103 protein-coding genes and 2 tRNA genes (1 of these 105 cut by a window edge) are annotated in these 111643 nt (G+C 64.9%); 62 read left to right on the top strand and 43 right to left on the bottom strand.

All coding sequences use genetic code 11. The features are described from left to right. Positions 1-259, top strand: the 3' portion of a protein-coding gene (locus C9J49_RS14525) for an SRPBCC family protein (protein ID WP_035598695.1). Its footprint begins 152 nt before the window's first position; the window shows 259 of its 411 coding nt (coding positions 153-411); its start codon lies beyond the left edge, outside the window; it ends in the stop codon at positions 257-259. Positions 260-349: 90 nt separating this feature from the next. Here the strand turns inward: C9J49_RS14525 and C9J49_RS14520 are convergent, their stop codons facing one another. From C9J49_RS14520 to C9J49_RS14480, 9 genes are all read right to left on the bottom strand, one after another. Continuing rightward, complete coding sequence (locus tag C9J49_RS14520; protein ID WP_046080300.1) at positions 350-586, bottom strand: DUF2789 domain-containing protein; 237 nt, start codon at positions 584-586, stop codon at positions 350-352. A 108-nt stretch (positions 587-694) separates the two neighbouring features. Next, complete coding sequence (locus tag C9J49_RS14515; protein WP_107181990.1) at positions 695-1747, bottom strand: asparaginase; 1053 nt, start codon at positions 1745-1747, stop codon at positions 695-697. A gap of 77 nt (positions 1748-1824) precedes the next feature. Continuing rightward, entirely contained in the window at positions 1825-3048 is a 1224-nt protein-coding gene (locus tag C9J49_RS14510) for an MFS transporter (RefSeq protein WP_258394074.1), read from the bottom strand. Next, a complete protein-coding gene (locus C9J49_RS14505) occupies positions 3035-3568 on the bottom strand; it encodes a hypothetical protein (RefSeq protein WP_046080303.1) in 534 nt (177 codons plus the stop codon). Before C9J49_RS14505 ends, C9J49_RS14510 begins: the two co-directional genes overlap by 14 nt. Positions 3569-3571: 3 nt before the next feature. Further along, positions 3572-4075 carry a hypothetical protein gene (locus C9J49_RS14500; protein WP_035598708.1) on the bottom strand — a complete coding sequence of 168 codons (504 nt, stop codon included), beginning with the start codon at positions 4073-4075 and terminating at the stop codon, positions 3572-3574. A 59-nt stretch (positions 4076-4134) separates the two neighbouring features. Then, positions 4135-5496, bottom strand: a complete 1362-nt coding sequence (locus C9J49_RS14495) for a DEAD/DEAH box helicase (RefSeq protein ID WP_035598710.1) — start codon at positions 5494-5496, stop codon at positions 4135-4137. Between the two features lie 156 nt (positions 5497-5652). Next, a complete protein-coding gene (locus C9J49_RS14490; RefSeq protein WP_046080306.1) occupies positions 5653-6252 on the bottom strand; it encodes a membrane integrity-associated transporter subunit PqiC in 600 nt (199 codons plus the stop codon). Then, positions 6249-7931, bottom strand: coding sequence for an intermembrane transport protein PqiB (gene pqiB, locus C9J49_RS14485; RefSeq protein ID WP_107181989.1), 1683 nt, complete (start codon positions 7929-7931; stop codon positions 6249-6251). Before pqiB ends, C9J49_RS14490 begins: the two co-directional genes overlap by 4 nt. Beyond that, positions 7928-9208 carry a paraquat-inducible protein A gene (locus C9J49_RS14480; RefSeq protein WP_046080531.1) on the bottom strand — a complete coding sequence of 427 codons (1281 nt, stop codon included), beginning with the start codon at positions 9206-9208 and terminating at the stop codon, positions 7928-7930. The genes pqiB and C9J49_RS14480 overlap by 4 nt, the downstream gene beginning before the upstream one ends. 170 nt (positions 9209-9378) lie before the next feature. Between C9J49_RS14480 and C9J49_RS14475 the strand changes: the two genes are divergently transcribed. From C9J49_RS14475 to C9J49_RS14450, 6 genes are all read left to right on the top strand, one after another. Continuing rightward, a complete protein-coding gene (locus C9J49_RS14475; protein ID WP_046080308.1) occupies positions 9379-10359 on the top strand; it encodes a calcium/sodium antiporter in 981 nt (326 codons plus the stop codon). 200 nt (positions 10360-10559) lie between these two features. Next, on the top strand, positions 10560-11969 hold the full coding sequence (locus C9J49_RS14470; protein ID WP_035598721.1) for a cytochrome ubiquinol oxidase subunit I: 1410 nt from the start codon (positions 10560-10562) through the stop codon (positions 11967-11969). Positions 11970-11972: 3 nt separating this feature from the next. Further along, positions 11973-12974: a cytochrome d ubiquinol oxidase subunit II gene (gene cydB, locus C9J49_RS14465; RefSeq protein WP_046080309.1), complete on the top strand. Its 1002-nt coding sequence runs from the start codon at positions 11973-11975 to the stop codon at positions 12972-12974. A gap of 4 nt (positions 12975-12978) precedes the next feature. After that, positions 12979-14643 carry a thiol reductant ABC exporter subunit CydD gene (gene cydD, locus C9J49_RS14460; RefSeq protein ID WP_107181988.1) on the top strand — a complete coding sequence of 555 codons (1665 nt, stop codon included), beginning with the start codon at positions 12979-12981 and terminating at the stop codon, positions 14641-14643. Next, positions 14636-16384 (top strand): thiol reductant ABC exporter subunit CydC, encoded by a 1749-nt coding sequence (gene cydC / locus C9J49_RS14455; protein ID WP_107181987.1) that lies wholly within the window; start codon positions 14636-14638, stop codon positions 16382-16384. The genes cydD and cydC overlap by 8 nt, the downstream gene beginning before the upstream one ends. Positions 16385-16397: 13 nt before the next feature. Next, positions 16398-17393 (top strand): adenosine deaminase, encoded by a 996-nt coding sequence (locus C9J49_RS14450; protein ID WP_107181986.1) that lies wholly within the window; start codon positions 16398-16400, stop codon positions 17391-17393. Between the two features lie 89 nt (positions 17394-17482). On the opposite strand, the gene guaD is transcribed toward C9J49_RS14450, so the two are convergent. The 4 genes from guaD to xdhA form a co-directional block, all read right to left on the bottom strand. Next, complete coding sequence (guaD, locus tag C9J49_RS14445) at positions 17483-18808, bottom strand: guanine deaminase (RefSeq protein WP_107181985.1); 1326 nt, start codon at positions 18806-18808, stop codon at positions 17483-17485. A gap of 272 nt (positions 18809-19080) precedes the next feature. After that, positions 19081-19944, bottom strand: coding sequence for a xanthine dehydrogenase accessory protein XdhC (xdhC, locus tag C9J49_RS14440; RefSeq protein ID WP_046080315.1), 864 nt, complete (start codon positions 19942-19944; stop codon positions 19081-19083). Continuing rightward, complete coding sequence (gene xdhB / locus C9J49_RS14435) at positions 19931-22414, bottom strand: xanthine dehydrogenase molybdopterin binding subunit (protein ID WP_107181984.1); 2484 nt, start codon at positions 22412-22414, stop codon at positions 19931-19933. The genes xdhC and xdhB overlap by 14 nt, the downstream gene beginning before the upstream one ends. After that, positions 22398-23891: a xanthine dehydrogenase small subunit gene (xdhA, locus tag C9J49_RS14430; RefSeq protein WP_107181983.1), complete on the bottom strand. Its 1494-nt coding sequence runs from the start codon at positions 23889-23891 to the stop codon at positions 22398-22400. The genes xdhB and xdhA overlap by 17 nt, the downstream gene beginning before the upstream one ends. A 204-nt stretch (positions 23892-24095) precedes the next feature. On the opposite strand from xdhA, the gene C9J49_RS14425 reads away from it, so the two are divergent. Further along, the gene (locus C9J49_RS14425) at positions 24096-24782 is read left to right on the top strand and encodes a TetR/AcrR family transcriptional regulator (protein ID WP_107181982.1); all 687 of its coding nucleotides are present in this window, start codon (positions 24096-24098) and stop codon (positions 24780-24782) included. Here the strand turns inward: C9J49_RS14425 and C9J49_RS14420 are convergent. Then, the gene (locus C9J49_RS14420; protein WP_107181981.1) at positions 24769-26145 is read right to left on the bottom strand and encodes an NCS2 family permease; all 1377 of its coding nucleotides are present in this window, start codon (positions 26143-26145) and stop codon (positions 24769-24771) included. The two genes, C9J49_RS14425 and C9J49_RS14420, sit on opposite strands and share 14 nt — an antisense overlap. Positions 26146-26360: 215 nt before the next feature. On the opposite strand from C9J49_RS14420, the gene hrpB reads away from it, so the two are divergent. Next, on the top strand, positions 26361-28820 hold the full coding sequence (gene hrpB / locus C9J49_RS14415) for an ATP-dependent helicase HrpB (RefSeq protein WP_107181980.1): 2460 nt from the start codon (positions 26361-26363) through the stop codon (positions 28818-28820). A 13-nt stretch (positions 28821-28833) separates the two neighbouring features. On the opposite strand, the gene C9J49_RS14410 is transcribed toward hrpB, so the two are convergent. Then, positions 28834-31545 (bottom strand): HAD-IC family P-type ATPase, encoded by a 2712-nt coding sequence (locus tag C9J49_RS14410; protein WP_107181979.1) that lies wholly within the window; start codon positions 31543-31545, stop codon positions 28834-28836. A gap of 116 nt (positions 31546-31661) precedes the next feature. Between C9J49_RS14410 and C9J49_RS14405 the strand changes: the two genes are divergently transcribed. Next, a complete protein-coding gene (locus C9J49_RS14405; protein ID WP_107181978.1) occupies positions 31662-32117 on the top strand; it encodes a YchJ family protein in 456 nt (151 codons plus the stop codon). 120 nt (positions 32118-32237) lie between these two features. Here the strand turns inward: C9J49_RS14405 and C9J49_RS14400 are convergent, their stop codons facing one another. Next, the gene (locus tag C9J49_RS14400) at positions 32238-33572 is read right to left on the bottom strand and encodes a Na+/H+ antiporter family protein (protein ID WP_046078759.1); all 1335 of its coding nucleotides are present in this window, start codon (positions 33570-33572) and stop codon (positions 32238-32240) included. Between the two features lie 240 nt (positions 33573-33812). Here C9J49_RS14400 and C9J49_RS14395 point away from each other — a divergent pair, with 240 nt between their 5' ends. The 3 genes from C9J49_RS14395 to C9J49_RS14385 all read left to right on the top strand — a co-directional run bounded on the left by C9J49_RS14395 (position 33813) and on the right by C9J49_RS14385 (position 36732). After that, on the top strand, positions 33813-34874 hold the full coding sequence (locus C9J49_RS14395; protein WP_107181977.1) for an HlyD family secretion protein: 1062 nt from the start codon (positions 33813-33815) through the stop codon (positions 34872-34874). A 61-nt stretch (positions 34875-34935) separates the two neighbouring features. Beyond that, positions 34936-36042 carry a DUF2955 domain-containing protein gene (locus C9J49_RS14390; RefSeq protein ID WP_052719317.1) on the top strand — a complete coding sequence of 369 codons (1107 nt, stop codon included), beginning with the start codon at positions 34936-34938 and terminating at the stop codon, positions 36040-36042. Between the two features lie 84 nt (positions 36043-36126). Next, positions 36127-36732: a DUF938 domain-containing protein gene (locus C9J49_RS14385; RefSeq protein ID WP_046078757.1), complete on the top strand. Its 606-nt coding sequence runs from the start codon at positions 36127-36129 to the stop codon at positions 36730-36732. Between the two features lie 57 nt (positions 36733-36789). Here the strand turns inward: C9J49_RS14385 and C9J49_RS14380 are convergent, their stop codons facing one another. Both C9J49_RS14380 and C9J49_RS14375 read right to left on the bottom strand, forming a co-directional pair. Then, positions 36790-36984, bottom strand: a complete 195-nt coding sequence (locus C9J49_RS14380) for a hypothetical protein (RefSeq protein ID WP_107181976.1) — start codon at positions 36982-36984, stop codon at positions 36790-36792. A 31-nt stretch (positions 36985-37015) separates the two neighbouring features. Further along, the gene (locus C9J49_RS14375) at positions 37016-37279 is read right to left on the bottom strand and encodes a hypothetical protein (RefSeq protein ID WP_046078755.1); all 264 of its coding nucleotides are present in this window, start codon (positions 37277-37279) and stop codon (positions 37016-37018) included. 470 nt (positions 37280-37749) lie between these two features. Between C9J49_RS14375 and C9J49_RS17425 the strand changes: the two genes are divergently transcribed. Beyond that, on the top strand, positions 37750-39069 hold the full coding sequence (locus C9J49_RS17425; RefSeq protein WP_107181975.1) for a PAS domain-containing methyl-accepting chemotaxis protein: 1320 nt from the start codon (positions 37750-37752) through the stop codon (positions 39067-39069). A gap of 42 nt (positions 39070-39111) precedes the next feature. Here C9J49_RS17425 and C9J49_RS17360 read toward each other — a convergent pair whose 3' ends face one another. Further along, positions 39112-39426 carry an amidohydrolase family protein gene (locus C9J49_RS17360; RefSeq protein ID WP_237022391.1) on the bottom strand — a complete coding sequence of 105 codons (315 nt, stop codon included), beginning with the start codon at positions 39424-39426 and terminating at the stop codon, positions 39112-39114. Between the two features lie 178 nt (positions 39427-39604). On the opposite strand from C9J49_RS17360, the gene C9J49_RS17215 reads away from it, so the two are divergent. Then, a complete protein-coding gene (locus C9J49_RS17215) occupies positions 39605-39814 on the top strand; it encodes a hypothetical protein (RefSeq protein WP_046078752.1) in 210 nt (69 codons plus the stop codon). Positions 39815-40227: 413 nt separating this feature from the next. On the opposite strand, the gene C9J49_RS14360 is transcribed toward C9J49_RS17215, so the two are convergent. Further along, a tRNA-Pro gene (locus tag C9J49_RS14360) sits at positions 40228-40304 on the bottom strand. 124 nt (positions 40305-40428) lie between these two features. Between C9J49_RS14360 and C9J49_RS14355 the strand changes: the two genes are divergently transcribed. The 13 genes from C9J49_RS14355 (at position 40429) to C9J49_RS14335 (ending at position 53651) form a co-directional block, all read left to right on the top strand. Continuing rightward, entirely contained in the window at positions 40429-41745 is a 1317-nt protein-coding gene (locus C9J49_RS14355; RefSeq protein ID WP_107181974.1) for a site-specific integrase, read from the top strand. A 1147-nt stretch (positions 41746-42892) separates the two neighbouring features. Next, a complete protein-coding gene (locus tag C9J49_RS17065; RefSeq protein ID WP_146613015.1) occupies positions 42893-44368 on the top strand; it encodes a hypothetical protein in 1476 nt (491 codons plus the stop codon). 266 nt (positions 44369-44634) lie between these two features. Then, complete coding sequence (locus C9J49_RS17060) at positions 44635-45108, top strand: hypothetical protein (RefSeq protein WP_146613014.1); 474 nt, start codon at positions 44635-44637, stop codon at positions 45106-45108. A 759-nt stretch (positions 45109-45867) separates the two neighbouring features. Next, positions 45868-46227, top strand: coding sequence for a hypothetical protein (locus C9J49_RS17055; RefSeq protein ID WP_146613013.1), 360 nt, complete (start codon positions 45868-45870; stop codon positions 46225-46227). Beyond that, positions 46227-46502: a hypothetical protein gene (locus C9J49_RS17050; protein ID WP_146613012.1), complete on the top strand. Its 276-nt coding sequence runs from the start codon at positions 46227-46229 to the stop codon at positions 46500-46502. The genes C9J49_RS17055 and C9J49_RS17050 overlap by 1 nt, the downstream gene beginning before the upstream one ends. Next, entirely contained in the window at positions 46502-47812 is a 1311-nt protein-coding gene (locus C9J49_RS17045) for a hypothetical protein (RefSeq protein ID WP_146613011.1), read from the top strand. Before C9J49_RS17050 ends, C9J49_RS17045 begins: the two co-directional genes overlap by 1 nt. Next, entirely contained in the window at positions 47805-48143 is a 339-nt protein-coding gene (locus C9J49_RS17040; RefSeq protein WP_146613010.1) for a hypothetical protein, read from the top strand. The genes C9J49_RS17045 and C9J49_RS17040 overlap by 8 nt, the downstream gene beginning before the upstream one ends. A 15-nt stretch (positions 48144-48158) precedes the next feature. Next, positions 48159-48533, top strand: a complete 375-nt coding sequence (locus C9J49_RS17035) for a hypothetical protein (RefSeq protein ID WP_146613009.1) — start codon at positions 48159-48161, stop codon at positions 48531-48533. Between the two features lie 5 nt (positions 48534-48538). Beyond that, positions 48539-48868 (top strand): hypothetical protein, encoded by a 330-nt coding sequence (locus C9J49_RS17030; RefSeq protein ID WP_146613008.1) that lies wholly within the window; start codon positions 48539-48541, stop codon positions 48866-48868. Positions 48869-48899: 31 nt separating this feature from the next. Next, complete coding sequence (locus C9J49_RS14350; protein ID WP_107181973.1) at positions 48900-49910, top strand: major capsid protein; 1011 nt, start codon at positions 48900-48902, stop codon at positions 49908-49910. 89 nt (positions 49911-49999) lie between these two features. Next, positions 50000-51523 carry a phage terminase large subunit gene (locus C9J49_RS14345; protein ID WP_107181972.1) on the top strand — a complete coding sequence of 508 codons (1524 nt, stop codon included), beginning with the start codon at positions 50000-50002 and terminating at the stop codon, positions 51521-51523. A 13-nt stretch (positions 51524-51536) separates the two neighbouring features. Then, positions 51537-51917, top strand: coding sequence for a hypothetical protein (locus tag C9J49_RS17025; RefSeq protein ID WP_146613007.1), 381 nt, complete (start codon positions 51537-51539; stop codon positions 51915-51917). Between the two features lie 21 nt (positions 51918-51938). Continuing rightward, entirely contained in the window at positions 51939-53651 is a 1713-nt protein-coding gene (locus C9J49_RS14335) for a tape measure protein (protein ID WP_181454306.1), read from the top strand. A 1236-nt stretch (positions 53652-54887) separates the two neighbouring features. On the opposite strand, the gene C9J49_RS14330 is transcribed toward C9J49_RS14335, so the two are convergent. Then, positions 54888-54964 (bottom strand) — tRNA-Pro (locus tag C9J49_RS14330). Positions 54965-55149: 185 nt separating this feature from the next. Here C9J49_RS14330 and C9J49_RS14325 point away from each other — a divergent pair. Together C9J49_RS14325 and C9J49_RS14320 are read left to right on the top strand one after the other, a co-directional pair. After that, on the top strand, positions 55150-55512 hold the full coding sequence (locus tag C9J49_RS14325) for a CidA/LrgA family protein (protein WP_035595812.1): 363 nt from the start codon (positions 55150-55152) through the stop codon (positions 55510-55512). Continuing rightward, a complete protein-coding gene (locus C9J49_RS14320; RefSeq protein ID WP_046078751.1) occupies positions 55509-56240 on the top strand; it encodes an LrgB family protein in 732 nt (243 codons plus the stop codon). Before C9J49_RS14325 ends, C9J49_RS14320 begins: the two co-directional genes overlap by 4 nt. A gap of 45 nt (positions 56241-56285) precedes the next feature. On the opposite strand, the gene C9J49_RS14315 is transcribed toward C9J49_RS14320, so the two are convergent. Beyond that, complete coding sequence (locus tag C9J49_RS14315) at positions 56286-56636, bottom strand: hypothetical protein (protein ID WP_146613006.1); 351 nt, start codon at positions 56634-56636, stop codon at positions 56286-56288. 203 nt (positions 56637-56839) lie between these two features. Here C9J49_RS14315 and C9J49_RS14310 point away from each other — a divergent pair, with 203 nt between their 5' ends. The 4 genes from C9J49_RS14310 to C9J49_RS14295 all read left to right on the top strand — a co-directional run bounded on the left by C9J49_RS14310 (position 56840) and on the right by C9J49_RS14295 (position 60845). Then, entirely contained in the window at positions 56840-57013 is a 174-nt protein-coding gene (locus C9J49_RS14310; protein WP_082090853.1) for a DUF2970 domain-containing protein, read from the top strand. A gap of 129 nt (positions 57014-57142) precedes the next feature. Then, entirely contained in the window at positions 57143-58261 is a 1119-nt protein-coding gene (gene coxB / locus C9J49_RS14305) for a cytochrome c oxidase subunit II (protein ID WP_220084875.1), read from the top strand. A 62-nt stretch (positions 58262-58323) separates the two neighbouring features. Beyond that, positions 58324-59955, top strand: a complete 1632-nt coding sequence (gene ctaD / locus C9J49_RS14300) for a cytochrome c oxidase subunit I (RefSeq protein WP_107181967.1) — start codon at positions 58324-58326, stop codon at positions 59953-59955. Positions 59956-59981: 26 nt separating this feature from the next. Further along, positions 59982-60845, top strand: a complete 864-nt coding sequence (locus tag C9J49_RS14295; RefSeq protein ID WP_107181966.1) for a cytochrome c oxidase subunit 3 — start codon at positions 59982-59984, stop codon at positions 60843-60845. 49 nt (positions 60846-60894) lie between these two features. On the opposite strand, the gene C9J49_RS14290 is transcribed toward C9J49_RS14295, so the two are convergent. After that, positions 60895-61089: a DUF2909 family protein gene (locus C9J49_RS14290; protein WP_107182149.1), complete on the bottom strand. Its 195-nt coding sequence runs from the start codon at positions 61087-61089 to the stop codon at positions 60895-60897. Between the two features lie 91 nt (positions 61090-61180). Here C9J49_RS14290 and C9J49_RS14285 point away from each other — a divergent pair, with 91 nt between their 5' ends. The 3 genes from C9J49_RS14285 (at position 61181) to C9J49_RS14275 (ending at position 63511) form a co-directional block, all read left to right on the top strand. After that, positions 61181-61837, top strand: coding sequence for an SURF1 family protein (locus C9J49_RS14285; RefSeq protein ID WP_309250824.1), 657 nt, complete (start codon positions 61181-61183; stop codon positions 61835-61837). A 4-nt stretch (positions 61838-61841) separates the two neighbouring features. Then, positions 61842-62384 (top strand): hypothetical protein, encoded by a 543-nt coding sequence (locus C9J49_RS14280; protein ID WP_107181964.1) that lies wholly within the window; start codon positions 61842-61844, stop codon positions 62382-62384. 62 nt (positions 62385-62446) lie between these two features. After that, the gene (locus tag C9J49_RS14275; RefSeq protein ID WP_107181963.1) at positions 62447-63511 is read left to right on the top strand and encodes a heme A synthase; all 1065 of its coding nucleotides are present in this window, start codon (positions 62447-62449) and stop codon (positions 63509-63511) included. On the opposite strand, the gene C9J49_RS14270 is transcribed toward C9J49_RS14275, so the two are convergent. After that, positions 63484-64923 (bottom strand): DASS family sodium-coupled anion symporter, encoded by a 1440-nt coding sequence (locus C9J49_RS14270; RefSeq protein ID WP_107181962.1) that lies wholly within the window; start codon positions 64921-64923, stop codon positions 63484-63486. The genes C9J49_RS14275 and C9J49_RS14270 overlap by 28 nt on opposite strands. A gap of 98 nt (positions 64924-65021) precedes the next feature. On the opposite strand from C9J49_RS14270, the gene C9J49_RS14265 reads away from it, so the two are divergent. The 9 genes from C9J49_RS14265 (at position 65022) to C9J49_RS14225 (ending at position 73853) form a co-directional block, all read left to right on the top strand. Then, on the top strand, positions 65022-65489 hold the full coding sequence (locus C9J49_RS14265) for a DUF2489 domain-containing protein (RefSeq protein ID WP_035595832.1): 468 nt from the start codon (positions 65022-65024) through the stop codon (positions 65487-65489). 263 nt (positions 65490-65752) lie between these two features. After that, positions 65753-66568 carry an OmpA family protein gene (locus C9J49_RS14260; RefSeq protein WP_046078745.1) on the top strand — a complete coding sequence of 272 codons (816 nt, stop codon included), beginning with the start codon at positions 65753-65755 and terminating at the stop codon, positions 66566-66568. Positions 66569-66800: 232 nt separating this feature from the next. After that, complete coding sequence (gene thrS, locus C9J49_RS14255; protein WP_046078744.1) at positions 66801-68699, top strand: threonine--tRNA ligase; 1899 nt, start codon at positions 66801-66803, stop codon at positions 68697-68699. 34 nt (positions 68700-68733) lie between these two features. Then, positions 68734-69273, top strand: coding sequence for a translation initiation factor IF-3 (gene infC, locus C9J49_RS14250; RefSeq protein WP_081945830.1), 540 nt, complete (start codon positions 68734-68736; stop codon positions 69271-69273). Between the two features lie 86 nt (positions 69274-69359). After that, positions 69360-69554, top strand: coding sequence for a 50S ribosomal protein L35 (rpmI, locus tag C9J49_RS14245; protein ID WP_035595839.1), 195 nt, complete (start codon positions 69360-69362; stop codon positions 69552-69554). A 37-nt stretch (positions 69555-69591) separates the two neighbouring features. After that, entirely contained in the window at positions 69592-69945 is a 354-nt protein-coding gene (rplT, locus tag C9J49_RS14240; protein ID WP_016854830.1) for a 50S ribosomal protein L20, read from the top strand. 132 nt (positions 69946-70077) lie between these two features. Then, complete coding sequence (gene pheS, locus C9J49_RS14235) at positions 70078-71097, top strand: phenylalanine--tRNA ligase subunit alpha (RefSeq protein WP_035595842.1); 1020 nt, start codon at positions 70078-70080, stop codon at positions 71095-71097. Between the two features lie 33 nt (positions 71098-71130). Next, on the top strand, positions 71131-73512 hold the full coding sequence (gene pheT, locus C9J49_RS14230) for a phenylalanine--tRNA ligase subunit beta (protein ID WP_046078743.1): 2382 nt from the start codon (positions 71131-71133) through the stop codon (positions 73510-73512). Positions 73513-73550: 38 nt separating this feature from the next. Continuing rightward, on the top strand, positions 73551-73853 hold the full coding sequence (locus C9J49_RS14225) for an integration host factor subunit alpha (protein WP_016854833.1): 303 nt from the start codon (positions 73551-73553) through the stop codon (positions 73851-73853). A gap of 77 nt (positions 73854-73930) precedes the next feature. On the opposite strand, the gene C9J49_RS14220 is transcribed toward C9J49_RS14225, so the two are convergent. Then, positions 73931-74137: a DUF2788 domain-containing protein gene (locus tag C9J49_RS14220; protein WP_016854834.1), complete on the bottom strand. Its 207-nt coding sequence runs from the start codon at positions 74135-74137 to the stop codon at positions 73931-73933. Positions 74138-74270: 133 nt separating this feature from the next. Between C9J49_RS14220 and C9J49_RS14215 the strand changes: the two genes are divergently transcribed. After that, a complete protein-coding gene (locus C9J49_RS14215; protein WP_035595849.1) occupies positions 74271-74735 on the top strand; it encodes a flavodoxin domain-containing protein in 465 nt (154 codons plus the stop codon). Next, the gene (locus tag C9J49_RS14210) at positions 74735-75103 is read left to right on the top strand and encodes a hypothetical protein (RefSeq protein WP_046078742.1); all 369 of its coding nucleotides are present in this window, start codon (positions 74735-74737) and stop codon (positions 75101-75103) included. The genes C9J49_RS14215 and C9J49_RS14210 overlap by 1 nt, the downstream gene beginning before the upstream one ends. Before the next feature lie 76 nt (positions 75104-75179). Here C9J49_RS14210 and ppnN read toward each other — a convergent pair whose 3' ends face one another. Next, positions 75180-76541 (bottom strand): nucleotide 5'-monophosphate nucleosidase PpnN, encoded by a 1362-nt coding sequence (gene ppnN / locus C9J49_RS14205; RefSeq protein ID WP_035595853.1) that lies wholly within the window; start codon positions 76539-76541, stop codon positions 75180-75182. Between the two features lie 209 nt (positions 76542-76750). Here ppnN and C9J49_RS14200 point away from each other — a divergent pair, with 209 nt between their 5' ends. Further along, positions 76751-77701 (top strand): LysR family transcriptional regulator, encoded by a 951-nt coding sequence (locus tag C9J49_RS14200; RefSeq protein WP_035595855.1) that lies wholly within the window; start codon positions 76751-76753, stop codon positions 77699-77701. Positions 77702-77803: 102 nt separating this feature from the next. Here the strand turns inward: C9J49_RS14200 and gcvP are convergent, their stop codons facing one another. Together gcvP and gcvH are read right to left on the bottom strand one after the other, a co-directional pair. Then, positions 77804-80698 (bottom strand): aminomethyl-transferring glycine dehydrogenase, encoded by a 2895-nt coding sequence (gene gcvP, locus C9J49_RS14195; RefSeq protein WP_107181961.1) that lies wholly within the window; start codon positions 80696-80698, stop codon positions 77804-77806. Between the two features lie 122 nt (positions 80699-80820). After that, positions 80821-81213 (bottom strand): glycine cleavage system protein GcvH, encoded by a 393-nt coding sequence (gene gcvH / locus C9J49_RS14190; protein WP_016854840.1) that lies wholly within the window; start codon positions 81211-81213, stop codon positions 80821-80823. 499 nt (positions 81214-81712) lie between these two features. Here gcvH and C9J49_RS14185 point away from each other — a divergent pair, with 499 nt between their 5' ends. Next, on the top strand, positions 81713-83089 hold the full coding sequence (locus C9J49_RS14185) for a sodium:alanine symporter family protein (protein WP_035595861.1): 1377 nt from the start codon (positions 81713-81715) through the stop codon (positions 83087-83089). A 66-nt stretch (positions 83090-83155) separates the two neighbouring features. Next, positions 83156-84265 carry a glycine cleavage system aminomethyltransferase GcvT gene (gene gcvT / locus C9J49_RS14180; RefSeq protein ID WP_107181960.1) on the top strand — a complete coding sequence of 370 codons (1110 nt, stop codon included), beginning with the start codon at positions 83156-83158 and terminating at the stop codon, positions 84263-84265. A gap of 169 nt (positions 84266-84434) precedes the next feature. On the opposite strand, the gene C9J49_RS14175 is transcribed toward gcvT, so the two are convergent. The 7 genes from C9J49_RS14175 to C9J49_RS14145 all read right to left on the bottom strand — a co-directional run bounded on the left by C9J49_RS14175 (position 84435) and on the right by C9J49_RS14145 (position 91889). Further along, positions 84435-85052, bottom strand: coding sequence for an alpha-ketoglutarate-dependent dioxygenase AlkB (locus C9J49_RS14175; RefSeq protein WP_107181959.1), 618 nt, complete (start codon positions 85050-85052; stop codon positions 84435-84437). Positions 85053-85187: 135 nt separating this feature from the next. After that, complete coding sequence (locus tag C9J49_RS14170; protein WP_107181958.1) at positions 85188-85730, bottom strand: phosphatase PAP2 family protein; 543 nt, start codon at positions 85728-85730, stop codon at positions 85188-85190. Continuing rightward, on the bottom strand, positions 85702-86859 hold the full coding sequence (locus tag C9J49_RS14165; RefSeq protein ID WP_046078737.1) for a glycosyltransferase family 1 protein: 1158 nt from the start codon (positions 86857-86859) through the stop codon (positions 85702-85704). The genes C9J49_RS14170 and C9J49_RS14165 overlap by 29 nt, the downstream gene beginning before the upstream one ends. 124 nt (positions 86860-86983) lie before the next feature. Then, positions 86984-87910, bottom strand: coding sequence for a LysM peptidoglycan-binding domain-containing protein (locus C9J49_RS14160; RefSeq protein ID WP_246124613.1), 927 nt, complete (start codon positions 87908-87910; stop codon positions 86984-86986). Next, on the bottom strand, positions 87859-88728 hold the full coding sequence (locus C9J49_RS14155) for an acetyltransferase (protein WP_035595871.1): 870 nt from the start codon (positions 88726-88728) through the stop codon (positions 87859-87861). The genes C9J49_RS14160 and C9J49_RS14155 overlap by 52 nt, the downstream gene beginning before the upstream one ends. Before the next feature lie 271 nt (positions 88729-88999). After that, positions 89000-90949, bottom strand: a complete 1950-nt coding sequence (locus tag C9J49_RS14150; protein WP_046078736.1) for an acetoacetate--CoA ligase — start codon at positions 90947-90949, stop codon at positions 89000-89002. 37 nt (positions 90950-90986) lie between these two features. After that, positions 90987-91889, bottom strand: a complete 903-nt coding sequence (locus C9J49_RS14145) for a LysR family transcriptional regulator (RefSeq protein WP_046078735.1) — start codon at positions 91887-91889, stop codon at positions 90987-90989. Between the two features lie 185 nt (positions 91890-92074). Between C9J49_RS14145 and C9J49_RS14140 the strand changes: the two genes are divergently transcribed. Together C9J49_RS14140 and C9J49_RS14135 are read left to right on the top strand one after the other, a co-directional pair. Then, positions 92075-92776: a CoA transferase subunit A gene (locus C9J49_RS14140; protein WP_035595878.1), complete on the top strand. Its 702-nt coding sequence runs from the start codon at positions 92075-92077 to the stop codon at positions 92774-92776. Positions 92777-92938: 162 nt separating this feature from the next. Next, positions 92939-93601, top strand: a complete 663-nt coding sequence (locus tag C9J49_RS14135; RefSeq protein WP_035595879.1) for a CoA transferase subunit B — start codon at positions 92939-92941, stop codon at positions 93599-93601. A gap of 384 nt (positions 93602-93985) precedes the next feature. Here C9J49_RS14135 and C9J49_RS14130 read toward each other — a convergent pair whose 3' ends face one another. From C9J49_RS14130 to C9J49_RS14120, 3 genes are all read right to left on the bottom strand, one after another. Continuing rightward, positions 93986-94753, bottom strand: a complete 768-nt coding sequence (locus tag C9J49_RS14130; protein WP_035595880.1) for a hypothetical protein — start codon at positions 94751-94753, stop codon at positions 93986-93988. 145 nt (positions 94754-94898) lie between these two features. Beyond that, positions 94899-95174, bottom strand: coding sequence for a GrxA family glutaredoxin (locus C9J49_RS14125; RefSeq protein WP_035595881.1), 276 nt, complete (start codon positions 95172-95174; stop codon positions 94899-94901). A 162-nt stretch (positions 95175-95336) separates the two neighbouring features. Next, positions 95337-96158, bottom strand: a complete 822-nt coding sequence (locus tag C9J49_RS14120) for an inositol monophosphatase family protein (protein WP_046078733.1) — start codon at positions 96156-96158, stop codon at positions 95337-95339. Between the two features lie 124 nt (positions 96159-96282). Here C9J49_RS14120 and hybE point away from each other — a divergent pair, with 124 nt between their 5' ends. Both hybE and C9J49_RS14110 read left to right on the top strand, forming a co-directional pair. Further along, a complete protein-coding gene (hybE, locus tag C9J49_RS14115; RefSeq protein ID WP_181454305.1) occupies positions 96283-96717 on the top strand; it encodes a [NiFe]-hydrogenase assembly chaperone HybE in 435 nt (144 codons plus the stop codon). Between the two features lie 98 nt (positions 96718-96815). Continuing rightward, a complete protein-coding gene (locus tag C9J49_RS14110; protein ID WP_107181955.1) occupies positions 96816-97586 on the top strand; it encodes a 3-hydroxybutyrate dehydrogenase in 771 nt (256 codons plus the stop codon). Positions 97587-97674: 88 nt separating this feature from the next. Here C9J49_RS14110 and C9J49_RS14105 read toward each other — a convergent pair whose 3' ends face one another. Both C9J49_RS14105 and C9J49_RS14100 read right to left on the bottom strand, forming a co-directional pair. Next, positions 97675-98214, bottom strand: a complete 540-nt coding sequence (locus tag C9J49_RS14105; RefSeq protein WP_035598567.1) for a response regulator transcription factor — start codon at positions 98212-98214, stop codon at positions 97675-97677. Between the two features lie 21 nt (positions 98215-98235). Further along, complete coding sequence (locus C9J49_RS14100) at positions 98236-99507, bottom strand: ATP-binding protein (RefSeq protein ID WP_046078730.1); 1272 nt, start codon at positions 99505-99507, stop codon at positions 98236-98238. Between the two features lie 439 nt (positions 99508-99946). On the opposite strand from C9J49_RS14100, the gene C9J49_RS14095 reads away from it, so the two are divergent. Continuing rightward, positions 99947-101197: an efflux RND transporter periplasmic adaptor subunit gene (locus C9J49_RS14095; protein WP_046078729.1), complete on the top strand. Its 1251-nt coding sequence runs from the start codon at positions 99947-99949 to the stop codon at positions 101195-101197. Further along, a complete protein-coding gene (locus C9J49_RS14090; RefSeq protein ID WP_107181954.1) occupies positions 101194-104331 on the top strand; it encodes an efflux RND transporter permease subunit in 3138 nt (1045 codons plus the stop codon). The genes C9J49_RS14095 and C9J49_RS14090 overlap by 4 nt, the downstream gene beginning before the upstream one ends. Positions 104332-104347: 16 nt before the next feature. Here C9J49_RS14090 and C9J49_RS14085 read toward each other — a convergent pair whose 3' ends face one another. Both C9J49_RS14085 and C9J49_RS14080 read right to left on the bottom strand, forming a co-directional pair. Further along, positions 104348-104656: a helix-turn-helix transcriptional regulator gene (locus C9J49_RS14085; RefSeq protein WP_046078727.1), complete on the bottom strand. Its 309-nt coding sequence runs from the start codon at positions 104654-104656 to the stop codon at positions 104348-104350. Next, the gene (locus C9J49_RS14080) at positions 104653-105999 is read right to left on the bottom strand and encodes a type II toxin-antitoxin system HipA family toxin (protein WP_107181953.1); all 1347 of its coding nucleotides are present in this window, start codon (positions 105997-105999) and stop codon (positions 104653-104655) included. The genes C9J49_RS14085 and C9J49_RS14080 overlap by 4 nt, the downstream gene beginning before the upstream one ends. Positions 106000-106144: 145 nt before the next feature. On the opposite strand from C9J49_RS14080, the gene C9J49_RS14075 reads away from it, so the two are divergent. The 5 genes from C9J49_RS14075 to C9J49_RS14055 all read left to right on the top strand — a co-directional run bounded on the left by C9J49_RS14075 (position 106145) and on the right by C9J49_RS14055 (position 110839). Beyond that, the gene (locus tag C9J49_RS14075; protein WP_046078725.1) at positions 106145-106810 is read left to right on the top strand and encodes an SDR family oxidoreductase; all 666 of its coding nucleotides are present in this window, start codon (positions 106145-106147) and stop codon (positions 106808-106810) included. Continuing rightward, positions 106804-107661, top strand: coding sequence for a 3'(2'),5'-bisphosphate nucleotidase CysQ (cysQ, locus tag C9J49_RS14070; protein WP_046078724.1), 858 nt, complete (start codon positions 106804-106806; stop codon positions 107659-107661). Before C9J49_RS14075 ends, cysQ begins: the two co-directional genes overlap by 7 nt. Positions 107662-107797: 136 nt before the next feature. Beyond that, positions 107798-108103, top strand: a complete 306-nt coding sequence (locus tag C9J49_RS14065) for a hypothetical protein (RefSeq protein ID WP_035598588.1) — start codon at positions 107798-107800, stop codon at positions 108101-108103. Between the two features lie 192 nt (positions 108104-108295). Beyond that, a complete protein-coding gene (prfC, locus tag C9J49_RS14060) occupies positions 108296-109885 on the top strand; it encodes a peptide chain release factor 3 (RefSeq protein WP_107181952.1) in 1590 nt (529 codons plus the stop codon). Between the two features lie 183 nt (positions 109886-110068). Further along, a complete protein-coding gene (locus C9J49_RS14055) occupies positions 110069-110839 on the top strand; it encodes a TatD family hydrolase (protein ID WP_107181951.1) in 771 nt (256 codons plus the stop codon). A gap of 231 nt (positions 110840-111070) precedes the next feature. On the opposite strand, the gene C9J49_RS17020 is transcribed toward C9J49_RS14055, so the two are convergent. Beyond that, positions 111071-111505, bottom strand: coding sequence for a hypothetical protein (locus tag C9J49_RS17020; RefSeq protein ID WP_146613005.1), 435 nt, complete (start codon positions 111503-111505; stop codon positions 111071-111073). Positions 111506-111643 lie beyond the last annotated feature (138 nt).

Genomic DNA, 111643 nt, shown 5'->3' with positions numbered 1-111643 from the left:
GGTGCGCATGGACTGGACCTTCGAGGTGGCGATCACCGAGCATCAGCCGCCCGAGGTGCTGGCCTGGGAATCGCTCAGCGGGGTGTGGAACCGAGGCCGCTATCGGCTGACGCCGGTGCCCGAAGGCACCGAGGTGGCGCTGACCCTGGAGTACGAGATTCATAACCGGCTGGTCGAAAAGGCGGTCAAGCGCGCGGTGACACCGTTGGTCAATCGCGTCAGCCAGCAGATTCTCGACCGCGTCGCGGCCAGACTATAGCGTGATCCGAAAGCGAGAACGCCGCCCATCCGGGCGGCGTTCTCGTTTGGTGGCTTTGCTTTGTTCCAGGCACTTTCCGGCGCTGCCTGGTCAGCCCTTGCGCAGCGAGGCATTGAGATGGTCGACCACCTCGGCCCAGTCGGCGTCGGCTTCGAGCGCCTCGCGCAGGAACTCCGCCTGGCCTTCGTTCCAGCAAGGCGCGTCGGGCAGTTCCACGTTCTCGGGCAGCGGCGAGTGGCGCTCGATGAAGCGCTGGATGGCCGCCGGCTCCGAGGCCAGGCCGAGCTGTTCGAAGAGTTCGCTGAACGGATGATCGGGATGTTCCATGGCAGGGCACCTGTGCGGGCGGACGTGTGTCTCCACTCTAGCCGTTCGGGCCCCGTCATGGCGATGGTGCGGTCGAGGCGTCTTCAACGCTCGGTCCCCCGTTCCGCCTCAGGGGGCGGCACGCTCGCCGACCAGCGGGGTCAGGAAGCGCCGGCGCCGTTCCTCATCGGGGAGCGGCTGGGCCAGCAGGTGGACCAGCTTGGCCACGGCGGCTTCCGGCGTCATGTCGTCGCCGGACAGCACGCCGGCATCGGACAGCGCCTGACCGGCGGCGTAGTGGCCGATGGCCACCGCCCCGTGGGGGCACTGGGTGATGGCGGCGAGCAGCTTGCCCTCGCCGACGGCCTGGGCCAGTACGCCGGCCAGGCGCGGATCGTCGGGCACGTTGCCGCCGCCCCAGACCTCCAACAGCGCGCCCTTGACGCGATCGTCCAGCAGCCAGGCCTCGAGCTGCCAGGCGGCGAGCCCCGGCCACAGCACGATGCGCGGCACCGCGCCGGCGGCCAGCGGCGCATAGTCGGGCAGTTCGAAGCGTGGCGCGCCGCGCTGGGCACGCTCCAGGCCGCGGCCGGGGTAGAGCACGGCGTCGTCGTCGACCCATTCGCCGAGCGGCGGGTGGTTGGGGCTGACGAAGGCGTCGGCCTCGCGAGCCTGCCACTTGCGGCTGCGTGCGCCGCGCAGCAGGCGGCCGGCGAAGCAGATCGCCACCTCCTGCAGCCGCGGATCGGCGGCGAAGCGCAGCGCCGCCTCGACGTTGGTCAGCGCATCGCTGCCGGGCGCTTCCAGCGGCTGCATGGCGCCGGTGATCACCACCGGGCGGTCCAGCCCCTGCAGCTGATAGGCCAGGCTGGCGGCGGTCCAGGCCAGAGTATCGGTGCCGTGGATCACCACAATGCCGGCATGGTCGGCGTAGTGTTCGGCGATCAGCCCGGCCAGGCGCTGCCAGTCCGCGGGGGTGGCGGCGCTCGAGTCGATGGGCGTCGGCGTGGCGATGAGTCGGAAGTCGGCCAGTCCGGCCTGGCGCGCCGGGGGCAGGGTCGCCAGGGTGCGCCGCAGGCGCGACTCGATGTCGTGGCCGGGGATCAGTCCGTCGGGACTGTCCACCATGCCGAACGTGCCACCGGTGTAGATCACCAGCAGGGAAGAAGCGGTTGACGTCATGGGAGCTCCAGGCGGAAGACGCCCACCATGATAGGGCGCCGGCGCCGGCACACAAGAGGGCCTGGGGTGGGGCGGGGTCAGCGCACCACGAGGTGGCCGGTCTCGTCGCTGGCCAGGCGACGATCGCGTCCGGCCAGCAGGGCAAAGACCATGGCGGCGGCAGTCACGGCCGTCAACGCCAGGGTGATGCCTGGCAGCCCCAGGTCTAGCTCGAGCATCACGCCGATGCCCAGCGGGCCCAGCGAGGCCAGGGCGTAGCCCACGCCCTGCACCATGCCGGAGAGCTTGCCGGCCAGTCGGGCATCCGCGGTACGCAGCACGATGAGCGACAGCGCCAGGCTGAAGCCGCCGCCCTGGCCGAAGCCGAGCAGCGCCACGCCGGCCCAGCGCCACTCGATCGGTCCCTGCAGCAGTACCCAGAAACCGCCGGCGATCAGGCTCAGCACCAGCATCAGCGCCGGTCGCTGGTCGCGGCCGAGGCGGGCCAGCCAGGGGGCGGACAGCGCCGCGCCCAGCTGCAGCATCACCGAGGCGCCGGTCATCCAGCCGGCCTCGGCGTCGTCGTAGCCGCGTTCCACCAGCAGGGTCGGCAGCCAGCCGAAGACGATGTAGGCCAGCGAGGACTGACAGCCCATGTAGAGGGTGACCTGCCAGGCCAGTGGCTGGCGCAGCAGCGCGCCGGTATCGCCGCGGGCCGAGGCTTGCCTCCGCGGTGGCGGTGATGCCGGCATCAGCGTCTGCCAGGCGATCAGGCTGATCGCCGCGAGCGCCGCCCAGCTGGTGAGCGCCGGCGCCCAGCCGTCCAGCGTCTCGGCCAGGGGGATGCTGAGGCCGGCACCCAGGGCGCCTCCCAGGCACAGCGCCATGGTGTAGACACCGGTCATCAGGTCGGCGCTGTCGGGAAGCTCTCGCTTGACCAGCCCGGGCAGCAGCGTGCCGGCGACGCCGATGGCGGCGCCCACCAGCAGGGTACCGCCGAACAGCCACGCCGGTGCGGCCAGTCCGCGCAGGGCGAGGCCGACGGCCAGGATCAGCAAGGCCAGCGACAGGGTGCGCTCGGGGCCCAGGCGTTCTGACAGCCAGGGCGCCAAGGGGGCGAAGAGTCCGAGGCAGAGTACGGGCAGGGTGGTCAGGGCGCCGATGGCCAGCACCGGCAGGCCGCTGTCGGCTTCGATGCGAGGGAGCAGTGGGGCCAGTGACGATAGTGCCGGCCGCAGGTTGAGCCCGACCAGCACCATCAGGGCGATGAATGCCAGGGAGGAAGGCGCGGCCCGTCGGCGCGCGCCGTCAGTGATCGCCATCCGGCTCCTCCGTCTGTCGACGGCGCTGCCAGCGTGCGGCGAATTCGGCCTCACCCTCGAGCTCATCGGCCGCGCCGAACTGCAGGTGCCGCCCGTCGGACTGGGCGTCGCTGTTGGCACGCTGGCGGATGCCGCTGACGTCCTCGCTGCTGACCAGATCGAAGTCGCCGTGGGTCATGGTGTGCGCGACCAGCGGCCCGTCGTAGGTCCAGCAGCGCTGGGGAACCTTGGAGACGTGCCACCGCTGGCCCTGCCAGTGGGCGATGCCGTCGGCGTCGAGCCGGAAGGCGTCGTCCGGCAGCAGGGCCGCGAACAGACGGGCGTTGAGCACCAGGCCGTTGTCGATCATTTCCACGGGGCCCTGGTACTCGCCCCGCTTCAGGGCGCTGAGCATGTCGTCACGGGCCCGCTTGCCCTCGGGAGTGATCCTGCCCTCGCCGCACAGGTGCAGCAAGTCGCCGTCGACCTGCTTGATGACCCAGACGCGAATCGGGGGCTTGCCGAACAGTCGCTTCCACATGGTTCAGCTCATATGTTGACGCAGGTCGCCTCTCACACTGTCGATCAGGGTGATGAAGTGGCTGTCGCCGCTGGCATCGATGCGATCGACCCGCGCCATGCTGGCCAGGCCGCGATCGACCAGCAGCTGGTCGAAGATCTCCAGCGTGATGGATTCGACGCCGGCCTCTGCCGGCGGCAGGGTGCCGTCGGTCAGGGTGAAGCTCGGCAGCAGGGCGGCGCGTACGCGGGTGGCGCCGCCCTCGGCGAGGACCCGGCGCACGAACAGCCAGCCCTCGCAGGCCAGCCGCTCCCCCGATTCGAGCTCACGCTGGAAGAGGGTGCGATAGCAGGCCCCCTGGGTCGCGGCCTTGTCGGCCATGCTGCGGTAGGCTTCGGTGGTGCGCTGGGCCGAGACCCCGGCGGATTCCAGCTGCTGCCAGGCCGCGCGATGCTCGCGGTCGAGTTGTGCCTGGCGCTGAAAGCGCTGCCAGAGTCGGTAGTCGTTGATCAGCTCTCGCGTGTCCATGGGCATCCTTGCAGGCGTCGTGTCGGCCGATAAGGCGAATACATTCGCATTATCGGATATCAATTGCCAGTGCGCTGGCGATCCTGTCCGCCGCGCCGACGCCGGCGCCGCCCCGGTGACTGGCCGTCGCGGTCGCCGCCGTTTCCGCCATGGTTACCGCCGGCGCTGCTGCGGTTGCCACCGTTACCGCTGCGACCACCGCCGCCGTTGCCGCGACCGTTGCCACCACGGCCATTGCCGCCACGGCCACGATTGCGGCCGTTCTCGATCGGCTCGGGTTTGGCGTTGGGGTCGGGCTCGAAGCCGGGCTCGATGTGCTTGGTCAGGTCGCGCTTCATCAGCTTCTCGATGTTGCCGAGCAGACCATGCTCGTCGACGCACACCAGCGATACGGCCTGGCCGTCGTGACCGGCGCGACCGGTGCGGCCGATGCGGTGCACGTAATCTTCGGCCACGTTGGGCAGCTCGAAGTTGACCACGTGGGGCAGCTCGTCGATGTCCAGGCCGCGGGCGGCGATGTCGGTGGCCACGAGCACCTGCAGGTCGCCGGACTTGAAGGCGGTCAGCGCGCGGGTGCGGGCCGACTGGCTCTTGTTGCCGTGGATCGCCATGGCCGAGATGTCACGCTTGTCGAGGTGCTCAGCCAGGCGGTTGGCGCCGTGCTTGGTACGGGTGAAGACCAGCACCTGGAACCACTGGCGGCTGCTGATCAGGTGGGTGAGCAGATCACGCTTGCGTTCGCGGTCGACCCGGTAGACGGCCTGGTCCACGGTCTCGGCGGGAGTGTTGCGGCGCGCCACCTCGATCAGCGTCGGATCGTCGAGCAGCTTGTTGGCCAGCGCCTGGATCTCCTTGGAGAAGGTCGCCGAGAACAGCAGGTTCTGGCGCTGCTCGGGGAGCAGCTTCAGCACCTTCTTGATGTCGTGGATGAAGCCCATGTCGAGCATGCGGTCGGCTTCGTCCAGCACCAGGATCTCGACCCCGGAGAGGTCGACGTGGCCCTGCTGCTGCAGGTCGAGCAGACGGCCGGGGGTGGCCACCAGAATGTCCAGGCCCGGGCGGATGGCATCCACCTGGGGCTGCTGGCCGACGCCGCCGAAGATCACGTGGGAGGTCAGCGGCAGGTGTTGTCCGTAGTCGCGCACGCTGTCGCCGACCTGGGCGGCCAGCTCGCGGGTCGGGGTCAGCACCAGGGCGCGCACGCCGCGCTTGGCCGGGCGACGGCCGTCCTTGAGGCGCTGCAGCATGGGCAGGGTGAAGCCGGCAGTCTTGCCGGTACCGGTCTGGGCGCTGCCCAGCAGGTCGCCGCCGCCGAGGACGGCGGGGATGGCCTGGCTCTGGATAGGAGTCGGGGTGGTATAGCCCTGGGCGTCGATGGCGCGCAGCAGCTCGGGGCACAGGCCAAGGTCGGAAAAGGTCATGCAGTCTCCGCGGCAACGTCCCGCCCGATCCGTCGCGCGGGGCGGTCGGATCGAGGCGGAACGAGGGAATGAGGTGAATCGCGGCGGCGGGAGGCGGCCGCGAGAGGCGTCAGTATGCCATAGCGCTGAAAGCGGCGCAGCCGGCGCGGGGGCGTGTCAGGGTGTCGCGCGGCGCTGCTGGCGCGCGACCGCCGACGCGATCTGCTCGGCGGCGGCGTCCCAGCTGCGGCCCAGGGCCCGGACCAGGGCGGGGTAGCCGTCCTCGGCCAGGGGCGTGGTGACGCGGAAGGTCGCCGCATCCAGCAGCGACTGATCGGCGTCGAGCAGCTGCCAGCGTCCGGCCGCCAGGGCCTGGCCGTCGGGGCGCCCCTGGAAGCGGTCCACCGTGACCCTCAGCTGCAGCGGGTCGGTGGAGATGCCGGCCTCGGTGTCGAGCAGCACTCGGGTATCGGGCAAGGCACCGGTCAGGCGATCGCGCAGGCCGCGCTCGAGCTGACGGCCCAGCGGCTCGGCCCAGCGGTGGCCGCCGGCCTCGCGCAGGGTGATATCGTCGAGCTGAACGACGATGCCCTCGGCGTCCAGCAACGGCGCCAGGCGTAGCGGCCGCAGCACCAGAGCATGCGTGGCGTTCGACCCGGCGGCGGCCGGCGCGTCAGCATCGGGCAGGGTGTAGCGGGTCGCCGGTGTGCCCCCCAGGGCACAGCCGGTGAGCCAGAGCAGGGCCAGCAGGGCCAGCAGGGCGCGCGGCGCGGTCATGGTGAACTCCTGTCGGTCGGGGCGCGGGGCATGGGATCGTCGGCGTCCAGGCTGTCGAACAGCAGGGCGCCGGGATTGTCGCCGAGGCGGCGGGCGGCCGGCTGGAGGTCTCGCAGCAGGCGCTCGAGCTGGTCCAGGGTCTCGGTGATATCCCGGTAGGCGGGAGCCCCGGGGGAGACGCCCTCGAGGGTGCCGCGCAGCGCCGACAGGGTGCTGTTGAGTTCGCCGGGCAGGGCGCGGGTCTCGGGATCGTCGAGCAGCGACTGGACGCCGGCGGTGAGCTGACGTACCTGCTCCAGGGTGGCTTCCGACGTGGCCAGGTTGGTCTCCAGGCCCGCGAGGATCGGTTCGAGCTCCAGGTCGTTGAACTTGTCGAGCAGCGCGGTGACCTGGGCCTGGATCTGTGCCAGCCCGCCGGAAGTGGTGGGGAAGACGGTGCGCTCGGCGAAGGTCTCGGGGGTGTAGTCGTCGGCTCGCTCGGCGTTCAGGCCGAGGTCGACGAACAGCGCCCCGGTGAGCAGGTTGCCGCTCTTGAGCGAGGCCCGCAGGCCGCGCTGGAACAGCCGTTCGAAACGCGCTCGCCACTCGTCCATGTCGAGGGTCTGGCTGTCGATGCCGAGCCGCTGGGGTTCGATACGGATCAGCACCGGGATGGCCAGGCGGGCATCGCGCTCGGGCTGGGGCGATGTGAAGTTCCAGGGCACGCTGGCCACGGTACCGATGCGCACGCCGCGGAATTCCACCGGGGCGCCCCGGGACAGGCCGCGCACCGTGTCCTCGATGAGCAGCACGTACTCCAGGTAGCGGTCGAAGGTGCCCTCGCGCGCGCTGTCCTCGTCGGCGTAGAGGGTGAAGGTGCTGTCGGGCTCGGCCTGAAGGCCACGCGGCAGGTCCTCCGGGACGCCGAAGGTGACGCCGCCGCTGACCATGGCCTCCAGCGAGTCGAGCCTGACGCGCACGCCCTCGGAGTCGAGCCGCAGGTCGACGCCGCTGGAGCCCCAGAAGCGGGTGTTGTCGGTGACCAGTCGGTGATAGGGGCTCTCGATGAAGATGCGGTGGCGCATGCGCCGGGTCTCGACGTCGAACTCGGACTCCTCGACCCGGCCCACGGTGAAGCCCTGGTAGGTCACCGGATCGCCGACGGTGAGGCCGTTGCCCGCCTCGCTGAGCAGGTTGATGCGCAGCCCCTCGGCCCCGGGGGGTGCCACCGGCGGCTGTTCGCTGACCGTGAACCGCTCCGCCTCCTCCTCGCTCTGGCCGGGTTCGAGCTGCAGGTAGGCCCCTGACAGCACGGTATTGAGCCCGCTGATGCCCTCGCGACCGATGCGAGGCTTGACCACCCAGAAAGTACTGTCCTCGACCAGCATTGGCGCAGCCTCGGGCGTCATGCGAGCGGTCAGCACCACCTCGGACAGGTCCTCGGACAGGTTCACCGAGGTCACCTGGCCGATCTCGACGTTGCGGGTCTTGATCAGGGTGCTGCCGGCCTCGATGCCGTCGGCGCTCTCCATGGTCAGGGTGATCAGGGGCCCGCGGCTCAGGTAGCTGTCGTAGACCAGCCAGGCACCGATCAGCAGCGCCACGATGGGCACGATCCAGATCGGCGACAGCGGTGCCTGGCGGGTGGCCCGGGCGCGGTGCTCGTTATCGGGCGCGGCGTCAGGGGGCGTGTCGTTCATTGCGGGGCTTCCTCATCCGCTGTGGAAGTGGGCGTGTCCCAGATCAACCGGGGGTCGAAGCTCATGGCGGCGAGCATGGTGAGCACCACCACGCCGCCGAAGGCCACGGCCGCGGGGCCGGGCTCGACCGCCATCAGGTTGCCGGCGCGGATCAGCGCCACCAGGATCGCGACCACGAAGATGTCGACCATCGACCAGCGGCCGATGAACTCGGTCAGGCGATACATGCGGGTACGCGTCAGGGAGCGGTCGCCGCGGGCGCGCGGCGCCACCAGGCATAGCCAGACCAGCGCCAGCAGCTTGCCGATGGGCACGATCACGCTGGCGACCAGGATCACCAGGGCCACCGGCCAGGAGCCCATCTCGATCAGCTCGACGATGCCGCCGATGATGGTGCTGGGGCTGGCCCGCCCCAGGCTGACGGTGGTCATGATCGGATAGACGTTGGCCGGCACGTAGAGCACCGCCGCCGCGGCCAGCAGCGCCCAGGTACGTTGCAGGCTGTGGGGGCGGCGCGCATGCAGCGGCTCGCCGCAGCGCCGGCACTGGCCATGGCCGGCGGCATCCAGACGGCCCACCAGGCCGCAGGTGTGACAGCCGGTGAGTCCCTGGGGGGCGGCGGGGCGGCCGGTCTGGCTGCCCTCCGGCGCCGGCGGTTCGCCGGCCAGCGCGAACCACAGCCAGTCGCGGTCCACGGACTGGTTGGTCGCCAGCAGCAGCAGCGCGAAGGCGCCGAAGGCCCAGAAGGCCGGCCCGAGCGCGATCTGGGCGAGCCCGACGATCTTGATCAGGCTGACCAGGGTGCCGATCAGGAACACGTCGGCCATCATCCAGGGCTGCAGGTGGGCCAGGGCACGAGCCGCGCTGCGGCTGGCCGGCAGCGGCCTGCCGCCCAGCAGGCCGATCTGCAGCCACACCACGGCCAGCAGGTAGAGGACCGGCAGCACCAGGATGGTCAGCAGCACCACCATGGCTACCAGGGGAGCATGGTGCGCGATCAGGTCGGTGGCGGTCTGGGGCAGGTCGATGCCGTGGCCCACGCCGCGCACGCTGAACGCCAGGAAAGGGAAGGACGCAGCGATCGCCAGGCATGCCAGCGCGGCGATTGCCAGCGCCAGGCTGCGCTGGGCCGGATAACGATGGCGGCGCACCTCGGCGTGGCCGCAGCGAGGGCATACCGCCTGCTCGCCGGAATGCAGCGGCGGCAGCGCCATCAGCCAGTCGCATTCGTGGCAGGCGCGCAGGCGTCGCCGGGTGGCGCGGGCCTCCGGCGGCATGCGGTCGACGTAGGGCGCCTGGGTGGGCAGGGCGAGATGGCGAAAGGCCGGCCTTGGCACGGCGATGGCGTCCTCCTGACGATCCAGCGGCTTGACCTGAAGTGTGTCACGTTGACGCGGGGGGCACCATAGTCAACCATGCGCGTCTCATTTGTTCCGATGGAGACACCATGATGCTTCCCGCCCTGGCGGTGGTGGCAGGCCTGATCCTGCTGGTCTGGAGCGCCGAGCGCTTCGTTGACGGCGCGGCGGCCACGTCCGCCCGACTCGGTCTATCCCCCTTGCTGATCGGCATGCTGGTGATCGGCTTCGGCACCTCGGCACCGGAGCTGGTGGTCTCGGCCATCGCCGCCGGGCAGGGCAATCCCGGCCTGGCGCTGGGCAACGCCTTCGGCTCGAACATCGCCAATATCGGCCTGATCCTGGGCCTGGTGGCGCTGATCGCACCGCTGGCGGTGCATTCCGGCATGGTGCGGCGCGAGCTGCCGGTGCTGGGCGGCGCGACGGCATTGTCGGCGGTATTGCTGCTGGGTGGCGTGGTGCGCCTCGAGGGCGCGCTGCTGCTGCTGGTGCTGGTGGCCTTCATGGCCTACAGCGTGATTCGCGGCCTGCGCGATGGCACCGATCCGCTGTCGGCGGACACCGAGGCCGAGCTGGCCACGCATCCGATGTCGCTGAAGGCCGCCCTGGGGTGGACGCTGCTGGGTCTGGTGCTGCTGGTGGCCAGCTCGCGGCTGCTGGTGTGGGGCGCGGTGGACATCGCCCAGAGTCTCGGCGTCAGCGACCTGGTGATCGGCCTGACGGTGGTGGCGGTGGGCACCTCGCTGCCCGAACTGGCGTCGGCGATCAGTGCCCTGCGTCGAGGCGAGCATGACCTGGTGCTGGGCAACGTGGTGGGCTCCAACCTCTTCAATACCCTCGGCGTGGTCGGGCTGGCCGCGGTGATCGCGCCGATCGAGACGGGGCGCGAGGTGCTGCTGCGCGACTGGAGCATGATGGCGGCGATGACCATGCTGATGCTGGTCTTCGCCCTGGGGCGCCGCGGTCGCCAGGGGCGCATCAACCGCCTCGAGGGTGGCGTGCTGCTGGCCATGTACGTGGCTTATATCGGCTTCATGGTGCATCTGGTGGTAGACGCCGGCGGCGCATGATGCACTGCGACATCGCGACACACACGAGCGACATCTCGGCGCGATAAGATGACTTCGTTGCCTGTTCCAGCGGCCGGGGATTCGGCTAGGCTGGGACGGGCAAGGGAAGAATGCGGCAGGGCGCGTCGCGCCCGACGATCAAGAGCACGGAGAGTGCCTTCGCATCACGTTCATCGATCCGCAGGAACGAGGTGTACCTCATGGAACTGGATCCTCTGCTGCTGTCTCGGCTGCAGTTCGCCTTCGTGGTGTCCTTCCATGCCATCTTTCCGGTCTTCACGATCGGGTTGGCATCCTATCTGGCCGTGCTCAACGGTCTCTTCTATCGCACCGCCAATCCCGCCTGGGAACGCCTGGCCAACTTCTGGGCCCGGGTGTTCGCCGTGGTCTTCGGCATGGGGGTGGTCTCCGGCATCGTCATGGCCTTCCAGTTCGGCACCAACTGGAGCAATTTCTCGCTGGCGGCCTCCAACCTGCTCGGCCCGATGCTGAGCTATGAAGTGGTGACCGCCTTCTTCCTCGAGGCGGCCTTCCTCGGCGTGCTGCTGTTCGGGCGCGGCAAGGTGCCCCAGGGCGTGCACCTGTTCGCCTCGATCATGGTGGCGTTGGGGACCTTCATCTCGGCATTCTGGATCCTGGTGTCCAACAGCTGGATGCAGACGCCGGCCGGCACCGAGCTGATCGACGGGCGCTTCCACGTCACCGACTGGAGCGAGGCGATCTTCACCGCCTCCTTCCCGTATCGCTTCGTGCACTTCGTGATGGCGTCCTTCCTGACCGGCGGCTTCGTGGTGGCCGGCGTCAGCGCCTGGTATCTGCTGATCGGCCGTGACGTCGAGGCCAATCGCAAGGCCTTCTCCATGTGCCTGTGGATGCTGCTGGTGCTGGCGCCGGCCCAGGCCTGGATCGGCGACGAGCATGGCCTGAACACCCTGGAACACCAGCCCACCAAGGTGGCGGCCATGGAGGGCAACTGGGAGACCCAGTCGCGGACGCCGCTGCTGCTGTTCGCCTGGCCCGACCAGCAGGCCCAGGAGAACCACCTCGAGATCGGCATTCCGGGGCTCGCCAGCCTGATCCTGACCCATGATCTGGACGGCGAGGTACCGGGCGTCAGCGCGGTGCCGCCGGAGGAGCAGCCGCCGGTGTGGTGGGTGTTCTGGTCGTTCCGCGTGATGGTCGCCATGGGCCTGGCGATGATCGTCGCGGCGCTGATCGGCGCCTGGCTGCGCGCGCGGGGGCGGCTCTATGAGAGTCGCGGCTACCTGCAGTTCATGCGAGTGATGACGATCGCCCCCTTCCTGGCGGTCCTGGCCGGCTGGTTCGTCACCGAGATCGGTCGCGCGCCCTGGCTGGTGTACGGTCTCATGACCCAGGAAGAGGCGGTGACGCCGTCGCTGACCGGTGGCATGGCGCTGTTCACCCTGATCGGCTATGTCCTGGTCTACGCCGTGGTCTTCTACGCCGGCACTCTGTATCTGACCCGGGTCGTGCGTCAGGGCATGCTCCCCGAGCCGCCCCACGACGACGAGGTGGAGCGACCCAAGCGTCCGCTGTCCGCCGCCCACGTGCCCTTCGAAGATGCCGCCAACCAGCCGGGAAGGAGCTGAACCATGGAAATGTTCGATCTGACACTGATCTGGGCCGGCATCATCGGCTTCGGTGTGATCATGTACGTGCTGATGGATGGCTTCGACCTGGGCGTGGGCATTCTCTTTCCGTTCGCCCCGGACGAGGACAGCCGCGACGTGCTGATGAACTCGGTGGCACCGATCTGGGACGGCAACGAAACCTGGCTGGTACTCGGTGGGGCCGGGTTGCTGGCGGCCTTCCCGGTGGTCTACTCGGTGTTCCTGCCGGCGCTCTACATCGGCGTCTTCCTGATGCTGGCGGGGCTGATCTTCCGCGGCATCGCCTTCGAGTTCCGCTTCAAGTCGCATCGCAATCGCCACTGGTGGAACCGGGCCTTCAGCTGGGGCTCCACCGTGGCGGCCTTCGCCCAGGGGGCCGTGGTCGGCGCCTACATCCAGGGCTTCCCGGTCGAGGACTTCGTCTATGTCGGCGGTGCCCTGGACTGGCTGACCCCGTTCTCGGTGCTGACCGGCATCGGTTTGGTGGCCGGCTATGCGCTGCTCGGCGCCACCTGGCTGATCATGAAGAGCGAGGGACACACCCAGGCCTGGGCCTACCGCCTGGCGCCGCGCCTGCTGGTCGCGGTGCTGGCGGTGTTCGCCATCATCAGCCTGTGGACCCCCTTCGTGGACGACGCGGTGCGTGAGCGCTGGTTCGGCCACCTGCACCTGCTGTGGGTGTTCCCGGCGCTGGCCCTGCTGTGTGCCTTCTGGCTGTGGCGCTCGGTGCAGGCGCGCCGCGAGGGCCAGCCGTTCATCGCCACCTTGGGGCTGTTCGTCTTCACCTACCTGGGGCTGGTGGTCAGCAAGTGGCCGGTGATCGTGCCGCCGAACTACACCCTCTGGGACGTGGCCTCGGCGCCGGAGTCCCAGCTGTTCCTGCTGCTCGGGGTGCTGTTCGTGATCCCCATCGTGCTGGCCTACACCGCCTGGAGCTACTGGGTGTTCCGCGGCAAGGTCCGCGTGGGCGAGGGGTACCACTGAGACGATGACGCAGGCATCGACATCGCGCGCCTGGCTCGCCGGCCTGGCGCGCGCCGAACGAGGACGATTGGGGCTGGCCGTGGGCTGCGGCCTGGTCGCCGGCCTCGCCACCGTCGCTCAGCTGGTGCTGCTGGCCTGGCTGGTGACATCACTCCTGGTGGAGGGCCGCGCGCCCTCCACGCTGTTTCCGGCCTTCGCTGTCCTGGCGGGGCTGATGGGGCTGCGCGCCCTGGCCCAGTGGGGCCAGGAGACCCTGGGCCTGGCCGCCAGCCTGCGGCTGCGCCGCCGGGCTCGGCGCGAGTTGCTCGATCACCTGGAACGGCTCGGGCCGGTGGGCCTCACCGGCCATCACAGCGCCAGCCTGGCGCAGCGGGCGGTGGATCAGGTCGAGGCACTGGACGGCTATGTGGCCCGCTTCCTGCCGCAGCGCTATCTTGCCGTGCTGCTGCCGCTGGTGATCCTGGCGGTGGTGGCCTGGCTCGACTGGCTGGCGGCCGTCTTCCTGCTGCTGGCGGCGCCGCTGATCCCGCTGTTCATGGCCCTGGTGGGCATGGGCGCCGAGCGACTGAACGAGGAGCAGTTCGATGCCGTGGCGCGGCTGTCGCGCCACTTCATCGACCGGGTCCGCGGCATCACCACCCTGCAGCTGTTCGGTCGCACCGCGGCGGCCACCGGGGAGGTGCAGGCCGCCGCCGACGACTATCGGCGGCGTACCCTGCGTCCGCTGCGGCTGGCCTTTCTTTCCTCGGCGGTGCTGGAGTTCTTCGCCGCCGTGTCGATCGCCGTGGTGGCGATCTACGTGGGCTTCGGCCTGCTCGGCTACATCACCTATGGGCCGTCCGATCAGCTGACGCTGTTCTCGGGGCTGCTGGTGCTGCTGCTGGCGCCGGAGTTCTTCCAGCCGCTGAGAAGCCTGGCCCAGCACTATCATGACCGGGCCTCGGCCCTGGGGGCGGCCGAGGGCATGGTGGCGCTGCTCGACGAGACGCCGCGCCGCAGCGGCTTGACGCCGGCCGCGCCCCATACCGCTCGTGCGGTGGCCGAGCTGGAGGCGGTCGCGGTGTCGCATCCCGAGCGAGGGCGGGTGCTGGGGCCGCTGGACCTGGCGCTGGCGCCGGGCGAGGTGCTGGCGATCAGCGGACTCTCCGGCGTCGGCAAGTCGACCCTGCTGCAGCTGCTGGCGGGGTTCCTCGATCCGGACGCCGGCGAGCGTCGCCTCGCCGCGTCGCTTCATGTGGCCTGGATGGACCAGCGCCCGCTGCTGGTGCATGGCAGCCTGGCCGACAATCTGCGCCTGTCGGCACCGGAAGCCGATGATGCGGCCCTGCACCGGGCGCTCACGGCCGCCGGGCTGGGCGAGCTGGTGGCCGGCCTGCCTGACGGCCTCGACACCCGGCTCGGCGAGCGCGGGGTGGGCCTCTCCGGCGGCCAGGCCCAGCGTCTGGCGCTGGCGCGGGTGTTCCTCTCCGAGGCGCGGCTGGTGCTGCTCGACGAGCCCACCGCCAGTCTCGATGCCGAGAGCGAGGTGGTCGTCATCGAGGCGCTGCTGGCCCTGGCCGCCGAGGGACGCAGCCTGGTCATCGCCAGCCATCGGGCCGCGCCGCTGGCCTGCGCCGATCGGCACCTGACGCTGCGCGACGGCCGTCTGGAGGAGGTGACCCATGACTGAGCGACGCGGCGTGATCGCGACCCTCGCGCCCTGGCTGCGCCTGCTCGGCCACCGCCGCGGCCGCCTGTTGGCCGGCGCCGCGCTGATGGCGCTGGCGCTGGCCTCGGCGATCGGCCTGCTGGCGCTGTCCGGCTGGTTCATCACCGCCACCGGCCTGGCCGGCATCGCCCTGGCCGCCGGGGCGGCCATGACCCTGGACGTCTACGTGCCCGGCAGCGGCATCCGCGGCTTCGCCGTGACCCGCACCGTGGCGCGCTACGTCGAGCGGCTCTACAACCACGACACGGTGCTGCGCCTGCTGGCCGACCTGCGCGGGCGGATGTTCGCGGTGCTGGCCGGCCTCGACGCCCAGACGCTGTCGCGGCGCCGGGCCAGCGACTGGCTGAACCGGCTGACCGCCGACATCGACACCCTGGACAGCCTGTTCCTGCGCCTGCTGGCGCCGGCGGCGGTGGCGCTGCTGGCGATCCTCGCCCTGGCCGGCTTGCTGGCGATCTGGTCGCCGGCGGCGGCCTTGGCGGTGGCGGGGCTGCTCGGCGCCGCCTGGGGCTGGCTGACGCTGGGCCAGGCGCGCCTGGGGCTCGCCGCCAGCCGGCAACGGGTCGATGAGCTGGAGCGCCTGCGGGGCCGGCTGGTCGAACAGCTCCAGGGGCTCGCCGAGCTCGAGACCTACGGCACCCTGGCCGGCCAGCGGCGGCGCCTCGAGGCCATCGAGGAGCGGCTCTACGCCGATCAGCGCCGCCTGGGGCGGTTCTCGGCCCTGGGCACGGCGGTGGCCGGGCTGGCCGTCGGGCTCGGCTGGCTCTCGGCGCTGTGGCTGGCGGCGCTGGCCTGGCAGGCCGGGGCGCTGTCCGGCCCGCTGATGGTGATGATGCCGCTGGCGGTGATGGCAATGAGCGAGGCGCTGACCGCGCTGCCCATGGCCTTCACCCAGTTCGGCGCCACCCTGGCCGCCGCCGAGCGCCTCAACGCACTGGATGACGCCCGCCGCGACGACGCCGAGCGGTCCGTGACATCGCTGCGCTCCGGTGCGCTGGCACTCGCCCTCGAGGACGTCTCGCAGCGCTATCCCGGTGCCCTGATGCCGGTGTTCGACGGCTTCTCGCTGGCGCTTTCCCCCGGTGAGCGGCTGGCCGTGCATGGCGTCTCCGGCAGCGGCAAGTCGAGCCTGGCGGCGCTGGTCACCGGCCAGCTCGCGCCCGACGCGGGCCGCGTGCGGCTGAACGAGGCGCCGGTCGGCGAGATCGCTCCTGAGGCGCTGGCCGAGCGGGTCGCCTGCCTGACCCAGCATACCGAGTTGTTCGACGACAGCCTGGCGGCGAACCTGCTTCTGGCCGCGCCCGAGGCCGATGACGCGCGGCTGTGGGCCGTGCTCGAGACGGTGGAGCTGGCCGACTGGGCGGAAGCGCTGCCCCGCGGGCTCGACACCCGGGTGGGCGAGGGCGGTCGCCGGCTCTCCGGCGGCCAGGCGCGTCGGGTGGCACTGGCCCGGCTGCTGCTGCGCGACCCCGGCCTGGTGATCCTCGACGAGCCCTTCGCCGGCCTCGATCCGGCGCTGGCCGTGCGCATCGCCGAGCGTCTCGATGGCTGGCTCGCCGGGCGCAGCGTGCTCTATCTGGTGCACGAGCGGGCCGAACAGACGGCGCTGCCCGGCGTCGATCGCTGGCAGGCCCTGAGCCTGCTGCCGGAGAAGGACTTTGCGCCGCCGCGCGGAATCTTTCAGGATAGGGCAAAGCATTGATACGAGGTGATTCATGCGGGATTTCCTGAAGGCCCTGCCCAAGGCCGAGCTGCATTTGCACATCGAGGGCACCCTGGAACCCGAACTGATGATGGCGCTCGCCGAGCGCAACGGCGTGACGCTGCCCTACGCCTCGGTGGAGGAGGTGCGCGCCGCCTACGACTTCGCCGATCTGCAGTCCTTCCTGGACCTCTATTTCCAGGGCATGAGCGTGCTGCTCACCGCCCGGGACTTCGAGGACCTGGCCATGGACTACTTCCAGCGTGCCGCCGCCGAGGGCGTGGTGCACGTGGAGATGCACGTCGATCCCCAGGCGCACCTGTCGCGGGGCGTGGCGTTGGAGGCGGTGATGGAGGGGCTCGAGCGCGCCCGCCGTCGCGCCGAGGACGAGCTGGACCTGTCCACAGCGATGATCCTCGCCTTCCTGCGCGACCGGCCTGCCGATGAGGCCGAGGCGCTGCTGGAGCAGGCCGCGCCCTATCTCGACCGGGTCGATGCCGTGGGCCTCGACAGCGCCGAGGTCGGCCATCCGCCGAGCAAGTTCACTCAGGCGTTCCGCCGCGCCGCCGAGCTCGGCCTGGCCCGGGTCGCCCACGCCGGCGAGGAGGGGCCGCCCGCCTATATTCATGAGGCGCTGGACGTGCTCGACGTCTGCCGCATCGATCACGGCGTGCGCTGCCTGGAAGACGAGGCGCTGGTCGCGCGGCTGCGCGACGAGGCCATGGTGCTGACCGTGTGCCCGCTCTCGAACCTGCGGCTCAAGGTGGTCGAGCGCATGGAGGCGCATCCGCTGCCGGCGATGCTCGAGGCCGGGCTCAACCTGACGCTGAACTCCGACGATCCGGCCTACTTCGGTGGCGGCATGCTGGAGAACTTCCTCGCCTGCCAGCGCGCCTTCGGCTGGTCCCGCGAGACCTTCGCCCGGCTCGCCGGCAACGCCATCGAGGCGGCCTTCATGAGCGAGGCGCGCCGCGCGGAGCTGCGTCAGCGGCTGGCGGCCTGCGGCTGATCTCGGCGGTAATCCATGAGAAAAGGGCGGCTCCGAGGAGCCGCCCTTTTCGTACCTGCCTTGCACCTGATGCGTGCCTGGAAGCGCGATCAGGCGTCTCGCTGATGGACTCGGCGGCCGTTGGCCCAGGTGGCGTACACGGTGCGGTCGTCGCCCAGCATCATCAGCGCGAACAGCGTCTCGGCCAGCGTGCGGCAGCGTGCGGTGCGCCGGGCCAGCAGCGGCGTGGCCTGCGGGTCGAGCACCACGATATCGGCCTCTCCACCCTGGCGCAGGCGGCCGATGCGATCGTCCAGATGCAGGGCCCGGGCGTTGCCCAGCGTCAGCCGGTAGAAGCCCTGCCAGGCGGTGAGCGGCTGGCCGCGCAGCTGGCCGACCTGGTAGGCGGCCTTGAGCGTGGCGAGCCCCGAGAGATCGGTGCCGGCGCCTACGTCGCTGGCGAGTGTGGTGGCGAGCCCCGCCTCGCGGCAGGCCAGGCGGTCGAACAGCCCGCTGCCGAGGAACAGGTTGGAGGTCGGGCAGAAGGCGACGTTGGCGCCGGCCACGGCCAGCCGGCGGCGCATCGGCTGGTCGAGATGGATGCCGTGGGCGAAGGTGCTGCGCGGGCCCACCAGCCCGTAGCGCTCGTAGACGCCCAGGTAGTCCTGGCACTCGGGAAACAGCTCGGTGACCCAGGCGATCTCGCCCTCGTTCTCCGACAGATGGGTCTGCAGGTGCAGGTCCGGGGCATTGCGCAGCACCGCGCCGGTGGCTTCGAGCTGTTCGCGGCTCGAGGTGGGCGCGAAGCGCGGGGTCAGGCTGTAGCCGAGGCGGTCCCGGCCGTGCCAGTCGCCGATCAGCCGCTCGCTGTCGGCCAGCCCCCCGAGGGGATCGTCGACCAGCGCCTCGGGGGCGTGGCGATCCATAAGCACCTTGCCGGCCAGCATCCGCAGGCCGCGCGCCTTCGCGGCGCCGAAGAAGGCATCCACCGAGCCGGGGTGCGAGGTGCAGAACACCTGGGCGGTGGTGGTGCCGGCGCGCAGGGTCTCGTCGAGGAAGGCCTCGGCCACCGCCTCGGCGTGGGCACGCTCGGCGAAGCGACACTCCTCGGGAAAGGTGTAGTCGTTGAGCCAGTCGAGCAGCTGGCGGCCGTAGGAGGCCATGATGTCGAGCTGGGCATAGTGCACGTGGCTGTCGATGAAGCCCGGCATCATCAGCTTGTCGCCGTAGTCCACCGTCTCGATGTCCGGCGGCAGGTGGGGGGCCAGCTCGGCGTGGTCGGCCACGGCGTGGATGTGGCCATCGACCAGCCAGACGGCGCCGTCTTCCAGATGGAGCACGCTGCCCGCGGCCGGGGTGTCGCCTTCGCCCGGGTCGGCGTCGAAGCTCAGCAGCGGGCCGCGCAGCAGGCGCATCGAGGCACTTGAGGTCGTCATCAATTTCTCCAGTGAGCGCATCATGAGGGTAGCGCGATATGTTCGGGCGTCGATAGAAGACGAGCGCTGGGGGCATGCAGGAGCGAGGGTTTTTGCCATGGGTGAGGCGATCCTCGCCGAACGGGTTGGCCATGGATGGCCAGCACCGGTCCTGCAAGCGAAGCAGGATGCGAGAGCACCGCAGGGCAAAAGTAGCGCCCAGGGATGGGTTCACAGCGCCTCGCGATAGCATGTCGCCAGAAAAGCTCGTCTATCTGCGATAGAGGTGGCGCTTAGCCATCCGAGGGAAACGCCTGGCGCAGCGTCTCCGGGGCGACGCCGCGGCGGTCGTCGCGCGCAGTGTCGGGCTTGAGCGTCAGCAGCTCGGCGGCCACCGCCAGGGCGATCTCGCAGGGCCGCTTGCCGTGGGCACCGGGCACGCCGATCGGGCAGCGTACCGTTGCCAGTGCTGTCTCGTCGTGGCCGGCGTCGCGCAGCCGGCTCCTGAAGCTCGCCCATTTGCTGTCGGAGCCGATCATGCCGATCGAGGCGAAGTCGCCGCGTCGGAGCAGGGCGTCGACCAGGGCGCGATCCTCGGCGTGATCGTGGGTCATCACCAGGGCGTGGCAGCCGGCCGGCAGCGAGGCCACCGCGGCCTCTACGTCCGCGCCCTCGGCGCCGGCTGCCGGCTGCATGAGATGCAGTCGGTCGCGGTCGCGAGCGTCGTCGGGGAAGGCGTGCTCGCGGCTGTCGAACCACCACACGCGCCAAGGCAGCGGCGCCAGCGCCTGGACCAGCGCCCGGCCGACGTGGCCAGCGCCGAACAGCGCGATGTCCATCTCGGCGCCGGCGAACGGCTCGATCAGCACGTGCACGTAGCCGCCGCAGCACTGGCCGGATCGTCCGCCCAGCGGGAAGGCCTCCAGCCGGGTGTCGGTGCGGCCGCTGGCCAGCGCCTCGCGGGCGGCCTCGATCACCTGCTGCTCGAAATGACCGCCGCCCAGGGTGTCATGGACGTCGTCGGCGGTGATCACCATCTTGGCGCCGGGCTCCCGCGGGGTGGAGCCGGCCACGCCCACCACGCTGGCCAGGGCGTGAGGGCGCGCCTCGCGCTGCAGGCGGGCGAGCGCCGCGTACCAGGGTTCAGGCGGGTGCATGGTCAGGCCTCTCGTCACGATCGGCATCCAGGTCGGCATCGGCGGTGGTGTGGGCCTTTCGCAGGGCCTCGGCGGCCATCAGTACCCGCTCCGGGGTGGCGGGCGTGTCCAGCGCCGGGCTGACGCGGTAGTCGGCGAGGCTCGCCAGGGCGTCGCGCAGCGCCGACCACACCGAGATGCCGAGCATGAAGGGCGGCTCGCCCACGGCCTTGGAGCGGTAGATGCTGGCCTGGGAGTTGGGATGGCCCTGCATCAGCTCGACGTTGAAGGTCTCGGGCAGGTCGCCGAAGGCCGGAATCTTGTAGGTGGCCGGGCCGTCGGAGACCAGCCGGCCGGCCTCGTTCCAGACCAGCTCCTCGCTGGTCAGCCAGCCCATGCCCTGAATGAAGCCGCCCTCGATCTGGCCGATGTCGATGGCCGGGTTCAGCGAATCGCCCACGTCGTGGAGGATGTCGGCGCGGCTGACGCGGTACTCGCCGGAGAGCGTGTCGACCTCGACCTCGGCCACGGCGGCCCCAAAGGCGTAGTAGTAGAAGGGGCGGCCGCGGCCGGTGGCGCGGTCGTAGTGGATCAGGGGCGTGGCGTAGAAGCCCTTCTCGGAGAGCGAGACGCGGCCGATATAGGCGGCCTGGACCAGCTCGCCCCAGGGGATACGCGTCTCGGCCTCGCCGAGCCCGGCCACCAGCTGGCCGTCCTCCAGGCGCATGGTCTCGCGGTCGAGCCCGCCCGCCTCCTGGTCGAAGTGGCCGGCGGCGAAGTCGAACAGCCGCTCGCGCAGCTTGCTCGCCGCGTCGCGGGCCGCCTGGCCGTTGAGGTCGGCGCCGCTGGAAGCGGCGGTGGGCGAGGTGTTGGGCACCTTGTCGGTGCGGGTGGCGCTGATGCGCACGCGTTCCAGGTCGAGACCCAGCTCCCGGGCCACCACCTGGCACACCTTGGTGTGCAGGCCCTGGCCCATCTCGGTGCCGCCGTGGTTGATCAGTACGCTGCCGTCGGTATAGACGTGCAGCAGCGCGCCGGCCTGGTTGAGGTGCTGGGCGGTGAAGGAGATGCCGAACTTCACCGGCGTCAGCGCCAGGCCGCGCTTCACGATCGGGCTTGTCGCGTTGAAGGCGGTGATCTCGCGGCGCCGGGCCCAGTAGTCGCTGCTCTGTTCGAGCTGGCCGATCAGGTCGTGCAGCAGGGTGAGCTGCTCGACGCGCTGGCCGTAGTGGGTGATATCGCGGGTCACGTCCAGCGGCGTGCCGTCCTCGCCCTTGGCGCGGTAGAGGTTGCGCTTGCGCACGGTCAGCGGGTCCTCGCCGAGATGGCGAGCGATGTCGTCCATGGCGCGCTCGATGATCATCATGCCCTGGGGGCCGCCGAAGCCGCGGAAGGCGGTGTTGGACGCCTTGTGGGTGCGGGCGCGCTGGCCGGTCACCCGGGCCTCGCCCAGCGAGTAGGCGTTGTCGGCGTGGAACATGGCGCGGTCGACGATCGCCTCGGACAGGTCCGGCGAGTAGCCGCAGTCGCCGATCACGGTGATGTCGCCGCCGGCGAGCACGCCGTGCCCGTCGAAGCCGAGCCGATAGCGGTTGTGGAAGGGGTGGCGCTTGCCGGTGGCGCGCAGGTCCTCGGCGCGGGGCAGGCGCAGCTTGGCCGGGCGGTTGGTGCGCCGGGCGATCAGCGCGGCGATGCAGGCCCAGGGCGAGGCCTGGGTCTCCTTGCCGCCGAAGCCGCCGCCCATGCGGCGCATCTCCATGGTCACCGCGTGGAAGGGCACGCCGAGTACCTCGGCGACCAGCTTCTGGCTCTCGCTGGGGTGCTGGTTGGAGGTGTAGACCATCACGCCCTCGTCCTCGGAGGGCACCACCAGGCAGGCCTGGCCCTCGAGGTAGAAGTGCTCCTGACCGCCGACGAACTGCTCGCCCTCCAGCACGTGGGGCGCCCGCTCGAGGGCCGTCTGCCAGTCGCCGCGCTCGTGCACGTGGGTGGGGCGCACGAACTCCTCGCGCTCGGCGGCGGCCACCGGGTCCAGCGACGCCGGCTGCTCGTCGATCTCGACGATCGCCTCCTTGACCGCCAGCCGGGCCTCGCGGTGGCTTTCTGCCGCCACCGCGAACAGGCTCTGGCCGAGGTAGCTGATCTCGTCGTCGGCGAAGATCGGGTCGCCCGGGAACACTGGGCCGATGTCGGTATGGCCGGGCACGTCGGCCAGGGTGATCACGTCCACCACGCCCGGAGCGTGGCGCACCTTTTCCAGGTCGAGCCGGGTCAGGCGGCCGTGGGCCACCGGCGAGAAGCCCACCGCCACGTGCAGGGCGTTGGCCGGCGTGGCGATATCGTCGATATAGGGCGCGCGGCCGGTCACGTGCTTGACGGCGCTCTCGTGGGCGCGGGCATGGCCGGACGCCTCCCGGGAAGCGCTGGCCGTAGACGTCTCTGAAGCACGAGCGGCTTCGGGCGAGTTGGAAAGCCTAGTGAGCGTACGCATCGAGAGTCACCTTGGTCGCGGAATCGTTGTTGTCGTTGGCGGCCTGTTCGGCGGCGATCATCAGCCGCAGCCGCTCGAGCAGGTTGCCGGCGGCCAGGCGCCGGTACTCGGCGCTGCCGCGGACGTCGGACATCGGCGCGAGTTCCTCGCCGAGCGCGGCGCGGGCGGCGGCGAAGGCCTCGGCCTCCGGGGCGCGGCCCTCCAGGGCGGCCTCGGCAGCGGGCGCGCGGCGGGGCACGGCCGCCATGCCGCCGAAGGCCAGCCGCACGTCGCGCATCACGCCGTCCTCCAGGCGCCAGGCGAAGGCGGCGAGCACCGCGGAAATGTCGTCCTCACGTCGTTTCGACAGCTTCCAGACCTTGAGATTCTGCGCCGCGCCGGGGCGCGGCAGGAAGACGGCGCCGATGAATTCGTCCTCGGCCAGCGCTGTCTTGCGGTAGTCAAGGAAGAAGTCGGACAGCGGCAGCTCGCGGGGGCCGCGGGGGCCGTCGAGACGCAGCCGGGCGTCTAGGGCCAGCAGCACCGGCGGAGTGTCGCCGATCGGCGAGGCGTTGGCGATGTTGCCGCCGAGCGTGGCGCGGTTTCGGATCTGCGAGGAGGCGAAGCGGTGCATCAGGTGCGCGAAGGCCGGGTAGGGCGCATCCAGCAGCGGTGTCAGCCGGGCCAGGGTGACCGAGGCGCCGATCCACCAGCCGCTATCCACTTCCTCGATGGCATTCAATTCGGCGACCTGGCGCACGTCGATCAGATCGTCCAGCGCCTTGAGCTGCTGGGTGGCCTCGAGCCACAGGTCGGTGCCGCCGGCCACCAGCCTGGCGTCGGGGCGCTCGGCCTTGAGGGAGCGCAGGGCGGCGATGTCCTGGGGCGTGACGTAATGGCTGACGTCGTGGCCCTCGGCGGCGGGCTCGCCGTCGCGGGGCTGGCGCAGCCAGGCGACGTTGCCGGCAAGCCCGGCGTCCTCGGCCCAGGCCGGATTGGCCGCGGGATAGTCGCCCATGGTCAAGGCGGCATCGCGGATCGGCCGGTAGCCGGTGCAGCGGCACAGGTTGCCGCCCAGGGCCTCTTCCAGGCGCGCCTGGGTGAGCGGGGCAGGCCGGCGACGCTGATCCTCGTAGAGGGTGAACAGCGACATCACGATGCCCGGGGTGCAGAAGCCGCACTGGCTGCCGTGGCAGTCGACCATCGCCGCCTGGGCGGGGTGAAGACGCTCGTCGGCGGCCAGCCCCTCGACGGTGACCAGGTGGCAGCCGTCGAGCTGGTGGGCCGGGGTCAGGCAGGCGTTGGCGTTGTGATAGACCAGCTCGCCGTCGTCGCCGGGCTCGCCGATCGCCACGGTGCAGGCGCCGCAGTCGCCGGAGGCGCAGCCTTCCTTGGTGCCGGTCTGGCCGAGCCGGTCGCGCAGCAGCTCGAGGGTGCTGGTGTCCGCGCTGACGTCGCGACAGCGCTGGCGCCTGCCGTTGAGGTAGAAGTCGATCATGGGTGTCGGCTCCGATTGTGGTTGTAGTGGCCGGGAATCGTGGAATGACTTAATTCTTGACCATATGGTCAGCTTTGGCAAGTGCCGCGGCGCCTCTCTCCACTTTTTATACGCCGATCGCGCGTTGGCGGTGATGCCGAATTGCCTTGGTGCCGGGCTCTGAGGCACTCTTTGGCGCCAGATCGGTACCGACAGCGAGGGCCCATGGCCAAGGCAGACAACGGCAGTGAACAGGAAGGCGGCGCCATCCGCCGGCGCAACGAGCAGGCGATCCTGGCGGCGGCGGAGCGGGTCTTCGCCCGGCACGGCTATCGCGGGGCCAGCGTGCAGGAGATCGCCGAGCAGGCGGGGCTGCCCAAGTCCAACGTCCTCTATTACATGGGCAGCAAGTGCAGGCTCTACGTGCGCCTGCTGGAACAGGTGATGGAGCGCTGGAACGCCATGCTCGACGACATCTCGGCCGACGACGATCCGGCCGAGGTGCTGTCGGCTTTCATTCGCTCGAAGATGTGGATGTCACGCCGGCACCCCGAGGGCTCGCGGCTGTTCGCCAGCGAGATCATCGGCGGCGCGCCCTTCCTGCAGGAGTATCTGAGCGGCGAGCTGCGCGACTGGGTGCACAGCCGCGCGGCGGTGTTTCGCCAGTGGGCCGAGCGGGGCCTGATGGACCCGGTCGACCCGGTGTGGCTGATCTTCCTGATCTGGTCCTCGACCCAGCACTACGCCGACTTCGAGGCCCAGGTCACCGGCATCACCGGCCGCGAGGCGCTCTCCGACGAGGATATCGAGCGCATCACCGAGTTCCTGACCCGGGTGGTGATCAAGGGCTGCGGGGTGAAGCACCCCGCCGACCGCGCGCCGGCCGACGAGGCACCGCTTACTGAGCGGTGACCAGCAGCAGCACCGACAGCGCCGCCGACACCCACATCGCCGGGCGGATGTCCTCGAGGCGCCCGGTGGCCACCTTGATCAGCACGAAGCTCATGAAGCCGAAGGCGATGCCGAGGGTGATCGAGTAGGTCAGCGGCATCAGGATGATGGCCAGGAAAGCGGGAAAGGCCTGGTCGAAGCGCTGCCAGTCGATCTTTCCGATGGGGGCCATCATGAACAAGCCGACCAGCACCAGCGCCGGGGCGGTGGCGATGCCGGGGACCAGCGACAGCAGCGGCGAGAGGAACAGGAAAGGCAGGAACAGCAGCGCGATCACCACCGCCACCAGGCCGGTGCGGCCGCCCTGGGCGACGCCGGCGCCGGACTCGATGAAGGTCTGGGCGGCGCTGGTGCCCAGCGGTGCGGCGATCATCGAGGCGAAGGCGTCCACCGTCATCGAGCGCTTGAGGTTGCGCGGATTGCCGTCCTCGTCCTTGAGGTCCGCCGATTCCGACAGCGCCATGAAGCACGACAGGGCGTCGAAGAAGTTGGTGAACAGCATCACGAAGATGAACGGCAGGTAGGCCACCTTCAGCGCGCCGAGGATGTCGACCTGCATCACGGCGCTGAAGTCCGGCCAGGCGGCCAGGCCGTTCCAGGCCACCATCACCTCGTCGCCCCACAGCCGTCCCATGGGCGCGGCCAGCAGCGTGGTCAGGGCGATGCCCATGATCAGCGCGCCGTTGAAGCGCAGGATCACGAACACCGCGGTGGCCACCAGGCCGAGGAAGAAGGTGGCGAGATGGGCGTCCATGGTGCCGAGCGATACCAGGGTGGCGTCGCTGCCGACGATGAAGCCGGCGTTCTGCAGCCCGATGAAGGTGATGAACAGCCCGATGCCGCAGGTGATGGCATAGCGCAGCGAGGCGGGTATGGCCTCGATGATGGCGCGGCGGACGTTGAACACCGCCAGCAGGGCGAACAGCACCCCCGACCAGAACACGCAGCCCAGCGCGACTTCCCAGCTGAGGCCGGCGCCCAGCACCAGGGTGTAGGTGAACAGCGCGTTCATGCCCATGCCCGGGGCGACCAGGATGGGGTTGCGGGCGTAGAGGCCCATCGCCAGGCTGCTCATGAAGCTGATCAGCACGGTGGCGGAGAGCGCCGCGGAGAAGGGAATGCCGGCGTCCGAGAGCACGGCGGGGTTGACCACGATGATGTACATCCCGGCCAGGAAGGTGGCGATGCCGGCCAGGATCTCGGTCTTCAGCGTCGAGCCGCGGCGGGTGACGCCGAACCACCGATCGAGGAGAGGCAGGCTGGCCTGCCGCGAGGGTGCGTCCGCGTGGAGCGCCCCGTCGGCGCGGGGGGAAGTCTGTTGCATGCCGATACCCTGTTGTTGTTGTGGGTGGTGTGAGGCAGATTTTTCTGACCTTTTGGTCAAGATCAGCGAAAACCAAGGCTAGCCGCTGGTTCGCCGGCGTGCAAGCGTCGGGCCGGCGGCACCCGGTCAACGCGTCATATGCCCGGGGCGTCGTGAACCGCGCGCCCCGCGGCGGAAGGCAAGAGCGACGACAGACGAGACGACAAGAGACGAGCATGACCACAGGCGTGAATGACGCTTCTCCGGCCGGCCTGCCCATCGAGGCGAGGCTTGATGACATCCAGGCCGCGATGGCCGGGCATGCCCGCGCCCTGCTGGTGGCCGAGCCCGGCGCCGGCAAGACCACCCGGGTGCCGCTGGCGCTGCTCGAGGCCGACTGGTGCCGCGGGCAGCGCCTGCTGCTGCTCGAACCCCGCCGCGTGGCCGCCCGGCTGGCGGCGGGGCACATGGCCGATTCCCTGGGCGAAGCCGTGGGGCAGACGGTGGGCTACCGGATGCGCGGCGAGTCCCGCGTCGGGCCCGAGACACGCCTCGAGGTGGTCACCCAGGGCGTGCTGACGCGCATGCTCCAGGAGGACCCGCTGCTCGAGGGCGTGGCCGGGGTGATCTTCGACGAGTTCCACGAGCGCAGCCTCGAGGCCGACCTCGGGCTGGCGCTGACCCTCGACGCCCAGTCGGTGCGCGACGACCTGCGCCTGCTGGTGATGTCGGCGACCCTGGACGTGGCCTCGCTGACCGCCGTGCTCGGCGAGGACACGCCGGTGATCGCGTGCGAGGGGCGCCAGTTTCCGGTCGCCACCCATCACCGTCCTCCGAATCGCTCGCTCAAGCCCCATGACGAGGCCGCACGCCATCAGGTGGCGGTGGTGGCCGAGGCGCTGGCGGCCGACGACGGCGATGCCCTCGTGATCCTGCCGGGCGTCGGCGAGATCCGCCGTCTGGCGCGGGCGCTGTCCGATCGGCTGCCCGATGCCGCGATCCACGAGCTTCACGGCCGGCTGCCGCTGGACGCTCAGCGTCGGGCGCTGGCACCCGATGCCGAAGGCCGCCGCCGGGTGGTGCTGGCCACCGCCATCGCCGAGTCGAGCGTCACCGTGCCCGGCGTGCGGCTGGTGATCGATGCCGGCCAGGAGCGGCTGCCGGTGTTCCAGCCGCGCACCGGCCTGACGCGTCTCGAGACCCGCCGGGTCAACCGGGCCAGCGCCGACCAGCGTCGCGGCCGCGCCGGTCGCCAGGGCCCCGGCGTCTGCTACCGGCTGTGGGCCGAGGAGCAGCCGCTGGTGCCGGACCGCGAGCCGGAGATGCGTCAGGCCGACCTGGCCCCGCTGGCCTTCGAGCTGGCGCGCTGGGGCATCACCGAGCCGCAGTCGCTGAGCTGGATCACGCCGCCGCCGGCGGGGGCGCTCGCCGCCGGGCGCGAGTTGCTGCGCGGCCTCGGCGTGCTGGACGACGCCCATCGGCTGACGGCGCTGGGTCGCGCCTGCGCGCGCTGGCCGACCCATCCGCGGCTGGCGGTGATGCTGGAGCGTGCGTCCGAGCTCGACGCGGCGGCCCTGGCCTGCGGCCTGGCGGCGCTGCTCGAGGGTCGCGGCGCCGACGACGAGCGCGACCTGGCCGCGGCACTGGAGAAGCGCTTCGTCAGCCCCGGCGAGGATCGCGCCTGGCAGCGCGATGCCAAACGCCTGGCGAGTCTGATGGGCTGCCGGCTAGCGTCACCGCGGTTCGAGGCGCTCGGCGAGCTGCTGGCGCTGGCCTGGCCCGAGCGCATCGCCCAGCGGCTCTCGCCGGGGCGCTTCCGACTGGCCGGCGGCGGGCAGGGCACGCTGCCCGAGTCCCACCCGCTGGCCCACGCCGAGCTGCTGGTGGCGGTCGCCCTGGACGGCGAGGGCGGTGGCGGGCGGATCTTCCGCGCCGCGGCCCTGGACGAGGCGCGGCTCACCGCGCTGCATCCCGAGGCCGGCCAGTGGCGCGATCATCTCGAATGGTCCGACGAGCGCGGGCGGCTGGTCGGCGAACGCCGCCGCGGGCTCGGTGCCGTGGTGCTCGAGCGCCGGCCGCTGACGTCGCTGCCGCCGGAGGCCGCCCAGCAGGCGCTGCTCGAGGCGGTACGCCGGCGCGGGTTGCCGTTCGACGAGGCCACCGAGCAGCTGCGCGCCCGGGTCGCGCTGCTGCGCCGCACCCTGGGCGACGACTGGCCGGACTGGTCCGACGAGGCGCTGCTCGACGACCTGGACGCCTGGCTCGGCCCCTACCTGGCCGGGCTGTCGCGCCTCGACGAGGTCGAGGCGCTGCCGTTCGCGCGCATCCTCAGAGACGGCCTGGCCGGCGGCCAGTCGGCACGGATCGACGCCTTGGCGCCGACACACCTGACGGTGCCCAGCGGCTCGCGGGTGGCGCTGGACTATCGCGGCGAGACGCCGGTGCTGGCGGTGAAGCTGCAGGAGGTGTTCGGCTGGGAGGCCGCGCCGCGTCTGGTCGACGGCCGGGTCGCGCCGCTGCTGCATCTGCTGTCGCCGGCGCGGCGCCCGCTGCAGGTCACCGCAGACCTGACGAGCTTCTGGGCCAACGGCTACGCCGAGGTGCGCAAGGACATGCGCGGTCGCTATCCCAAGCATCCCTGGCCGGAGGATCCGTGGTCGGCCCAAGCCAGCGCACGGACCAAGCGGCGAAGCTGAGTCGTCCCCGGGGTCAGGCTCGACGGCGCCACAGCGCCTTTTCCCCCTCGACGATCAGCAGTACGGCCAGCGCAGTGGCCAGGATCACGACCCAGTGCATCGGCGCCAGGCCTGCGGCGCCGAACAGGCGTTGCAGGACGGGCACGTAGGTCCAGGCCAGCTGGATGACGGCAATCAGGCCGATGGCCACCCATACCGGACGACTGCCGAACAGGCCCCGCCATGAGAGCACCCCCTGGATCAGGTAGCGGCTGTTGACCAGGTAGGCGGCGGAGCCCGCGACCAACATGTTGACCGCACCGGATCTGGCCTGCTCGAGCGCGCCGCCTTGCATGTCGTGGATCCAGGTGAAAATGCCATAGGTGGCCAGCAGCAGCAGCGTCGAGACGAAGATCACCCGCCACAGCAGGAAGAGGTCCAGCAGGGCGGCGTCCGGTTTCCTTGGTGGGCGTCGCATCAGGTCGTGTTCGCCGGGTTCGAAGGCCAGGGCTAGGCCCAGGGTCACCGCCACGGCCATGTTGACCCACAGCGCCTGGAGCGGGCTCACCGGCAGCAGCGCCCCGCACAGCACCGCGACCATGATGGCCAGGCCCTGGGCGCCGTTGGTGGGCAGCAGGAAGGTGATGGTCTTGCGGATGTTGTCGTAGACCTTACGGCCCTCGCGGATGGCGGCGACGATGGTGGCGAAGTTGTCGTCGGCCAGGACCATCTCCGCGGCCTCCCGAGCCGCCGCCGTGCCCTGTCGCCCCATGGCTACGCCCACGTCGGCGCGCTTGAGGGCCGGGCCGTCGTTGACGCCATCGCCGGTCATCGCGCAGACCTCACCGCATGACTGCAGGGCCTCGATCAGCCGTAGCTTGTGCTCGGGGGTGGCTCTTGCGAAGACGTCTACCGTCATGACGCTGTCGATCAGCGCCGCCTCGGACATGCTCTCGATCTCGTGGCCGCTGATCACCCGGCCCGTGTTGGCGAAGCCCAGCCGCTCGGCGATGGCGCGCGCGGTGACGCCGTGGTCGCCGGTGATCATGACCGGACGAATGCCCGCGGCCCGGCACTCGGCCACCGCGGCGATGGCTTCCTCCCGGGGCGGGTCGAGCATGCCCACCAGACCCAGCAGTACCAGTTCCGACTCGGCGTGCTCGTCGGTCAGCTTCAGGCGTGAGGACAGCGGTTTCTCGGCCAGGGCCAGCACACGCAGGCCCCTGTCGGACAGGGCATGGAGGCGTTGCTCCCAGAGAGAAAGTTCCAGTGAGTCCTCGCCCCGGTCGGTGCGCACCCGGTGACACATCGCCAGCAGCCTGTCCGGCGCGCCCTTGACCAGCAGGCGGGGACTCCCTTCCATGTCGTGGAGGGTGGCCATGTACTGACGTCCGGCGTCGAAGGGGATGGCGTCGTGTCGGATATGATGACGGCGCGTCTGCACCACCGGCAGGCCGGCCTTGGCGGCGGCCACCACCAGCGCCCCCTCGGTAGGGTCGCCATGGATGCGCCATGTCTCGTCTTCGTGGACCAGCTCGGCGTCGTTGCACAGTACGCCGACGTTCAGGAAGTGACGCAGGGCATGCTGGTCATCGAGGTCGAGCGGGGCCGGGCTGGTCTTGCCGTCGTCGACGCGGTGGAATGCGCCCTCGGGGGCGAAGCCGATGCCGTCGAGGTGAAACTCGCCTTCGGGCAGCCAGATCGCCTGGGCGGTCATCTCGTTGCGGGTCAGGGTGCCGGTCTTGTCCGAGCAGATCGTCGATACTGACCCCAGGGTCTCCACCGCGGGAAGACGGCGGATGATGGCTCGCGAGCGGGCCATGGCCTGAACTCCCAGCGCCAGGCCGATGGTGACGATGGCCGGCAGCCCCTCCGGGATGGCCGCGACCGCGAGGCCTACCGCGGCCATGAACATCGTCGGCCAGGGACTCCCGTGCAGCAGCACGCCGACCAGCGCCGTGGCGATCGCGCATGCCAGGATCAGCGTTGCCAGTACCCGTCCGGCGCGGTCGAGCTGGCGCAGCAGCGGCGTGCGCAGTGGCTCGACCCTGCCCAGCAGCGCGGAGATGCGGCCGAGTTCGGTGTCCGCTCCGATCGCCACCACCAGCCCCCGGGCGCTGCCCTGCGCCACCAGGGTGCCGGCATAGGCCATGCTGCTGCGATCGCCGAGCTCGGCGTTTTCCGCCACCGCTGCGGTGCCCTTGTCCACGGGTAACGACTCGCCGGTCAGTGTGGCCTCCTGGTGACGCAGCCGACGTGCCTCCAGCAGGCGCAGGTCGGCAGGCACTCGATCGCCGCTCTCCAGCAGGACGATGTCTCCCGGCACCAGTGCCTCGGCAGGCACTTCCTGGCGGCGGCCGCCGCGCAGTACCTGGGCGCTTGGGGCAAGCAGGTCGCGAATGCGGGCCAGCGCCTGCTCGGCACGGCCTTCCTGGACGTAGCCGACCAGTGCGATGATGGCGACCACGGAGAGGATGGCAATGGCATCCACGATGGCGCCAAGGGCCAGGCTGCCGAGGGCCGCGACGATCAGAATGACGATCAGCAGGTTCGCGAACTGTGACGCCAGCCTGCGCCAGGCGGAGCGAGGGCGTGCCTGGGGCAGGCGGTTGGGACCGAAGCGTCGCTGGCGCTCGGCGACGGCCTCGTCGGTCAGGCCGCGCGGATGGCTCTGTTGGCGATCGAGGGCCTCTTCGGCACTCAGGGCGTGCCAGGATGTGGTCGGGGAGTGATAGGCGACGTCCATGCCTTGGCCTCCGTGGCGAGGGCGTGTGATGAGAATGCTGCAGCGCAGCGGAGGCGGCAAGTGGCGGACACGATTCGCTATCATGTCCGGTTCACCCCTTGACCTGGATCAATGCCATGAAAGACGCCGAACCCTGCCCCTGCGGCACTGGCCTGCCGCTTACGGCCTGTTGTGGCCGCTACCATGACGGAGAGCCGGCGCCGACGCCCGAGGCGCTGATGCGCTCGCGCTACAGCGCCTTCGCCCTGGGCCTGAACGACTATCTGCTGGACAGCTGGGCGCCCGAGACGCGTCCGACGGCCTTGCCGGACGACGATCCGACCCAGTGGGTGCACCTCGAGATCCTCGATCACGGCGAGGACGGCGATACCGGCAGGGTGCACTTTCGCGCCACCTTCCGTGAGGGGCGCCGCTGGGGCGCTCTGGAGGAGCGGTCGCGCTTTCGGCGCGAGGCGGGCCGCTGGGTCTACGTGGACGGCGAGCCCTCGGTGACCCGGCTCAAGCCGGGGCGCAACGATCCCTGCCCGTGTGGGAGCGGGAAGAAGGGCAAGGCCTGCTGCGTTCGAGGCTAATCCCCCTGTTGGCCGGATGGCCGGCATGAAATACAACAGCCCCGCCGGTATATGCCGGCGGGGCTGTTGTGTCTTTCAGCTTCAAGCTTTCGGCTTGCCGCTCCCGGGCACCGCCCGGGTTCAGAGCATCATGGCGGCGAGCCAGCCGAAGCCGATCAGCGGGATGTTGTAGTGCAGGAAGGTCGGCACCACGCTGTCCCAGATGTGGTCGTGCTGGCCGTCGGCGTTGAGGCCGGCGGTCGGGCCGAGGGTGGAGTCCGAGGCCGGTGAGCCGGCGTCGCCCAGGGCGGCGGCGGTGCCGACCAGGGCGATGGTGGCCATCGGCGAGAAGCCGAAGCCGATCGCCAGCGGCACGTAGATCGAGGCGATGATCGGGATGGTCGAGAACGATGAGCCGATGCCCATGGTGATGAACAGGCCCACCAGCAGCATGACCAGGGCGGCCAGGCCCTTGTGGTCGCCGATCAGGGCGGTGGAGCTTTCCACCAGGCTCTCGACCTGGCCGCTGGCCTGCATGACGCTGGCGAAGCCGGCGGCCGCGATCATGATGAAGCCGACCAGCGCCATCATGCGCATGCCTTCGGTGAAGATGTCGTCCTGCTCGTGCCAGTGGAACACGCCGCTGACGGAGAGTACGGCGAAGCCGAACAGGCCGCCGAGCACCATGGAACCGCTGACCAGCTGTACCACCACGGTGCCGACCAGCGACAGGCCGAGCACGGCGATCTGCCAGGGCTTGAGGTGGCCGGCGGCCTCGGCGGGTGTCTCGTCGCCGTGGGCCAGGTCGCGGTCTTCGTAGCTGCGCTTGCCGCGATAGCTGAACAGGATCGCCACGACCAGGCCGATCGCCATGCCGCCGATCGGCACGATCATCGCCGTGGGCACCATGGCGGCGGTCACGTCGAGGCCGTTGTCGTTGAGGTTGGTCAGCAGGATGTCGTGGAGAAAGATCGAGCCGAAGCCTACCGGCAGCAGCATGTACGGTGCGGTGATACCGAAGGTGATCACGCAGGCCACGGCGCGACGGTCGAGCTTCAGGTGGTTCATCAGCTTGAGCAGTGGCGGCACCAGCACCGGGATGAAGGCGATGTGCACCGGGATCAGGTTCTGCGAGCTGACCGAGAAGGCCAGCAGCACGCCGAGCAGCACATAGACGATGGTGCGGCGGTGGGGGATTCCCTGGTCCAGCCGGAGACCGGCGATGGCCTTCTGGGACAGGAGCTGGGTGATGCCCGAGCGTGACAGGGCCACCGCGAAGGCGCCGAGCACGGCGTAGGAGATGGCCACGGTGGCCCCGTTGCCCAGGCCGTCGTTGAAGGCGTCCATGATCTCGCCGATCGGCATGCCGGCATAGAGGCCGCCGACCAGGGTGGCGGCGATCAGCGCGAAGACCACGGACACCCGCATCAGGCTCAGGGTGACCATGACCAGGATGGCAAGCACGATGGCGTTCATGAGGGTTCCTTGCGGGAGTGTCGGAGGAATGGGCGGAAAATCAAGCCGCCCATTGTAGTCATCTCGGCTGGCGATGCCAGGCATGCCGCGCCGGTCGGGCCATCGAGGGCCCGAGAGTGGCGGGGCGAGGGGACGGTTACGATTGCATGGCATCTTTTAGCTTGCTAAAAGAATTGCTATCATCTCGGCCTTTTGCCCCATCCGGTCGTCCTGGCCGGTGGCATCGACGGGAGCGAGTCCATGACTCCAGATCAGAGTTTCGCGCGCTGGGTCCGGGTCGCGCTGGCGGCCTTCGGCGTGCTGTTCGTCTACTTCATCATCGCCGACACCTTCATGCCGATGACCCCCCAGGCCCGGGTGCTACGCCCCGTGGTGCGGGTCGCGCCGGAGGTGTCGGCCCGCGTCGAGGCGGTGGCCGTGACCAACAATCAACGGGTCGAACGCGGCGACGTGCTGTTCTCGCTCGATCGCGCGCCCTTCGAACTGGCGCTGCACCAGGCCCGGCTTGCCCGAGAGGCGGCGGTCCGCGACAACGCGCTGCTCGAGGCCGATCTCGCCGAGGCGCATGCCGATCTCGATGCGGCCCGGGCCTCCGCCGAGGAGCTGGCCGGGGAGCGCCGTCGAGCCGAGACGATGCTCAGTCGCCACAGCATCTCCCGGCAGCGGGTCGACAGCATCGTGGCCGAGGAGCGCCAGGCGCGTTCCTCGGTGGCGGCGGCCCAGGCCCGCATCCGTCAGCTGGAGGTGCAGCTCGGCGAACGCGGCGACGGCAACCTGCAGCTGCGCCAGGCGGATAACGCCATCGACCAGGCCGAGCTCGACCTGTCGCACACTCTGGTGCGCGCCGAGCGCGACGGCGTGGTGACCAACCTTCAGCTGCGCGAGGGCGATTACGTCACCCGCGGGCAGTCGGCGCTGGCGGTGGTGGGCGAGGGGCTCGACCTGGTCGCCGACCTGCGCGAGAAGAGCCTTCGACACGTGCGCGAAGGGGAATCGGCCCGGGTGGTCTTCGACGCCCTCCCGGGACGGGTGTTCGAGGCGCGCGTGGCCTCGCGGGATGCCGGCGTGCAGGATGGTCAGCTGGCCGCGGACGGCACGCTGGCGGACATTCCGGCGACCGACCGCTGGGTACGCGACGCCCAGCGCGTTCGCCTCCACCTCGAGGTGGAGGATCCGCCCGAGCCGCTGCCCGTCAGCGGCGCGCGGGCCACCGTGCAGCTGTTGCCCGAGGCGAATCCACTGGCGACCCTGTTCGGCGGCCTGCAGATCCGGCTGATGTCCTGGCTGCACTATGTCTATTGATCGGCCAGATCGGCCTGGGCAGGGCGACGACCCTACGGCATCGGAAACGTGGCGCGAGCTGGTGCATCGGGTGAGACGGCTGCTGCTGCGCTCCGCAGGACTGGTGCTGCCGCATCGCGGCCATGGCCCCGAGGAGCAGGAAGCCGGGGAGTCTCGCTTCTCGTCCAACGACATGCGGCAGTGCCTGCGCGTGGCTTTCGCGGGCATGATCGGCTTCGCCATCAGCCACTTCATGCACTGGGACTATGGGGTCTTCTTCACCGTCTATCCCATGTTCCTGGTCGGCATGATACCGGTCTTCAATGCGCACGTGGTGCGCCAGTTCCTGGGCAACGCCTGCCTCAACGTGGTCGAGGTGTCGCTGGTGGTCGGGTTGACCCAGCACATGCCGGTGGTAATGACGGGACTGGCGTTCCTGCTGTTCTATTCGCGTTTCCGGCTGATGGCGAAGGGGCCGCTGTTCCTGTTTGGCGCCAACGGCGTGCTGACGCTCAGCGTGCTGTTGCACTTCGCCAGCTATCCCGAGGTCGATCTCTTCGATCTGCTGACCCATAACGTGGTGGCCAGCGTGCTGGCCGTGTGCCTGGCGGCGTTGATGCACCTGCTGTTTCCCGATCGAGAGGCGCGCCGGCCGCCGCCGACGGTCGACAAGCCGGCTTCCCTGGTGCGACACCAGACGCTGATCGGCGCCATCATCGCCACGCTGTCCTTCGCGGTCTTTCAGATCCTGGACCTGAGGGACTCGCTGTCGGCGCAGATGGCCACCATCCTGATCCTCTTCGCGCTGGGTTACCCCAACGCCAGGGTGTCGGCGGTCAAGCGCGGGGTCGGGGCGCTGCTGGGCTGCAACATGGCGATCCTGATGCAGCTGCTGCTGTTCACCCAGGCCGACCATCTGCTGCTGGTGATGCTCAGCTACTGGGTCGGATTGATGCTCTTCGCGCGCATCCATCTGCTCGAGGGCGGAGGATCGGGCGTCGGCTTCGGTGCCCTGACCACCCTGGGCATCCTCTATGGCCAGTACCTGGGCCCGAATCAGGATTTCGTCTATGCCGCCCTGTACCGGTTCAGTTCCATGAGCGTGGCGATGGTCGTCACCCTGGTGGCGATGGCGGTGCTGCATCGGCTGCTCAACGCTTCGCCGATGACACGAGACACGGCGCTCTGAGGGCATACGGCCTGGAGGCGCGAGGGGCGATGGGGCTATCATCGGCGCGGTTTCATTTGTTCACGCTTTCGCCAGAGGCACGCCATGACCGATGCTCGACGTTACAGCCCTGCCGCGGCCCGCAACCGCCAGCCGATTCTCGAGGTGCTGGCCGAGGCACTGCCCGGCCCGGCCCGGGTGCTCGAGCTGGCCTCCGGGAGCGGCGAGCATGCCTGCCACTTCGCCGCGGCCCGGCCTGACTGGGACTGGCAGCCCAGCGACCCGACCCCGGAGGCTCGGGCTTCCATCGCGGCCTGGCGTGAGGTGGTCGAGCTGCCCAACCTGCGGTCGCCGCTGGCGCTGGATGCTACCGGTGACTGGCCAGCGGGCCGCTTCGAGGCGATCGTCGCCATCAACCTGATCCATATCTCGCCCTGGGCGGTGACCGAGGCCCTGATGGCGCGGGCCGGAGAGCGTCTCGAGGAAGGCGGTACGTTGCTGCTTTACGGCCCCTACCTGCGCGTGGATCAACCGACCGCGGCCAGCAACCTGGCATTCGACGCCGATCTGCGGTCGCGGGACCCGCGCTGGGGGATCCGCGATCTGGCGGACGTGAGCGCGGAGGCAGAGCGATACGGCCTCTGGCTCGAGCGCCTGGTCGAGATGCCGGCCAACAACCTCTGCCTGGTATGGAGAAAGGGGCTGGCGTAGGAGGCGTGAGTCAGGGCGTCGTGGCAGGCGGGTGACGCCCCGGCCGTGCCAACGGCGTTATTCGGGTACTTCGCCCGGCTGGCGATACTGCACGCCTTCGGCGCGCCTTTGCTGGTCGGTCTTGGTCTCGTCTTCGGCGGGCACGCCCCACACCGTCTCGCGGTGGCCATCGGGCCAGGTGTAGGTGGTGCAGCCGCCGAGGGTGGCCAGCAGGGCGAGGCAGAGCAGGGCGGTTGGGACGCGTCGTGGCATGTCGGGCTCCTTCTGAGGAGCGCCCAGCCTATCAGACATGCTCGGGATCGTGGGTCCACACCGAGACGCCGCGTTCTTCACCGGGCACACGGACCGAGAATTCTCCCGGGCCGAGACGCTCCACCTCGTGACCGTCACGGGTCTTGAAGTTCGGCAGGCCACGGCTGATGGCGCCTCCATGCTGTAAGTCCTCCAGGTCGGGCAGGTCGTGGTACTCGTCGATGACGTACTCGTTGCCGTGCTCGTCGAAGCCGATGTGGGTCTGTTCGTAGTGGCGCACGTTGGATCCTCGCATGGCTGGACTTCCTGCAGTATTGCAAGCGGCTAGCCGAAAGGCGAATGGTGCCTTGCAGGCGCCGTGGGTAATCTTGTGCGTCGAGTCATGCGTTTGAAACAGGAGTCTGACATGCCCACTTCCCTGACCCCCGAAGTGCTCGATCACTGGACCGCCGTGGCGGCCGCCAAGAACGAGGCTGAGAAGGCCATTGCCCATTACATGGGTTGAGGCGATCTCGGCCGAGGTCAGACAGGCCAGGCCGACACTCGCCATCGAGCATGTGAACCGGGAGCCCCATGGGGCTCCCGGTTTTCGTTTTGGTATCTCTTCCCCCTGTCGTTCTTCCTGTCGTTCCTGTTGGCTTCCCCTGATCGCCCAGCCTGGGGCCAGCCATGGAGGAGGTGCCATACTCGATACAATATTTGTACAAAAAGAACATATAGTATAACTTTCTGTGCAATATTTTCCTGGCTGGAGATCGAAACGCCATGCTGGCTTCCCTCGTCACGCTTCTCTCGTCCCCCGCGCTCGAATCGCGCAAGCCCCGGTCGCCCCTGGCCGCTGCCCTGCACCGGCATACGGCTACGGTGACGTTCACCCCCGAGGGCATCATCCGTCAGGCGAGCCGGGCTTTCCTGTCGGTTCTCGGCTATCAGGCCTCGGAGGTGCTGGGCCGCCACCATCGGATGTTCTGCGACCCGGAAACGGTGAACGGCCGGGAATACGGAGAGTTCTGGGCGGCCCTGGCCCGAGGCGAGCACCGGGCCGGCACCTTCCGACGCCTCGACAAACGGGGGCGCGAGGTCTGGATCGAGGCCACTTATCTGCCGGTGATGAATCGGAGCGGCAAGCATGTCGACCATGTGATCAAGATCGCCAGCGATGTCACCGAACAGCACCAGGCGGCGATGTCGCGCGCGGCACTGGTCGAGGCACTCGGTCAGTCCATGGCCGTGATCGAGTTCACGCCGGAGGGTGTCGTGCTCGATGCCAACCCCAACTTCCTGGCCGCGACCGGCTATGAGCGTGAACAGGTCCTGGGCCAGCACCACCGCCTGTTCTGCCACGAGGCCTTCTACGAGCAGCATCCGGACTTCTGGCAGCGTCTGGCCCAGGGCGAGTTCCGTCAGGGCAAGTTCGAACGGGTCACGGCCTTCGGGGAGCCGCTGTGGCTGGAGGCCACCTACAACCCGGTCTTCGATGCCGATGGCAGGGTGGTACGGGTCGTGAAGTTCGCCACCGATGTCACGGCCGACGTGCAGGCCGCCGAGGCCACCCGTGCTGCCGTCGTCTCGGCGCGGGAGACATCGGCCCAGACGGAGCAGATCACGGCCAGTGGCATGGCGCAGCTGCAGGATATCGTTCGCGAGTGCATGGCGTCCGTCGACGAGATGGGGAGCGCCCGGGAGGCCGTGCAGGCACTCGTGGCCCAGGCGGAACGCATCAACGGCATCACCTCGGAGATCGCGCGAATCGCCGAGCAGACCAATCTGCTGTCGCTGAACGCCACCATCGAAGCGGCTCATGCGGGAGAGCACGGCAGGGGCTTCGCTGTGGTGGCGGGCGAGGTTCGCCAGCTGGCCCATCGGGCGAGCGAATCGGTGGGGCGGATCGACGACGTGCTCGCCGACAACGCCGCCATGGTGGCCCAGGCAAGCGAGCAGATGCGGTCGGCCGTGGACAAGAGCCAGCAGATCCATGCCCATGTGACGGACATCGAGCGACTGGTCGGCGAGATTCGGCGAGGCGCTTCGGATGTCACCTCGTCCGTCGACCGTCTGATCGCCGACCAGGCCCCAGACGCCTGACGCGGCGCCTGTACAGGGTGGCGCTCGGCCGCCGCTGACGCCTCAGTGGCGGGGCATGCCGCACGTCACCGGCTCGCCTCGGCGCCGAACCCCTCGCTCATGGCATGCAGGAGCCGCTCGGCGGTTCCCTGATCGGTCGACAGCGCGGCCGGTAGGGCCTCGCAAGGCTCTCGTCTTGCGGTGCCTCGTAGATGACGTCGCCGTCATTGATGGTCGCCAGTACCTGCAGCTGATCGAGGGTCTCGGGATCGACGGCAGTCGGTCGCCGGAGAGGATCACGAAATCGGCACGCTTGCCGGGGACGATACTGCCCTTGTCGGCCTCCTCGAACTGCTGCCAGGCGGGCCAGATCGTCATCGCCTTGAGGGCCGTCATCACATCGACCCGTTGGCTAGGGCCGAGGATGTCGCCGGAGTGTGCGTCGGGTGAGCGTGGCATCGAGGATTCGCATGCTGTCGGGAAATGCCACCGGGGCGTCGTGGTGGGAGCCGACAGGTAGAATGGGAAGGCACTGACCCGAGACTAGGAGGTGGGGATGGAAGTCGGAGCAGCTGTTACAGCCATCAAAACGGCGCTCGACGCCGCCAGAGCGGCCAAGGATGTTCATAGCCAGGCACAGCTCGACGCGGCGGTAAGCGAGATCATGGAAAAGCTGACCACTGTACAGACAGACCTGCTATCGATGGTCGTCCAGCAGCAGGAACTGGTGGAGGAAGAACAGGCAATTGAAGGAGGAGTTGGCTAAGGAAGCGCGGTTCGAGCGCTTACGTCTAGAGCGCACCCCAACTGGTGACATAGTCATGCCTCTCAAAGATGAGCACATCACCAGCGACGATCCCGCGCACGTCATCTGCCCCGTGTGCAAGGAAGACAAACGCGTTTCAGTCATGACTGAGGACGAGTACTGGTACAGGTGTCCTTCTTGCAAGTACCTCGCGGGCAAAAAGAAGCGCCCGCCATCCAGTAGGCGAGGACCTATGGTGGTTTAGCTGCTTGTGCCAAAGGTGGCGCTATGCCGCTTCTGCTTCTCTTTTTCCGCCAGTGCCAATTAGGGCGCAATAAAATGCCAAAGGCGCCGCGCGGTTACACTTGGATGCCCAGCAACGAAAAAACGGCCACCGCTCTGATGAGCTAAGTGACCGTTTCTCCTGATGTTCATGGTCGGAGCGACTGGATTCGAACCAGCGACCTTTGCAACCCCATTGCAACGCGCTACCAAGCTGCGCCACGCTCCGAAGGGGCTTTTCGAAGAATATTGGCCAGTATATTCAATAGCTTATCAGTATTATGCTAAATGTTATTGTATAACAGATATGAGGTCCAATATCATTCCAATGGAACCCATATGGAACCCAGAAAATGGCCGCTACCAAGGACACCAGAAAGCTTACGAAAAGAGTGCTTGACAAACTCAACAAAGACGGTTCTATCGGTCAGAACGTTTGGGACAGTGAGCTTACAGGTTTTCATGTTCGAGTCAGAAAGGGAGCACTGTCCTTTAGAGTTTCCTACTACAACGTATTAGGAGAAAGACGAGTAGTAACATTGGGCAGGTACGGGGCAACGATGGATGCAGGAGAAGCCCGAGAAGCTGCTAAAGAAGCCCTGTTGTTGGTATCCAGTGGACAAGACCCCCGACAGATTCAGGAACAGGCTAAACAGGAGATTAGAAAAGAGCATAGCCAGACCCTGAAAGCTTACTTAGAAGGCCCCTACACAGCCTTCCAGAATCGTCGTAAGGATGGATCGGGAACCCTTAGAAGGATACGAAAAGACTTTGAAGAGTGGCTTGATAAGCCCCTTTACAGCCTTACACGGGCTGATGTTGAACAATGGCAGGCTGATGAAGAAGCGAAAGAGAAACCTAGGGCCTTTTTAACACTGAAAAGGTCTTATGACGCCTTACACGCCTTATTAGTCCATGCTGCTGAAAGGGAAGTTATCCCAGATAATCCATTGAAAGGGATAAAGCTTCAAAAGCCAGCACTGAAAGAAGAAGACCTTATTGAAGAGGCTAACCGTAGAAGATACCTTGAAAAGCATGAAGTAAAGGCATTGTTCTTAGGGTTATCTGCTTATCAGGAACAACGTAAAAAAGAAAGACAGAACTCAAGAAGCCACGGTAAAGCTTACTTACCAAGTCTTGATAATCTCACCTATGTTGATCATGTTGAACCTTATATCTTATTGATGTATTACACAGGGTTTCGACCAGGGGACTTATTCGGGTTACGTTGGGAACATATCAACTTTCAAAACAAGTCTATTAGAAAAATCATTGAAAAGACTTCCCACCATAACCAAGCACCTATGACCTTCCCTGTATCAGATAAGGCTTTAAAGGTCTTAAAAATATGGAACAATCAACATGGAGCACCAAGTAAAGGGTATGTTTTCCCTTCAACGGTAACAGGTAAAAGGATGGATTCAACATCGATGCAAAAACCTTGGAAGACTGTTAAGAAACTCTCAGGTTTACCAGATGATCTACCAATGTACGCTTTACGTCACAACTTTGCATCACAGCTTGTCATGTCTGGTGTTGATCTTCTTACAGTATCTAAACTAATGGCACATGCTGATATTCAAACTACCATTGCTCATTATGCACACCTATCACCGGATCATACTAGGGATGCTGTTGAAGGGTTTTCTAATCTTATTAATATACACTGAGGCATTAAATTATTTCTATAGGAGATACAGTCTCCGACTATATGGGGAAATTTACCTTAAAAACCTTCACTAAAGCGAAGATGCATCATTTAGCAGGGTGAATGCTAAAATTGATTTTAGGGTAATTTTTCCATAGTAAATACCCTGATTCAATCGATTCTAACACTGTGTTGAAGGTCTGTATTACATCAACACGAAGAATTAGGGTGTTTTATAGGGTTTTTTAGTGTATTTAGAAGAGATGTTGAATTCCCTGTCTTACGACACCACATCAACACGATCAGTCTAAATGACCTAAAAGGTTCCTTTTAAGTGGGCACAGATGGGATGATGTAATCCCGTGCCCCTTCTTCAGTGTTACTTACAAATGCCTTTACAGCCTTGTTAAGCCTTGCCGACAGGCAGCACCTAACAGGATCAGTGTAAAGCCTCTTGTAAGCCCTCCTAAGCTGTCTTCTCAATAGGGGAGGGTACCCCATCATTCCTCCCTCCCTCCTTCTCAGAAAGCCTGTCACTGCCCTGGTGCTAACGTGTAAATCCATGTCGATAGACAGGAACCTTACAGGGCCTTCACCAGCACTTGACAACAATCCTTACGAAACCTTCAACCCTTTTAAAATTCCCTATAGGGATGTACCATTTTTTTATAAGCTACTGTTGTATAAGGGTTTTATTTCACCATTCACCCTAAAACACCTGATTTCAAGGTTCCGGATGTACCATTTTTGGTATTGAGTGTTGAAGAAAGATGGTAAGAATTATCATTTAAGTATTGACTTTTGTATCAATTCATGTTCAACTAATAAGGTAAGGATAAGATTTTAAAACAAACCCACCTGATAAGTTTTATCATTTAAGGGTTGACAAATGTATGTGCAATGTGGTTACATAGGGATAAGGGATAAACATTCGCAGAGCATACATTTGATAATTCTTATCATTTAAGTATTGACAGATATATGTTTTACCTTTATACTATTCGTGTAGAGTAAGAAAAAGAAACACCTAAGAAGTTAATCAATCCGGATCGGGATAACTACCCTTTGCCGGGTTTCCTTACGTTCTAAATTTAACATCCCGTGCTGAACACTGTGTTTAAAAACACTGGTGGGGAGAACTATTGAATAAATAAAGGAGAAGAAAATAAATGAAAGTACAAGTTAAAAGCGCACCTATGGGGTATGGTAAATCCCGTGATATGATTTCTACCATTACTTCTGAACCAGATAACTTTTATTTCTTGGTGCTACCATATTTGCAAGAAGTTGAACGTTATAAAGAAGCTAACGAGCAACTTCCTGAACATAACCAGTTGATTGAACCTTGTGATGAAGGAAGTAGTAAAACGATTGATCTTCTAAACAATCTCAATAACAAGACTGGTTCTATTGTTACAACGCATAGCATGTTTGAGAATCTTTCTGAAGATCATATTAGGGCTATCAAGAAACGTCCTATGTTCCGTGGTGAGAAAGTATGCGTTCTTGATGAAACCATTGATCTTGTTAAGCCTGTTAACTCTAAGAAGCTTCCTTTAGAAGCACTTAAAGCAGACATTGAAAACGGTTATATCGTGGTCAATGAAACTACAGGTCATGTTGTTTGGAACAGTTTAAAGCAATTTGATAGTGATTCATCATATCCCCATCATGAGCACCTTAAGAACCTATGTGATACAGGAATGCTTTATTTCATCGATGGTCGTTATATGATTATGGAAGTTTCAATAGACTTCCTTGAAGCATTCGATAGGGTAGTGGTGCTGACTTATCGTTGGGAATATTCAATTATGGCTAATTACCTAAAGGTCAATGGCTATACCTATGAATACCTTCCGCTGGATAAGTCTAAGGTGATGGAATCCTATAAGTATATTGTTGATCACCTTGTTATCCCTGATGATTACAGCATTGATGAATACAAGCTTTCTAAGCGTGGTTGGAGTGATAACACTTCAGAGCTTAAGAAGCTGTTCAATAATACTATCAAAGATGCAATGGTTAAATATGATGTAGGCATTGAAGAAACGCTTTTTACTACCTTTAAAACGGCTGGTGGTGAAGACCTTGCAAAGTGGATGACCACGCTTTCTATCGGCAAATGGCAGACAAAAAACACTGCAAACGAAGTGATTCCGGCTGCTTTCTGTGCCCATACAACGCTAGGAACTAACAAGTTCAGTGGTTGCAAACTTATGATCTACGGTCTTGATAAGCATATGATGCCGGGTGTTCAGGCGTATTTCGCTCAGCGTGGCGTATCTATGCCCTCTGATATGAACGATCTTTCAAACCTCCTTCAATGGCTGTTCAGAGGGATTATCAGGGATCGTGACAGCGATGAAGAGATGATTGCCATTATCCTAAGCCCCAGAATGCGCAAGATGGCTCAGGAGTGGCTTGCATGGATCAAGAGGCAGGTTGACCAGGGCGAGCTTGAAGATACTGGAGACAGCCTTTCAGCCAAGCTTACCCCAGAGGTTCGGAGAAAGAAGAAGCAACAATTCAATCTTTGGGTATCTAAAGACTCTGAAAATCGTTCTTGCTTCACTTTCGATGAATACCTTGAACATGGTGGCCCAGCACTGAACAGGCGTATCAAGGAAATGAAGAAAGCAGCATAAATAATGGGGGTTATATGTCAGACGATCCGTATAAAGAATACCGTAGAGAATACAAAGCTAATTGGTATCAAGTTAATAAGCATAAAGTTAACACTGAAGAAGCCTCCTTTAGAGCATGGATCAGACGTAACCCCCAGTATAAGAACACAGAAGATATTAAAGACCTGTACCTTAAGCACGGTGCAACGGAAACGAAGCGAATAGTTTTAAATCGACTTACAAATTAACCTAACCCTCTACGTGGGGTTTTATGAGGGTGCCTTAAAATGAATCTAGAGAAAGAAGAAGTTTACAGAACAAAGAGTGTAATTGACGATACAGACAAGATTTATGACCTAAGCAAAATCTTCAAGCAGCTTTCAGGTGAAAGGGTGATGTTCCCGAAACCGCATTATCAACTCATGAAGCTTTTGATCAGCCTTATAAGCTATGAAAATGTGGTGTACATCAAGCGTGAAGAGCTTTGCAATATCCTTGGTGTTGTAGAGCCAAACCTGCTCAGAAAGCTGAAGATGATAGACCACCTGATTGAATACTATAGCCATCAAGACGATAGGTCAGTTGAACAAGGTTTCGTACGCATCGAAATTAACCCTGTTTATGGGTGGAAACCTTCATATACCAAGTCGCGTGCTGATGCTGTTAAGTGGTGGTATGCGATTCGGGAGCTATGCGAAGAATCTAAACAAGATTTTGTATTGCGTCCTGAGTATCGGGAACACCTTCAATACCTGATGTAAAAGTTTCGCCGGGTTTTTCTTCTCCTCCTCCCGGCACCCCCGCTGCCATTGGATTCAGCCCCTTTGGCAGCACCTATTTAAAAGTTTAGAGCGTTGTATACAGTTGGATAACGGCCCATCAATAGCCGCCAGCGGTAAGACAGCAACGCTCTAATGGTAGAGCCTGAATGTTGTTATAAGCCAGTCAGGCTTTACTAAGACCTTTATACGTTGAGTAATCCTTCTGCGTTCTCCTAGTACCTTCTTCACGCTTGGGAAGGATGCGTATAACGGTCACAATTCAGAGCCTTCCCTCTTCCTCTTGGTGGGCTTTGATAGGGGTTTACAAGTTATTCATCTTCCTTGTAAGCCCCACCCTTTAGATTCCTTCCCGAAGGCTTTAAAAGCCTACCATCTTCAAAGGCGTTTGGCAGACGCAGTTGAAGCGGCATGTTGGTGTTCCGATGATCGTCCCTCCAAGCGTAGGGCACCAACACTTTTAAAGAAGCTTTCGGGAAGGTATTTAAAAAACCTTCAAGTCGGTCGTAAGACCTACGACCTAAAACAAAACTAATAAATTAAATGGAGTATTTTCCATGCCGCTTAAAAATAAGTCTGCCAAGACCGATATCTATATCACCCGTCAAGATAGCATTCGCCTTGGGTTTAAATTTTATATTTCTGAGAACGAGTGTTCTAAGTGCCATAGCCGTCCTTCATTGAGATATACGGTAAACAGTAATTGTATTTCGTGTAATCGCAAGCGGGGGAAGAAGTAATATGTTTACTGAAAACGATTATGCCCAGCTTCCCTCACACTGTCCCGAATATATCAACATTGGCTTTCAAGTCCACCAAGAAGATGGTCTTCCTTCCGGTGTATATAAAGACCCTGAAACAGAGCTTTACTACGCTGTCGCATTCCACGGGAACCGGAACTCACCAGTATTTCAGAATCCCCATAAAGATCCTTTCAAGGCTCACCAGCAATGGCAGAACCTTTGGATAGGTAGTATGCGCCAAGCTTTGCAATATTATAACTTTTCTGAGTTGTATAACGAGAAGATGGCCAAAGGTATACGCCTGTTCGTGGATCGTATTGAGGATGATCTAAATAACAACAGGGAGAGTGTTATCTAATGACAGAACCTAAAAAGCGTGGTCGTCCAAAGAATCACCAGTATCAAAAGATCAAGGATATACCTCCTCACCTGTTTAAAAACCGCCAAATGAATGAGCCATGTGGACAAGAGTTTAAAGATTATCTCAAGTATATGTTAGAGAATCATCCCGACGATCTTCATTACATTTTTAAAGCCTCGCAAGAATACGTCAATTATAACGGCTCCTTCAGAATGACTTTCGAACAGTGGAAAAGCAGGCTGGCCAATAAATTAAATAAAAAGGATGAGTAATGGTATCTTATAACAAGACCTATAGCTACCCAATCGAGCTACACAATTCAATTCAGCAGATGGGAAAGACGGATCTTAAGCTAGAGAATCAATTTAAAACTTACCGTTCAATGCTGGAAGATGCGGTTGTTTCAGGTAGTACCAGTTTCATCAAGTCTGTGTTGAATCGTCCCTTCAAACTAAAAGCACCTGTCAGGGCTACCACTAAAGAGAAACAGGTTATTGAAGCCCTTAACAAGTCCCTTGAAGAACTTCAGCCGTATTCATTCAACAGGACAATGAACAACATTCTTAGCCTTGTTGAGTACGGAACATCCATCCAAGAGTTCACATTTCATCGTAGAGGGGGCTATCAGGTCTTCAAAACCATTAGTCCTATCAGTCTGCAAAGCGTTAATAGGTTTGTCTATGATAGGGGCTACCTTAAGAAGCTTGAGCTAAATGCACCTGAAAACGATGGACTTATTCAGAATGTCGCCCAAGCACCTAAAGAGGTAAGCGGTGATAAGGTGATGGTCTTTAGCTTTCAGGCGGATAACGATAACCCGCTTGGTAAGTCTCTTCTTCGTGGTGCTTACAGCGTTTGGAAGGAAAAGCAAACATACAGGGAGCTGAACCTTGTAGGGGCTTCTAAGAGCCTTTCAGGCGTCATGAAGATTGAAGTACCGTCAGAGTACCTACAGAGTTATTTTACAGACCCTCTCAGTGATCAGGCCGTTCTAGTCGATAATCTGATTGCTCAAGCCGAGATGATGGGACAGGGACGTTCAAGCTTTGTAGCGATTCCTTCAGACGTTACCGAATCAAATTCCAAGCTTTTCAGTGTTGACCCGATCCAAGGGACAGTTGGCAATGGCTTTGAGATTGAATCAAGTATCGCAAGGTGTAATAGAGAGCTTTTCCTATCCCTTCAAAGCGCCGTATTGAGCTTGGGGCAGGATGGGGAGTCTTCAGGTTCTTACGGCCTTTCAAGCACTAAAAGCGTCCTATTGAATACCTTCCTTGAGTCGATTCAAAGCACCATAGCCAGCGAGTTCATGAAGGCTGTCAGAATCGCATATCAGCTTAACGGCCTTACAGACGAACGCTTGCCTTCAATCGTGTTCGATGAGCTTACCAAGCCCACTTGGGAAGAATTTACAGCGGGTATGAAAGACCTTGGGCAAAGCGGCCTTGTAGAGCCTACAGGGGAGCTTGACCGCTGGATTAAGGAGTATGCAGGGGCACCGACTCAAGGCGGTACAGGGGCCACTGGTGAGCTTATGAGAAGCACCAGGGCAGAACAAGAACAGGAGAACGATAATGGATGATCTTGAACAGGTACGCTTGTTGATTGGTGATACCGATACTGACGAACCTTACCTTGAAGATAGCGTTATTCAGTTCCTCCTTAACGAGTCTGGAAACGTGATTCTTGATGCCGCTATAGAGTGCCTTGAGGCGATTATTAACCAGATTGCTCTACAGCCTGACCGCTGGCGAATCGGTGATGCGGAAGAGTATAGGGCAAATGTTGAATCCCTTGAATCTCGTCTTCAGTCTCTTATTTCCAAAAGAAACGCTAAGAAGTATACGGCAATTCCAGTGATCCTGAATACTGACCGTAAAGACTGGGATGACATTAACAAGATTTTTGAATAATAAAAAGGGGGATTTATGGCACTGTTTGAAAGGCTATTGAAGGCTAAGCAGCCAAAGAAAGAAGAAGAAGCACCAAAGGAAGAACCTAAGCAGGAAACCATTTCCGAGCAGGAACTTCACGATAAGCTTAAAGGCTTTCTTTACTCAGACGATATTGTTTCTGAATATATTCATATCTTCCGTAATCTTTATGATGCTAACCCAGAGTTTGCAAAGGTTATGGAAATGTTTGAAGAGAAAGAGAAGCAACTTAATTCAATCAATCAGGGTTCTGAACATTTTGAACAAGTTACGGAACCTGATGATGGACCTACTTCTATCGAAGAAGCGTCAGAAGAATCTAATAAAGATTATCTGATGGAAATTCTAAATGAACGTTATGGAGAATAACACCAATGACTAAAATTAACACTATTGGCCCGAAGGGCGACACCTTCCTTGTACACGCTGATGATTACGATGTGATGTTTGATGCGGTTGATGTAACCGTTTCAGGCGTTGCCGGTGACATTCTGGAAGATGCAGCTACCAAGGTTTCTAGCACCTCTACCAGCGTTATCGGGATTCTTGCTGAAGCTACTGATGGTACTGAAGGCCCTGTTCGCGTTATGACCCGTGGCAACCCTTCAAGCGTCGATCATCAAAAACTCAATTATAACGATGCTGTTCAGGCCGATGTTCAAGGTTGGCTTGAAGATATGGGCATCGTGGTAGTCAATAAGTAATTATAATTTATAAACATAAGGATTAAAAAAGATGCTCGTAGATAACGAATATATTATGGATCGTACTGAAGCGATCAACAAGATTCCCGCTAAGCCGTCTCTTCTGGGTCAGCTTGGTTTCTTTAAGGAGCGTAACGTTAACAGCGATTACGTTACCCTGGATAAAAAAGGTGGTTCCCTGAAGGTTCTTAATGATAAGAGCCGTAACGTTGCAGATAAGAATACTGTTGATCCTGAAGGTTTTGAACAGTTTGTTTTCAAGCTGCCTCACTACCCGACAGAAAGCGTAATTACGAGGGACCAAATCGCGGGAGTACGGGACTTCAACAGTGATTCAGAAAAATCACTGGCTAAAGCTGTAAGTGAACACCTTGAAGACCACGTTGATAACATCTCATACCACTGGGAATACCAGCGGGCTAAGATGCTCTTCAATGCCCAAATCGTAACCGATAACTTCGGCACTTACGATATGCAAACCGAGTGGGGAGTTAGCCAAGGTACTAAGACCCTTGCCCATGCTGCTGATGGGGATACCCTGAAAGCCTTCCGTGAAATGCAGAACAGTTCTAAAGCTGGGCTGCTTGGTGGTCAGGCTCGCGGTTTCTATCTCTTCGCTGGTTCCGACCTGTTTGATTGGCTCCTTGCTAATCCTGATCTGCTGGCCGCAATGCAGATGCCGGGCTGGGGTTCTGCTAATCCGCTGATGAACGAGATTGGCGAAACTGGCGCAGGTTATTCGTCCGTGAATTTCGGGGCTTGCACCATCGTTAATTATACCGACTCTTTCGTTCTTCCTGATGGCACTGTTGAACAAATCCTTCCTGATGCAGAGGGTCTGCTGGTTCCCCGCGCACAAGTGGGCCGTCACCTGTTTGGCCCCGAGGCAACGCTTAGCGGTCTTTCCCAGGGTGGTCGTAAAATGTTCAGCCGTCAGGTTCGTGATGATCGGGATCGTTTCATCAATCTTGAATCTGAAACCAACAGCCTTCCGATTCTGGAAAGCGTCGGCAGTACCATCAAGGTCGATTTTACCCCGTAACATTTAAAGCACTACTAACGAAGGCTCTGGGGGCATAACCTTCAGGGCCTTTTTTGTATCTAAAGAATTATAAAAAGGGGGGAACCATTATGGCAGCACCCAGAAAAACAGAAAGGAACTTCACCTTTCATATCTCACAGGAAGACTTAGAGAACGAAATTGAAATCTTAGCACCCTTGTCTAAGAAGCAAGAAATTTATATCAACGATGACGAACACGATATTTTATTATTCGGTGGAGCTAGCGGGGCGGGAAAATCCTTCCTGAGTCTTTTAAAGCTTCTTATTGATTGCGTCGAAGACCCTAATTACAACTCATTTCTTCTTAGGGAATCCCTAGTTCAGATTAAGAGCCCCGGCAGTCTGTGGGAAGAGGCTAACAAGATGTTCGCACAGTTTGGGGCTAAATCAAATAATATTCAGAACCAAATCAGGTTCCCCAACGGGGCCTTTATCAAGTTCCATTATCTCAAAGATAATGAAAATGACTTCCAGGGTTCACAGGCTAACTTTCTAATTGATGAAGCATCCCAAATTAAAAACGTCGATAACGTTTGGTATCTAACAAGTAGGATGCGGGGTCGTTCAAAGAAACGCAAGACCCTACGGATGACCGCTAACCCTGATCGTAATAGTTTCCTGTTTGGATGGCTGAATAAGGCTGGCTACCTCGATGAGATGGGTTATCCAGAAAAGTCTATGGATGGCGTAACAACGTATCTCGTCCAACTCCAAGGCGATTTCGAATTCTTTCTTAGTCGTAAAGCAATCAAAGACAAGTACGGTGATGCTGCTGCTAAGTCTGCTTACAGTTTTGTTTTCCACTCCGCAAACATATACAACAATCCTATTTATCTCAAGGATCAACCTGAATACGTCTTCAAGCTAGAGAACCTTAAGAAGCTGGAAAAAGATAGACTTCTTCACGGTAACTGGCTGGTGTCAGACAATCCGGCAGGCTTTATCAAGCGAGAGGATTTCAAAGAGATTGACCTTTGTGAAGTCCCGTTAGACATTCCAATCGTCCGTAGCTGGGACTTAGCAGCGACTCCCGTCGATCCCACTAAAGGCAAGAAGAACGGTGGTGATCCTGATTGGACCAGGGGGACATTATGCGGTTATGAGAAGGATACAGGTAACTTCTATATCCTTGATATGAAGTCTCTACGGGATCGTTCAGCACTCGTTGATAACCTTGTAATGAAGACTGCCCGAGAAGATTCTAAATACGATGCTTATACCATCATTCCTCAGGACGTTGGTGCTAGCGGTGTTGAAGTTGCCCAGACGAAACGTACCAAGCTTCTCGCCCAAGGTTCAAAGCCGATTATTCATAAGGCCCGTAAAGCTAAATTGAAGATGGCCGAGAATTTCCTAATTGCAGTACAAGAGGGAAGGGTATTCGTCGTAAAGGGCACCTTCAGTGATGCCAACTATTCAGAGCTTGAGAACTTCCTAGGTGACAATAAGAACAATGGCCATCATGACGATGTTATGGATACGCTTGCTCAGGCTTATTCCATTCTTACCACTGGTCGCCTAATCCCCACCATCAAGCTTGATAAGAATAATCCCAGACTTAAGAATCTGTTCGGTAAAACCCTTCTGAGTTAAAGGATAATAATATATGCCTAATAAATCTTTCTATAGAACAACAGTCGCTTTTTATGCTCAATATGGTCAATACGTTAATGGCCGTTGGGAAGGGGGTTACACCGATCCTGTCATTAAGAAGGTGAATATTCAACCTTTTAAAGATGGTGAAATGCTCGACTTCAATACAGCGACCACCTACTACCAGAAAGGATACAAGAAGGTTTACTTTAAAGAATACCCGGTATTTCCTGAGAATCCCCCTGAAGATTCACAGATTATCTTTTATTACGATGGTCTGTTTTATCAGGTTCAAGGTGATATGGATTATACCACTCCCGGTAAAGGTCCGAAGCACCGCAAGGCCCTCGCTGCAAAGATGGATACTCAGCCAAGTATTACAGCACCATTCTAAAAAACAACAAAGGTATAAATTATGTATGTAGCAGATTTAAAGGCCAAGCTTGGCTTTCGTATTGAAGATAAAAAATTACGCCAGTTCGAAGCCATGCTTAGGAATACCCAGAAGAAGTTAGAGTCTTCTGGTAAACGTCTTCAGAACTCTATCAATGGAGTTACCAGGGAACAGGTTCAAGGCTTAAATAGGGTAGATACCAAGCTTCAACACCAAAAGAAACAGCTCGACGAGATCAACCGGAAATACGTCGAGCAAAAGGCCCTTGCTGATAGAGCCCATGCTGCCGCCTCTAGACGAGCCTTGAAAGGTGGTAGTGGTACTTCTGCTGCCGCTGGCGGTGCTGCTGGTGGGGCTGCTGTAGGTGGGGCAGGGGGAATGATCGGAATGGCCGCTATGGTCGGCACAGGCGGTGCATTCTTCAGTAACGAAGCCTTCCAAGCTCGCCAAGGTCTTATCAAAGCGTTTACCAGCATTGAAGGATCGGTAGAGGCCGCCCGTAGCAAGTTCGATGAGATCGTTAATGAAGCAAATGAATACGGCCTATCCGCCCAGAGCCTTGCAGAATCCTATAAGCAGATTCGTAACGCGCTTGAAGGTACCGGCATCGAAAACGCTTCCTTGAAGGTTACCAAGGCCCTAGAAATCTTTGGTACTGCTACGGGTATGACTTCCCAAGAGACTATCAGGGCTATTGATGCTATCTCTGATACAGCAGCCCAAGGAAGCCTTGATAATATCAACGCTGAACAGCTTGCCCGTAGTACAGGGGTAAACATCGTCAGTATGGCGAAAGCGCTTGATATGAGTGCTCAGGAATTCCAGAAGGCACTATCAGAAGGCAAGATCACCCCAGATAAGTTCATTGAACCCTTTGCAGACCTGTTGCTTGCAAGGGCTAACCAGGGCGGGGCGCTTGATCGTGCAAAGTCTAGCACCCAAGCACAACAGAACAGGGCAGCTAACCAGTTCCTTGAGAGCAACGCTGTATTGAATGCTTCTGGCCTCAACGAATACTTCAACAAGGTCTATCAAGCACTAAGGGAAATGCTACAGACAGCAGAGCCGCTTATTGAAGAACTCGGGGAATTCTTCTCGGGTGCTGCTGAATCATCTTCAAAGAACATCAAATCCTTTGGTAATCTTCTTGCAGCTATTGGCAATGTCAGTGATTCCCTTGATGGGATTGATATTGAATCACCCTTTATCAGTCTTAATGAACTTCTGACAGGGCTTACCAACTTCATCAATGATGTTGCCGATACTATTGACTTCCTTAGAAGCGATGACACTTGGCAAGAGAAGCTTTCAGGGATTAATGACCTCCTCATCAATACCCTTAAGCGTATCACCGAAACTTTCATCAATATGGCAATCGAAAACGTTAATCGAATTCTTCCGAGCTTTATGGAGATGGATAACGTTAACTTTGAGACAAGAAGTCTTAAAAGGCTTAATAGTGACGTTATTGATATGTCAGGCGTTAATGCCTTGATGTCAGAGATTGCCCGTAAGGTTCCAAGGACACCAGATGTACACGATCCAGCAGCATTGCCATTTGGTCCTGTGATGAACCGTCAAGGTGAAGCTTTCAATACCACCAATAACAATAACCAGACGTTTAACTTTGAAATCCACGGTGAAGATGGGAATATTCAGGACCAAGTGATTCAGGTTATTAACGATTATGTAATTAGACCAGCAAGCATTTCAGAGGTGCAAAGTGAAAAATAAATTTAAAAGTCGGTCCTCTCCGACGACCTCCCTAAGGTTCTTCTATACCATTTTTATTGCTGTAGTAATTGCGTTCTGTGCAGGAAGCTTCACAGCAGATGCAACAACTCCAAATATCCTTTATCAACAACAACAGATGCAAGAGTTTAGGATTGAAATTGACCAGTATTACAACACTTTGTACAGCAGGCTTCACGAATTAGACAAAAGATTTGAACAACACCTTGAAGAAGTTGGTAAAGAGTAGTTGATAAGTATTAAATAGCGGTTGCTAGGTCAGTCGTGACCGACTTTTCAGCTTCTATTTAGCGTGCTTCAGGTATGCTAGGTAGAAGCTTTTTTTATGCTTCAACATACGTCAATGTTTAACTATTTATAATCTTGGGTAGTACCCTTATTGGTTTCTTGATTAAACTTTAGTGGTGTGTCCCACCATATATGCCTTTAATTTCTATAGAAAAAGGGGTGTATGCCTTTTGAATCACTCCCTAGGGATTACAATCAATTACAAAATAAATACTTGCTAAAGATATTGACAGATTATTGTATATATGCAGGTAAGTAACGTTGAAGGCTTATTTAACATAAGGGAGGTTATACGAACTCAATATACAGCACTTTCAACGCTTTATAGATAGTAGTTGGCAAGTCATGTCAATAATACTTTTGATAGTTTGTATCTGATTGTATATTATATTATGGAATTCTAAATAAGTAGGGGGGAGGTTATGGGGTAGACCATCATAATGCACTGAAAAGGGGGGTTACATAGAGGATGAGCCTGCGAATACTCGACTCATATACCTTAGTATTATTCGGGGAAGACTCTAAAGAAAAGATATAGGAGATACAGTCTCCGACTATATAGGGTTTTTTAGTCTTAAGTTTCGATATTGAACAGGGGTAGGGGGAATGGTAGGGGTCACTGGTAAAATTGAATAAGGGGTATAAAAAGCCTTATATCTCTCTATATGACTAGGTGTTTTTAGGATATCTCTTGTACGCATTACACCATACGTATTACGGATACGATTACACCCGCTGCTGAGCGTCTTCTTAAGGATTTTCTTAACGGGACCTTCACAGGGCCTTTTGAGTGCTGAAGCGCTGGGCAGGTGATGGGCAGGGCACCTAGGAAGGCTGTAGAAATGGAACCCATATGGAACCCAGAAGGATACATAAGAAAAAAGCCACCTAAAGCGTAAGCTCTAAGTGACTCTTTCCAAAGCGATTTGATGGTCGGAGCGACTGGATTCGAACCAGCGACCTTTGCAACCCCATTGCAACGCGCTACCAAGCTGCGCCACGCTCCGACGTTCTCGTTTGGGCTTGTCGCCGTTGGGCGCGTCCCCCGAGAACGAGGCGTATATTACCTCGCTCCCCCGGAAATGAAAAGTCCTTTTTGCGCTTTTTTTCAAAAGGTTGGCTCCCCGCTTGGAGAACTGCCCTCGCGCCACGCGCTTTGTAGAATAGGGGGACACGGACAGGGAGAACGACGATGCCGCTGATATTGGGGATGAGCATGCTGCTGGCGTGCCAGATGTTGGGTGAGCTGCTGGCGCGGGGGCTGGCGGTACCGATCCCCGGGCCCGTGCTTGGCATGGTGATCCTGCTGGTGGCCCTGCTGGTGCGTGGCAAGGTGCCCGATAGCCTGCGAACCTCCGGCGAGGGCCTGCTGCGTTACCTGACGCTGCTGTTCGTGCCGGCCGGCGTCGGGGTGATGGTGCACGGGGCGCTGATCGGTCGGGACATCCTGCCGATTCTGCTGACGCTGGTCGTCTCCACCGCACTGACGCTGGGCGTCACGGCCTGGGTGCTGTCGCGCCTCCAGGGGCGGCTCGGCAAGGGAGGTCGCGGATGAACGTCGCGCGTCTGGACCAGCTGTGGGTCTATCTGTCCGGCAATCCGCTGCTGTCGCTGTTGCTGACCCTGGTGGCTTTCGCCCTCGCGGTGAGGATCAACAAGGCGCTGGGTGGCACGCCGCTGTTGCATCCGGTGATGCTGTCGATCGTCCTGCTGATCGGCAGCCTGCTGCTGCTCGACATGGATTACGCCACCTATTTCGAGGGTGCACAGTTCATCCACTTCCTGCTGGGGCCGGCGACGGTAGCGCTGGCCATCCCGCTTTATGACCATCGCGAGCGCGTCCGTCGCCTGCTGGTGCCGCTGGTGTTGGCCTGTGTGACCGGCATCGTGACCGCGGTCGCCAGCACCCTGGGACTGGCGCTGGTGCTGGGGGCCCGACATGAGACCCTGATGTCGCTCGCGCCGCGGTCGGTGACGTCGCCCATCGCCATGGGCATCGCCGAGCAGATTGGCGGCATCCCGTCACTGGCGGCCGGACTGGTGCTGCTGACCGGCGCCATCGGCTGTGCGCTGGGGCCGGTGATCTTCCGCTTGCTGCGTATCCAGGACCCGGCGATACAGGGCTTCGCCATGGGGCTGTCGGCACATGGGTTCGGCACCGCCCAGGCGTTTGCTCGCCTCGGCGCGGTGGCCGGCGCCTTCTCGGGGCTGGCGATGGGGATCACCGGGTTGCTGACGGCCTTCCTGCTGCCGCCGCTGGTGCATCTGCTGGGGCTGGGCTGAGCCAAAAGACACGGGCACCGGAGGGGTGCCCGTTCGGCTGGCCGTTCAAATCTCTTCCCACAGGCGCTTGCGGAAGTCCTCGGAGAGTTCGGCGACTTTCTCGAGCCGCTGCCAATGTGTCTGGGCAACGTCCTGCATGAGCCGCTGATAGCACGCCTGCAGCGCCTGGGGATCCGCCTCTTCGCGGTAGCAGCCGGTCATGCGCTCGCCGCTCTCGGCCAGGGCGCGCAGGCACTTGGCCTCGAACTGCATGGCCTCCGCCAGACTCTCCAGCCAGGCGAACTGCATCCGTACCAGGGGCATCGGGCCCTGGATCAGCTGCGGGTTCCACCACTGCAGCATGGCCTCGCTGGCGGGCGGGAACACATGGGGGGTGTCTCCCGTTGACTGGGTCATCTCGAACCTCCCGAATCGCACGGTGACAGGATGGTGCAGCGCCGTCCGCGACAGTCGCTGCCATGTTCGAAGTATAGGCGCTCCTGGCCCGGTCGAGGTTCATGGCCGGGCTTTCCTTTTTCCACTTGATGCGGATCAGGGAGTGCGCATATCGGCGATCCCTGGTCTACGGTCTAGGGACGAGTCGATCGGAGGGCATGTCCATGTGGCGCGTCATCTCATCGGTACTGGCAGCCTTCTTCGGTGTACAGAAGGAGGCGAGGCGCAAGGAAGATTTCTCCCGTGGCGGGGCGGGGCCCTTTATCGTCGCGGGTGTGCTGCTTGCCGCCGCGCTGGTGGTGCTGATCGCCGTGGTGGCGATGCTGGCGGCTCGCTGAGGGATCCCGGCTGCGTTGAAGGGCTCGTTGGTGAACAGGGCACTGGCCTCGCGGTCAGCGAGCAGCGGGAACCTATACTCGATCCAGGCGTGGTGGATGCACGTCGACGTTCAGGAGGGGGCGATGCGGATGCGCAAGCGGCTCGTTTGGACGATGAGCGGGGCCGTCCTGGTCATGCCGGCCACGGCGGCGTTGGCCAACGGCTGGAACATGCCAGTCGGGGTCACCGATCTGAGCCGTGATATCCATGGTCTGCACATGGCCATCTTCTGGATATGCGTGGTCATCGGCATCGTTGTCTTCGGAGCGCTCTTCTATTCGCTCTTTCGCTATCGCCGCTCCCGCGGCGCCCAACCCGCGCGTTTCCACGAGCACACCACGGTCGAGGTGATCTGGACGGTCGTGCCACTGCTGATCCTGGTGGCGATGGCGGTGCCCGCGACGGCCACGCTCAAGTCGATGTACGACGCCTCCGAGGCCGACATGGAGGTGATGATCACCGGCCAGCAGTGGCGCTGGCGCTACGAATACCGCGACGAGGAGGTTGCCTTCCTCTCCAGCCTGGCGACTCCGCGCGAGCAGATCGCCGGCCAGCAGGCCAAGGGCGAGCACTATCTGCTCGAGGTCGACCGGCCGCTGGTACTGCCGGTCGACCGCAAGGTGCGCCTGCTGCTGACCTCCGATGACGTGATCCATTCCTGGTGGGTCCCGGAACTCGGCGTCAAGCAGGATGCCATTCCGGGCTTCGTCAACGAGAACTGGGTACGCATCAACGAGCCGGGCATCTACCGCGGCCAGTGCGCCGAGCTATGTGGCCGCGACCACGGTTTCATGCCGGTCGTCGTCGAGGCGGTGGAGCCCGAACGTTTCGATGCCTGGCTGGCCGAGCGCCAGGCAGAGGCCGCCGAGGCCGCCATGGGGCTCGATCGGGAGTGGGCCATGGAGGAACTGATGGCGCGCGGCGAGCGGGTCTACGGCACCATCTGCGCGTCCTGTCACCAGCCCGATGGCAGTGGCAACCCACCGGTGTTCCCGGCCCTGGCCGGCAACCAGGCGCTGCTGGATGACCGTGAGCGACACATCGAGACGGTGATCGATGGCATCGCGGGCAGCGCCATGCCGGGCTTCGCCAACACGCTGGATCCGGCGGAGATCGCCGCCGTGATCACCTACGAGCGCAACGCCTGGGGCAACGAGGCCGGCGACAGCGTTCAGCCCTCGGCGATCGCCGAGCGGCTCGCCGACTAGACACGGTGGCGGTACTTCTTTCGACGGGCGCGTCCTCGGGGCGCCAACCAGGGGGAACCACGATGGCTTCGCACCTGCCTCCCAAGTCGACCACGCAGCACAGCCAGCCCGCCTCCGCGGGGGTGGCCGCCGAGCCGCACTCGCCGCCGGGGGGGCTCAAGCGCTGGCTGCTGACCACCAACCACAAGGACATCGGCACGCTCTACATGCTGCTGTCGCTGGCGATGTTCTTCATCGGCGGCCTGTTCGCCATGGTCGTCCGCGCCGAGCTGTTCCAGCCGGGGCTGCAACTGGTCGAACCCGAGTTCTTCAACCAGATGACCACCATGCACGGGCTGATCATGATCTTCGGCGCGGTGATGCCGGCCTTTGTCGGGCTGGCCAACTGGATGGTGCCGTTGCAGATCGGCGCACCGGACATGGCGCTGCCGCGGCTCAACAACTTCAGCTTCTGGCTGCTGCCGGTGGCCTTCTCACTGCTGCTGTCGACCTTCTTCATGCCCGGCGGGGCGCCCAACTTCGGCTGGACCTCCTACGCGCCGCTGTCCACCACCTATTCGCCGCCGTCCACCACCTTCTTCATCCTCTCGCTGCACCTGGCGGGCATCAGCTCGATCCTCGGGGCGATCAACATCATCGCCACCATTCTCAATCTGCGAGCGCCGGGCATGCGGCTGATGGACATGTCGCTGTTCGTGTGGACCTGGCTGATCACCGCCTTCCTGCTGATCGCGGTGATGCCGGTGCTGGCCGGGGTGATCACCATGATGCTGCTGGACATCAACTTCGGCACCAGCTTCTTCGATGCCGCCGGCGGTGGCGACCCGGTGCTGTTCCAGCACCTGTTCTGGTTCTTCGGCCATCCGGAGGTCTACATCATGATCCTGCCGGCCTTCGGTATCGTCTCGGTGATCATCCCGACCTTCGCGCGCAAGCCGCTGTTCGGCTACGCCTCCATGGTCTATGCCACGGCCTCCATCGCCATCCTGTCGTTCCTGGTCTGGGCGCACCACATGTTCACGGTGGGCCTGCCGCTGGTGGCCGAGCTGTTCTTCATGTACAGCACCATGCTGATCGCGGTGCCGACCGGGGTGAAGGTCTTCAACTGGGTGACCACGCTGTTCCGCGGCTCGATCACCTTCGAGCCGCCGATGCTGTTCGCCCTGGCCTTCGTGGTGCTGTTCACCATCGGCGGCTTCTCGGGGCTGATGCTGGCGATCTCCCCGGCGGACTTCCAGTATCACGACACCTACTTCGTGGTCGCGCATTTCCACTACGTGCTGGTGCCCGGCGCGGTGTTCGCGATCATGGCCGGCGTCTACTACTGGCTGCCCAAGTGGACCGGCCACTATCCGCACCTGAGGCTGTCCCAGTGGCACTTCTGGCTCTCGGTGATCGGCGTCAACCTGACCTTCTTCCCCATGCATTTCGCCGGGCTGGCCGGGATGCCGAGACGGATCCCCGACTACGCGCTGCAGTTCGCCGACTTCAACATGATCACCAGCATCGGCGCCTTCCTGTTCGGGCTGTCCCAGCTGCTGTTCGTGGTGGTGGTGGTGATGTGCGTGCGCGGTGGCGAGAAGGCGCCGGCCTGCGCCTGGGATGGCGCCGAGGACCTGGAATGGACGGTGCCGAGTCCGGCGCCGCTGCACACCTTCGAGACGCCACCCGATTTCGAGCCGCGGCGTGACTGAGCCGGCTCCGGCGGAGGAGGTCGAACATGAGCGGTGGAAGCTACTACGTGCCCGCGTCGAGCAAGTGGCCGGTGCTGGCGTCGCTGGCACTCGGCGCGATGATGGTCGGCACCGGCACCCTGCTGGTCTTCGGGGTGGCCGGCATGCCGGTGATGGTGGTCGGCCTGCTGGCCGTGCTGGGGGTGATGACGCTGTGGTTCCGTGATGTCATCCGCGAGTCGCGCAGCGGGTTATACGACGCCCAGATGGATCGCTCCTTCCGCTGGGGCATGGGCTGGTTCATCTTCTCGGAGGTGATGTTCTTCGCGGCCTTCTTCGGCACGTTGTTCTACGTACGCACCTTCGCGCTGCCATGGCTGGACGGGGAAGGTGCCAAGGGCGTGGCAGCCCTGCTGTGGCCCGACTTCACCGCCTCCTGGCCGTTGCTCGAGCCCCCCGGCGAGGGCATCGAAGGGCCCCGTGCGGTGCTGTCGCCCTGGCAGTTGCCGCTGGTGAATACCCTGATCCTGGTCGGTTCCAGCATCACCCTGACGGTGGCCCACGAAGCACTCAAGGAAGGCTATCGCACCACGGCGCGACACTGGCTGGCCGGAACCGTGCTGCTCGGGCTGTGTTTCATCGTCATCCAGGGGGTCGAGTACTACGAGGCCTACGCCCACTACGGTCTCACCCTGCAGGCGGGTATCTACGGCGCCACCTTCTTCCTGATGACCGGTTTCCACGGCCTGCACGTGATCATCGGCACCATCATCCTGATTGCCATCCTGGTGCGGGTGTCGCGAGGGCATTTCAGCCGGGACGACCACTTCGGCTTCGAGGCGGCGGCCTGGTACTGGCACTTCGTCGACGTGGTATGGATCGGGCTGTTCACCTTCGTCTATGTGTTCTGAGTGCCTGTGTTTCTGAATGCGTGTGTTCCGAGGGCGTGTCCCGAGCCAGTCAGCCGTCTAGGTGGCCGACATGAAAGCCATAGAAGAGCAGGACCAGCAGCAGCGTCGCCAGCACGACGCGCAGCTTGAGGGAGACGAGGACGCGCCGCGAGCGGCCCCCGTCCTTGATCAGGAACCCGGCGCCGGCGACAAGGCTCGCCACCATGGCCAGGAAAACGAGGGCGATCAGGGTCTTGAATAGCATCTCACACTCCGTGAAAGCGTCCGCCCTCCGGGCCGCCGTACGTGGCAGGGGGCGCCGCCTGGGACTCTGGCTCCTGTGCTGGAGCCTGGTGGTGGCGCTCGGACTGGGACTGGGACTATGGCAGTGGCAGCGGGCCGCCGACAAGCGAGAGCTGCTGTTCCGCCATGAGACGGCACCCGAGCTCGAGAATCCCACCGTATTGCCGCCGGACGGGGCACGCTTGACCCTGAGCGGCGAGTATCTCGGCGACGAGACGCTGTTTCTCGACAATCGCACTCACGGCAATCGGCTGGGCGTGGCGGCCCTGACGCCGCTGCGTGACGAGAAAGGGCGGCTGTGGCTGGTGGAGCGTGGCTTCCTGGCCACCGGCCCCCGTCGGGAGACGCCTACGGTGACCACGCCCGAGGGCACGGTGACGATCGGCGGACGCTGGCAGCTCGCCGGAGATAGCGCGCCGCTGTTCGGTCCCAATCGCGAGGGGCGACGGCTGCAGCGCATGACGCTCTCGGCCTGGCCGTCGCTCGAAGAGTTTGCCCATGACGGCTGGCTGCATCTAGAGACGGGCCCCGGGCGGCTCGAATCCTGGTGGACGCCCACGGTACTGCCGCCGGAGCGCCACCAGGCCTATGCCCTGCAGTGGTGGGGGCTGGCCCTGGCCGCGCTGGTGGTGATGTGGCTGGGCGGCCGGCGCCTGATACGCGATGGTCGTTCGTCGTCTGTGGACGTGAAGCCTGATCCCGAGGAGTGAGCCGATGCCCCACGATGCTGCCGTTGCCTCCGTCTCGTCGCGGCTCAAGCTGCTGGCGCTGTTTGCGGTGTTCCTGCTGCCCATGGCCGTGGCCTGGGGCATGGTCGAGTGGCGACTGGGCATCCCCGAGGGCCGTATCGCCCACGGTCAGCTGACCCCGGACCTGCCGGCGCTGGAGGCCTGGCCCCTCGATGAGGTGGCCAAGCAGGGTGAGGATGACTGGGTACTGGCCTTCGACTGTCCGGCGGCTTGCGACGCCCAGGCCGATCGCTGGTGGCGCCTGCACCGGGCGCTGGGGCGCGATGCCCATCGCATCAGCCGCCTGCGTCTGGGGGGCAGTGGCGAGGTGCTGCCGGGGGCAGCGGCGGCTGACTGGACACAGGCGGCAGCCTGGCGCTCGCCGGGCCGCCTGTGGGTGTTCGATCCCGACGGTCGCGCGGTGCTGGCCTATGCGCCGGATGTCGAGACGGCACAGGTGCTCGAGGACCTCGAGCTGCTGCTCGAACGCAATCCGGAGCCGCCCATGGCGAGACTCCATGCGGAGTGAGCGAGAAGGAGGTTCGTAGCGTTGCAGTGAGCAGTGGCGGACAGTGAGCAAGGAGGATGGCGATGCGACTCTCCCAGACGTCTCCGGCATGGCGAAGCGTTCTGCGACTGAGCCTGGCCGGTACCGGGCTCTGCGCCCTGGTGGTGCTGGCCGGAGCGGCGACCCGGCTGATGGATGCCGGTCTCGGCTGTCCCGACTGGCCGGGTTGCTATGGTGCACCGCTGGTGCCCGATGCCGAGCGGGCCCTGGCGCATAGCCCCCATCTGCCGCTCGAGGCGACCAAGGCCTGGATGGAAATGCTGCATCGCTATCTGGCGGCGGGGCTGGTTATCATGGCGCTGCTGCTGGCATGGCGCGGGCTTGGCCTGCGCCGCCGCCACGACGGCTATCCCTGGCGATTGACGCTGGGGCTGCTGGTCGTGCTCGCGGTTCAGGGCGCCTTCGGCGCCTTCACCGTGACCTTCAAGCTGTGGCCCCAGGTGGTGACCCTGCACCTGCTGGGTGGTCTCTCGGTGATGGCGATCTTCCTGTGGCTGCACCTGCGGCTGCGCCGTCTGGCGTTTGGCGCTCCTGCGGTCATGCGACCCCGCCGCCTGACGTCGCTGTGGCGGGTGACGTTGCTGGCACTGGTGCTGCAGCTGGCGCTGGGCGGCTGGACTTCGAGCAATTACGCCGGTATCGCCTGCCAGGGGTTCCCTTCCTGCAATGGCCGCTGGGTCGAGGCGCTGGACTGGGGGGAGGGCTTTCATCTGACCCAGGCGGTGGGGCCCAGCTATCTCTACGGCCAGCTGCACGCCGAGGCGCGCAGCGCCATCCAGGTGGGCCACCGCCTCGGGGCCGCGGCACTACTGGCCTGCCTGATGGCGCTTGGCTGGCGCTACCGCGGTGAGCGACAGATGCGTCCGTGGCTGGCGCTGGCGGTCGGCACCGGCCTGGCCCAGGCGGCCCTGGGCGTGGCCAACGTGCTGCTGTGGCTGCCGCTGTGGCTGGCGCTGCTGCATACGGCGGGCGCCGTCTGCCTGGTGGCCAGCCTGGCCCTGGCGGCGTGGCGATGGCGCTGGCCGGTGCCGCAGGTGGCGTCGGCCAGCGCTCTTTCGGCCTACCAGAACAGCGTCACCAGCGGATAGGCCAGCAGGCTGACCAGCAGGGTGCCGATCAGGTTGAGGGCGAAGCCGGCGCGGATCATCGACTGGATGCGCAGGTGCCCGGTGGCGAACACGATGGCGTTGGGTGGCGTGGCCACCGGCATCATGAAGGCGCAGCTCGCGGCGATGGCGGCGGGCACGGTGATCAGCAGCGGCGAGATACCCAGCGACACGGCCAGCGCGCCGAGCAGCGGCAGGAAGGCGGCCGCGGTGGCGGTGTTGGAGGTCACCTCGGTGAGGAAGATGATGACCAGCACCACCACCCCGATCAGGACCAGCAGCGGAAAGGCGCCGAAGATCTCGAGGCGCTGGGCGATCCACTCGGCGAGTCCCGAGCGGCTGATGGCGCCGGCCAGGGTCAGGCCGCCGCCGAACAGCAGCAGGATGCCCCAGGGCAGCGACTGGGCCGCGTCCCAGGTCATCAGCCGCTCGCCGCTGCCGTCACCCGAGGGCGCCAGAAACAGCGCGATGCCGGCGGCGATGGCAATGCCGGTGTCCGACAGCCAGTCGAGGCCGGCTTGGTTGAGCAGCGGGCGACACACCCAGGCGAGGGCGGCCAGCAGGAAGATCAGGCCGACCCGACGCTCGGCGGCGCTGGTGCGGCCAAGCTTCGCCAGCTCGCGGCGCACCATGCCGGCGCTGTCTTCGCCGCCCGCCAGATGGAAGCGGCGGCGTGTCAGCCACCACCAGGCGCATGCCATCATCGTCACGCTGACCGGCAGGCCGACCAGCATCCACTGGGCGAAGCCGAGGTCGATGCCGCGGCTGTCGGCCAGATAGCCGGCCAGCAGCGCGTTGGGCGGGGTGCCGATCAGGGTGGCGATGCCGCCGATGCTGGCGGAGTAGGCGATGGCCAGCAGCAGGGCGGTCGCGTAGCGGGCGAGCTCGTCGGGGTCGCTGTCGTCCAGCAGGCTGATCACCGACATGCCGATGGGCAGCATCATGATCGCCGTGGCGGTATTGGAGACCCACATGCTGAGAAAGCCGGTGGCCAGCATGAAGCCGCCGATCTGGCGGCGTGGCTCGTGGCCAACCACGCGCAGCACGTGCAATGCGATGCGTCGATGCAGGTTCCAGCGCTGCATGGCGATGCCGAGCAGGAAACCGCCCAGGAACAGATAGATGATCGGGTTGGCGTAGCTCGCGGCGGCCTGCTTGATGTCGCCGAGACCCAGGGCCGGGATCAGCACCAGCGGCACCAGCGAGGTGGCGGGAATCGGGATCGCCTCGGTCGACCACCAGGTGGCCATCAGCAGCGCCAGCCCGGCGCAGGCCCAGGCGCTCTCGTTCATGCCGCCAGGCGGCGGCAGTGTCAGCGTCATCAACAGCCACAGCGGGCCGAGGATCAGCCCGATGCGGGCCGCGGTGGTGGGGGGACTTTCCGAATCGCTCATGCCTGGCTCCTTGCCGTGAAGGCCCTGGGGGGATTGGGGCCGTGCGGGGCAGAGTATAAAATGCGTGTCCTTACCCTTCGATGTTTCCGGGAGTCTGCATGTCCCTTACTACCGCGCTGATCCTGCTGGGCATTGCCCTGGCCATCGTGGCCGGCCTGGCAGCCTATGCCGTGACACTGTGGCGCGAGGTGCGCCGCCGCCGGGCCTTCCGCGAGGATGAGCTGCGTCGCGCTCATGAGAACTGCCTGGAGAACCTGGAGCTGGTGGCTGCGGCCCTGCAGCAGAAGCAGGTCGATATCACCGAGGGTGCCTGGCGCTGCAAGACGCTGCTCGACATCCTCGACCCGAGCCTGGTCGAGCGCCCGGAGTTTCGCGCCTTCGGTGAGGTGCATGGTCGTACCCGCCACCTGCATACGCACTCCGCGCGCCAGGCACTGACGCCGAAGGCGCGTTTCCAGGAGGACCGTGAGCGCCTGGCCGTGGAGGACGAGATGCGCGAGGCCGTGCTCGAGGCGGCTGGCGCCGTGCTGCAGTTCCGCCGAGACTGGCCCGGTTCGCTTCACTGAGGCGTATCTTGTAGGCGATCGCTGACAACGTATGGTTTGCATCCCGCGGTCAGCTTCGGCAAGCTTGTCATCGCACCGTGAATGGCTCATATGCGGAAGGATGCCAGCGTCATATCACGGTCTCTGCTGGCTGAAACCACATTTTCGTGCTTTCTTAACGATGTAGGCGAACGCTGTTCGCTGCCGCTGGCTATGTACCATCGGACCTCCTGGATGGCGTCCCCACGATGGCCATGCAGATTTGTGTGAAGAAGGAGTCTTACATGAAAAAATCTACGACTGGCTTGCTGCTCGGTTCCGCTCTCGTCGTTGGCCTCTCCGGCTGCGCGAGCTCGGCTTCTCAATCTTCCGGCATGGGCGACAGCGCCTCTTCCGATCGTGCCTGGTACCAGCATCCGGCGGTTTGCGGTCTGGCCGGTGGTCTGATCGGTGGCGGTATCGGCTATGCCTCCTCCAGTGAATCCGACGAGGACACCGGTGCGGCCCTGGGCGGCACTGCCGGCGCCACCATCGGCGCCCTGCTGTGCGCCGAGCCCAACAAGGCGGCCGAGCCGGCACCCCGTGACACCGACGGTGACGGCGTGATCGACGCCAACGATCAGTGCCCGGGCACTCCGGCCGGCGTGGCCGTGGATGCCGTGGGCTGCCCGCTGGACTCCGATGGTGACGGCGTGCCGGACTACCAGGACCAGTGCCCGGGTACCCCCGCGGGTGCCGAAGTCAACGCCCTGGGCTGCGTGGAAGACCTGGTGCTGCGTGACGTCAACTTCGAGTTCGACTCCGCGACCCTGACCATGGGCGCCGAGGGCATCCTCGACGACGTCGCCGACAAGCTGGTGGCCAACGAGAACGTCCGCGTTCGCATCGAAGGTCACACCGACGCCGTGGGCAGTGCAGCCTACAACCAGGACCTGTCTCAGCGCCGTGCGGATTCCGTGGCCGACTACCTGGCATCCCAGGGCGTCGATCGCAACCGCATGCGTACCATCGGCTACGGCGAGTCCCAGCCGGTTGCCTCCAACGAGACCGACGCCGGCCGTGCCGAGAACCGTCGCGTCGAGCTGGGCGAGTGGGAGTGATCTCCGACTGAGCCCTCGCCCCGGCCTGCCGGGGCATCTCGAGAGTGAAAGAGGCGCCTTCGGGCGCCTCTTTTCGTTGTGGCAACATGTTTCGCCGCGACGGCATGGCCTCGTGCCGGCGCCGTCTGCTAGGCTAGTCGCGCTTTCGTAAGCGCTTCCGACGACCATTCTTCTTCTGGCGGCATGTGATCCCTGGTATGGATCACCACTGCGCACAAGGAAATTCTTCATCATGCCCATCGTGACCCTGCCGGACGGCAGCCAGAGAACCTACGACGAACCGCTCACCGTGATGCAGGTGGCCGAGAGCATCGGCACCGGCCTGGCCAAGGCCTGCGTGGCCGGCCGCATCGACGGCGAGCTGGTGGACGCCGCGGACGTCATCGACCGTGACGCCGAGGTGGCCATCATCACCGCGCGCGACGAGGCCGGCCTGGAGATCATCCGCCACTCCTGCGCCCACCTGATCGGGCATGCGGTAAAGCAGCTCTATCCCGATGCCAAGATGGCGATCGGTCCGGTGATCGACGACGGCTTCTACTATGACGTCGACTTCGGCCGCTCGGCGACTCCCGAGGACCTCGAGGCCATCGAGCAGCGCATGAAGGCGCTGATCGACACCGGCTACGACGTGGTGCGCGAGTACGTCGACCGCGACAAGGCCATGCTGACCTTCCTGCATCGTGACGAGCCCTACAAGCAGGAGATCGTGCGCGAGATTCCCGATGGCGAGACCATTCGTCTCTACCATCACCAGGAATACACCGACATGTGCCGCGGCCCGCACGTGCCGAACACGCGTCACCTCAAGGCCTTCAAGCTCACCAAGCTGGCCGGTGCCTACTGGCGCGGCGACGCCGAGCGCCCGATGCTGACCCGCATCTACGGCACCGCCTGGGGCGACAAGAAGCAGCTCAAGGCCTACCTCAAGCGTCTCGAAGAAGCCGAGAAGCGCGATCACCGCAAGCTGGCCAAGAAGATGGATCTCTTCCACCTGCAGGAAGAGGCCCCGGGCATGGTCTTCTGGCACCCCAACGGCTGGACCATGTACCAGGCGCTGGAGCAGTACATGCGTCGGGTGCAGATCGAGCACGGCTATCAGGAGATCAAGACGCCTCAGGTGGTCGATCTCTCGCTGTGGAAGGCGTCCGGTCACTGGGGCCACTACAGCGACCTGATGTTCACCACCGAGTCGGAAAAGCGCGAATACGCGGTCAAGCCGATGAACTGCCCCTGCCATGTGCAGGTGTTCAACCAGGGCCTGAAGAGCTACCGCGATCTGCCGCTGCGCCTGGCCGAGTTCGGCAGCTGCCACCGCAACGAGCCCTCCGGCTCGCTGCACGGCCTGATGCGCGTGCGTGGCTTCACCCAGGACGATGCGCACATCTTCTGCACCGAGGGGCAGATCCAGTCCGAGGCCGAGGCCTTCATCGCGCTGACGCTGCAGGTCTACAAGGAGCTGGGCTTCGAGGACGTCGAGCTCAAGCTGTCCACCCGTCCGGATGACTTCATGGGCGAGGCCGAGCTGTGGGATCGCGCCGAGGCCGGTCTCGAGGCCGCGCTGAACAGCACCGGCCTGGACTGGGACCTGCAGCCCGGCGAGGGCGCCTTCTACGGGCCCAAGATCGAGTTCTCGCTGCGCGACTGCCTGAACCGCGTCTGGCAGTGCGGCACCCTGCAGCTCGACTTCAACCTGCCGGGCCGCCTGGGCGCCCAGTTCGTCGACGAGCACGGCGATCGCAAGACGCCGGTGATGCTGCACCGTGCTATCCTTGGGTCCTTCGAGCGCTTCCTCGGCATCCTCATCGAGCACTACGCCGGGGCCATGCCGCTGTGGCTCGCGCCGGAGCAGGCCGTGATCCTCAACATCACCGATTCGCAGCGGGATTTCGTCGAAAATCTCGAACGCCGCTTGCAGAAAATCGGCATGCGCGTCAAGGCGGACTTGAGGAACGAGAAGATCGGCTTTAAAATTCGCGAGCATACGTTGCAGAAGGTCCCCTATCTCCTGGTGGTGGGAGATAAGGAAGTCGAAGCCGATTCCATCGCGGTGCGCACCCGCACCGGCGAAGACCTCGGCACCATGACGGTGGAGACCTTCATCGACAAGGTGCTGGCCGAACGGTTATAACGACATCTTCCAAGACTAAAGTGGAGACGGAACCATCAAGCGAAGCAACCCCAGAGGGCGTCCGCAGGACAAGCGGCCCCCGATGAACGAGCGGATTACCGTAGATGAGGTTCGCCTGATCGACAGCGACGGCGAGCAGCTCGGCGTCATGCCGACTCGCGATGCCCTGGAGCGCGCGGAAGCCGCCGGTATGGACCTGGTCCAGATTTCCAATGCCGATCCGATCGTCTGCAAGATCATGGATTACGGCAAGTTCGTCTTTGAGCAGAAGAAGCAGAAGGCGGCACAGAAGAAGAAGCAGAAGCAGATTCAGGTCAAGGAAGTCAAGTTCCGGCCTGGCACCGACGAGGGCGACTATCAGGTCAAGATGAAGAACCTGACACGTTTCCTCGAAGGTGGCGACAAGGGCAAGGTCACGCTGCGCTTCCGCGGGCGCGAAATGGCCCATCAGGACCTCGGTCGTAAACTGATGGAACGGATCGCCGCCGATCTCGAAGATCTCGGCACCGTGGAGTCCTTCCCGAAGATGGAAGGGCGGCAGATGATCATGATCATTGCCCCCAAGAAGAAGTGATCCGACGGCCCGTCAAACGGATGGCCGGCATCTAGCCGGCCATTGGCCCCGGATTTTCTCAAAAACCTCGAGCGGAGTGTATTCTCATGCCGAAAATCAAGAGCAACAGCGGCGCTGCCAAGCGCTTCAAGAAGACGGCCAACGGCTTCAAGCACAAGCAGTCGTTCCGTAGCCACATCCTGACCAAGAAGTCCACCAAGCGTAAGCGTCAGCTGCGTGGTATGCAGCAGGTCCACGACGCCGACAAGCAGCTCGTGCAGCGCATGCTGCCGAACCTGTAATCCTTGGTAGACCATTTTTAAACGTCAGGAGTAAGCCATGACTCGCGTCAAGCGTGGTGTCGTCGCACGTCGTCGTCACAAGAAGATTCTCAGCCAGGCCAAGGGTTACTACGGTGCCCGTTCACGCGTCTTCCGCGTTGCCAAGCAGGCCGTCATCAAGGCCGGTCAGTACGCCTACCGTGACCGTCGCCAGCGCAAGCGTCAGTTCCGTGCCCTGTGGATCCAGCGTATCAACGCCGGTGCCCGTCAGCACGGTCTGTCCTACAGCCGCTTCGTCGGTGGCCTGAAGAAGGCCGGCATCGAGATCGACCGCAAGGTCCTGGCCGATCTGGCCGTCAACGAAAAGGCTGCCTTTGCCGCTATCGTCGAGAAGGCCAAGGCTGCCCAGTAAGTGATCTCGTGACGGCATGGTGGGCTTCTCGTGAGCGCGCCATGCCACGGATCGTCGCAGGGGAAGAGCAGCCGCTCTTCCCCTGTTTTTTTGGCATGTGACCCCCCTGATCAAGACATCGGAGCACAACGGATGGACCACCTTCCCACTCTGGTCGCCGAGGCCCGCGACGCCGTTCAGGCCGCCGAGAGCATGGCCGCCCTGGACGAGCTGCGAGTGCGCTACCTCGGCAAGAAGGGCGAGATCACCGCGCTGCTCAAGGGCCTCGGCAAGCTGCCCCCCGAGGAGCGCCCGGCGGCCGGCGAGCGCATCAACGAGGCCAAGCAGGCGCTGTCCCAGGAGATCGATGCTCGCCGCCAGGCCCTGGAGAAGGCCGCACTGGAAGCGCGTCTGGCCGCCGAGCGCCTCGACGTGACCCTGCCCGGCCGTGGCCAGCCCAGCGGCGGCCTGCACCCGGTGACTCGCACCCTGGAGCGCATCGAGGGACTGTTCACCCGCGTCGGCTTCGACGTGGCGGTCGGTCCGGAAATCGAGGACGACTACCACAACTTCGAGGCCCTCAACATTCCCGCCCATCACCCGGCGCGGGGCATGGCCGATACCTTCTATTTCGACGCCACCCGGCTGCTGCGTACCCACACCTCGCCGGTCCAGGTGCGCACCATGAAGGACCAGGAGCCGCCGATCCGCATCGTCTGCCCGGGCCGCGTCTATCGCAGCGACTCGGACCTGACCCACACGCCCATGTTCCACCAGGTGGAAGGGTTGCTGGTCGACGAGGACGTACGGTTCTCCGACCTCAAGGGCACCGTCGAGGACTTCCTGCACGCCTTCTTCGAGCGTGACGACCTCTCGGTCCGTTTCCGCCCGTCCTACTTCCCGTTCACCGAGCCCTCCGCCGAGGTCGACATCGAGTGCGTGATGTGCAGCGGCGACGGCTGCCGCGTGTGCTCGCACACCGGCTGGCTCGAGGTGATGGGCTGCGGCATGGTGCACCCCGAGGTGTTCCGCCACGCCGGCATCGACAGCGAGCGATACAAGGGCTTCGCCTTCGGCATGGGCGCCGAGCGCCTGGCCATGCTGCGCTACGGCGTCAACGACCTGCGGCTGTTCTTCGACAACGACCTGCGCTTCCTCAAGCAGTTCGCCTGATCGACCACCGACTACGCGGAAACAGGAACTGACATGAAATTTTCCGAACAGTGGCTGCGTGAATGGGTCTCCCCGGCGCTGGCGACCCAGGCACTGGCCGACCAGGTCACCATGGCCGGCCTCGAGGTCGATGCCATCGAGCCGGTGGCGGCCGAGTTCACCGACGTGGTGGTGGCCGAGGTCGTCGCCCGCGAACAGCATCCCGACGCCGACAAGCTCAACGTCTGCCAGGTCGAGGACGGCAGCGGCGAGCGCGTCCAGGTCGTCTGCGGCGCGCCCAACGTCGACGTCGGCCAGAAGGTGCCCTTCGCCCGGGTCGGCGCGGTGCTGCCCGGCGACTTCAAGATCAAGAAGGCCAAGCTGCGCGGCGTCGAGTCTCGCGGCATGATCTGCGCCTCCTCCGAGCTCGGTCTCGAGGAAGAGGCGTCGCCGGGCATCCTGGTGCTGCCGGTCGACGCGCCGGTGGGCGAGGGCGTGCGCGACTACCTGGGCCTGGACGACCACACCATCGAGGTCGACCTGACCCCGAACCGCGGCGACTGCCTGAGCGTCAAGGGCATGGCCCGCGAGGTCGGCGTGCTCAACCGCCTGCCGGTCGAAGGCCCGGCCATCGCGCCGGTGGCGGCGAGCCACGACGAGACCTTCCCGGTGCGCGTCGAGGACGCCGACGGCTGTCCGCGCTATCTGGGGCGGGTGATCAAGGGCGTCGACGTGACCGCCGAGACGCCGCTGTGGATGGTCGAGCGCCTGCGTCGCAGCGGCATTCGTACCATCGACCCGGTGGTCGACGTCACCAACTACGTGATGCTCGAGCTCGGCCAGCCGCTGCACGCCTTCGATCGCGCCAACCTCAGTGAAGCCGTGGTGGTGCGTCGCGCCCGTGAGGGCGAGCGGCTGGTGCTGCTCGACGGTCAGGAGATCACCCTGGGCGACGGCACCCTGGTGATCGCCGACGAGCGCGGCCCCCTGGCCATCGCCGGCGTGATGGGCGGTGAGCACTCCGGCGTCAGCGCCGAGACCCGCGACATCTTCCTCGAGGCGGCGCACTTCTCGCCGCTGGCGGTGGCCGGTCAGGCGCGCTCCTACGGTCTGCACACCGACGCCTCCCACCGCTTCGAGCGCGGCGTGGACCCGGCGCTGGCCCGCGAGGCCGCCGAGCGCGCCACCGCGCTGCTGCTGGAGATCGTCGGCGGCGAGCCCGGCCCGCTGGTCGAGGTGGTCGACGCCGAGCGCCTGCCCGGCGACCGTGAGGTGCTGCTGCGTCGCGAGCGTCTGGATCAGGCCCTGGACAAGGTACTCGACGGCGAAGAGGTCGGCGAGATCCTCGAGCGTCTCGGCCTCGCGGTCGAGAGCGTCGAGGCGGGCTGGCAGGCGCGCATTCCGAGCTGGCGCTTCGATCTGGCCATCGAGGAAGACCTGATCGAGGAAGTGGCGCGCATCCATGGCTACAACCGCCTGCCGGTGCGTCGTCCCCAGGCCCGCCTGGGCCTCGAGCCCGATCACGAGGCGCGCACGCCGCTGTCCCGCCTGCGCAACCAGATGGTCGCGCGCGGCTACTTCGAGGCGGTGACCTACAGCTTCGTGGCGCCGGAGCTGCAGTCCACGCTGCTGCCGGAATCGGTATCCCCGACGCTGGCCAACCCGATCTCCAGCGACCTGTCGGTGATGCGGGCGAGCCTGTTTCCGGGCCTGGTGCGTGCGCTGCAGCACAACCTCAATCGCCAGCAGACCCGGGTGCGGCTGTTCGAGACCGGCCTGGTGTTCCGCGGCGAGCTGGACGGCCTGCATCAGGTGCCGATGCTCGGTGCCCTGGTCTGCGGCGCCCGCGATCCGGAAGGCTGGAACGGCGGCAAGGACAAGGTCGACTTCTTCGACCTGAAGGGCGACCTGGAGACCCTGCTGGCCATGGGCGGCGAGCCCGAGGCCTGGCGCTTCGAGCCGGCCGAGCATCCGGCCCTGCATCCCGGCCAGTGCGCGCGGGTGCTGTACCGCGGCGAGGAGACCGGCTGGATCGGCACCCTGCATCCGGCGGTACGCGCCGAGCTGGGCCTGAAGGTCGATGCGGTGATGTTCGAGGTGCGTCTCGAGGCGCTGACCCAGGGCCAGGTGCCGGCCTTCGCGCCGCTGTCGCGCTATCCCGAGGTGCGTCGTGACCTGGCCTTCCTGGTCGACGCCGAGCGCCCGGTCCAGGCGCTGCTCGACACCGTCCACGCCCAGGCCGGCGAATGGCTGGTGGATGTGCGCCTGTTCGACGTCTATCAGGGCAAGGGCGTGGCCGAGGGTCGCAAGAGCGTCGCCCTGGGCTTGACCTGGCAGCATCCTTCGCGCACGCTAAATGACGAGGAAATCAACCACTTGGTCGATGCCATCGTCGAGGAGTCGCGGCTGCATCTGGGCGCCGAGCTTCGCGCATGAGGGATTCCGGGCTCGACCAGCAGCGAGAGGGAAGCGACATGGGGGCGTTGACCAAGGCCGAACTGGCCGAACATCTGCACGCCGACCTCGGTCTCTCCAAGCGTGAGGCCAAGTCCATGGTGGAAGCCTTCTTCGAGGAGATCCGCGCCTGCCTGCGTGAGAACGAGCAGGTCAAGCTGTCGGGCTTCGGGAACTTCGACCTCAGGGACAAGAGCGAGCGGCCGGGCCGTAACCCCAAGACGGGTGAGGAGATTCCGATCTCCGCCCGGCGTGTGGTGACCTTCCGGCCGGGCCAGAAGCTCAAGACGCAGGTCGAGGAGTACCATCCCGAGGAAGGCTGACCAGGCCTCCTTCATGCGATATGCCGACGCCACCCTCCGGGGTGGCGTCGGCTTTTTTGTGCCTGTCGAAGCTGCCGCTAGAGTGCGCCCCTCTCCAGCCACCAGGTGATCACCACCTTGAGCACATAGCCCAGCATGCCGGCGCCGAGAACCACGAACAGCATCAGGGTGCCGAAGCGCCCGGCCTTCGACTGCCTGGCCAGGTCCCAGATGATGAAGCACATGAACAGCATCAGGCCGCCGATCATCAGGGGGGTGATCCAGGCTTCGAAGGTGTGGGTCATGAGGGCTCCCGGAGATGAGGTGGGCGGGGTGGCCAGTATACGGTCTGGCGCCCTGGTCCGCAGTGGGGCGAGGGTGCGGTCATGCCGGCGGCCGTGTTAACATCCGATCAAATTTCTCAGGCAAATCCATGACATGCCCAAGCTCAAGATATTCGTCGGCACCATGTATGGCGGCGCCCTGGATGTGGCCGAGCAGGTTCAGCCGCTGTTCGAGGACGCCGGCTATGAGGTCGAGATCTTCGACCAGCCGACCCTGGCCGACCTGACCGACACGCCCACCGATCTGGCGCTGTTCTGCGTCTCCACCACCGGCAGCGGCGACGTGCCCGGCAATATGGTGCCCTTCGTGCGCGAGCTGGATGCCCGTAGCCCCGGGCTCACCGAGCTGCGCTACGGCATGATCGCCCTGGGCGACGGTTCCTACGTCGATTCCTTCTGCGGCGCCGGGCGCTCCCTCGACGAGCGGCTTCAGGGGCAGGGCGCCACGCGTCTGGGCGAGCGCCTCGAGATCGACGCCATGGAGACCTTCATGGCCGATGATGCCGCGATACCCTGGGTCGAGGAGTGGATCGCCACCCAGCAGCTGAAGGTGGCCTGATGGGCGCGACCTCGAGCCCCGAGCGGCTCAGTCTGCTGGTCGGGCTGGCGGTGATGATGGCGGCGACCCTGCCGCGCTATCTGATCGGTGGCTATCAGACGCGCCTGATCCTGCTGACGTTCGCGATCGTCGCGGTGCTTGGCGTGGCGCTGGCCCAGTGGCGGCTGCTGGCCGCCGAGGCCCGTCCCAGGCTGCCGGTACTGCTGCGCCGGCTGGTGGTCTTCCTGGCGGCGGGGCTGGTGGCGATGGCGGCCTGGCAGGGCCTCGTCGCCGGCTGGAGCGGCTGGGCGCTGCTGGCTTCCCACGGCACGACCCTGGGGCTGCTGCTGCATGCGATCGCTATCTGGCTCAAGCCCCTGCGCGACTGAGCGCCTGCCCATGCCAGACGAAGAAGCCCCGCCGGCGGATGCCGGCGGGGCTTTTCGTTGGCGGCTTCTCCGGCGCTCAGTTCAGCGTGTAGCAGGGCTCGTATTCGCCGGCCAGCTTCATGCGGCCCTGGGCGACGAAGGAGTTCAGCAGCTCGTCGAGTCGGGCCATGAGTTCGGGCTCGGCGTTGAGGCGGAAGGGGCCGTGGGCCTCGATCAGCCGGATGCCGCGTTCCTTGACGTTGCCGGCCACGATGCCGGAGAAGGCGCGGCGCAGGTTGGCGGCCAGTTCGTGCACCGGCTGTTCGCGATGCAGGGCGAGATTGGCCATGGTCTCGTGGGTCGGATCGAAGGGCGCCTGGAAGTCGCGGGCCACGGTCAGGCGCCAGTTGTAGTAGAAGGCGTCCTGGCGCCGGCGGCGATACTCGGTGACGCCGTCGATGCCCTTGCGCATGGTGCGTGCCACCTCGACCGGGTCGTCGATGATGATGTCGTAGAGCTCGCGCACGGAGTCGCCCAGGGTGTAGACCAGGAACTCGTCGATGCGCTTGAAGTAGTCGGCGGAATCGGCGGGACCGGTGAGAATCACCGGCAGCTGCATGTCGGCGTTGTCCGGGTGGAGCAGGATGCCGAGCAGGTAGAGGATCTCCTCGGCGGTGCCGACCCCGCCGGGGAACACGATGATGCCGTGGCCCAGGCGCACGAAGGCCTCCAGGCGCTTCTCGATGTCCGGCATCACCACCAGCTCGTTGACGATGGGGTTGGGCGCCTCGGCGGCGATGATGCCAGGCTCGGAGACGCCCAGGTAGCGGCCTTCGGCGCGGCGCTGCTTGGCGTGGGCCACGTTGGCACCCTTCATCGGCCCCTTCATGGCGCCGGGGCCGCAGCCGGTGCAGATATCCAGCTCGCGCAGCCCCAGCTGGTAGCCGACGTGCTTGGTGTAGTCGTATTCCTCGCGGGAGATCGAATGGCCGCCCCAGCACACCACCATGCTCGGGTCGCGGCTGGGGTGCAGGGTGCCGGCCTTGCGCAGGATATGAAAGACGGCGTTGGTGGTGCCTTCGCCGGTGGTCAGATCGAAGCGCTGGTGGGTCTGGATCTCGTTGTAGACGTAAACGATGTCGCGCAGCACCGAGGAGAGGTGCTCGCGGATGCCGCGGATCATCTTGCCGTCGACGAAGGCCTCTGCGGGGGCGTTCGTCAGCTTGAGGCGAACCCCGCGGTCCTGCTGGATGACCTCGATGTCGAAATCGGGATAGGTCTCCATCAGGGCCAGGCCATCGTCGGTCGGGTTGCCGGAATTCAGCACCGCCAGGGCGCAGCTGCGCAGCAGCTCATGGAGCCCGCTGCGGGAGGTGTCATGCAGCCGGTTGACCTCGTGCTGGGAGAGGATCTCGAGGCTGCCTTCCGGGGAGATGGTGCTGGAAATGGTATTGGCCATGCAGCGCGTCCGTGTCACTGGAAAGGGAGCGGCGGTGTCCGATCGTGCCTGGCCTTCGCTTGCCGGCGCGTCGGATCGCGCCTGGATGACGGCTCGCGGCCGTCTCCTTCGATGCTACCACGCCCCCGGCGAAGGCGCAGCGCTGCGCGCCTCGGGGGGAACTGGTAGAATCTTCAGGCCCGGTCCTTCTGGTCAAGATGCCTTCCGTCATGTTCAACGCCCTGTATTTCCGTACCTTCATCACGCTCGTCGAGACCGGCAGCTTCACCCGGACCGCCCAGCGCCTGGAGATGACCCAGCCCGGCGTCAGCCAGCACATCCGCAAGCTGGAGCGCTACCTCGACAAGTCGCTGCTCGACCGCCAGGGGCGTCGTTTCGTGCTGACAGAAGCCGGTCGGCGGGCCTATGACTACGCCCTCAAGCTGTTCGCCGAACACGAGCAGTTTCGCCACTCCCTGGACGACGAGAGCCTCGACAGCGGCGAGTGCCGCATCGCCTCGCCGGGCAGCGTGGGGCTGATGTTCTATCCCTTCATCCTCGGCCAGCAGCAGATGCATCCGGGGCTGACGGTGAGCTACAGCTTCGCCTTCAACCACGAGATCGTCACCGACGTGCAGGCCGGCCGGCATGACCTGGGCATCGTCACCGAGGCGGTGCGCCACCCCGAGATCGACTGCGAGGCCTGGCACCAGGAGCCGCTGTGCCTGGTGGTGCCGGCGGACTTCACCGGCACCGGCCTGGCCGACCTGATGGCGCTGGGCTTCATCGGCTATGCCGATGGCGTCAACCGCGCCGGCGGGGTGCTGCGACAGAACTTCCCCGGCGAGTTTCGCTCGATGAGCCACTTCCCGCGCCAGGGCTTCACCAACGAGGCCAGCATGGTGCTCGACGCCGTGGCCCGGGGGCTCGGCTTCACCGTGGTCTCGCGGCTGGTGCTCGAGACCTCGCCCTGGCAGCGCCAGGTGCGCGAGCTGTCGTTGCCGAATCCGGTGCAGGAAACGCTCTACCTGGTCACCCGGCGCGGCATGCGCATGCCGCGGCGCTATACACGTCTGCTCGAGGCGTTCCGAGAGCATCGTCACCACGAACGCTATGGCCACGGCGAGCCCGGCCTTGCCGATCTCGGCGAGGTGCCGGGCGCCGGTGGCCCGCACGGCTGAGTCCCGTCGGCTCAGGTCGCTCACCGCACCATTCTGATCCCGAAACGACAGCGCCCCGCCGAATGGCGGGGCGCTTGCTTGCGTGGCGTCGGGCGCGCGGGATCACTCCCGGTAGGCGTCGATGCTCGGGCAGGAGCAGATCAGCTGGCGGTCGCCGAGCACGTTGTCGACCCGGTTGACGGTCGGCCAGTACTTGGCCGCCTTCACCGCCTCGGAGGGGAAGGCGCCCAGCTCGCGCGAGTAGGGGCGCTCCCAGTCGGCGTCCATCAGGTCGGCCATGGTGTGCGGCGCGTTGACCAGCGGATTGTTGTCGGCAGGCCATTCGCCGGCCTCGACTCGGGTCACCTCCTCGCGGATCGCGATCATGGCGTCGCAGAAGCGGTCGAGCTCGTACAGCGACTCGGACTCCGTCGGCTCGATCATCAGCGTGCCGGGCACCGGGAAGGACATGGTCGGCGCATGGAAGCCGTAGTCCATCAGGCGCTTGGCGATGTCTTCCTCGCTGATGCCGGAGTCGGCCTTGAGCGGGCGGATGTCGATGATGCACTCGTGGGCCACGGTGTCGTTGGCGCCCTTGTAGAGCACCGGATAGTGCTCGCCCAGGCGGGCGGCGATGTAGTTGGCGCCTAGGATGGCGAGCTCGGTGGCCTCGCGCAGGCCACGGGCGCCCATCATCTTGATGTAGGCCCAGGAGATGGGGAGGATCGAGGCGCTGCCGAAGGGCGCCGCCGCCACCGCGCCGCTGCCGGCCTCGACGCCGTCCAGCGGACGCACCACGTGGTTGGACACGTAGGGTGCCAGGTGCGACTTGACGCCGATCGGGCCCATGCCCGGGCCGCCACCACCGTGGGGAATGCAGAAGGTCTTGTGCAGGTTCAGGTGGCTGACGTCGCCGCCGAAGTCGCCGGGGCGGGCCAGACCGACCTGGGCGTTCATGTTGGCGCCGTCGATGTACACCTGGCCGCCGTGGCCGTGGACGATGTCGCAGGCCTCGCGCACGCCTTCCTCGAACACGCCATGGGTGGAGGGGTAGGTGAGCATGATCGCCGACAGGGACTCGGCGTGCTGTTCGGCCTTGTCACGCAGGTCGGCGAGATCGATGTTGCCGTCGTCGTCGCACTCCACTACCACGACCTTCATGTGTGCCATGGCCGCGGACGCCGGGTTGGTGCCGTGGGCGGAGCTCGGGATCAGACAGACGTCGCGGTGCCCCTGGCCTTCGGCCTGCTGGTAGCGGCGGATCGCCACCAGGCCGGCGTACTCACCCTGGGCGCCGGAGTTCGGCTGCATGGAGATGTGGTCGTAGCCGGTGATCTCCACCAGGAAGTCGGCCAGCTCGTCGATGATCTGCTGGTAGCCGGCCACCTGATCCTTGGGCGCGAAGGGGTGGATACGCGCCAGTTCCGGCCAGGTGATGGGGATCATCTCGCTGGTGGCGTTGAGCTTCATGGTGCATGAGCCCAGCGGGATCATGGCATGGGCCAGCGACAGGTCCTTGTTCTCGAGGCGCTTGAGGTAGCGCAGCATCTCCGTCTCGCTGTGATAGCGCCGGAAGGTCGGATGCGTCAGGAACTCGGACTCGCGCTGGCTGCCCGCCGGGATGCCGCTCCTGCCGGCCTCGACGACCTCGGCATCGAGCACCGACACCGCCTGGCCGTGCTCGGCGTCGAGCAGCACGTCGAACAGCAAGTCCAGATCGTGGGCGGTGGTGGTCTCGTCGAGGCTGACGCCGATGTCGCCGTTGTCGAAGTAGCGCAGGTTGACGTCATGGGCCATGGCGCGGCCGTGGATCTTGCGCGCATCCACGCCTGTCAGGCGCAGGGTGTCGAACCAGCTGTCGTGGGCCAGGCTCACGCCGCCGCGGGTCAGGCCCTCGGCGAGGATGGTGGTCAGGCGATGCACGCGGCCGGCGATGGTGCGCAGGCCTTCGGCGCCGTGGTAGACGGCATAGAAGCCGGCGATGTTGGCCAGCAGCGCCTGGGCGGTGCAGATGTTGGAGGTGGCCTTCTCGCGGCGGATATGCTGCTCGCGGGTCTGCATGGCCATGCGCAGCGCGGTCTCGCCGCGGCTGTCCTGCGAGACGCCGATGATGCGACCCGGGATCGAGCGCTTGAGCTTGTCGGTGGTGGCGAAGAAGGCGGCATGCGGGCCGCCGAAGCCCATCGGCACGCCGAAGCGCTGGGCGGAGCCGACCACCATGTCGGCGCCCATCGCGCCCGGTTCCTTGAGCAGCACCAGCGACAGGATGTCGGCGGCCACGCAGGTCATGATGCCCTTGCCCTTGGCGGCTTCGAGCAGCGGTGCCAGGTCGTGAACGCGGCCGCCGTCGCCCGGGTACTGCAGCAGAGCGCCGAAGACATCGTGCTCGGCGACTTCCGCGGCCGGGGCGACGATCAGCTCGAAGTCGAAGTAGTGGGCGCGGGTGCGCACCACGTCGAGGGTCTGCGGGAAGACGTCGTCGGCGACGAAGAAGGCGTTGGTCTTGGCCTTCTTGTTGGCGCGACGGCACAGCGCCATGGCTTCGGCGGCGGCGGTGGCCTCATCCAGCAGCGAGGCGTTGGCCAGGCTCATGCCGGTGAGGTCCATGACCATCTGCTGGAAGTTGAGCAGGCCTTCCAGGCGCCCCTGGGAGATCTCCGGCTGATACGGGGTATAGGCGGTGTACCAGCCGGGGTTCTCCAGCACGTTGCGCTGGATGACCGCCGGCAGGTGGGTGTCGTAGTACCCCTGCCCGATGTAGCTCCGGGCCACGCGGTTCTGGCGAGCCAGGCGATGAAGGTAGTCCAGGGCTTCGGCTTCGCTGCGCGGCGGGTCCAGGTCCAGCTCGCGGCCCAGGCGGATGCCGGCCGGCAGGGTGCGCTCGAGCAGGCTGGCCAGGCTGTCCATGCCCAGAGTGTCCAGCATGGTGGCCACGTCGGAGGCCTCCGGGCCGTTGTGGCGACGGAGGAAGGCGTCATGGTTGGCCAGTTCGGCCAGGCGGCGTTGTTCGAAAGCCATGGAATACCCTATTGCGGTCGCGCCCGATGCGGGCAGGAATAAAGGGAAGAGGGGAACGCGGGGCACGGCGCCAGGGGTGCCCTGGGCGGCCATGCCCCGCCGCCGGGACCGACGGGGTCGGATCAGTCCTCGGCGTCGGCCAGCGCCTGGTAAGCGTCGGCGTCGAGCAGGTCGTCGAGAGCGCTGGTTTCCTCGAGGCGCAGCTTCAGGATCCAGCCGTCTTCATAGGGCGATTCGTTCAGGGTCTCGGGCGCGTCCTCGAGTTCCTCGTTGACCGCGACGACCTCGCCGGACAGCGGGGCGTAGAGATCGGAGGCGGCCTTGACCGACTCGACCACGCCGAACTCGTCGCCCTTGGCCAGGGCGGCACCCACCTCGGGCAGCTCGACGAAGACCACGTCGCCGAGGGACTGCTGGGCGTGGTCGGTGATGCCGATGGTCACCGTGCCGTCGCCGTTGTCGAGGATCCACTCGTGGCTTTCGGCGTAGCGCAGGTTGGCGGGGATAGCACTCATGACGTTTTCCTATACGAAAAAGGTTTCTGGTGTGGGGGCATCCTAACGCCCCCGGCGGCGTTTGGCGAGCCCCGGACGCCATGGGGCATTGCGGGGGGATGCGTGAACGCCCCTCCCAGCGTAGGCCGGGCCGGGGATTCCTGCTCGTTTGTCATGGCGTGAGCCTGCTCGGCGCCGTATGCCGAGTGTGCGGGCCGTAACGGAGCCGGGCTTGCTCCCCTGGTGGCAGGCGGCTAGAGTGGCGCCTGTTTCCGATAAGAAACAAGTTTCTCCGAGTGCGGCGGGTGTGGCCGCGCTGGCGCCGGTGCGTCCGGTGTCAGATGCGATCTCGGCTATGCTTCATGCTGTGAGCTGGCGAAATTGCCGTATTTTCCTATAGGAGACTAGAGCGCCAACGGAATGATCCGCTATGGTACGCGAGTTCGTATCATCGTTGGTATCACTCGCCCGCAAGACATTGCACGTTGGTGCATAACAACAAGCTTTAGGGAGACAAGACGTGGAAACCTTGACCAATTTTCTATCGGCCATCGAAGGGGTCGTGTGGGGCCCCTTGATGCTGGTGCTGCTGCTGGGGGTCGGCCTCTATCTGCAGGCCGGCCTGAAGGCGATGCCCATCCGCAAGCTGGGCACGGGCTTCAAGCTGCTGTGGAAAGGGCGCAGCACCGAGAAGGGTGAAGAGGGCGAAGGCGAGGTCTCGCCGTTCAATGCGCTGATGACCTCACTGTCCGCGACCATCGGCACCGGTAACATCGCCGGTGTGGCGACCGCCATCTTCCTCGGCGGTCCCGGCGCGGTGTTCTGGATGTGGATCACCGCCCTGGTGGGCATGGCCACCAAGTTCTCCGAGGCGGTGCTGGCCGTGCGCTATCGCCAGGTCGACGAGGCCGGCGATCACGTCGGCGGTCCGATGTACTACATCCGCAACGGCCTGGGTCAGAAGTGGGCCTGGATGGGCGGCGCCTTCGCGCTGTTCGGCGCTGTGGCGGCCTTCGGCATCGGCAACACCGTGCAGTCCAACTCGGTGGCCGACGGCCTGGGCGAGTCCATCGGCCTGCCGCACTGGGTCACCGGCCTGGTGATCATGGTGCTGGCCGGCGCCGTCATCCTGGGGGGCATCAAGCGCATCGCCAAGGTGGCGGGCAAGCTGGTGCCGATCATGGCCGTGGCCTACATCGTCTGTGGCCTGCTGGTGCTGATCATCAATGCCGACCAGATCGGCCACGCCCTGGGCCTGATCTTCGGCCATGCCTTCACGCCGATCTCCGCGGCGGGCGGCTTCGCCGGTGCGGCCGTGGCCAAGGCGATCCAGTTCGGCGTCGCCCGCGGCGTGTTCTCCAACGAGGCCGGCCTCGGCAGCGCGCCGATCGCCCACGCCGCGGCGCAGACCAAGAACCCGGTCCGCCAGGGCCTGATCGCCATGCTCGGTACCTTCATCGACACCATCGTGGTGTGCTCCATCACCGCGCTGGCGATCCTCACCACCGCCTGGACCTCCGGCGAGACCGGCGCGGCCCTTACCACGCTGTCGTTCAACGAGGCGCTGCCGGGCATCGGCCAGTACGTGGTGTCCTTCGCCCTGGCGGTGTTTGCCTTCACCACCATCCTCGGCTGGGCCTTCTACGGTGAGAAGTGCTTCGAGTACCTGTTCGGCGTGGGCGCCATCAAGTACTACCGGGTGGTCTACATCCTGGCCATCTTCGTCGGCTCGGTGCTGCCGCTCGGCTTCGTGTGGCTGCTGGCCAGCGTGTTCAACGCCATGATGGCGATCCCGAACCTGATTGCCCTGGCGCTGCTGTCGCCGGTGGTGTTCAAGCTGACCCGCGACTACTTCGACGGCAAGGAAGTGCTGCCGGGCGAAGACCTCAACAAGTAAACAACATGCGGCGCGGGACCGTTCTCCGGCCCGCGCCCTCGCTTTCATGGGAGTGATACGACCGCGATGAACGAACAACGCCAGACGCCGCTTCACGATCTCCATCTCGAACTCGGTGCCAAGATGGTGCCCTTCGCCGGCTACAGCATGCCGGTGCAGTACGCGCTGGGCGTCAAGAAGGAGCACGAGCATACCCGCCAGGCCTGCGGCCTGTTCGATGTCTCGCACATGGGGCAGGTGCTGGTACGTGGCCCCGAGCCGGCCCAGGCGCTGGAGACCCTGGTCCCCGCCGATCTGGTCGGCCTGGCCGAGGGGCAGCAGCGCTATGGGCTGTTCACCTCCGAGGAGGGGGGTATCCTCGACGACCTGATGATCGTCAATGGCGGCGATCACCTCTACCTGGTCGTCAATGCGGCCTGCAAGGAACAGGACATCGCTCACCTGCGTCGTGGCCTGGCCGGTCACGAGGTCGAGGTGCTGGATCGTGGCCTGCTGGCGCTGCAGGGGCCGAAGGCGGCCGACGTCATGGCGCGCCTGTGTCCCGAGGCCTGCGAGATGGTGTTCATGCAGCACGGCCGCTTTACCCTCGACGGCATCGAGACCTGGGTCAGCCGCAGCGGCTACACCGGGGAGGACGGCTTCGAGATCTCGGTGGCCGCCGAGGACACCGAGGCCCTGGCGCGTCGCCTGCTGGCCGAGGAGGAGGTCGAGCCGATCGGGCTGGGGGCGCGCGATTCGCTGCGCCTCGAGGCCGGGCTGTGTCTCTACGGCCACGATATCGACACCGCGACCACCCCGGTGGAGGGCGGCCTGATCTGGGCCATCGGCAAGCCGCGCCGCCGCGGCGGCGAGCGGGCCGGTGGCTTCCCCGGTGCCGATCTGATCCTGCATCAGGTGGCCGAGAAGGATCATCGCCGCAAGCGTGTGGGCCTGCTCGGCGAGGGGCGTGCTCCGGTGCGCGAGGGCGCCGAGCTGTTCGACGACCAGGGCAATGCCGTGGGCGTGGTGACCTCCGGCGGCTTCGGCCCCAGCGTCGGCAAGCCGGTGGCGATGGGCTACGTGACCATCGACCGGGCTGAGGTCGGCACCACGGTCTTCGCCGAGGTGCGTGGCAAGCGCCTGCCGATGGTGGTCAGCAAGATGCCCTTCGTTACCCCGGGCTACCATCGCGGCTGATGTTATACCGTTATCTCAGCATCCTGGACTGAGTACATCGACGAAGCCGTGTTTCGCAGGTGCGTCGAGTCAGAGACGGCCATCCCGAAGGGGTGGCCGTTTTTTGTGCGCGTCGTGCGGATGGTGTGTGGAGAATGGGCCAGGGCTGAGCGGCCAAGGAGAGGGAGCGTCAGTCGTCCCGCACCCAGCGAAACGTCAGGCTGATCCGCAGGCCGTGAGCGCGCCTCGGCAGCAGGGCATGCTCCAGGTCGGCCTGTGTGCCGGGTCCCATCAGCAGCAGGCTGTCGTGGGGCTGGTCGACGTTGAAGGCCGGGGCGTGGCGATCCTTCCAGCGAAAACGCAGCGGGCGGTCGGCGCCGAGGCTGACGGCGGCGATCAGCGGCGCCTCGCCGAGCTCCGGCTCGTCGTCGCTGTGCCAGCCCATGCGCTCGTCGCCGTCGGCATAGCGGTTGAGCAGCACGCTGTTGAAATGGGTCTCGATGCCGGTGCGAGCCAGTCGCGCCACGGCGGCGTCACGAATCGCCAGCGCGACGGGATGCCAGGGCGTCGGCGCGAAGTGCTGGCCCGAGTAGCGGTAGTCGGCGTCGCCCATCCACACCTGGCGGCGGGGAATCGGGTGATCGCGGCCGTAGAGGCGCAGCGTCGGGCGCTGCCAGTCCAGTTCGGCGTCGAGCCGGGCCAGCGCCGCGTCGGCGGCATCGCTGCCCAGCAGACGGGCGAAGCGATGCAGCGGTGGACGCTCGAGCAGCCGCTCGCCGTCATCGGCGGAGGGAGAAAACAGATCCATCCCCTTAGGGTGCCAGCCCAGGTGTCAGGAAACCATTGCCAGTAGATCTGGCAATTGAGGGGGCAGACTGCCCTAAGCAGATTGAGGGGTCTGACCCCTAAGAGAAGTTCATATCCGGAGGGTGCAGCCCGGTAGTCAGGCAATCAGCGCCAGGCTTGCCAGCGCCATGGCATAGCCGATGGCGGCGCCGGCGATGACATCGCTGATGTAGTGCAGGCCGAGGCCGACCCGGGAGATCGCGATCAGGGCGGCGACCGGGATCAGCGCCGGCAGCAGCCAGGGCGAGTGCGCCGCGACCAGGGTGCAGAACATCACCGCGTGCATGGTATGGCCGCTGGGAAAGCTGTAGCGATCCCGGGCCGGCTCCTGGCAGGCGATGCTCGAGAAGGTGATGAAGGGGCGCTCGCGGCACAGCCGCGTCTTCACCAGCCGGTAGAAGGCGATCGCCACCAGCGCGGTCAGGGTGTAGTGGAAGGTCAGTCGCCAGCCCTCGTCGCGGCCGTGCAGCCAGGGTTGGCCGGCGATCAGCGCCATCCAGATCGGCCAGTCGCCGGCCTTGCTGGCCAGGCGCAGCGACCACAGCCAGGGGCGGTGGATGCTGAACCCGGCCAGGCGCTGGCAGAGGTGCCATTCGAGCGTATCCAGGCGGTCAAACACGGCAGGGGCGCGAGGTTTCATCGGACATCTCCCGGGCGTGGGTCAGGGCGGCGAGAAAGTCATCGGTGATGGCGGGCCAGCGGTAGCCAAGGGCGCGCTGGCGGGCGGCGCGGCCGAGGCGGCCGTAGCGGGCCGGCTGCTGGCACAGCGCCACCGCGGCGTCGCGGAAGCCGGCCTCGTCGCCGACCGCCAGATGCACGCCGTTGACGTCGTCCTCGATCAGCTCCGCGCCGGCGGCGTGGCGGAAGGCGACGGTCGCCAGGCCGCTGGCCATGGCCTCGAGCAGCACGTTGCCCCAGGTCTCGGAGATCGACGGGAAGACGAACAGGTCGGCGCTGGCGTAGTAGCGGATCAGGTCGTCCGGCGAGACGAAGCCGGCGAAGTGGGCCTGGGGCAGGGCGCGCTCGAGGTTGGCGCGGCCGGGGCCGTCGCCGACCACCACCAGCGTGAGGCCGGGATGGGCGTCGAGCATGGCGGCGAAGGTGTCGCGCAGCAGGTCGAGGTTCTTCTCCGGCGCCAGTCGGCCCACGTACAGCGCCACCGGGCGGTGCTCGTCGGCGCCCCATTGCTCGCGCAGGGCCGGGTCGCGATGGGCCGGGGAGAAGCGTTCGCCGTCGATGCCGCGCGCCATCACCTTGACCCGCTCGAAGCCGCGCTGGCCGAGGTCGCGGGCCTGGGCGTGGGTCGGCACCAGAGTGGCGCCGCAGCGGTTGTGGAAGCGGCGCAGGCGCTGGGTGACCAGCGGGCGCAGCCAGTCGACGCCGTAGTCCCGGCAGTAGTGATCGAAGTTGGTGTGCCAGCCGCTGACCACGGGAATGCCCAGCTTCTCGGCGGCGGTCAGCGCCGACCAGCCGAGCGGGCCCTCGGTGGCCACGTAGACGACGTCGGGGCGCTCGGCCTGCCACAGCCGACGGATGCGGCCGCCGGAGGGAAAGCCGAGGCGCACCTCGCGATAGCCCGGCACGGAGGCGCCGCGCACCTGGAGTTCGCTGTCCATGCCCTCGGCGCGATGCTCGCCGTTGGCGGGGCGCGGACGCACCAGCTGCAACGAGAAGCCGCGTTCCCGCAGCTGGCCGCTGAGCTGGGCCAGGGTGTGGGCCACGCCGTTGATGTCCGGCGTCCAGGTTTCGCTGACCAGGCAGATGCGCATGTCCATCCTCGTGACGTCGGTGGCCGGAGTGGCCCCGTTGACGATTCAGGATGGCCGGGCGGGGTGACAGCACCGCGACATCGTCATGACGCCGCGATGACAGTCGTCGCGGCTTTCGACCAAGTCAACGCAGCACGGTGCGGGGGTCGATGGGCTTGCCGCCGTGACGCATGTCGAACAGCAGGTCATAGCGCCCGGTGGAGGCATGTCGGCTCACGGTGCACAGCGGCGTGCCCTGGCTGACCCGGGTGCCGCTGTCCACCAGCAGGCTGTCGCACATGGCGTAGACGCTCTGCAGGTTGTCCGCATGGTGCACGATCACCACCCGGCCGAGCTGACGCATGCTGTCGGCGAAGCGGACCTCGCCGTCGGCCACGGACTTGGCGCGGGCGCCCTGGTCGGTGGCCAGCAGCATGGGTTGCAGGGTGCCGCGGCTGTCCTGGCCGAAGGCGCGGGCGACCCGATAGTCGTCCAGCGGCCAGGGCCAGTCGCGGGCATCGCTCGGCACCGGGCCGGGATCGGGCGCCGGCCGCGGGCTCGGTGACGACGAGCGTGACGGGGCGCTGGACGTGCTGCGGCGGCTCGAGGCGGTCCGGGTGCCGTGCAGCGGCACCGAGACCAGCTGGCCGACCTTGAGGTCGGTGGGGCTGACGCCAGTGTTGGCCGCGGCAATGCTGACCGGCGAGGTGCCGAAGCGCCGGGCGATGGCGCTGTAGGTATCCCCGGGGCGGATCTGGTAGCGATAGGGGCCGCCGGACGGGGCGCGCTCGTTCTGGCTGGGCACCAGGATACGCTGCCCCACGGCCAGGCCGCGCGGATTCACGCCGGGATTGAAGCGTCTCAGCCGCACCAGTGGCACGTCGGCGCGTCGTGCGATCGCGCCCAGGGTGTCGCCTCGCTGGATGGTTACCCAGTTGCCGGCGGGCGAGCCGCCGCGCATCACTCCCGAGGGGCCGGCGCAGCCGGCCAGCAGGGCGATCAGCAGCAGCGTGAGAAACGTCAGGGCGTATCGAGGGCGGCGTCCTTGGCCTGCCACTGGGCGTTGAGCCATGTGTGGAAGCGTTCCTTGTAGGCGGGATCCTGGTGATAGTCGCCCTGAGTCATCCACTCGGGCACGGTCAGGCGGCGGGCAGTCAGGTGGATCGTGCCCTCGCGGCCGCAGAGGAAATCCCAGAAGCGGGGTTCGGGGCGCGAATAGCGAAGCGTCACGTCGAGAATGCCGCCCAGCCGGTCGCCGAGCAGGCCCAGCACCTGGGCGATGCCGCCGGCGCGCGGCGGCAGCAGGTGCCGGTAGGGGCTGTGGCGGGCGGCGTGCTTGGCCGGCGTGAAGCGGGTGCCTTCGACGAAGTTGTAGATGGCGATCGGGCGCTCCCGGGCATGGGCGCACATGCGTTCGGTGGCTTCTCGGTCGCGGCGGGCCAGGTGCGGATGGCGTTCGCGCTGCTCGCGGGTCAGCCGGCGCAGCATCGGGAACTCCAGTGCCCAGAAGGCCAGCCCGACCACCGGGATCCAGATCAGCTGGCGCTTGACGAAGAAGTGCGGCATCGGCAGCCGACGGTGCAGGGCCAGGAACAGCGCGAAGATATCGGTCCAGCTGCGGTGATTGGCCAATACCAGCCACCATTCGTCGCGGCTCAGCCCCTCCGGCAGGTCGACGCGCAAGTCGGGGCGAATCCAGTGGCGGATCCACCACAGGTTGACGTCGACCCAGCCCAGGGCCACGCCGTTCAGCCAGCGCAGCACCCGGCGCCGCAGCGGGCGGCCCGGGGTGATCAGCTTGAGCAGGGTGAGCGCGATCAGCGGCACCGCCCAGCACAGGGTGTTGAGGGTCAGCAGCAGCAGGCTGACGATCCCCCTGAGGGTCGACATGCCGTCGGTCTCCTTGAAGAAAGCTATAGGGGTCAATGCTAATGGATCGTGGCGGGGGTGCCCAGCGGTGAGGGCAACATCATGCTTGGGGGCCTGTGTCGTCGACGACTCGGGCCGCTCCGGCGCCAAGTCGCGAGGACACGCAGGAATACTCTCCTGTCGCCCGCGATGGCCTGCGGCGCTTCGCATTCGGCTCCGCTTGCAGGGCCAGTGCTGGCCATCCTTGGTCAAGACGCCCGCTACGACCTGTCCACGGCGCCTCTCGTCCTCGTCAGTCCCTCAGTTCGGGAAGATCCTCGAAAAGCGACAGCGCATCGGGATTGGCCAGTGCTTCCCTGTTCCTGACCGGCCGGCCGTGGACCACGTTGCGCACGGCGAGCTCCACCAGCTTGCCCGACAGGGTGCGCGGCAGGTCCTCGACCTGGAGGATCTTCGCCGGCACGTGACGCGGGGTGGCGTTGGCGCGGATCGTCTGGCGGACCTTGTCGCGCAGGGCGTCGTCCAGGGTCAGCCCCGGGCGCAGGCGCACGAACAGCACCACGCGGATATCGTCTTCCCACTCCTGGCCGATGCACAGCGACTCCAGCACCTCCTCGACCTTTTCCACCTGACGGTAGATCTCGGCGGTGCCGATGCGCACCCCGCCGGGATTGAGCACGGCGTCCGAACGGCCGTGGATGATCAGGCCGTCCTCCGGGGTGATCTCGGCATAGTCGCCATGGGCCCAGACGCCGGGGAAGGTGGAGAAGTAGGCGTCGTGATAGCGCTCTCCGTCGGGGTCCTTCCAGAATCCCAGCGGCATGGCGGGGAACGGTTGCGTGCACACCAGCTCGCCCTTGTCGCCGCGCAGCGGCCGTCCCTCGTCGTCGTACACGTCCACCGCCATGGCCAGCCCGCGGCACTGGATCTGGCCGCGATGGACCGGGCGAATCGGGCAGCCCAGCGCGAAACAGGAGACGATGTCGGTGCCGCCGGAGATCGAGGCCAGCAGCAGGTCGGCCTTGATGTCGCGATAGACGTAGTCGAAGGAGGCGTGAGACAGCGCCGAACCGGTGGACAGCACCGACCGCAGCGCCCCGAGATCGTGCTCGTGGCCGGGGCGCAGGCCTTCCTTCTCGCAGGCGGCCAGGTAGCGGGCACTGGTGCCGAACACCGTGATGCCCTCGCGTTCGGCCATGGCCCACAGCGCGTCGGGCGAAGGCGAGAAGGGCGCACCGTCGAACAGCACCAGGGTGGCGCCCGAGGCGAGCCCGGAGACCAGCCAGTTCCACATCATCCAGCCGCAGGTGGTGTAGTAGAACAGCACGTCTTCGGGGCCGAGGTCGGTGTGTAGACGATGTTCCTTGAGATGCTGCAGCAGGGTGCCGCCGGCCGAGTGCAGGATGGCCTTGGGCGTGCCGGTGGTGCCCGAGGAATAGAGCAGATAGAGCGGGTGATCGAAGGGCAGCGAGACGAAGTCGATCTCGGTGGCATCGTGATCCAGGACATCGTCCCAGGCCACGGCCCCGGTGATGTCGCCAAGCTCGGGCGCGTCGGCGAGGAAGGGGAAGACCACCACCCGCGCCAGGCCGTCGATGGCACCGGCGATCTCGGCCAGCCGCGGACGGATGTCGATGGCCTTGCCGTTCCAGGTGTAGCCGTCGGCGGCGATCAGCACGCGGGGGCCGATCTGGCCGAAGCGGTCGAGTACGCCCTGGACGCCGAAGTCTGGCGAGCAGGAGGACCAGATGGCGCCGAGGCTCGCGGCGGCGAGCATGGCGATCACCGCGTGCTCGCCGTTGGGCACGATGCCGGCGACGCGATCGCCCGGCACCACGCCGAGGTCGTGCAGCGCCGAGGCCAGGGCGGCCACCTGGCGATATAGCGCCTCGTGGCTCAGCTCGCGGCGCCGGCCGCGCTCGTCGTGGACAATCAGCGCCGGGTGCGCGTCGCGCCGGCGCAGCAGGTTCTCGGCGAAGTTCAGCCGGGCGTCCGGGAACCAGCGGGCGCCGGGCATGGCGTCGGGGCGTTCCAGCACGCGCTCGCCGCGTCGCTCGGCGATGATGTCGGCGTCCTCCCACAGCTGGGTCCAGAAGGCCTCGGGATGTGCGAGGCTCCAGGCGTGCAGGGCGGCGTAGTCGGGCATCTCGATGCCGTGCTGGCGTTCGAGCCGGCGCATCAGGGTGGCCAGGCGAGTCGCCTCGATGGCCTCGGGAGACGGTTGCCAGAGCGGATCGGCCATGGGATATCCCTCCTGGTCGCGTTTACCTGTCTTGAGACTAGTCGGCGCTGAGGACGGGGGCGGTGATGGTTTCCTGGATGACCTCCCTCAGCGCCTGCGCGGCCACCGAGAGCGCCTCGGCGTTGGCCGAAAGCACCCCCACCGCGCGCTGGATGGTCGGTGCCTCGAGGGTCAGGCAGCGCGCCCCGAGTTCGTGCATCTGTTCGATGCACAGTGACGGCACCGCGCTGACGCCGAGTCCGGCGGCCACCATGCGGCCCACGGTGGCGAGCTGATAGCTCTCGAAGGCCACCGGCAGCTCGATGCCCTGGGCGCGCAGCTGCTCCTCGATCATCAGGCGCACCATGGAGGGGCGCTGCAGGGTGATGAAGTCCTCGGAAAGCAGCGTGGGCCAGTCCACCCGCTGGCGGCCGGCCAGCGGCGAATCGGCCGGTACCACGGCCACGAAGCGGTCCTCGAACAGCGGCGTGAAGTGCAGGGTGTCGGTGGCTTCCGGGGCGAAGGCGATGCCCAGCTCGACGCGGCCCTGACGCACCATCTCGATGACCTGCTCGTTGATCACGTCGTGAACGGTGACGTTGATCTGCGGGTAGCGCGCGCGAAAGGCCCCGAGCACGGTGGGCAGCTGGTTGCCGGCGAAGGAGGGCATGGCGGCCACGGCGACCCGGCCCAGTCGCAGGGTGAAGCGCTGGCGCAGCAGCTCCTCGGTGTTGTCCCAGTCGGCCAGCAGGCGCTTGGCCAGCGGCACCAGGGACTCGCCCTCCGGGGTCAGCCGTACGCGGCGGGTGCTGCGGGTGAGCAGCCGCCCGCCAAGCGATTCTTCCAGGCTCTTGATGGTCAGGCTGAGGGCCGGTTGAGACAGGTGCAGCCGCTCGCAGGCCTGGGTGAAGCTGAGCGTCTGGGCCACGGCGAGAAACGCGCGGAGTTGCTTGACGGTCATGGAGGCTCCGCTAGTCTATTTGATACTTAAAATAATCCATAAAAAAATCAAACTTAACAAATATATGATCCCCGTCGACACTGCTGGGGGTCGGCAACACAGCGTCATCAACGGACCATGAGATGAAGCGTCTTCCATGATGGCTCCGCAACAACAACCACTTTTTCCAACCAGGCGAGGCAGATATGGCCGGATTCGACAAGCGAGTGGGTTCCTTTGAGGAGGCAATGGCCGGTATCGAGAGCGGCATGACCGTGATCGCCGGCGGCTTCGGGCTGTGCGGCATCCCCGAGAACCTGATCGGCGAGATCCAGCGTCGCGGCGTCAAGGACCTGACCGTCTATTCCAACAACTGTGGCGTGGACGGCTTTGGCCTGGGCCTGCTGCTCGAGGATCGCCAGATCAGCACCATCTACGCCTCCTACGTGGGCGAGAACGCGCTGTTCGAGCAGCAGATGCTCGAGGGCGACATCGAGGTGGTGCTGACGCCGCAGGGGACCCTGGCCGAGAAGATGCGCGCCGGCGGTGCCGGCATTCCGGCCTTCTACACCGCCACCGGCTACGGGACACCCATCGGCGAGGGCAAGGAGGTCCGTGAGTTCAACGGTCGCCACTATATCCTCGAGGAATCCGTCGTCGGCGACTTCGCCATTGTCAAGGGCTGGAAGGCCGATCGCTACGGCAACGTCATCTATCGCGACACTGCCCAGAACTTCAATCCGCTGGCCGCTACCGCGGGCAGGATCACCGTGGTCGAGGTCGAGGAGATCGTCGAGCCCGGCGAGCTGCCGCCGGACCAGATCCATACCCCGGGCATCTACGTCGATCGCATCATCCAGGGCACCTTCGAGAAGCGTATCGAGAAGCGCACCGTGCACCAGGGCTAAGCGCGTCATTACACGATCAACGATGAGGCGAGCCTGTCCGGGAAAGCCTGCGCGAGGCGCTGTGAACCCATCCTTGGGCGCTACTTTTGCCATCCATGGCAAAAACCCTCGCTTCGCCTTTCCCCGACGGTCGTCAATCATGACAGACAAGAGGCAATCACGATGGCACTGACTCGCGAACAGATGGCTATGCGCGTGGCGCGCGAACTCGAGGACGGTTTCTACGTCAATCTGGGCATCGGCATTCCCACCCTGGTGGCCAACTACGTGCCGGACGACATCGACGTCATGCTGCAGTCCGAGAACGGCCTGCTGGGCATGGGCCGCTTCCCCACCGAGGAGGAAGTGGACCCGGACATGATCAACGCCGGCAAGCAGACCGTCACCGCCCGTCCCGGCGCGGCGATCTTCTCCTCCGCGGAATCCTTCGCCATGATCCGCGGCGGCCACGTCGACCTGACCGTGCTCGGCGCCTTCGAGGTCGACCAGAACGGCAACATCGCCTCCTGGATGATCCCCGGCAAACTGATCAAGGGTATGGGCGGCGCCATGGACCTGGTGGCCGGCGCCGAGAACATCATCTGCACCATGACCCACGCCTCCAAGCACGGTGAGTCCAAGCTGCTGGAATCCTGCAACCTGCCGCTGACCGGCGCCGGTTGCATCAACCGCGTGCTGACCGACCTGGCCTACCTCGAGATCGAGAACGGCGCCTTCGTGCTCAAGGAGCGCGCCCCGGGCGTGTCGGTCGAGGAGATCAAGGAAAAGACCGCCGGCAAGCTGATCGTGCCGGACCACGTGCCGGAGATGGTCTTCGCCGACTGACGTCGTCAAGGATTTTTTCCTTTCATGGCCCGGGCTTGCCCGGGCCATCTCGTTGCTGGCGGGTGCCGAAAAACTGACCATTCCAAGCGGCACGGCCATGTCACGGGGCTCGTCGTCGCTTGTGCCGACACGATGCACAGTGTTATCCACAGAAACTGTGGATGGTCCCGCCGGCGCGACGTGAGCCGGGACGCCTCGAGGCCGAATCGTCAAGGGATGCGAGCGGATGTCGGGCCGAAAAACGGCGGGTGAGACATCGTGTGAATGGCCACGAAAAACGCCCGCCGGACTGGCGAGCGCGTGGGTTCGAGGGCATGTCGTTCGGAGACGGCGCCCAGGTTTTGTGCGAAAAGTCGGCGAGCGCAGACAGTTTTCGTACAGAACCTAGGTGAGCTCGCAGCGGGTGTGGTGTGGCAGCAGCAGTTCGGCGCAGCGCTCCTGATTGGCGCTGACCTGCTTCTGCACCAGCGCCAGGCCGCCGGAGGATACGCGATGCTCGTCGCCCTCGGCGAAGACCAGCCGCCGGGCGGGGCCGGGATAGAAACGGTAGTCGAGCAGCGGCGACACGGGCAGGATGCCGTGATGGCGGTCGCCGCTGCCCGTGATGCCCGCGTCGGCCAGGGCCGCGTCAAGATGGCTGAGGCGCTGCCCGAGTCTCGCGCAGTCGAATCCGGGGTGGTGCAGGCGCGGCCCCATGGCGGCCAGCCAGCCGGCCAGCGGGTGCGCCGCTGCCAGGGTCTGGTAGGTGGCCCAGTCCGGCATTGGCCAGGGACGACCGCGGCACAGCAGGTTCTGGCCCTTGGTATCGGCGTCGGCGGCCTGGTTCACCAGCCGCTGCAGGGCCTCGCGGGGCGGACGCGACAGGGTGCCGAGCTGAAGCTCTGCCAGCACCAGCCAGGCGCCGTCGTCGGGGGCGGCGAGCAGGGTGGCCAGCAGGCCGCGGTCGGCCATGGCAAAGCGCTGACGCGGGCGATAGCCGAAGCGCACCAGGGTCGGCAGCAGGGCTTCCATGGACCAGGGGCCATGATTGAGGGTCAGCAGCGTCAGGTATTCCGGTGGCGCCTCCACCGGCCATAGTCGCAGCCCGCCCAGGTCGGGGTGCTGATGCACGTAATCCAGCCACAGCTGCTGGATGAATTCTTCCCGCTGCATCCTGCCTCATCCTCTTTTATGCGTCGTTGTCCTTTCAGGCAGTGTAAGCTGCGGGGGTGTGGGCGGATTCAACGAGGCAGGCGGCAGGGCCATGACGCAAGAAGGCCGCCCGGAGGCGGCCTTCGTCTCGCACGCGTCGCGTGGCTTACTGGGCGGTCTCGACCGGCATCAGTGCCTGCTCGCGCACGTACTGGTCGAACTCGGTGAACCCGCCGATGTGAGTCTGGTCGGCGAAGATCTGCGGCACGGTCTCGACCGGCTTGCCGATGGTCTTTTCCATGTCGGCCTTGGTGATGCCTTCCTCATGGATGTCCACGTAGCGATGCCCCTGGATGGCGCCGGCGCTCTCGAGCTTCTCGGCGAGGTCCTTGGCGCGAACGCAGAACGGGCAGCCGGGGCGGCCGAAGATGACGACGAACATGACAGACTCCTTGCATCACGGATGCATCGAAAGGGAATAAAGGCGAAATCGAGCGCCATTTTGCCCCAGTAGCGCGCATCTGGCCAATAGGCCTCGGCTGAGACGTCGATTGCATCGCGCTATAGGGCGCTCGTCGCCGGGGCGTGTGCCCCGGCGGCTGGCTCAGAGAGCGTCGTGGTCGCTGGCGTCGGCGTGGCGCAGCAGCTCGCCGAGCGAGTCATGCAGTGCCGGGCTCGAGACCAGCAGGTTCTCGCCGTAGAGATCCTCGGGAAGGCCTCCGGGTACCGGGTATAGATGCCCGGTCCGTGCCCCGGCTTCGCGGGCGATCAGCAGACCGGCGGCCATGTCCCAGGGCGAGACACTCTCGTAGTAGGCGTCCAGCCGCCCGCTGGCCACCGCGCACAGGTCGAGAGCCGCGGAACCGGCGCGACGCACGTCCTGGCAGTGGGTGAGCACGGCCATCAGCCGGCGCATCAGCGGCGGTCGGCTGTCGCGACGATAGGGGAAGCCGGTGCCGACCAGGCTGGTGGTCATCTCCTTGCTGCCGCTGGCGCGGATCGGCTCGCCGTTGCACCAGGCGCCGCGTCCGGCCAGCGCCGTGTAGGTCTCGCCGAGGAAGGGCGCGTGTACCACGCCGAGCCGCACCTTGCCGCCGCTGGCCCAGCCGACCGATACCGCCACGTGGTGCAGGCCGTGGGCGAAGTTGACGGTGCCGTCGATGGGGTCCACCACCCACAGCGCATCGGGCCGTTCGAGGACCTCGCGGTCCGGCGCGAGCTCCTCGCTGAGCCGTGTCTCCTCGGGAAAGCTTGCCTCCAGCCGCTCGCCGATGTAGGTGTCCACCTGCAGGTCGATGTCGGTGACCAGTTCCTGCCCGTGCTTGTAGCGATGGTCGAAATCACCCTGGTCGCGGGCTTCGACGATCATTCGCCCGGCGTGGGTGGCGATGTCGACGGCGATCTCCAGGCGCTGTTCGGGGGTCATGGCGGCTCCTCGGGGTTGGCTGAGTTCTCATGCTAGCAGCAACCCCCGGTCGGCTGGCTATACTGGCCGCCCGTTCATCTCACCGTTACATCCCAATCGTCCATATCCACACAGGAGCGCCGTGATGCAGGCCCTGTCCGCCGATCAATACGACCGCCTGAACCGCCTGGCGCAGGCCTGGGAGCGTACCTTCCTCGAGGCCGCCCGCCGTGAGCACGGCTATAACGCTCGGCTCGGGGTGGATGCGCTGTGCTTCCAGCCGCAGGAGATGCCCAGTGGCGATCGTGGCCTGCTGGGCGCGCTGATCACGCCGGTCTCGCTGTCGCTGGCGCTGGTGCCGGAGGCGAACGACGCGCTACCGCACGGTGAGGGGGCACGCCTGACGCTGGCACTGCCCTCCGGACGCTATCCCTTCGAGGCGGTGTCGCTGGCCGGGGGCGAGTGGCTGTGGCAGTGCGTGCTGCTCGAGGATCTCGCCGATCTCGATTCGGTGCAGGACGGCAGTCGGCTGGCCCAGCGGTTGATGGCGCAGGTGATGGCACCGGCTGCCGCCGAGTAGGAGAAAGGTCGCTCTGGTGCAGTGCGGCAAAGGTTCATATGCTGGTGACGCAGCGTCGTAGCTTCACCTTTCCCATGGAACTGGAACGAGGAGACTTCATGACCGCTCAATCTTCCACGCCGCGGGTGGCACTCGTCACCGGCACCAGCAGCGGCATCGGCGAGGCCGTGGTGCGTCACTTCCGCGAGCAGGGCCATCAGGTGCTGGCGGTGGATTTCAATCCCGAGGGGGAGGCGATCGCCGAGCGCGCGGGTGCCGCCTTCTTCCAGGCCGACCTGACCGATGGCGAGGCCTGCAAGGCGGCGGTGGCCGATGCCCTGAGCCGCTTCGGCCGGCTCGATATCCTGGTCAACAATGCCGGCATCCAGCACGTGTCGTTGATCGAGGAGTTTCCCGAGGCGCAGTGGCGGCGCATCATCGACCTGATGCTGACCGCCCCTTTCCTGCTGACCCAGGCGGCCTGGCCGTCGATGAGGGAGAACGGCTGGGGGCGCATCGTCAACGTGGCCTCGATCCACGCCCAGGTCGCGTCCCCGGGCAAGGCCGCCTACATCAGCGCCAAGCACGGCCTGATCGGGCTGACCAAGACCGCGGCCCTGGAAGGTGGCTCGCAGGGCATCACCGCCAACGCCCTGTGCCCGGCCTACGTGAAGACGCCGCTGGTGGAGAACCAGATCGCCGACCAGGCCAAACTGAACCGGATGGACGAGCAGGAAGTGGTCGAGCAGATCATGCTCAAGAACGCCGCCGTCAAGCGGCTGATCGATCCCGGCGAGGTGGCGTCGCTGGTGGGCTACCTGGCCTCCGATGCGGCGGGGGCCGTCACCGGCGCCAGCTGGAACATCGATCTGGGCTGGACGGCGCAGTAACCCCCGCGTTCGGGCGGCGGGCGGCGAGCAACGAGCTAACCTCTTGCCGTCGCCCGTCGCCCGTCGCCCGTCGCCCGTCGCCCGTATTTCAGCGCCTGACCGGCCGCTTCTGCAGCTTGCGCTGCAGGGTGCGGCGATGCATGCCCAGCGCCCGTGCGGTGGCGGAGATATTGCCGTCGTGCTCCTGCAGCACCTTCTGAATGTGCTCCCAGGTCAGGCGGTTGATCGACGGCGGATGCTCGGCGACCTCGGCCTCGGGATCGGCTTCCTCCTGTGACAGGGCGGCGAGGATCTCCTCGGCGTCGGCGGGCTTGCACAGGTAGTTCACCGCGCCGAGCTTGATCGCCTGCACCGCCGTGGCGATGCTCGAGTAGCCGGTCAGCACGACGACGCGGCAGTCCGGCACCGCCTCGAGCATCTCGGGCAGCAGCTTGAGCCCCGATTCCTGTTCCAGCTTCAGGTCCAGGGTGGCCATGGTGGGTTCATGCTGGCGCGCCAGGGCCAGGGCGCGTTCCGCGTCGTGGGCCACCAGCACCTCGAAGCCACGTCGGCTCATGGCGCGGTGCAGCACGTGGCAGAACATCTCGTCGTCGTCGACGATCAGCAGGCGTTCGTCGGTCTCTTGCATGGCATCCTCACTGTGATCGGCTCAGGCCTCGGGGGCGCTGCGGGGCAGGGTCACCTCGGTCAGGGTGCCGCCTTCGGGATGATTGTACAGCCGCACGCCGCCGCCGAAGCGATTGATGGTGGCATGGGTCAGGAACAGGCCGATGCCGAGCCCCTTGCTCTTGGTCGAGACGAAGGTTTCGCCGAGCTGGTCGGCGATGTCCAGCGAGACGCCGGGGCCGTGGTCGCGAATGTCGATCACCACCTCGTCGGCCTTCCAGTCGAGCTGGATCAGGATGTTGTCCGGGTTGGCATCGGCGGCGTTGTTGAGCAGGTTGGTCAGCGCCTGGGCGAGGGTGGTGTCCACGCTCAGGCGGGGCGTGCCGCGGCGGCCGGTCACCTCGAGGCGATAGCCGACGTCCGGGCGCAGTACCAGCCAGCGCTGCACGACCTCCTCCAGCCACTCCCTGGCCTCGCGAATCTCTGCATTGGCCATGCGCCGGCGGTCGGCATTGTCCACCAGGTGGCGCAGGCGCGACTTGCAGGTGTCGACCTGTTCGCGCAGCAGATCGATGTCCTTCTCGAGCAGCTCGTTGCCGCGTGCATCCTCGCGCATCTCGTTGAGCAGCACCGCCATGGTCGACAGCGGCGTGCCGAGCTCATGGGCGGTGCCGGCGGCCTGGGTGGCCACCGCCAGCACCTGCTCGTTGCGCAGCACCGCCTCGCGGGTGCGTGACAGGGCCTGCTCGCGGCCGCGCAGGGCGCGGGCCATCTTGAAGATGAAGAAGGTCACCAGCCCGGCGGACAGGGCGAAGTTCAGCCATACGCCGAGGATGTGCAGGCTGACGCCGTCCTGGAGGTGCGGCATGCCGAGCTGGGGCACCGGGTGGTAGAAGACCATCAGCACGCTGGTGCCGGCCAGGCCGGCCACGGCCACGCCCCAGGCATAGCGCCAGGGCAGGGTGGCGGCGGCGATGGTGACCGGCACCAGGTAGTAGTTGATGAAGGGGTTGGTGGCGCCGCCGGTGAAGTAGAACAGCAGCGTCAGGCCGGCCATGTCGGCCAGCAGGTGCGCCAGGTATTCACGGTGACTGACGTCCCGAGGGCGGCCCAGGCGCCACCAGGTGCCGATGTTGATCAGCGCCATCACCACGATCACCGCGCCGACGGCAGGCACGTCGAGCTCGAAGCCGAGCCCCGTCACGCCGATCACGATGCCGAAGAGGAATCCGGTCCAGGTGATGCCGCGGACGATGGTCAGGCGCACCATGTTGCGGTTGGGGGTGGACAGCGGCAGGGGCAGGGCGGCTGGCATGACGGCTCCGCGGCAGAATCGTGGCCGCGATGATACCCGATCGCCCCGCACCGCGTCCCGCGGTGGGGTGCGGTCAGGCGTCGCTCCTCGACCGACCTCGATGTCGTGACCAGCGCATGGCGCGCCCGGTCAGCAGGTCCGGGCTCATCACGCCGGAGGTCACCGCCGGCCGCGACGGCGTGTGCATCTCGAGGCCTGGCACGGCATCGTGTGGGCCAGTCCGTGGCCTCGCATGTGGCGTGTGTCCCGGCGGCATCGCCAGGCCCAGCAGGTCGCGTCCCAGTCGCATCGATCGTTCTCCTGATGAAATCGGGGCATGACGATAGGGGCGCGGGATGACGGAACGATGACGGCGCGCAAGGGAGTCGCGGAGAGCGGGTTTCTCCCCGTGGCTCAGGCGGTATATTGGGACTCTCGAATCCTGCTCGATGGATACCCGATGCGACGACTGCTGATTCCCGTGCTGTTCCTGGTGCTCGGCGCCGCCGCCTTCCTTGGCCTCAGGGCGACGCGACCGGAGCCCGCCGAGGTGGCGCCCCAGGAGCGCAGCTGGCGGGTCGAGACGCTGTCCGTGGCACTGTCGAGTCATGCCCCGCTGCTGCCGCTCTACGGCGAGATCGTCGCGCCCGAGGCGGTGACCTTCACCGCGCCGCTGCCCGCGCGCATCGCCGAACGGCCGGTGCGCGATGGACAGCGCGTGGCCGAAGACCAGTTGCTGGTGGCCCTGGACGAGGCGGACGTGGCCCCGGTGGTGGCGCGTGCCGAGGCGCGGGTCAATGATCTGGAGGCGCAGATCGAGGCGGAACGGGTCCGCCAGGAGAGCGATCGCACCGCCCTGGCCCGAGAGCGCGAACTGCTCGGCAACGCTCGCCGCCGGCTGGAACGGGTCCGTTCGCTGTCCGAGCGTAACCTGGCCTCCGCCTCGTCGCTGGATGACGCTCGCGATGCGCTGGCCCAGGCGCGGGTCACGGTGGACGCTAGGGAAGGTGCGCTGGCCGGGTATCCCGCCAGGCTGGCCCAGCTCGAGGCCGGGCTGGCCGAAGCCCGTGCGGGGCTGGACGAGGCGCGTCGTGATGCCGAGCGCAGCCGGGTCGAGGCGCCCTTCGCCGGCATCGTCAGCGGCGTGGCGGTGGCGCCGGGTGAGCGGGTCGGCGAGGGCGCCGAGCTGCTGTCGATCTACCCGCGCGACGGTCTGGAACTGCGTGCCCAGGTGCCCAGCGCCTACCTCGACGAGTTGCAGGTGGCGTTGGATGACGGCCGGCATCCCCATGCCGTCGGCGAGAGGGCGCGCTTTCGTCTCGAGGGGTTCGTCGGAGAGAGCGCGCCCGGTGGTACCGAAGCGATCCTGCGCCTGGAGGGGATGCCCCGCGGGCTGCGACCGGGCAGCCTGGTCGACGTGATGCTGCGCCGCCCGCCGGTGGCCGACAGCCTGGCGGTGCCCGCCAGCGCCCTCTATGGCGACGAGGTGCTGTATCTGCGCGATGAGGATGACCGCATGCGCCGGCTGCGGATCGAACGCCATGGCCCGGTGGCCGGCGATGCAAGGGGGGATGGCGCGGCGACGAACGATGGCTGGGTGCTGGTCAGCGGCGCGGGGCTGGCCGCCGGTCAGGAGGTGATCGTCACGCACCTGCCCAACGCCGCCGAGGGGCTCAAGCTCCAGGTGGTCGGCGACGAGGAGGACGAATGAGCCGTCGCCGGGGCCCGCTGGGCTTCTTCGTCCAGCATCGCGTCGCCGCCCATCTGGTGATGCTGGTGATGCTGCTGGGTGGGGCGCTGGGCCTGACGCGCATGAACGTCCAGTTCTTTCCCGATTTCTCTCTCGACGTCGTCACCGTGAGCACGGTGTGGGGCGGCGCCGCTGCCGAGGACGTGGAGCAGGGCATCACTCTGCCGCTGGAACAGCGTCTGCGCAGCATCGAGGGTCTCAAGCGCATGACCTCGACCTCGGCCCAGGGGGTGTCCAGCATCACCCTGGAGTTCCGTGAAGGTGCCGACCCGGTGCTGGCGCTGGACGATGTGCGCCAGCGGGTTGCCGAGTTCACCCATCTGCCGGTCGACGCCGAGGAGCCGCGCATCAGCCGGGTGGCGCACTTCGAACCGGTCGCGCGGCTGCTGCTTCACGGTACGCTGTCCGACGACGAGCTGCGCCACCTGGCCAATCGCCTGGAGGATTCGCTGCTCCAGGCGGGCCTCGACCGGGTGGAGATCGAGGGATTGCCCGAGCAGCAGATCAGCATCGAGGTGCCGGCCCGTCGCCTGGAAGAGCTGAAGCTGTCCCTCGACGAGATCGCCGAGCGCGTGGAGGCCCTCTCCCGTGATCTGCCGGCCGGGCTGATCGGCCAGCGCGACAGTGCCCGCGAGCTGCGCGCCGTCGAGCAGCGCCGCTCGCCGGCCGGTTTCGCCGAGCTGCCGATTCTCGGCAGCGATCGGGTGCAGCTGCGCCTGGGCGACATCGCCATCATTCGCCAGGAGCCCCAGCAGGGCGAGGTGACCCTGAGCCGAGATGGCCAGGGCGCGGTGGAGCTGCTGCTCCAGCGCAGCGAGGACGGCAACTCCCTGGCGGCCGCCGAGACGCTGCGAGCCTGGCTCGACGAGACCCGGCCGCTGCTGCCGCCCACGGTGACGCTCGAGGTGCACGACGAGACCTGGCAGCTGATCGCCGAGCGTATCGGGCTATTGATCAGCAACGGCCTGGGCGGCCTGCTGCTGGTGCTCGGCCTGCTCTACTTCTTCCTGCCGGGCCGGGTGGCGTTCTGGGTGGCGGTCGGCATTCCCACCGCCTTTCTCGGGGCGATGGCCACGTTCTGGATCATCGGCGGCTCGATCAACATGATCTCGCTGTTCGCGCTGATCATGGCGCTGGGGGTGATCGTCGATGACGCCATCGTGGTGGGCGAGGACGCCGACGCCCACTTCCGCCAGGGCGAGGCGTCGCAGCGTGCCTCCGAGGGCGCCGCGCGACGCATGCTGTGGCCGGTGATGGCCTCGTCGCTGACCACGGTGGCGGCCTTCATGCCGCTGCTGATGGTGGGCGGAGTGATCGGCAGCATCCTCGGCGACATCCCGGTGGTGATGATCTGCGTGCTGGTCGCCTCGCTGCTGGAGTGCTTCGTGGTGCTGCCCGCGCATCTGCGCAACGCCTTCGTACCTGCCGCCGCTTCGTCAGGCGCCAAGTCGCCGAGTCTCTCGCCGCTGGGCCGGCCCCGGGCGCGTTTCGATGCCGCCTTCGATGCCTTCCGCCAGGGGCCCTTCCGACGCTTCTCGGCGCTGACCCTGCGCTATCGGGCCGCGACCCTGGCGGCGGCGGCGGCCGTGGTGCTGGCCACGGCGGGGCTGCTGGCCGGCGGACGACTGGCCTTCAACTTCTTTCCCACGCCGGAGCCCAACGTGCTCTATGCCAACGCCAGCTTCGTCGCCGGCACCGACCGTGCCCGGGTCGACGCCTTCCTGGGTGACATGGAAACCGCCCTCGCGGCGACCGACGAGGCGCTGGGCGGTGGCCTGGTGGCCCAGGCGGTGACGCGTCACGGCGCGGTGATCGCCGAGGGCGCGGCCGGGCGCAGCGGCGACAATCTGGGCTCGATCATGGTCGAGCTCATCCCGTCCGATGACCGTTCGGCCCGCAATGCCGAGATCATCCGCGACTGGCGTTCGCGCCTCGCGTTGCCGGCGGGTATCGAGAACCTGACTATCAGCGAGCGCAGCGCCGGGCCGCCGGGCAAGGATGTCAACGTGCGCCTGACCGGGGAGTCCGCCGAGGCCCTGAAGGCGGCGGCGGAATCGCTGTCGCGTTCGCTTTCCCAGCTGCCCGGGGTGCTGGCCACCGAGGACGACATGCCCTGGGGCCGCGAGCAGCTGATCTATCGGGTCAGCCCGCGGGGCGAGGCGCTGGGCCTGACGACCCGGGAGCTGGGGCGCCAGCTGCGGGCCGCCTACGACGGTCGGCTGGTGCAGGTCTATCAGGACGGGCCGGACGAGGTCGAGGTGCGGGTGCTGTTGCCCCGCGCGCAGCGCGAGCGGCTGAGCTCGCTGTCGCGACTGTCGATCCGCACCCCCGGCGGCGACTTCGTGCCGCTCGACCAGGTGGCTCGTTTCGACCACCGCCAGGGCTTCTCGGCCCTGCGCCATGCGGACGGGAACCTGGCGGTGGAGGTCACCGCCGAAGTGGATGCGGCGGTCAACACGACCGACCGCATCCTCGCCGACCTGGAAGCCACGGTGCTGCCGACGTTGATGCGTGATCATGGGGTGCGCTACAGCTTCGAGGGTCGCGCCGCCGACCAGCGCGAGACCTTCGCCGACATGCGCGTCGGGCTGATGGTGGGACTGGCGCTGATGTACGTGGTCCTGGCCTGGGTGTTCGCCTCCTGGAGCCTGCCGTTGATCGTCATGGCGACGATTCCGCTGGCGCTGGTGGGGGCGCTGGTGGGCCACTGGCTGATGGGGCTCGACCTGACCATGCTGTCACTGTTCGGCCTGTTCGGGCTCTCCGGCATCGTGGTCAACAACGCCATCATCCTGGTGGCCTTCTATCGCCAGCAGCGCCATCGGGGGCTGGCCATCGATGCCGCGCTCAACGAGGCGGTGGTCCAGCGCGTGCGCGCGGTGCTGCTGACCTCGCTGACCACCATCGGCGGGCTGATGCCGCTGCTGTTCGAGACCTCGCTGCAGGCCCAGTTCCTGATCCCGATGGCGGTGTCCATCGCCTTCGGCCTGGGGCTCTCGACGCTGCTGGTGCTGGCGGTGATTCCGGCGCTGCTCAGCTATCTCGAGCACCTGCGCGAGCGCTTCGGGCGCGTGGCGCTGACGGACAGCGAGTGACGGGCGCGGGATCGGGTCATGGCTCGTCGAGCAGTTCGGCCAGCAGTTCGGGCTGTCGCGGCATCAGGCCGACCTTGAGCCCCAGCGGTCGGAAGACCCGGTCGAGGCTGGCCATGGAGGCGTTGCCGGCGTCCCGCTCGATGTCCGACAGGGTGCGCCGGCTGACGCCGACCAGCTCGGCATAGGCCGTCTGGGTCAGGCCCAGGACCTCGCGTCGAAGGGTGCGCAGCACGCGGCCTTCGGTGGTCTCGCCGCGCATCAGCAGGCGCAGCTGTTCGAGCAGCGCCGCCTGGCGCGCCTGGGGAGAGCGGGCCTGTGGCTTCATGTCAGCCCCCAGCGCGTCAGGCGATCATTGAGATGGTTCAGTCCCACCGCCGGCATGTCCAGGATGCGCGACGGCACGCCGTGATCCGCCAGTCGATCGCGAAGGCCCGGCAGGCGGTCGCCAAGGGCTCGTAGTTCGCCCATCAGGCGCTCCGGCTCGACCAGATCCGCCAGGTGCTCGGCGACTGCCGGCCAGTCGACGTCTCCGCCTCGTTCGAATGTCGGCCCCCACTGCGTCGTCCGGGGCACGCCCTCGGGGTCGGCCTTCATGGGGGCGAAGTCATAGACCGGTGCGTGCCAGATGCCCTCGGGACGCTTGAGCAGGGCGGCATTGCGACCGTGATTGTCCGAATTGCCGAAGGCCAGATTGAGCAGGTCCCGCTTGACCCATTCGATGACGAAAGCGGCCGCATCGAAGGGCTCGCGGCCCTCGCGTACCCGATGCTGGCCCTTCAGCAGCGCCACCAGTCGGCGAATGGCCGCGGGGTGGCGCAGGTGAGTGCCCGGTGCGACGCCGAGCAGCGCGTATACCGATTCCAGACCGTGGCGATGGAGCTGGCCCTGGCGCCATTCGACATCGAAACGCGGCAGCCAGAGAGAGGGATAGCGGGTGCCCTCGTGGAGCTCCAGGCCTTCGACAGGCACGGTATCCACGCCAAGGGCATGCAACTCGCGATAGTAGTGATATTCGGCGCGCAGGATGTCGCAGTCGTCGTCGCTGCGGCTCCCGCGGGGAAACTTGACCAGATAATGGGCGTCGGGCGTGGTGGTGTCGTCCTGCCAGGTGTCGATCCACACCTGACGATCCGGGGTGCGACGTACCAGCAGCTTGGGGGCCTCCCCACCGGCGCCGGTGGCGCCGCCGCTGGCGGCGCCCATCTGCTGAGCGTATTCGAGGAAGTCTGTATGGCGTTCCAGCACCTCTTCCTGCGGGAAGCGCAGGGACGCCAGGGCATCTCCGGCCGGGCGTTCGGGGAGTGCTTCGCGGATGCGCAGGTTTCCTACCGGCGCTATGGTACCGCGGCGCAGCAGTTCACTGTCCTGCTGGCCGGGGTCGAGGTCCTGCAACCCCAGATGCTCGATCCAGTAGCGGCGGCTGGCACCGGCCGGCATGATGTCCTCGAGAAAGCCGAACCAGCGATCGCCGCGGTGGGTCATCATCAATTCGACGGGCAGGGTCAGGCTGCACGCGTGTTCGTCGTCGTGGAACATCCAGGCCAGTGCATAGTCCTGGAAGTATCCCAGCCTGGCGGGGCCACGCGTTCCCTGTTCCGGCGCCGGAATCTCGAGCAGCGCGGCGTCCTGCCAACGTGTCTGGTGATGGATCTGGATCGTCAGCTGCATGGAGGGCATCTGTTTTGAGCAATATGCTACTCAGGATAGAGCAGTCAGGCTTTTTTTGAGAACTATTTTTCTCAAAAAAGGGCTTTGTCACAATCTTTGAGCAGATTTCCTGCTCAAAAATGTTTTGCGCATGCAAGGAGACGACATGACGTCCACCGTACTGATCACCGGCGCCAATCGCGGCGTCGGGCTGGCGCTGGCTCGCCACTACCATGACGCGGGCTGGACCGTGATCGGTGTCTGCCGGGAGGCGTCCTTCGAGCTGGCCGAGGTGGCGGCTCGCGTCATCGAGGGAATCGACGTGACGCGTGAGAAGGACGTGGAGCGCCTGGCCGCCGAGCTCGAGGGCCAGGCGCTGGCGTTGCTGATCAACAACGCCGGAATGCTCCATGACGAGGTACTGGGAGAGATCGACTTCGACGCGATCCGCACCCAGATGGAGATCAACGCCTATGCGCCGCTGCGGGTGGTGGAGGCGCTGTTGCCGTGCCTGGGTGAAGGGGCGAAGATCGCCAACATCACCAGCCGCATGGGCTCGATCGCCGACAACGATTCCGGTGGCCGATACGGTTACCGCGCTTCCAAGGCGGCGCTGAACGCCTTCGGCAAGTCGCTGGCAGTGGATCTGGCCCCGCGCGGCATCGCCGTGGCCCAGCTGCATCCCGGCTATGTACAGACACGGATGGTCGGCTTCGGTGGCCTGATTTCCCCGGCAGAGGCCGCCGCGGGGCTGGCCGAGCGCATCGAGGCGCTGACGCTGGAGACCAGCGGCGGTTTCTGGCACAGCAACGGCGAACGCCTGCCATGGTGAGCGCCGCGGCAGGAGAGAGAGGCGCCTTCGTCACCCCCGTGGCGCGCGAACGGCTGCTGGCGGGCGTCGAGGCGGCCGGCGAGGCGGTGATGGCGATCTATCGACGGCCCTTCGACGTCGAGACCAAGGCCGACGACAGCCCGGTCACCGAGGCCGATCTCTGTGCCCACCATGCGCTGGTCGACCTGCTCGGCGAGGTGACGCCGGCGGTACCGGTGCTTTCCGAGGAGTCGGAGGCCGTGCCTTATGCCACTCGCCGCACCTGGCAGCGCTACTGGCTCGTCGACCCGTTGGACGGGACCAAGGAATTCATCCGACGCAGCGGCGACTTCACGCTCAACGTGGCGCTGATCGAGGACGGCGTGCCGACCTTCGGCATCGTGCATGCGCCGACGCTCGGCGTGAGTTGGTTCGGCCAGCTCGGAGAGGGCGCCTGGCGGCGTGAGGCCGGTGAGACGCGGGCGATCGGCGTGCGCCCTCTGCCGGACCCGGCGTTCGAAGCCTGGCGGGTCATGGGCAGCCGCTCCCATGGCCTGTCGGCGCTGGCGAGCTTCCTGGAACGCCTGCCATGCCACGCGCTCGTCTCGCGAGGCAGTTCGCTGAAACTGTGTCTGGTGGCGGAGGGGAGCGCCGACCTCTATCCGCGCTTCGGCCCGACCAGCGAGTGGGACACGGCGGCGGCCCAGGCGGTGGTGACGGCGGCGGGTGGCCAGGTACTGGATGCCGGGTCCCTCAAGCCGCTTCGCTGCAACCGTCATGACTCGCTGCTCAATCCCGCTTTCATCGCCTGTGGCGAGCGAGATCCCCGCTGGGAGCGGGCGCTGGCCGAGAGCCTCGTCGAGGGGGATTGAGCCTCCCCGGTTCGGCTGGAAGTCGACCGCTGTTCGACAATCCCTGAGGCGCAAAATTTTCATCCACATGTCACCCTGTGACCTCCCCCGTTTGGACTATCGTATAGGTCCGATCAGGTCAGTCGGAGGCGGTCACATGTGTCATGTCGAGATCGAGCGGCGTCCCCTGCACCGACTTCACGCGCGTGTCGGCGCCGCGCCCGAGGTGGTCTTCATCGTGCCGCGTCACGAGCCGTTGCGCGGCGTGGGCTGGGATCCCCGACGGGGACTCTTCCTGATGCTGCAGTGCGGTGATCGTTGCTACCCGCTCTACGATGTCAGTCGCGGCAGCGACATCCTGGCCATGCGTCTGCTGGCAGTGGAAGTGGCTGCACCCGATGATCCCCGGGTGAAGGCGTTCGTCATCGAGGCGCTGGGCGAGGCACTGGGAGTGGCGGTCTAGTCGTTCCGCCGGGCGCTGCCGAGGTCACGTCCAGGCGCGGTAACCGCGAGGCGCTTCCCCGGCGGCTGTCGATAGGCTCGAGACAGAGGCCGGGCCGGGCGGTACAATCGCTGCATTTCCCACACCCATCATCGCCCCGACCTGCTTGGATGCCCGAGCATGCGGGCGAGTACTGATCAGTAACGAGCCTCAATGTCGACCGACCCTATCGCCCAAGAAGCCGCGCTGCGTCGCACCTTCGCGATCATTTCGCACCCCGATGCGGGTAAGACCACCATCACCGAGAAGATGCTGCTGTTCGGAAACGCCATCCAGATGGCGGGTTCGGTGAAGAGCAAGCGCGACGATCGTCATGCCACCTCCGACTGGATGAAGATGGAGCAGGAGCGCGGCATCTCGGTGACCACCTCCGTGATGCAGTTCCCCTACGGTGGGCGTATCGTCAACCTGCTCGACACCCCGGGCCACGAGGACTTCTCCGAGGATACCTACCGCACCCTGACCGCGGTGGACTCGGCGCTGATGGTGATCGACGGCGCCAAGGGCGTCGAGGACCGCACCATCAAGCTGATGGAGGTCTGCCGGCTGCGCACCACGCCGATCCTGACCTTCATCAACAAGATGGACCGTGATATCCGTGACCCCATCGAAGTGATGGACGAGGTCGAGAAGGTGCTCAACATCCAGTGCGCGCCCATGACCTGGCCGATCGGCATGGGCCGTCACTTCAAGGGCGTCTATCACCTCTACAACGACGTCATCCACCTCTACACCCAGGGCCAGGGCAACCGCATCCCCGGGGACAAGCGCATCGAGGGCCTCGACAGCCCCGAGGTCGACGAGATCCTGGGCGAGGACGCCGCCGAGGAGCTGCGCATGGAGGTCGAGCTGGTGCGCGGCGCCTCCCACGAATTCGACCTCGAGGCCTATCGTCGCGGCGAGCTGACCCCGGTGTACTTCGGTACCGCCATGGGCAACTTCGGCGTGCGCGAGATGCTGGACGGCTTCGTCGAGTATGCGCCGGCACCCCAGCCGCGGGAGACCAATCTGCGTACGGTGGAATCCGAGGACGGCAAGTTCACCGGCTTCGTGTTCAAGATCCAGGCCAACATGGACCCGAACCACCGCGATCGGATCGCCTTCCTGCGGGTCTGCTCGGGCAAGTACGAGAAAAACATGAAGATGCGCCACACGCGCATCGGCAAGGACGTCAAGATCGCCGACGCCCTGACCTTCATGGCCTCGGATCGTTCCCATGTCGAGGAAGCCTGGCCCGGTGACATCATCGGCCTCCACAACCACGGCACCATCCAGATCGGCGACACCTTCACCCAGGGCGAGGACATGCGCTTCACCGGCATTCCGCACTTTGCTCCGGAGCTGTTCAAACGCGTGCGCCTCAAGGACCCGTTGAAGATGAAGGCGCTGCAGAAGGGCCTGCAGCAGCTGTCCGAGGAGGGCGCCACCCAGGTGTTCATGCCGATGGACAACAACGATCTGATCCTCGGCGCCGTGGGCACCCTGCAGTTCGACGTGGTCGCCCATCGTCTCAAGGAAGAGTACAAGGTCGACTGCATCTACGAGGGCATCAACGTCCAGACCGCCCGCTGGGTCTACTGCGACGACGCCAAGATGCTCGAGGAGTTCAAGCGCAAGGCCAGCCAGAACCTCGCCATCGACGGCGGTGGCTACCTGACCTACATCGCACCGACCCGGGTCAACCTGCAGATGACCCAGGAGCGCTGGCCGGACGTGCGCTTCAGCCCGACCCGCGAGCACTGACCCGGGCTGCGCCCGGAGCCTTACGCTAGAAGCTTGAAGAGCGGCGCTTCGTGCCTGAAAGCGAGAAGAAGAACCACCCCTAGGCACTTGCCATAGGGGCGGTTCGCGTTACGCTTCTTTCCAGCTTCCAGCTTCCAGCTTCCAGCTTCCAGCTTCCAGCTTCCAGCTTCCAGCTTCCAGCTTATGTTGATCGACGCCCACTGCCATCTGGACTTTCCCGACTTCGACGCCGACCGCGAGGCGGTGCTGGCGCGTGCCCATGCGGCGGGCGTCGAGCACTTCGTGTTACCGGGCACCCGGCGTCGCGACTGGCCACGGGTGCTGGCGCTGGGAGCACGGCATGACATCAGCGTCTGCCTGGGGCTGCATCCGTACTTCATGCAGGATCACCGCGAGGGCGACGTCGATGCCCTGGCGGCGGCGCTGGACGCGCACCCCGAGGCGGTGGCGCTGGGCGAGTGCGGCATCGATGCGCGCTTCACTGACACCCTGGACGCCCAGTGGGCGCTGTTCGACGGCCAGGTCCGCCTCGCCAAGGCGAGGAACCTGCCGCTGGTGATCCACTGCGTGCGGGCCAACGACCCGCTGGCCAAGCGGCTGCGTCAGCTGTCGCCCGAGGCCGGCGGGCTGATCCACGCCTTCGCCGGCTCGCCCCAGCAGGCTCAGGCGTTTCTCGATCTCGGCTTCGTGGTGGGGCTTGGCGGGGCGCTGACCCACGATCGAGCCAAGCGACTGCAGCGCAGCGTGGCCGCGCTGCCGGACGATGGCTACGTGCTGGAGACCGACAGTCCGGACATGCCGCCGGCCGGTCATCAGGGCGAGCGTAACGAGCCGGCCAGGGTGAGCGAGGTGTGTCGCCGGGTGGCCGAGCTGCGGGGGCAGTGCGCCGAGCGGGTGGCGGCGGACAGCGCCGCCACCGCTCGGCGGCTGTTCGGCCTTGCGCCGGATTCGTGACGCGGCGGAGTATCCAATCTCTGCTTTGTGCAAGGCTTTGTCGGTTCGAGTTCGAGCACCGCGTCCACCATCCATTAATCACCGGTGGCAGCAATGAAAGAATGGCATGCCAAGCGGCTTAAGTTATTCACCAAGCGGGCAGTTAACCACTGAATCCGACAACCACATAACTGTGAAATACAGTTTCATCATAGCCATCGTACAACCCACCCCGCTTGAGACCACAACCGGCTAACGGCACAGAGGCGTTTCCATCATCGAGATTTCCTCGAAGGGGCCTGGCAAGGGTTGCCGACTGGACAGCGGCAGACTGAATTTCTTCAACGCAGCTCGCTGCCCACAGTACTGGTCACTACAACTGCCGGATGGATTGGCTAACAAAGTGATAGATTCCTGATCACTTGACAGGCTCAACGTGCAATCCCGGTCGGTAACTTCGTAGCGGCCGTTGAGACGGGTAGCCATCAGGCGTGGCGTACCGCAATAGTGCCCTTCCGCCTGCCAGGAACTGATCTCGAAGCTTACCCGGCTCCCTTGGTCGTCTAGGATCATCGTGTCACTGCCATCTCGCCCACAGTAGACGCCGGTTAGATTAGCCGCCGACACTTCAACGGTGCCGCCCATCAGGCAACCTGCCAGCAGAATCGTGATGGTTGATTCTCTCATGATGACCTTCCCCTCTTTGTCGCTCCACAACCCCTCCCTAGCAAGGGCCATCAGTCTATGGATGTCGTAATACAAGCAAGTCTACAGAGCGAGAGTAAGCGAACGGGCATCACCGTTTGTCAGTGATCAGGCGATGTG

This window comes from Halomonas sp. SL1 (genome assembly GCF_003030865.2).
Lineage (GTDB): Bacteria > Pseudomonadota > Gammaproteobacteria > Pseudomonadales > Halomonadaceae > Halomonas > Halomonas halophila.
This window is presented reverse-complemented; position numbering and strand designations above follow the sequence as displayed.

Bases quoted from the DNA above. Each gene is read 5' to 3' on its own strand.
- C9J49_RS14105 (WP_035598567.1), bottom strand. From the start codon at position 98,214: ATGCAAGAGACCGACGAACGCCTGCTGATCGTCGACGACGACGAGATG.
- cydC (WP_107181987.1), top strand. From the start codon at position 14,636: ATGACTGAGCGACGCGGCGTGATCGCGACCCTCGCGCCCTGGCTGCGC.
- C9J49_RS17050 (WP_146613012.1), top strand. From the start codon at position 46,227: ATGACAGAACCTAAAAAGCGTGGTCGTCCAAAGAATCACCAGTATCAA.
- C9J49_RS14375 (WP_046078755.1), bottom strand. From the start codon at position 37,279: ATGCGAGGATCCAACGTGCGCCACTACGAACAGACCCACATCGGCTTC.
- C9J49_RS14175 (WP_107181959.1), bottom strand. From the start codon at position 85,052: ATGGATCTGTTTTCTCCCTCCGCCGATGACGGCGAGCGGCTGCTCGAG.
- C9J49_RS14470 (WP_035598721.1), top strand. From the start codon at position 10,560: ATGGAACTGGATCCTCTGCTGCTGTCTCGGCTGCAGTTCGCCTTCGTG.
- C9J49_RS14150 (WP_046078736.1), bottom strand. From the start codon at position 90,949: ATGGCCGATCCGCTCTGGCAACCGTCTCCCGAGGCCATCGAGGCGACT.
- xdhA (WP_107181983.1), bottom strand. From the start codon at position 23,891: ATGATCGACTTCTACCTCAACGGCAGGCGCCAGCGCTGTCGCGACGTC.
- thrS (WP_046078744.1), top strand. From the start codon at position 66,801: ATGCCCATCGTGACCCTGCCGGACGGCAGCCAGAGAACCTACGACGAA.
- prfC (WP_107181952.1), top strand. From the start codon at position 108,296: ATGTCGACCGACCCTATCGCCCAAGAAGCCGCGCTGCGTCGCACCTTC.
- C9J49_RS17020 (WP_146613005.1), bottom strand. From the start codon at position 111,505: ATGAGAGAATCAACCATCACGATTCTGCTGGCAGGTTGCCTGATGGGC.
- C9J49_RS14385 (WP_046078757.1), top strand. From the start codon at position 36,127: ATGACCGATGCTCGACGTTACAGCCCTGCCGCGGCCCGCAACCGCCAG.
- C9J49_RS14075 (WP_046078725.1), top strand. From the start codon at position 106,145: ATGACGTCCACCGTACTGATCACCGGCGCCAATCGCGGCGTCGGGCTG.
- C9J49_RS14110 (WP_107181955.1), top strand. From the start codon at position 96,816: ATGACCGCTCAATCTTCCACGCCGCGGGTGGCACTCGTCACCGGCACC.
- C9J49_RS17045 (WP_146613011.1), top strand. From the start codon at position 46,502: ATGGTATCTTATAACAAGACCTATAGCTACCCAATCGAGCTACACAAT.
- C9J49_RS14215 (WP_035595849.1), top strand. From the start codon at position 74,271: ATGCCCAAGCTCAAGATATTCGTCGGCACCATGTATGGCGGCGCCCTG.
- C9J49_RS14410 (WP_107181979.1), bottom strand. From the start codon at position 31,545: ATGGACGTCGCCTATCACTCCCCGACCACATCCTGGCACGCCCTGAGT.
- C9J49_RS14510 (WP_258394074.1), bottom strand. From the start codon at position 3,048: ATGGCGATCACTGACGGCGCGCGCCGACGGGCCGCGCCTTCCTCCCTG.
- ctaD (WP_107181967.1), top strand. From the start codon at position 58,324: ATGGCTTCGCACCTGCCTCCCAAGTCGACCACGCAGCACAGCCAGCCC.
- C9J49_RS14090 (WP_107181954.1), top strand. From the start codon at position 101,194: ATGAGCCGTCGCCGGGGCCCGCTGGGCTTCTTCGTCCAGCATCGCGTC.
- C9J49_RS14395 (WP_107181977.1), top strand. From the start codon at position 33,813: ATGACTCCAGATCAGAGTTTCGCGCGCTGGGTCCGGGTCGCGCTGGCG.
- C9J49_RS14345 (WP_107181972.1), top strand. From the start codon at position 50,000: ATGGCAGCACCCAGAAAAACAGAAAGGAACTTCACCTTTCATATCTCA.
- C9J49_RS17035 (WP_146613009.1), top strand. From the start codon at position 48,159: ATGGCACTGTTTGAAAGGCTATTGAAGGCTAAGCAGCCAAAGAAAGAA.
- cydD (WP_107181988.1), top strand. From the start codon at position 12,979: ATGACGCAGGCATCGACATCGCGCGCCTGGCTCGCCGGCCTGGCGCGC.
- C9J49_RS14140 (WP_035595878.1), top strand. From the start codon at position 92,075: ATGGCCGGATTCGACAAGCGAGTGGGTTCCTTTGAGGAGGCAATGGCC.
- C9J49_RS14450 (WP_107181986.1), top strand. From the start codon at position 16,398: ATGCGGGATTTCCTGAAGGCCCTGCCCAAGGCCGAGCTGCATTTGCAC.
- C9J49_RS14355 (WP_107181974.1), top strand. From the start codon at position 40,429: ATGGCCGCTACCAAGGACACCAGAAAGCTTACGAAAAGAGTGCTTGAC.
- C9J49_RS14380 (WP_107181976.1), bottom strand. From the start codon at position 36,984: ATGCCACGACGCGTCCCAACCGCCCTGCTCTGCCTCGCCCTGCTGGCC.
- C9J49_RS17215 (WP_046078752.1), top strand. From the start codon at position 39,605: ATGGAAGTCGGAGCAGCTGTTACAGCCATCAAAACGGCGCTCGACGCC.
- guaD (WP_107181985.1), bottom strand. From the start codon at position 18,808: ATGACGACCTCAAGTGCCTCGATGCGCCTGCTGCGCGGCCCGCTGCTG.
- coxB (WP_220084875.1), top strand. From the start codon at position 57,143: ATGCGCAAGCGGCTCGTTTGGACGATGAGCGGGGCCGTCCTGGTCATG.
- C9J49_RS14320 (WP_046078751.1), top strand. From the start codon at position 55,509: ATGAACGTCGCGCGTCTGGACCAGCTGTGGGTCTATCTGTCCGGCAAT.
- gcvH (WP_016854840.1), bottom strand. From the start codon at position 81,213: ATGAGTGCTATCCCCGCCAACCTGCGCTACGCCGAAAGCCACGAGTGG.
- C9J49_RS14125 (WP_035595881.1), bottom strand. From the start codon at position 95,174: ATGTTCGTCGTCATCTTCGGCCGCCCCGGCTGCCCGTTCTGCGTTCGC.
- C9J49_RS14210 (WP_046078742.1), top strand. From the start codon at position 74,735: ATGGGCGCGACCTCGAGCCCCGAGCGGCTCAGTCTGCTGGTCGGGCTG.
- cydB (WP_046080309.1), top strand. From the start codon at position 11,973: ATGGAAATGTTCGATCTGACACTGATCTGGGCCGGCATCATCGGCTTC.
- C9J49_RS14325 (WP_035595812.1), top strand. From the start codon at position 55,150: ATGCCGCTGATATTGGGGATGAGCATGCTGCTGGCGTGCCAGATGTTG.
- C9J49_RS14135 (WP_035595879.1), top strand. From the start codon at position 92,939: ATGGCACTGACTCGCGAACAGATGGCTATGCGCGTGGCGCGCGAACTC.
- C9J49_RS14155 (WP_035595871.1), bottom strand. From the start codon at position 88,728: ATGTCGACCCTCAGGGGGATCGTCAGCCTGCTGCTGCTGACCCTCAAC.
- C9J49_RS17030 (WP_146613008.1), top strand. From the start codon at position 48,539: ATGACTAAAATTAACACTATTGGCCCGAAGGGCGACACCTTCCTTGTA.
- C9J49_RS14095 (WP_046078729.1), top strand. From the start codon at position 99,947: ATGCGACGACTGCTGATTCCCGTGCTGTTCCTGGTGCTCGGCGCCGCC.
- C9J49_RS14165 (WP_046078737.1), bottom strand. From the start codon at position 86,859: ATGCGCATCTGCCTGGTCAGCGAAACCTGGACGCCGGACATCAACGGC.
- gcvP (WP_107181961.1), bottom strand. From the start codon at position 80,698: ATGGCTTTCGAACAACGCCGCCTGGCCGAACTGGCCAACCATGACGCC.
- C9J49_RS14405 (WP_107181978.1), top strand. From the start codon at position 31,662: ATGAAAGACGCCGAACCCTGCCCCTGCGGCACTGGCCTGCCGCTTACG.
- C9J49_RS14100 (WP_046078730.1), bottom strand. From the start codon at position 99,507: ATGCCAGCCGCCCTGCCCCTGCCGCTGTCCACCCCCAACCGCAACATG.
- C9J49_RS14170 (WP_107181958.1), bottom strand. From the start codon at position 85,730: ATGAAACCTCGCGCCCCTGCCGTGTTTGACCGCCTGGATACGCTCGAA.
- C9J49_RS14200 (WP_035595855.1), top strand. From the start codon at position 76,751: ATGTTCAACGCCCTGTATTTCCGTACCTTCATCACGCTCGTCGAGACC.
- C9J49_RS17025 (WP_146613007.1), top strand. From the start codon at position 51,537: ATGCCTAATAAATCTTTCTATAGAACAACAGTCGCTTTTTATGCTCAA.
- C9J49_RS14425 (WP_107181982.1), top strand. From the start codon at position 24,096: ATGGCCAAGGCAGACAACGGCAGTGAACAGGAAGGCGGCGCCATCCGC.
- C9J49_RS14335 (WP_181454306.1), top strand. From the start codon at position 51,939: ATGTATGTAGCAGATTTAAAGGCCAAGCTTGGCTTTCGTATTGAAGAT.
- C9J49_RS14220 (WP_016854834.1), bottom strand. From the start codon at position 74,137: ATGACCCACACCTTCGAAGCCTGGATCACCCCCCTGATGATCGGCGGC.
- C9J49_RS14265 (WP_035595832.1), top strand. From the start codon at position 65,022: ATGTCCCTTACTACCGCGCTGATCCTGCTGGGCATTGCCCTGGCCATC.
- C9J49_RS14315 (WP_146613006.1), bottom strand. From the start codon at position 56,636: ATGACCCAGTCAACGGGAGACACCCCCCATGTGTTCCCGCCCGCCAGC.
- C9J49_RS14420 (WP_107181981.1), bottom strand. From the start codon at position 26,145: ATGCAACAGACTTCCCCCCGCGCCGACGGGGCGCTCCACGCGGACGCA.
- C9J49_RS17360 (WP_237022391.1), bottom strand. From the start codon at position 39,426: ATGACGATCTGGCCCGCCTGGCAGCAGTTCGAGGAGGCCGACAAGGGC.
- C9J49_RS14085 (WP_046078727.1), bottom strand. From the start codon at position 104,656: ATGAAGCCACAGGCCCGCTCTCCCCAGGCGCGCCAGGCGGCGCTGCTC.
- hybE (WP_181454305.1), top strand. From the start codon at position 96,283: ATGCAGGCCCTGTCCGCCGATCAATACGACCGCCTGAACCGCCTGGCG.
- C9J49_RS14145 (WP_046078735.1), bottom strand. From the start codon at position 91,889: ATGACCGTCAAGCAACTCCGCGCGTTTCTCGCCGTGGCCCAGACGCTC.
- C9J49_RS17425 (WP_107181975.1), top strand. From the start codon at position 37,750: ATGCTGGCTTCCCTCGTCACGCTTCTCTCGTCCCCCGCGCTCGAATCG.
- C9J49_RS14280 (WP_107181964.1), top strand. From the start codon at position 61,842: ATGCCCCACGATGCTGCCGTTGCCTCCGTCTCGTCGCGGCTCAAGCTG.
- C9J49_RS14505 (WP_046080303.1), bottom strand. From the start codon at position 3,568: ATGTGGAAGCGACTGTTCGGCAAGCCCCCGATTCGCGTCTGGGTCATC.
- C9J49_RS17060 (WP_146613014.1), top strand. From the start codon at position 44,635: ATGAATCTAGAGAAAGAAGAAGTTTACAGAACAAAGAGTGTAATTGAC.
- C9J49_RS14500 (WP_035598708.1), bottom strand. From the start codon at position 4,075: ATGGACACGCGAGAGCTGATCAACGACTACCGACTCTGGCAGCGCTTT.
- ppnN (WP_035595853.1), bottom strand. From the start codon at position 76,541: ATGGCCAATACCATTTCCAGCACCATCTCCCCGGAAGGCAGCCTCGAG.
- C9J49_RS14520 (WP_046080300.1), bottom strand. From the start codon at position 586: ATGGAACATCCCGATCATCCGTTCAGCGAACTCTTCGAACAGCTCGGC.
- C9J49_RS14295 (WP_107181966.1), top strand. From the start codon at position 59,982: ATGAGCGGTGGAAGCTACTACGTGCCCGCGTCGAGCAAGTGGCCGGTG.
- pqiB (WP_107181989.1), bottom strand. From the start codon at position 7,931: ATGAACGACACGCCCCCTGACGCCGCGCCCGATAACGAGCACCGCGCC.
- C9J49_RS14350 (WP_107181973.1), top strand. From the start codon at position 48,900: ATGCTCGTAGATAACGAATATATTATGGATCGTACTGAAGCGATCAAC.
- pheS (WP_035595842.1), top strand. From the start codon at position 70,078: ATGGACCACCTTCCCACTCTGGTCGCCGAGGCCCGCGACGCCGTTCAG.
- hrpB (WP_107181980.1), top strand. From the start codon at position 26,361: ATGACCACAGGCGTGAATGACGCTTCTCCGGCCGGCCTGCCCATCGAG.
- pheT (WP_046078743.1), top strand. From the start codon at position 71,131: ATGAAATTTTCCGAACAGTGGCTGCGTGAATGGGTCTCCCCGGCGCTG.
- C9J49_RS14275 (WP_107181963.1), top strand. From the start codon at position 62,447: ATGCGACTCTCCCAGACGTCTCCGGCATGGCGAAGCGTTCTGCGACTG.
- C9J49_RS14475 (WP_046080308.1), top strand. From the start codon at position 9,379: ATGATGCTTCCCGCCCTGGCGGTGGTGGCAGGCCTGATCCTGCTGGTC.
- C9J49_RS14260 (WP_046078745.1), top strand. From the start codon at position 65,753: ATGAAAAAATCTACGACTGGCTTGCTGCTCGGTTCCGCTCTCGTCGTT.
- C9J49_RS14270 (WP_107181962.1), bottom strand. From the start codon at position 64,923: ATGAGCGATTCGGAAAGTCCCCCCACCACCGCGGCCCGCATCGGGCTG.
- C9J49_RS14490 (WP_046080306.1), bottom strand. From the start codon at position 6,252: ATGACCGCGCCGCGCGCCCTGCTGGCCCTGCTGGCCCTGCTCTGGCTC.
- C9J49_RS14225 (WP_016854833.1), top strand. From the start codon at position 73,551: ATGGGGGCGTTGACCAAGGCCGAACTGGCCGAACATCTGCACGCCGAC.
- C9J49_RS17055 (WP_146613013.1), top strand. From the start codon at position 45,868: ATGTTTACTGAAAACGATTATGCCCAGCTTCCCTCACACTGTCCCGAA.
- C9J49_RS14065 (WP_035598588.1), top strand. From the start codon at position 107,798: ATGTGTCATGTCGAGATCGAGCGGCGTCCCCTGCACCGACTTCACGCG.
- C9J49_RS14160 (WP_246124613.1), bottom strand. From the start codon at position 87,910: ATGGCTCAACGCCCAGTGGCAGGCCAAGGACGCCGCCCTCGATACGCC.
- rpmI (WP_035595839.1), top strand. From the start codon at position 69,360: ATGCCGAAAATCAAGAGCAACAGCGGCGCTGCCAAGCGCTTCAAGAAG.
- C9J49_RS14080 (WP_107181953.1), bottom strand. From the start codon at position 105,999: ATGCAGCTGACGATCCAGATCCATCACCAGACACGTTGGCAGGACGCC.
- C9J49_RS17040 (WP_146613010.1), top strand. From the start codon at position 47,805: ATGGATGATCTTGAACAGGTACGCTTGTTGATTGGTGATACCGATACT.
- C9J49_RS14495 (WP_035598710.1), bottom strand. From the start codon at position 5,496: ATGACCTTTTCCGACCTTGGCCTGTGCCCCGAGCTGCTGCGCGCCATC.
- C9J49_RS17065 (WP_146613015.1), top strand. From the start codon at position 42,893: ATGAAAGTACAAGTTAAAAGCGCACCTATGGGGTATGGTAAATCCCGT.
- C9J49_RS14480 (WP_046080531.1), bottom strand. From the start codon at position 9,208: ATGCCGCCGGAGGCCCGCGCCACCCGGCGACGCCTGCGCGCCTGCCAC.
- C9J49_RS14310 (WP_082090853.1), top strand. From the start codon at position 56,840: ATGTGGCGCGTCATCTCATCGGTACTGGCAGCCTTCTTCGGTGTACAG.
- gcvT (WP_107181960.1), top strand. From the start codon at position 83,156: ATGAACGAACAACGCCAGACGCCGCTTCACGATCTCCATCTCGAACTC.
- C9J49_RS14290 (WP_107182149.1), bottom strand. From the start codon at position 61,089: ATGCTATTCAAGACCCTGATCGCCCTCGTTTTCCTGGCCATGGTGGCG.
- C9J49_RS14515 (WP_107181990.1), bottom strand. From the start codon at position 1,747: ATGACGTCAACCGCTTCTTCCCTGCTGGTGATCTACACCGGTGGCACG.
- rplT (WP_016854830.1), top strand. From the start codon at position 69,592: ATGACTCGCGTCAAGCGTGGTGTCGTCGCACGTCGTCGTCACAAGAAG.
- C9J49_RS14055 (WP_107181951.1), top strand. From the start codon at position 110,069: ATGTTGATCGACGCCCACTGCCATCTGGACTTTCCCGACTTCGACGCC.
- xdhB (WP_107181984.1), bottom strand. From the start codon at position 22,414: ATGCGTACGCTCACTAGGCTTTCCAACTCGCCCGAAGCCGCTCGTGCT.
- xdhC (WP_046080315.1), bottom strand. From the start codon at position 19,944: ATGCACCCGCCTGAACCCTGGTACGCGGCGCTCGCCCGCCTGCAGCGC.
- cysQ (WP_046078724.1), top strand. From the start codon at position 106,804: ATGGTGAGCGCCGCGGCAGGAGAGAGAGGCGCCTTCGTCACCCCCGTG.
- C9J49_RS14400 (WP_046078759.1), bottom strand. From the start codon at position 33,572: ATGAACGCCATCGTGCTTGCCATCCTGGTCATGGTCACCCTGAGCCTG.
- C9J49_RS14130 (WP_035595880.1), bottom strand. From the start codon at position 94,753: ATGCAGCGGGAAGAATTCATCCAGCAGCTGTGGCTGGATTACGTGCAT.
- C9J49_RS14120 (WP_046078733.1), bottom strand. From the start codon at position 96,158: ATGACCCCCGAACAGCGCCTGGAGATCGCCGTCGACATCGCCACCCAC.